The sequence below is a fragment of the Plantactinospora sonchi genome (assembly GCF_036422035.1).
In the GTDB taxonomy this organism is placed as follows: Bacteria; Actinomycetota; Actinomycetes; order Mycobacteriales; family Micromonosporaceae; genus Plantactinospora; species Plantactinospora sonchi.
Genome location: NZ_JAZGQK010000001.1, coordinates 401576 through 492024 on the forward strand (window position 1 = coordinate 401576; position 90449 = coordinate 492024).

The 90449-nt window shown below is 72.6% G+C and carries 74 protein-coding genes, 1 tRNA gene, 1 other RNA gene and 1 pseudogene (1 of these 77 cut by a window edge); 43 read left to right on the plus strand and 34 right to left on the minus strand.

All coding sequences use genetic code 11. The features are described from left to right. The 9 genes from V1633_RS01835 to V1633_RS01875 form a co-directional block, all read right to left on the minus strand. A protein-coding gene (locus tag V1633_RS01835) for a type III PLP-dependent enzyme (RefSeq protein ID WP_456238631.1) crosses the window boundary here: on the minus strand, positions 1 to 411 show its 5' portion. The gene continues 798 nt to the left of window position 1, outside the view; only the first 411 of its 1209 coding nucleotides appear in the window; it begins with the start codon at positions 409 to 411; its stop codon lies off the left edge, out of view. Continuing rightward, the gene (locus V1633_RS01840; protein ID WP_331212307.1) at positions 408 to 1979 is read right to left on the minus strand and encodes an IucA/IucC family protein; all 1572 of its coding nucleotides are present in this window, start codon (positions 1977 to 1979) and stop codon (positions 408 to 410) included. Before V1633_RS01840 ends, V1633_RS01835 begins: the two co-directional genes overlap by 4 nt. Further along, positions 1976 to 3802 (minus strand): IucA/IucC family protein, encoded by a 1827-nt coding sequence (locus tag V1633_RS01845; RefSeq protein WP_331212308.1) that lies wholly within the window; start codon positions 3800 to 3802, stop codon positions 1976 to 1978. Before V1633_RS01845 ends, V1633_RS01840 begins: the two co-directional genes overlap by 4 nt. Then, a complete protein-coding gene (locus tag V1633_RS01850) occupies positions 3799 to 4986 on the minus strand; it encodes an ATP-grasp domain-containing protein (RefSeq protein ID WP_331212309.1) in 1188 nt (395 codons plus the stop codon). Before V1633_RS01850 ends, V1633_RS01845 begins: the two co-directional genes overlap by 4 nt. A 122-nt stretch (positions 4987 to 5108) precedes the next feature. Continuing rightward, on the minus strand, positions 5109 to 6101 hold the full coding sequence (locus tag V1633_RS01855; RefSeq protein WP_331212310.1) for an ABC transporter substrate-binding protein: 993 nt from the start codon (positions 6099 to 6101) through the stop codon (positions 5109 to 5111). A 117-nt stretch (positions 6102 to 6218) separates the two neighbouring features. Beyond that, a complete protein-coding gene (locus tag V1633_RS01860; RefSeq protein WP_331212311.1) occupies positions 6219 to 7007 on the minus strand; it encodes an ABC transporter ATP-binding protein in 789 nt (262 codons plus the stop codon). 77 nt (positions 7008 to 7084) lie between these two features. After that, positions 7085 to 8233, minus strand: coding sequence for a FecCD family ABC transporter permease (locus V1633_RS01865; protein ID WP_331212312.1), 1149 nt, complete (start codon positions 8231 to 8233; stop codon positions 7085 to 7087). Next, positions 8230 to 9306, minus strand: a complete 1077-nt coding sequence (locus tag V1633_RS01870) for a FecCD family ABC transporter permease (RefSeq protein ID WP_331212313.1) — start codon at positions 9304 to 9306, stop codon at positions 8230 to 8232. The genes V1633_RS01865 and V1633_RS01870 overlap by 4 nt, the downstream gene beginning before the upstream one ends. Positions 9307 to 9470: 164 nt before the next feature. Beyond that, complete coding sequence (locus V1633_RS01875; protein WP_331212314.1) at positions 9471 to 9665, minus strand: CsbD family protein; 195 nt, start codon at positions 9663 to 9665, stop codon at positions 9471 to 9473. 212 nt (positions 9666 to 9877) lie between these two features. Between V1633_RS01875 and V1633_RS01880 the strand changes: the two genes are divergently transcribed. The 3 genes from V1633_RS01880 to V1633_RS01890 are packed head-to-tail and all read left to right on the plus strand — an operon-like array spanning position 9878 to position 11801. Then, on the plus strand, positions 9878 to 10564 hold the full coding sequence (locus tag V1633_RS01880; protein WP_331212315.1) for a hypothetical protein: 687 nt from the start codon (positions 9878 to 9880) through the stop codon (positions 10562 to 10564). Then, entirely contained in the window at positions 10561 to 11064 is a 504-nt protein-coding gene (locus V1633_RS01885; protein WP_331212316.1) for a phage holin family protein, read from the plus strand. The genes V1633_RS01880 and V1633_RS01885 overlap by 4 nt, the downstream gene beginning before the upstream one ends. Next, positions 11061 to 11801, plus strand: coding sequence for a DUF3618 domain-containing protein (locus V1633_RS01890; protein WP_331212317.1), 741 nt, complete (start codon positions 11061 to 11063; stop codon positions 11799 to 11801). The genes V1633_RS01885 and V1633_RS01890 overlap by 4 nt, the downstream gene beginning before the upstream one ends. A 140-nt stretch (positions 11802 to 11941) precedes the next feature. Here the strand turns inward: V1633_RS01890 and V1633_RS01895 are convergent, their stop codons facing one another. From V1633_RS01895 to V1633_RS01925, 7 genes are all read right to left on the minus strand, one after another. Continuing rightward, a complete protein-coding gene (locus V1633_RS01895) occupies positions 11942 to 12790 on the minus strand; it encodes an ABC transporter permease (protein ID WP_331212318.1) in 849 nt (282 codons plus the stop codon). Positions 12791 to 12800: 10 nt separating this feature from the next. Further along, positions 12801 to 13553, minus strand: a complete 753-nt coding sequence (locus tag V1633_RS01900) for a cellulose binding domain-containing protein (protein ID WP_331212319.1) — start codon at positions 13551 to 13553, stop codon at positions 12801 to 12803. Positions 13554 to 13615: 62 nt separating this feature from the next. Beyond that, positions 13616 to 13999, minus strand: a complete 384-nt coding sequence (locus tag V1633_RS01905) for a DUF742 domain-containing protein (RefSeq protein WP_331212320.1) — start codon at positions 13997 to 13999, stop codon at positions 13616 to 13618. Positions 14000 to 14005: 6 nt separating this feature from the next. Beyond that, positions 14006 to 14425 (minus strand): roadblock/LC7 domain-containing protein, encoded by a 420-nt coding sequence (locus V1633_RS01910; RefSeq protein ID WP_331212321.1) that lies wholly within the window; start codon positions 14423 to 14425, stop codon positions 14006 to 14008. Next, positions 14397 to 16709, minus strand: a complete 2313-nt coding sequence (locus tag V1633_RS01915) for a sensor histidine kinase (RefSeq protein ID WP_331212322.1) — start codon at positions 16707 to 16709, stop codon at positions 14397 to 14399. Before V1633_RS01915 ends, V1633_RS01910 begins: the two co-directional genes overlap by 29 nt. A 476-nt stretch (positions 16710 to 17185) precedes the next feature. Continuing rightward, positions 17186 to 19789: a helix-turn-helix transcriptional regulator gene (locus V1633_RS01920; protein WP_331212323.1), complete on the minus strand. Its 2604-nt coding sequence runs from the start codon at positions 19787 to 19789 to the stop codon at positions 17186 to 17188. Between the two features lie 11 nt (positions 19790 to 19800). Beyond that, positions 19801 to 21111, minus strand: coding sequence for an Hsp70 family protein (locus tag V1633_RS01925; RefSeq protein ID WP_331212324.1), 1311 nt, complete (start codon positions 21109 to 21111; stop codon positions 19801 to 19803). 401 nt (positions 21112 to 21512) lie between these two features. Here V1633_RS01925 and V1633_RS01930 point away from each other — a divergent pair, with 401 nt between their 5' ends. The 3 genes from V1633_RS01930 (at position 21513) to V1633_RS01940 (ending at position 26350) form a co-directional block, all read left to right on the plus strand. Continuing rightward, the gene (locus V1633_RS01930) at positions 21513 to 22430 is read left to right on the plus strand and encodes an IniB N-terminal domain-containing protein (protein WP_331212325.1); all 918 of its coding nucleotides are present in this window, start codon (positions 21513 to 21515) and stop codon (positions 22428 to 22430) included. A 147-nt stretch (positions 22431 to 22577) separates the two neighbouring features. Continuing rightward, positions 22578 to 24803: a hypothetical protein gene (locus V1633_RS01935; RefSeq protein ID WP_331212420.1), complete on the plus strand. Its 2226-nt coding sequence runs from the start codon at positions 22578 to 22580 to the stop codon at positions 24801 to 24803. Further along, complete coding sequence (locus V1633_RS01940; RefSeq protein WP_331212326.1) at positions 24800 to 26350, plus strand: hypothetical protein; 1551 nt, start codon at positions 24800 to 24802, stop codon at positions 26348 to 26350. Before V1633_RS01935 ends, V1633_RS01940 begins: the two co-directional genes overlap by 4 nt. A 79-nt stretch (positions 26351 to 26429) precedes the next feature. Here the strand turns inward: V1633_RS01940 and V1633_RS01945 are convergent, their stop codons facing one another. From V1633_RS01945 to V1633_RS01960, 4 genes are all read right to left on the minus strand, one after another. After that, positions 26430 to 27272: a hypothetical protein gene (locus V1633_RS01945; protein ID WP_331212327.1), complete on the minus strand. Its 843-nt coding sequence runs from the start codon at positions 27270 to 27272 to the stop codon at positions 26430 to 26432. 50 nt (positions 27273 to 27322) lie between these two features. Then, positions 27323 to 29056, minus strand: coding sequence for an arginine--tRNA ligase (argS, locus tag V1633_RS01950; protein ID WP_331212328.1), 1734 nt, complete (start codon positions 29054 to 29056; stop codon positions 27323 to 27325). 425 nt (positions 29057 to 29481) lie between these two features. Continuing rightward, on the minus strand, positions 29482 to 30354 hold the full coding sequence (locus tag V1633_RS01955; RefSeq protein ID WP_331212329.1) for an NAD-dependent epimerase/dehydratase family protein: 873 nt from the start codon (positions 30352 to 30354) through the stop codon (positions 29482 to 29484). 103 nt (positions 30355 to 30457) lie between these two features. Further along, positions 30458 to 31156, minus strand: a complete 699-nt coding sequence (locus tag V1633_RS01960) for a GAP family protein (protein ID WP_331212330.1) — start codon at positions 31154 to 31156, stop codon at positions 30458 to 30460. A gap of 348 nt (positions 31157 to 31504) precedes the next feature. Here V1633_RS01960 and V1633_RS01965 point away from each other — a divergent pair, with 348 nt between their 5' ends. Beyond that, entirely contained in the window at positions 31505 to 33517 is a 2013-nt protein-coding gene (locus tag V1633_RS01965; protein ID WP_331212331.1) for a sigma-70 family RNA polymerase sigma factor, read from the plus strand. Positions 33518 to 33559: 42 nt separating this feature from the next. Here V1633_RS01965 and V1633_RS01970 read toward each other — a convergent pair whose 3' ends face one another. Both V1633_RS01970 and V1633_RS01975 read right to left on the minus strand, forming a co-directional pair. Then, positions 33560 to 34447 carry an ABC transporter permease gene (locus tag V1633_RS01970; protein ID WP_331212332.1) on the minus strand — a complete coding sequence of 296 codons (888 nt, stop codon included), beginning with the start codon at positions 34445 to 34447 and terminating at the stop codon, positions 33560 to 33562. Beyond that, positions 34444 to 35400, minus strand: coding sequence for an ABC transporter ATP-binding protein (locus tag V1633_RS01975; protein ID WP_331212333.1), 957 nt, complete (start codon positions 35398 to 35400; stop codon positions 34444 to 34446). Before V1633_RS01975 ends, V1633_RS01970 begins: the two co-directional genes overlap by 4 nt. A 126-nt stretch (positions 35401 to 35526) precedes the next feature. Between V1633_RS01975 and V1633_RS01980 the strand changes: the two genes are divergently transcribed. Both V1633_RS01980 and V1633_RS01985 read left to right on the plus strand, forming a co-directional pair. Further along, complete coding sequence (locus tag V1633_RS01980; protein ID WP_331212334.1) at positions 35527 to 36429, plus strand: MerR family transcriptional regulator; 903 nt, start codon at positions 35527 to 35529, stop codon at positions 36427 to 36429. Positions 36430 to 36469: 40 nt separating this feature from the next. After that, positions 36470 to 37933 (plus strand): aldehyde dehydrogenase family protein, encoded by a 1464-nt coding sequence (locus tag V1633_RS01985; RefSeq protein WP_331212335.1) that lies wholly within the window; start codon positions 36470 to 36472, stop codon positions 37931 to 37933. Positions 37934 to 38037: 104 nt separating this feature from the next. Here the strand turns inward: V1633_RS01985 and V1633_RS01990 are convergent, their stop codons facing one another. Beyond that, the gene (locus V1633_RS01990) at positions 38038 to 39270 is read right to left on the minus strand and encodes an SUKH-3 domain-containing protein (RefSeq protein WP_331212336.1); all 1233 of its coding nucleotides are present in this window, start codon (positions 39268 to 39270) and stop codon (positions 38038 to 38040) included. A 115-nt stretch (positions 39271 to 39385) separates the two neighbouring features. Here V1633_RS01990 and V1633_RS01995 point away from each other — a divergent pair, with 115 nt between their 5' ends. The 13 genes from V1633_RS01995 to ahcY all read left to right on the plus strand — a co-directional run bounded on the left by V1633_RS01995 (position 39386) and on the right by ahcY (position 55657). Then, the gene (locus tag V1633_RS01995) at positions 39386 to 39808 is read left to right on the plus strand and encodes a YbaB/EbfC family nucleoid-associated protein (RefSeq protein ID WP_331212337.1); all 423 of its coding nucleotides are present in this window, start codon (positions 39386 to 39388) and stop codon (positions 39806 to 39808) included. After that, entirely contained in the window at positions 39801 to 40127 is a 327-nt protein-coding gene (locus V1633_RS02000; RefSeq protein ID WP_331212338.1) for a hypothetical protein, read from the plus strand. The genes V1633_RS01995 and V1633_RS02000 overlap by 8 nt, the downstream gene beginning before the upstream one ends. Positions 40128 to 40257: 130 nt before the next feature. Continuing rightward, positions 40258 to 45138 carry a toxin glutamine deamidase domain-containing protein gene (locus V1633_RS02005; RefSeq protein WP_331212339.1) on the plus strand — a complete coding sequence of 1627 codons (4881 nt, stop codon included), beginning with the start codon at positions 40258 to 40260 and terminating at the stop codon, positions 45136 to 45138. Next, entirely contained in the window at positions 45119 to 45637 is a 519-nt protein-coding gene (locus V1633_RS02010) for a DUF6301 family protein (RefSeq protein ID WP_331212340.1), read from the plus strand. Before V1633_RS02005 ends, V1633_RS02010 begins: the two co-directional genes overlap by 20 nt. Next, positions 45634 to 46098 (plus strand): TY-Chap domain-containing protein, encoded by a 465-nt coding sequence (locus V1633_RS02015; RefSeq protein WP_331212341.1) that lies wholly within the window; start codon positions 45634 to 45636, stop codon positions 46096 to 46098. Before V1633_RS02010 ends, V1633_RS02015 begins: the two co-directional genes overlap by 4 nt. An 8-nt stretch (positions 46099 to 46106) precedes the next feature. Beyond that, the gene (locus V1633_RS02020; RefSeq protein ID WP_331212342.1) at positions 46107 to 46802 is read left to right on the plus strand and encodes an endonuclease V; all 696 of its coding nucleotides are present in this window, start codon (positions 46107 to 46109) and stop codon (positions 46800 to 46802) included. A gap of 190 nt (positions 46803 to 46992) precedes the next feature. After that, positions 46993 to 48345: a hypothetical protein gene (locus V1633_RS02025; protein ID WP_331212343.1), complete on the plus strand. Its 1353-nt coding sequence runs from the start codon at positions 46993 to 46995 to the stop codon at positions 48343 to 48345. 127 nt (positions 48346 to 48472) lie between these two features. Beyond that, complete coding sequence (locus V1633_RS02030; protein WP_331212344.1) at positions 48473 to 49858, plus strand: phosphomannomutase/phosphoglucomutase; 1386 nt, start codon at positions 48473 to 48475, stop codon at positions 49856 to 49858. Positions 49859 to 49919: 61 nt separating this feature from the next. After that, complete coding sequence (locus V1633_RS02035; RefSeq protein WP_331212345.1) at positions 49920 to 50141, plus strand: Trm112 family protein; 222 nt, start codon at positions 49920 to 49922, stop codon at positions 50139 to 50141. Beyond that, entirely contained in the window at positions 50138 to 51331 is a 1194-nt protein-coding gene (locus V1633_RS02040; RefSeq protein ID WP_331212346.1) for an SIS domain-containing protein, read from the plus strand. The genes V1633_RS02035 and V1633_RS02040 overlap by 4 nt, the downstream gene beginning before the upstream one ends. Before the next feature lie 61 nt (positions 51332 to 51392). Beyond that, the gene (locus tag V1633_RS02045; protein ID WP_331212347.1) at positions 51393 to 52364 is read left to right on the plus strand and encodes a cation diffusion facilitator family transporter; all 972 of its coding nucleotides are present in this window, start codon (positions 51393 to 51395) and stop codon (positions 52362 to 52364) included. A gap of 3 nt (positions 52365 to 52367) precedes the next feature. After that, positions 52368 to 53549: a mannose-6-phosphate isomerase, class I gene (gene manA, locus V1633_RS02050; RefSeq protein WP_331212348.1), complete on the plus strand. Its 1182-nt coding sequence runs from the start codon at positions 52368 to 52370 to the stop codon at positions 53547 to 53549. A gap of 608 nt (positions 53550 to 54157) precedes the next feature. Then, on the plus strand, positions 54158 to 55657 hold the full coding sequence (ahcY, locus tag V1633_RS02055) for an adenosylhomocysteinase (protein WP_331212349.1): 1500 nt from the start codon (positions 54158 to 54160) through the stop codon (positions 55655 to 55657). Between the two features lie 126 nt (positions 55658 to 55783). Here ahcY and V1633_RS02060 read toward each other — a convergent pair whose 3' ends face one another. Together V1633_RS02060 and V1633_RS02065 are read right to left on the minus strand one after the other, a co-directional pair. Beyond that, the gene (locus V1633_RS02060) at positions 55784 to 55927 is read right to left on the minus strand and encodes a hypothetical protein (protein ID WP_331212350.1); all 144 of its coding nucleotides are present in this window, start codon (positions 55925 to 55927) and stop codon (positions 55784 to 55786) included. Then, positions 55924 to 57189 carry an RDD family protein gene (locus V1633_RS02065; protein WP_331212351.1) on the minus strand — a complete coding sequence of 422 codons (1266 nt, stop codon included), beginning with the start codon at positions 57187 to 57189 and terminating at the stop codon, positions 55924 to 55926. Before V1633_RS02065 ends, V1633_RS02060 begins: the two co-directional genes overlap by 4 nt. Positions 57190 to 57231: 42 nt before the next feature. Between V1633_RS02065 and V1633_RS02070 the strand changes: the two genes are divergently transcribed. After that, complete coding sequence (locus tag V1633_RS02070; RefSeq protein ID WP_331212352.1) at positions 57232 to 58209, plus strand: stage II sporulation protein M; 978 nt, start codon at positions 57232 to 57234, stop codon at positions 58207 to 58209. Between the two features lie 145 nt (positions 58210 to 58354). Here the strand turns inward: V1633_RS02070 and V1633_RS02075 are convergent, their stop codons facing one another. The 5 genes from V1633_RS02075 to V1633_RS02095 all read right to left on the minus strand — a co-directional run bounded on the left by V1633_RS02075 (position 58355) and on the right by V1633_RS02095 (position 63630). Next, the gene (locus V1633_RS02075) at positions 58355 to 59665 is read right to left on the minus strand and encodes a DUF58 domain-containing protein (RefSeq protein WP_331212353.1); all 1311 of its coding nucleotides are present in this window, start codon (positions 59663 to 59665) and stop codon (positions 58355 to 58357) included. Then, on the minus strand, positions 59662 to 60591 hold the full coding sequence (locus tag V1633_RS02080) for an AAA family ATPase (protein WP_331212421.1): 930 nt from the start codon (positions 60589 to 60591) through the stop codon (positions 59662 to 59664). Before V1633_RS02080 ends, V1633_RS02075 begins: the two co-directional genes overlap by 4 nt. Before the next feature lie 101 nt (positions 60592 to 60692). Beyond that, a complete protein-coding gene (locus V1633_RS02085; RefSeq protein ID WP_331212354.1) occupies positions 60693 to 62021 on the minus strand; it encodes a DUF4350 domain-containing protein in 1329 nt (442 codons plus the stop codon). Between the two features lie 155 nt (positions 62022 to 62176). Beyond that, positions 62177 to 62788 (minus strand): DUF4129 domain-containing protein, encoded by a 612-nt coding sequence (locus V1633_RS02090; protein ID WP_331212355.1) that lies wholly within the window; start codon positions 62786 to 62788, stop codon positions 62177 to 62179. Next, the gene (locus V1633_RS02095; RefSeq protein ID WP_331212356.1) at positions 62785 to 63630 is read right to left on the minus strand and encodes a hypothetical protein; all 846 of its coding nucleotides are present in this window, start codon (positions 63628 to 63630) and stop codon (positions 62785 to 62787) included. Before V1633_RS02095 ends, V1633_RS02090 begins: the two co-directional genes overlap by 4 nt. A gap of 517 nt (positions 63631 to 64147) precedes the next feature. On the opposite strand from V1633_RS02095, the gene mtrA reads away from it, so the two are divergent. The 5 genes from mtrA to hpf all read left to right on the plus strand — a co-directional run bounded on the left by mtrA (position 64148) and on the right by hpf (position 70263). Continuing rightward, positions 64148 to 64837, plus strand: coding sequence for an MtrAB system response regulator MtrA (gene mtrA / locus V1633_RS02100; protein ID WP_331212357.1), 690 nt, complete (start codon positions 64148 to 64150; stop codon positions 64835 to 64837). Between the two features lie 75 nt (positions 64838 to 64912). Further along, entirely contained in the window at positions 64913 to 66706 is a 1794-nt protein-coding gene (gene mtrB / locus V1633_RS02105; protein WP_331212422.1) for an MtrAB system histidine kinase MtrB, read from the plus strand. After that, positions 66703 to 68514 carry an LpqB family beta-propeller domain-containing protein gene (locus V1633_RS02110; RefSeq protein WP_331212358.1) on the plus strand — a complete coding sequence of 604 codons (1812 nt, stop codon included), beginning with the start codon at positions 66703 to 66705 and terminating at the stop codon, positions 68512 to 68514. The genes mtrB and V1633_RS02110 overlap by 4 nt, the downstream gene beginning before the upstream one ends. Positions 68515 to 68529: 15 nt before the next feature. Next, on the plus strand, positions 68530 to 69243 hold the full coding sequence (locus V1633_RS02115; RefSeq protein WP_331212359.1) for a ComF family protein: 714 nt from the start codon (positions 68530 to 68532) through the stop codon (positions 69241 to 69243). A 360-nt stretch (positions 69244 to 69603) separates the two neighbouring features. Continuing rightward, positions 69604 to 70263 carry a ribosome hibernation-promoting factor, HPF/YfiA family gene (gene hpf / locus V1633_RS02120; protein WP_331212360.1) on the plus strand — a complete coding sequence of 220 codons (660 nt, stop codon included), beginning with the start codon at positions 69604 to 69606 and terminating at the stop codon, positions 70261 to 70263. Between the two features lie 191 nt (positions 70264 to 70454). Here the strand turns inward: hpf and V1633_RS02125 are convergent, their stop codons facing one another. Beyond that, positions 70455 to 71666: a GNAT family N-acetyltransferase gene (locus tag V1633_RS02125; RefSeq protein WP_331212361.1), complete on the minus strand. Its 1212-nt coding sequence runs from the start codon at positions 71664 to 71666 to the stop codon at positions 70455 to 70457. Between the two features lie 197 nt (positions 71667 to 71863). On the opposite strand from V1633_RS02125, the gene secA reads away from it, so the two are divergent. Further along, positions 71864 to 74734, plus strand: coding sequence for a preprotein translocase subunit SecA (secA, locus tag V1633_RS02130; RefSeq protein WP_331212362.1), 2871 nt, complete (start codon positions 71864 to 71866; stop codon positions 74732 to 74734). Positions 74735 to 75034: 300 nt separating this feature from the next. On the opposite strand, the gene V1633_RS02135 is transcribed toward secA, so the two are convergent. Then, positions 75035 to 75784 (minus strand): Rv3235 family protein, encoded by a 750-nt coding sequence (locus tag V1633_RS02135; RefSeq protein WP_331212363.1) that lies wholly within the window; start codon positions 75782 to 75784, stop codon positions 75035 to 75037. Positions 75785 to 76131: 347 nt separating this feature from the next. Then, positions 76132 to 76359: a helix-turn-helix domain-containing protein gene (locus V1633_RS02140; RefSeq protein WP_331212364.1), complete on the minus strand. Its 228-nt coding sequence runs from the start codon at positions 76357 to 76359 to the stop codon at positions 76132 to 76134. 451 nt (positions 76360 to 76810) lie between these two features. Between V1633_RS02140 and V1633_RS02145 the strand changes: the two genes are divergently transcribed. Further along, complete coding sequence (locus V1633_RS02145) at positions 76811 to 77323, plus strand: DUF6912 family protein (RefSeq protein WP_331212365.1); 513 nt, start codon at positions 76811 to 76813, stop codon at positions 77321 to 77323. Between the two features lie 405 nt (positions 77324 to 77728). Here the strand turns inward: V1633_RS02145 and V1633_RS02150 are convergent. Then, positions 77729 to 78700 (minus strand): annotated as a pseudogene (locus V1633_RS02150) (hypothetical protein); the annotation flags it as partial. 407 nt (positions 78701 to 79107) lie between these two features. On the opposite strand from V1633_RS02150, the gene pruA reads away from it, so the two are divergent. From pruA to V1633_RS02215, 13 genes are all read left to right on the plus strand, one after another. Then, positions 79108 to 80736: an L-glutamate gamma-semialdehyde dehydrogenase gene (gene pruA / locus V1633_RS02155; RefSeq protein WP_331212367.1), complete on the plus strand. Its 1629-nt coding sequence runs from the start codon at positions 79108 to 79110 to the stop codon at positions 80734 to 80736. Positions 80737 to 81040: 304 nt separating this feature from the next. Continuing rightward, positions 81041 to 82198, plus strand: coding sequence for a serine/threonine-protein kinase (locus V1633_RS02160; RefSeq protein WP_331212368.1), 1158 nt, complete (start codon positions 81041 to 81043; stop codon positions 82196 to 82198). Positions 82199 to 82244: 46 nt separating this feature from the next. Next, positions 82245 to 82760, plus strand: coding sequence for a PadR family transcriptional regulator (locus V1633_RS02165; RefSeq protein ID WP_331212369.1), 516 nt, complete (start codon positions 82245 to 82247; stop codon positions 82758 to 82760). A gap of 91 nt (positions 82761 to 82851) precedes the next feature. Next, a complete protein-coding gene (gene prfB / locus V1633_RS02170) occupies positions 82852 to 83973 on the plus strand; it encodes a peptide chain release factor 2 (protein ID WP_331212370.1) in 1122 nt (373 codons plus the stop codon). Positions 83974 to 84137: 164 nt separating this feature from the next. Then, the gene (ftsE, locus tag V1633_RS02175; protein ID WP_331212371.1) at positions 84138 to 84818 is read left to right on the plus strand and encodes a cell division ATP-binding protein FtsE; all 681 of its coding nucleotides are present in this window, start codon (positions 84138 to 84140) and stop codon (positions 84816 to 84818) included. Positions 84819 to 84899: 81 nt separating this feature from the next. Further along, positions 84900 to 85775 (plus strand): permease-like cell division protein FtsX, encoded by an 876-nt coding sequence (gene ftsX / locus V1633_RS02180; protein WP_331212372.1) that lies wholly within the window; start codon positions 84900 to 84902, stop codon positions 85773 to 85775. 165 nt (positions 85776 to 85940) lie between these two features. Then, positions 85941 to 86417, plus strand: coding sequence for an SsrA-binding protein SmpB (gene smpB, locus V1633_RS02185; protein ID WP_331212373.1), 477 nt, complete (start codon positions 85941 to 85943; stop codon positions 86415 to 86417). 287 nt (positions 86418 to 86704) lie between these two features. After that, positions 86705 to 87080, plus strand: a transfer-messenger RNA (tmRNA) gene (gene ssrA / locus V1633_RS02190). Positions 87081 to 87367: 287 nt separating this feature from the next. After that, positions 87368 to 87916, plus strand: a complete 549-nt coding sequence (locus V1633_RS02195; protein WP_331212374.1) for a hypothetical protein — start codon at positions 87368 to 87370, stop codon at positions 87914 to 87916. 261 nt (positions 87917 to 88177) lie between these two features. Then, positions 88178 to 88768, plus strand: a complete 591-nt coding sequence (locus tag V1633_RS02200) for a YqgE/AlgH family protein (RefSeq protein WP_331212423.1) — start codon at positions 88178 to 88180, stop codon at positions 88766 to 88768. A 110-nt stretch (positions 88769 to 88878) separates the two neighbouring features. Beyond that, positions 88879 to 88951 (plus strand) — tRNA-Ala (locus tag V1633_RS02205). 660 nt (positions 88952 to 89611) lie between these two features. Beyond that, positions 89612 to 89917, plus strand: a complete 306-nt coding sequence (locus V1633_RS02210; protein WP_331212375.1) for a nitroreductase family protein — start codon at positions 89612 to 89614, stop codon at positions 89915 to 89917. Between the two features lie 195 nt (positions 89918 to 90112). Then, the gene (locus tag V1633_RS02215; RefSeq protein ID WP_331212376.1) at positions 90113 to 90340 is read left to right on the plus strand and encodes a TM2 domain-containing protein; all 228 of its coding nucleotides are present in this window, start codon (positions 90113 to 90115) and stop codon (positions 90338 to 90340) included. Positions 90341 to 90449: the final 109 nt, after the last annotated feature.

Genomic DNA, 90449 nt, shown 5'->3' on the forward strand with positions numbered 1-90449 from the left:
GGCCGTGGCGAGCAGGGCGAGCCGACGCAGTTCGGTCGTGGACTCGACGTGGAAGCGACGTACCCCGGTGGCGAGACCGGCATCCAGCTCGCTGTCGGTCTTGCCCGGTCCGCCGAACGCGGCCGGTACGGTACCCGGCAGCGCCTCGGCCAGGTGCCGCAGCTCCCCGCCGCTGGCCACCTCGAACCCGGTGAGGTACGGCGCCAGGGTGCGCAGGATCGCGGGATCCGGGTTCGCCTTCATCGCGTACAGCAGCTCGACCCCGGCCGGCAACGCGGCCCGGACCGCCGCGACGTGCTCGGCCAGCCCGCCCAGGTCGTAGTGGTAGACCGGCCGAGGGCTGCCGTGCCCGGTCGACGGGAACCCGGACCACGGCGGCCCGCCGCTGCCGTCGGGGACGGGATCGCTCACCAGCGTTCTCCGATCGGGTTGGGAAACGGCAGGTAGTCGGCGTCCCGGTCGGCGGCACGCCGCCAGCGCAGCAGCAGGTTCGCCTTCGCCGGCAGCGGTTCCCCGGCGAGCAGGGCGCGCAGCGGCGCCGGGTCGCCGAGTCCGGCCGACGTCTCGACGACCACCCGGCGGACCACCGCCCAGAGCGCCGGCTCGACCCCCGGACGGGCGTCGGCGAGGGCACCGGCCAACTCGACCAGGTGGTTGACGAACAGGCAGTAGGCGACCCGCTGGAACGCCTGCTCCGGGCGGTAGCCGACGGACGCCGGCAACCCGGCCAGCCAGTCGGCCCGGCGGCGGACGTCGAGCTTGACCCCCTCCAGGTCGCGCAGCAGCATCCGGACCGGCCACCGGTCCCGGTCGAGGACCACCACCACGTTCTGCAGGTGCGCCTCGTGCACCACCCCGTGCCGCCACCAGAGTTCGAGCACCGCCGGCACCAGCAGTCGTACGTAGGCGCTCCACCAGCCCACCGGATCCGGTACGTCGAGCGGCCCGGCGGCCAGCGCGGCGGCGACCGACGGCGTCCCGCCACCGGCCAGGTGCGGACCGACCCCACCGCGCAGGATCACCCCGTACGTCTCGTCGAGCCCTGGCAGGTCGACCGTCCGGTACGCCGGCTCGGGCAGCAGGGCGACCCCCGGCGGCAGCGGCAGTTGGCCGAGGAGCCGGGTCAGCGCCACCGCACCGGTCAGCTCGTAGCGGGCGTTCTTGCGCAGGCAGTTGGTGATCCGCACGTGCAGGCTGGTCTTGACGAACAGGTCGGCGGTCGGCGCGTACAGCGTGCGGACGCTCACCGTCGGCCGCAGCACGGCACCGCCGGGGCCGAGGTCGCGCAGCCGGTGGTCGAGCGGTCCGGCCAGGGTGAACTGCCACGGGTGCACCGGCAGTGCGGCGTACCCGGCCGGGGCGGCCGGCGGGTCGAGGACCCCGACCAGCGCGTCGAACGGTCCGGCCTCGGCGAGCAGCGAGCGGGGTACGGCCAGCCACCGCAGCCGCAGGCTGGTCCGCAGCTCCGGGGCGTACGCGTTCCACGCCGCCACGTCACCGGTGCGCCACTTCGGAGTGGGGTGGCGGGGATGCCCGTACACCAGCGACTGTTCGGAGTCCACGTAGGAGTCGATCGCCGGGTCGCCGGTCGGTGCCGGATCGGCGGGCGGACGCAGCCGCAGCACCCGGTCCAGGGCATCCCGGCTGGCGGTGACCTGCGCGGCGAACTCCGGGTTGTCCCGGCCGGTACGTCGGGCCAACTCGGCGGCGACCAGTCCGGCGAGGTCGACGGCGTCGACGTCGGCCCAGGCGCCGGCGGAGAGCCGCTGCACCGGTCCGGCGTACCGGTGGGTGCCGACCATCGACACCCGGGCCACCGCACAGCGCAGCAGTACGTCGGTGCGGGCCAGCCGGACCAGCGCGTACCCGTCGGCGAGGCTGGCCTGCCGGTCCGGCCCGGCGACCTCCCGTGCGACACAACCGAGCAGCGTGTGCGCGCTGGCGAGATCGGCGGCGGACCGGGACACCGCGGCGGTCATCGGTCCGGCCGCAGATAGTTGGGCCCGGTACGCCGGTAGTACTTGTTGATGTCGGCGCAGCCGGTCCGGGTCTTCGGCAGCAGGGTGCCGGCGGTGACCATCGCCTTCACCGGCAGCCGGTCGGCGTCCAGCACCCGCTCGGTGAGCATCCGGGCGGCCGCCGCCACGTCCCAGCCACCGCCCGGCTCGTCGCCACCCTGGCCACCGGCCCCGGCCGGTTCGTCGGCCCGCTGGCCACCGGCCCCGGCTGGTTCGTCGCCACCCCGGATGCCGACCGGAGCGCCGGCGGAAGCGTCGTCGCCCGGGAATCCCGCCGGTCCGATGGCCCAGCGGTCCCGGGTCGCGGTCAGCCGGGGGCGCAGGGCGGCACCCGGCGACGGCACCGGCAGGCCGTGCCCGGCGAGGTCGCGCAGCGGCGCAGCGGCCGCCAGGTGCAGGGTGATCGTGCTGAAGACGTCGGCCAGCTCACCCGGATCGGTGACCCACATCCGGGCGTCCCGCAGCTCCACCCCGGGACGCGGGGCCAGCCGGGCGCCGTCGTTGTCCTGGTAGAGCAGCCGGAGGCCGACGCCCTCCCGATCGGCCGGATCGAGCACCAGGTGGATGTTCTGCTGGTGCGCCTCCAGGGCGATGCCGTGCCGCAACCAGAGGTGACCGTGCCAGTCGAGCAGCAGGTCCAGGTAGGCGTCGAGCAGCGGACGCGGATCCGGCCCGCCGACCCGCTGCGCCACCGTGCCACCGTCCGGGTCGACGGCGGCCAGCGCGGCGACCGGCACCACCCGGCAGCCGGCCAGTCCGCTCGGGAAGCGGCGGAGCAGGAACGCCCGGACGCCGTCGCCTCCGGCCTGCCCGTGACAGCTCTCGTCGGCGTGCAGGATCCGACCGGCGAAGGCCGGTTCGGCGGCGGCGATCCGGTCGAGCAACCGCTGCAGCGCGGCGCCGTCGGCCAGGGTGCCGGGCGCGATGGTCCGACGGTTGCGGGCACCGAGGGTGGCGGTGGGCAGCGGCAGCTTCAGCCGGAGGTCCGGGTCGTCGACCAGGGCCACCGTCCGCATCGACAGGGTCGGCCGGACGGGTACGTCGGGCGCGTCGTCGACCACCGGCAGGTCGTACCGGGCGGCGGTGAGCGGGTGCACCGGCAGCAGCACGGTGTCCGGCGACCGCGCGGCCGGCCACCAGGCCGGCAACTGTCCGGTCAGCGTCAACTCGGTACGTGGCACCGGTGTCCAGCGCAGGACGAAGGTGGGGGCGTGCTCGGGTGCGTACCGGAGCAGTTCCTCCTCGTCGAGGCCGTACCGGCAGCGGCTGGTCGGGTACACCGGATGATCGGTCCGGGCGGCCAGTACGTCGTCGCGCAGCGCCCCGGCCATCCCGTCCGGGACGGGACCTCGGGCGGTGCGGAGTTGTGCGTACACCCGGGGTGCGGTCCGGGCGGCGAGCCGCCGCGCGGCGAGGTCGGCCCGGCACTCGGCGCGGAAGTCCGCCCAGCCGGCCTCGGCCTCCGGGTCGTCGGTCGGGGCCAGCAGGTCGAGCAGCCCGTCGAGGGTCCGGACCGGCCGCTCCGGGCCGGTTTGCGGCAGCACCGTCAGTTCCGGGCCGGCGCTGCGGACCGGGTGCTGGAAGCCGTCGGGCCGGACCGGTATCCGCAACCGGACAACCGGGGTACGGGTCAGCCACCGGTCCGGACCGTCCGGCCGGCCGTTGCGCCACAGGCCGAGGTGGTCCTCCCGGAGCAGGGCGTCGAGCACCCGTTGGAACACCAGCTGTTCGGCGTCGTCCGCACCGACCGGCGTGCCGGGAGGTGGCGTCTGCCCGGAGTTCATCCCTGGATCTCCCAGTGGTGGGCGGCCCGGAGGTCGCGCAGCGCGCCGGTGACGGTCGCGGCGTCGGGGCCGATCGCGTGCAACGCCGCCAGGTAGTCGCGGTTGGTCCGGGTCAGCGGCGCGGTCACGCCGAGCCGGCGCAGCGGTCGGATGCCGAGCCGGACGCCGTCCGGGGCGACCACGTCCAGCCGGTCCGGCGCGCTGACCAGGGTGCCGGACCGGTCGGCGCAGACGTACTCGACCCGGGCGTGCCGGGCCACCCGTACCGGGTCGGGCAGGGTCGGCAACGGTTCGCCGGCGTGCACCCGGATGACGTACTCGAAGAGCGGGGTGTCGAGCAGTTCGGCGAGGACCAGGTCCATCCGGTCGCCGATCAGCCGGTAGTTGACCTCGATGATCCGGGCCCGGCCGTCGGCGACGACAAACTCGGTGTGGCAGGCACCGAATCCGACGCCGAGCGCGGCGAGCTGGGTCAGCACCTGGTCGGACACCGGCTGCGGCAGTCTCGGGGCCCAGTCGAGGCCGGCCTCGATGAAGGTCGGCGGCGGGCCGAGGTCGGTCCGCCAGGCGCCGAGCACCGTCACGCTGCGTCCGTCGCCGAGCGTCTCCAGGGTGTGCAGGTCGCCGGCCAGGTACTCCTCGACCAGCAGCGGCAGGCCGGGCCGGCGGCCCCGGATCTCGGTGACCCGGCGGTGCAGGTCGGCCCGGTCCGCGACCAGGTAGACGTCCTCACTCGCCACCCCCTCCCGGGGTTTGACCACCGCCGGGAACGGCACGTCCCGGGCCAGGTCCGGGTCGTCGTCCGGGCCGAGCGCGACCGCGGCCACGGTGTCCAGTCCGGCGTCGGCGAGGGTACGCCGGGTGAGTCGCTTGTCCTTGCACCGCAGCGTCGCCCGCCAGTCCTTGCCGGGCAGCCCGAGATAGTCGGCGGCGAGGGCGGTGGGTGTCTGCAGGTGGTCGCTGTTGGACAGCAGGGCCGTCGGCGGTTCGGCCGACTGCACCACGTCCACCACGGCCCGGACGTCCCGCACGTCGACGCCGGTGACCGTGACTCCGGGCGGATCCGGCCAGCGCGACGGCTGGTCGGTCAGCACGGTCACCGGCAGCCCGAGCCGGGCGGCGCCAGGCAGGAAGCCGTCGAGCACCGCGTCGGTCGGGTTGAGCGCGGTCAGGTAGAGCCGCACGGACAGGCCTCCTCCGGCTGGGTCACCGGTCCGTCAGGCACGTCGGGTCGACGGAACCGTCGACAGGACGGTCAGGGTGAGCGTCGACGGAACCGGACTCCGGGGACCCGACGCGTCCGGCGCTACTTGGCCGGGTCGATCTGGAAGGTGCTGGCCAGGTCGTCGAGGACGAAGTGCGCCCCCTGTACGGACACCGAGGTCATCCAGAGCTCGTCCTTGACCTCGTGCACCCGGTTCTGCTGTACGGCGGAGAGCCGCTTCCACAGCGGGTTGGCCTCGAACCGCTGCCGGTAGTCCTCACCGCCGGAGTAGGTGGTGACGAAAACGTGGTCGGCGTCGGCCAGTTCGATCTGTTCCTCGCTGATCTCGGTGGCGAACTCGTCCTTGTCCTGCCCGGCGGGGCGCCGGAGTCCGGCGTCGGCCAGGATGATGCCGATGAACGACGCCTTCGCCATCAGCCGGGTCGGGCCGTCGACGAACCGGACCACCGAGATCGTCGGGTTGCCGGCCTTGGTGTTGATCTCCTCGCCGACTTGCCTGGCCCGTGCCTCGTAGCGGGTGAGTTCCTGCGCGGCCCGGGTCTCCTCGCCGAGGGCCTTGCCGAGCAGCGTCAGGTTGTCCTTCCAGATCGGACCGGTGGTGGCGACGAAGACGGTCGGGGCGATCGCGGAGAGCTTGTCGTACAGCGCGTCGTGCCGGACGGTGGCCGAGACGATCAGGTCGGGTCGGAGCGAGGCGATCAGTTCCAGGTTGGGGTTGTCCAGCGGGCCGATGTCCCGGGTGTCCCTGACCGCGTCACCCAGGTAGTCCGGGAACGTCTTCTGGTTGCGGTAGCTGGCGATGCCGCCGACCAGCGGACGGTCGAGCAGGACGACCGCCTCCACCAGACTGTTGTCCAGTGCCACGATCCGCTGCGGCTTGGCCTTGATCTCCGTGCTGCCCTTGTCGTGGGCGACCGTACGCGGCCAGCCGGCCGCCGTACCGGTCTGACCGGCGTCGCCGCCCGCCCCCGGATCTGACGAGCCGCAGGCCGACAGCCCGACGGCCAGGGTCAACCCGGTCAGGCTGACCACGAGCCGGAAGGCCATCCCACGGCCGCGTACGAGTCGACGCATCTGTCGTTCCTCATTCCGTACTAAGGTAAGGCTCTCCTATTTCGTGGTTAGGTTATCCTTACCGGCCGGCAGACGGAAATCCACCTCCCGGCCCCGGGGCGCGCCCCCACCGCCTGCTCAGCGCCGGGGTCGTCCCTCCGGTACGACGATCGGGGTGCCGGCGACCGGGCAGGTGATGATCCGACAGTCCAGTCCGAACACCTCGCGGACCAGCTCCGGTGTCACCACCTCGGCCGGCGGTCCCGCCGCGACGACCGTACCGGCCCGCATCGCGACCAGATGGTCGGCGTACCGGCAGGCATGGTTCAGGTCGTGCAGCACCATCACCACGGTGGTGCCGTCCCGCTGGTTCAGCTCCGCGACCAGCTCCAGCACGTCCACCTGGTAGGCCAGGTCGAGATAGGTGGTCGGCTCGTCCAGCAGCAGCACCCGGGTGTCCTGGGCCAGCGCCAGGGCGATCCAGACCCGCTGCCGCTGGCCACCGGAGAGTTCCTCCAGCGTCCGGTCGGCCAACTCCAGGGTGCCGGTGGCGGTAAGCGCGCGGTCCACGATCTCCTCGTCGGCCCGGGACCACTGTCGCCACCAGTGCTGGTGCGGGGTACGCCCCCGCGCCACCAGGTCCCGCACGCTGATCCCGTCCGGAGCGATCGGCGCCTGTGGCAGCAGCGCCAGCCGCCGCGCCAGATCCCGGTGCGACAGACCGGCGATCGGGTCACCGTCCAGCAGGACCGTGCCTTCGACCGGGGTCAGCAGCCGGGCCAACGCCCGCAGGGCCGTCGACTTCCCGCACGCGTTCGGCCCGACCAGCGCGCTCACCTTTCCCGCCGGCAGCGCGATGTCGAACCCCTCGGCCACCACCCGCTCCCCGTAGGCCAGCCGGAGGCCGCTACCCAGCAGCGCGCTCATCAAGTCCTCCCGGAGTAAGGAAGGGCCCCCTCTTATCGTTCTCTGTATAGGAAGGGCCCCCTGTCAACACCTCGACGTCAGCCGACCCGGTTCGCCCGGGCCAACAGCCACATCAGGTACGGCGCCCCGACCGCGCCGGTGACCACCCCGACCGGCAGTTCGATCGGGGCGAGTACCAGCCGGGCTGCCAGGTCGGCGAGGAGCAGCAGCGCCGCCCCGACAACAGCGCTGGTCAACAGCGGCAGGTTCGCGGTGCCGGTGAGCCGGCGGGCGATCTGCGGCGCCGCCAACGCCACGAACCCGATCGGGCCGGCCGCCGCGGTCGCCACCGCCGCCAGTACGACCGAGGCGAGCAGCAGCACCGTCCGGGCCCGGTCCACCGGCAGCCCGAGCGCCCGGGCGGTGTCGTCGCCGTACTGGAGCAGTTGGTAGGGCCGGATCAGGGTGAGTACCAGCGGTACGGTCACCAGCAGGGCGAGCCCGGCCCACCAGGCGTGTTCGAAACCGCGCCCGTTCAGGCTGCCGGTCAGCCAGACCATCGCCCGGGACGCCTCGTTGATGTCGGCCCGGGCGAGCAGCCAACTGGTCAGCGCGCTGAGCGCACCCTGCACCCCGATGCCGACCAGCACGAAGCGGAAACCGGTGATGGCGCCGTCCCGGAACGCCATGCCGTAGCAGACGGCCGCCGCGACGACGGCGCCGACGAGGGCGCCGACCGGCACACTCGCGTACGAGCCCGCGCCGGCCGAGGTCACCCCGCCGATCAGCATCGCGGCCACCCCGCCGGTGCTCGCCCCGGCGGAGATGCCGATCAGGTCGGGACTGGCCAGCGGGTTGCGGGTGACGGCCTGCATCAGCGCGCCGGCGAGTCCGAACGCGGCACCGACCAGCAGACCGGTGAGGGCCCGGGGCAGCCGCAGTTCCCGGACGATCAGGGCCGCGTCCGCGCCACCGGCGCCGGTCAGGGCCCGGACCACGTCGCCGACCGGGATCGGGAACTGGCCGATCGACACCGAGGCGACCAGCCCGGCGGCGGCGAGTCCGACCAGGGCCGCGAGTACGCCGACCACCCGGGGCCGGACGATCCCGCCGAACGGACCGGTCTGCCAGCCGATCCGGGACGACCGTCGCCGGGCCGGTACGACATCCCGCGTCCGCCGGTCCGTCTTCCCGGACGTCGGTGCGCCCGGGGTCCGGCCCTCCGCCGGGGCCGTGGGGACGGTCATCGGTGGTACTCCCGGAACCTGCCGCGCTTCACCAGGATGATCAGGAACGGTGCGCCGATCATGGCGGTGACCACCCCGGCCTGCACCTCGCCGGGGTGGTCGAGCAGTCGGCCGAGGGTGTCGGCGCCGAGCAGCAGAGCCGCGCCGGCCAGCCCGGCCCCGGGCAGCAGCCAGCGCAGGTCCGGTCCGGTGAAGGTGCGCACCAGGTGCGGTACGACCAGTCCGACGAAGGTCACCGGGCCGGCCGCGGCCACCGCCGCACCGGTCAGCACGACGACGGCGACGGCGCCGAGCAGGCGGGTGGTGCCGACGCGTACCCCGAGTGAGCCAGCGAGCTCGTCACCGAGGGCGAGGGCGTTCAGTCGGGGCGTGATGATCGCGGTGAGCAGCAGTCCAGCCAGGACGAACGGGCTGAGCTGGCCGGCGAGCGCACCGTCCCGGCCGGCGAGTGAACCGACCGCCCAGATCCGGTACTGGTCGAGGGTCCGCACGTCCAGCAGCACCAGCGCGTGGGTGAGGTTGATCAGGAGTGCGGTGACCGCGGCACCGGCGAGCGCGAGCCTGACCGGGGACGCGCCGCCGCTGCGCACCGAACCCCGGGCCGCCCCGCCGATCAGGTACACCAGTGCGCCGGCCAGGGCGGAGCCGAGGAAGGCGAACCAGACGTACTGGTAGGGCGAGGTGAGGCCGAAGATGCCGATGCTGGCGGCGACGGACAGGGCGGCACCGGCCGAGACGCCGAGCAGTCCGGGGTCGCCGAGCGGGTTGCGGGTCAGTTCCTGCGCCAACGTGCCGGCCACCCCGAGCGCGAGTCCCACCAGCAGGCCGAGCAGCGTACGGGGAAAGCGCAGTTCGGCCACGAGCAGTGCGTCACCGCTCCGGTCGCCGGTCAGCGCCCGCAGTGCCTCGCCCGGCGCAACGTGTTTGGCGCCGATCAGCACACTGGCGAGACAGGCCAGTACGACCACGGCCAGCAGTGCCAGCACGACGCCGCCGCGCCGGGCGACGGTCGGCCGGGCCGGTGCCGGAGGGGTCCGGGTCGTAGGCGTCGACGCCGGGGTGGTTAGGGACACCTAAGTAAGATAAGCCATGCCTAACCAGCGGTTTCCTGGGTGTCGGGCTTTCTGATCACGGGCCGTGGGGCGGCCGAGCCGACCACGAAGGGTGGGCGCCCGAGGTAGGGCACCCACCCATCGGAGATCTGTGCCGGATCAGTGCCGGCCGAGTGCGTCCCGGGTCAGTGCCGGCCGCCGAGTGCGTCGCGGGCGTCCCGGGCGGCGTCGGCGACGTGGTCGCCGGCCTGCTTGACGTTCGCCTCGGTCTGCTCGGTGGCGCCCTCCGCCTGGAGACGCTCGTTGTCGGTCGCGTCCCCGGTCTTCTCCTTGGCGAGGCCGGTGACTTCCTCCACCTTGTGCCGAATCTTGTCCGTCATGCCCATGGTGTCCTCCAGTTGTCCCGACGTCGTCACGCGACATCGCTGCCCTGTTAGTGCCCGCTGGTGAGCGCCGGGAAACGACCTGTTCGATGGGCGGCGGTTCCCCCGCCGGCCTGTCGGCGCCACGGTGGGCATAACTGCCGAACCCCGGGGTAGCCAGCCCCGTCGGCAGTTCCGCCGACCATGGTGGTAGAGCTGAGGGGCCTGTGATGACGCAGAGAGCGAGTGCCGGCTCGACCGGCGACGGCCTCGGGTCGAAGACCCAGGCCGCCCGACAGGGCGCGGCCGAGGCTGGTCAGCGGATCTCCCAGGCGGGCAGTGGGCTGGCACAGAACGCGGCCGGCCGGGGCAGGGACGTCGCGGCGGAGGCCGGCCGACAGGCGCAGAACCTGATGGGTCAGGCGTCCGACCAGATCAAGGAGCAGGCCGGCGCGCAGCAGCAGCGGGCTGCCGACGGGCTGCGCACCCTGGGCGAGCAGCTGCGGTTGATGTCCGACCGGGCCGAGCACCCCGGCATGGCAACGGATCTGGTACGCCAGGCCGCCGACCGTGTCCAGAAGGCGGCACAGTGGCTGGACGAGCGCGAGCCGGGCACCGTGCTGAACGACGTACGCGACTACGCCCGCCGTAAACCCGGGCTCTTCCTGGCCGGGGCGGCGGTGGCGGGGATCCTCGCCGGCCGGCTCACCCGCAGCCGGGGTGGCATGTCGGGCGGCGGCGGAGACCAGCAGCCGAGCGGCCAGGGCCACCCGGACGGCATGCACGGGGCGATGCCGTCCAACCCACCCCGTCCCGAGCAGCTCTCCGACCCCTCGCAGCGGATGCTGGGTGAGGTGGAGCGCCAGCGGCTGAACGAGCCCAGCGGGGACGGCCGGACCCGGGAGGGACGGCGATGAGTGCCTCCGACGGCCGGGGCGCCGGGGGCGACCGGGAGACGGCGACGCAGACCGCGTACCGGGAGCGGGATCCGTTGCGGACCCCGTTCCGGGAGCGGGAGCCGGCGCAGGCCTCGATCGGTGAACTCCTCACCTCGATCACCCGCGACACGTCGACCCTGGTCCGCCAGGAGATCCAACTGGCCAAGGTGGAGCTCCGCCAGGAGGCGAAGACCGCGGCCACCGTCGCCGGCATGTTCGGCGGCGCGGCCCTGGGCGGACTGATGGTGCTGCTGTTCCTGTCGTACGCCGCGTGGTGGGGGCTGGCGAACGTGATGGACCAGGGCCTGGCCGCGTTGGTCGTGGCGGGGGTCTGGGCGCTGATCGCCGTGGTCCTCGTCTCGGTGGCGCGTAGACAGACGAGCAAGTTGCGCGCCCTGCCGCAGACGGCCGAGTCCGTACGGCGGACCCCAGCCGCCGTTCGCGGTCAGACACATCGCCAATCGGGGGGAGAACGATGAGTACCGATCCGAGTCAGATCCGGGCCGAGATCGAGCGTACGCAGGACGACCTCGGCGACAACGTGAACGCCCTGACCGACCGGATGAACCCGCGCAGCGTCGCGCGGCGGCAGAAGGAGCAGGTCCAGGGGCGGGCCCGGGGCACCTGGCAGCGAATCCGGGACAAGGTGATGGGCACCAGCCAGCACGCCAGGGAGAGCGTGATGGGCGGCAGCCAGCACGCCAAGGAGAGCGTGATGGGTGGCACCCACCATGCCCGGGAGAGCGTGATGGGCGGCGCCCAGCACGCCCGGGAAGGGGTGCAGCACGCCCGGGAGACCTCCCAGGCCCGGCTGTCGGCCGCGTCCTCGATGGCGAGCGACCGGATGCACCAGGTGGGACAGAGCACCCGGCAGCAGACCGAGGGGCATCCGCTCGCCGCCGGCCTGGTCGCCTTCGGGCTCGGCGTACTCGCCTCCGCCATGCTGCCGCCGTCCTCGCCGGAACGCCGGATGGCGGGTCAGCTGCGCAACAAGATCTCCGAACACTCCGACCAGATCGACCAGATCAAGCAGCAGGCCACCGGAGTGGCCCGGCAGGCGCAGGACAACCTGCGCGAGCCGGCGCAGCAGGCGGCCCAGTCGGTGCGGTCGAAGGCCGGTCAGGAGGTGTCGGGCATGCGTGACCAGGCCCGTTCGTCCGCCCAGGAAGTGCGCGGGCAGGCCCAGGAGAAGGCCGGCGAGGTACGCCGCCGCTGAACTGGTACGTCAAGGGCCCCTTCTCGCCGTTGCCGGCATGGGAAGGGGTCCTTTCGACGGCCGCCCACCATCGGTGGCGTGCCTCGGCCCACGGCGGCGCGCCATGGGCCGGGGCCGGATCCGACCGGGGCCGGCACCGGTCAGTCGGGTCGGGTCAGCCGCTGACCCGCGACGAGTTCGACGGTGGCGGCGATGGCCACCGCCTCCACCGCGAGCAGCGCGACGAGGATGAGCAACTGGGTGGCACCGGCCTGGACCGGACCGGCCCCACCCAGCAGTACGCCGACAAACGCCCCTGGCAGCGTCACCAGGCCGACCGTCCGGGTCTGGTCGAGCGCCGGCACCAACGCCTGACCGGCCGTTGTCCGGCAGACCTCCAGGGCGGCCTCCCGGTCGGTCAGCCCGAGCGCGAGGCCGGCCTCGTACTCGCCCCGTCGGGTCCGCAGCTCGTCGAGCGCCCGCCGCCCGGCCAGGCTGGTCGCGGTCATCGCGCCGCCGACCAGGATGCCGGCGGTGGGCAGTACGGCCAACGGGGTCGCCGGGACCGCACCGGTGCCGACGAGCAGGACCAGCGCCGGGGCCACGCCGAGCCCGATCGGCAGCAGCGTCGTCCAGCCGCCGGCCGAGATCCGGTCCGCCGGGGTGGCGTCGGTACGGGGCCGCCCGAGGACCCGTGACGTACCGAGGATGCGCCTGACGGGTGCGCCGAGGATCCGGCCGACCGGGACACCGGTGATCCTCCTGGCCGAGGTGCCGGCCGCGACGACGTACATCAGCAGGATGAACACCCCGGCCGACCACCAGGACCGGAGAACCAGCACGATCACCATGGCGACCACGCCGAGTTGGACCGTGGCCCGACCGGCGGCGGTCAGCACCGTCCCGGGGGCACCGAGCCGGGCCCAGCCGACCACACCCGCGCCGAGCAGCGCCAGCGCCACCAGTACGACGGCCAGCGGCGCGCCGATCTCGATCGGACTCGGCGACATCAGTGGACGGTCAGCGGCCGGCCGACTCCGGCGCCTGCTCGCAGGGGCGGCCGTTGACCGTGCAGGCCGTCGGCGCCGAGTCCAACAGCGCTCCGTCGACCCGGAACCGCACCTGCACCGAACCGCCGGCCGGGACCCGACGCGTCTTCTCGTCCGGTACGAAGGTCCAGGTCGCCCCGTCCCGGCTCACCTTCGCGCCGGCGACCGCCCCGACCGACTGGGTCTGCCGGGGCAGGGTCAGCACCAGTGTCCAGTCGCGCGCCGGACCTCTGCCCGGATTCGTGATCGTCACCGCGGCGGTGTAGTTGAGCAGGGTCACGTTCTCGGTCGTGTAGCTGGCCTCCAGCGCGACCGGTGGCGGCGGGGGTGGCGGCGTCGGGTCCGAGTCGTCGCGGGGCGGGTTCGGGGCCCGGTCCGGCACCGGAGGCAGTGGCGAGGAGGCAGGCGGCGTGGCACTCGCCTCGCCCGGCGTACGCCCACCGTCGGTGCCCGGCTCCGCGCTGGGGCTCGGCGGGGCGGCCACACCCAGCGGCGCGAGCTGGTCCGGTGCCCGCAGCAGTGCGGCGACGAGGAATCCGGTGCCGGTGACCACGGCGAGCGCGGCGGTGACGATCACGACGGCGAGGAACCGGTCCCCCCGCCGGCCCGTCCAGAGCCGGACCGTTCGACGCGCCAGTCCACGGACGGCCGCCACCCCGGCCAGCAGCAGGTCGAGTACGGCGACCGGCAGGGTGCGTGACGGACGTTGCTGAACCTTCTGCACTTACCTTCCCTCCACAGCGCGGGTGACGGCCACGGGTCGGCCCCGCCCCTCGGTTCCGGGACTCACAGCGCCCGCAGCCCGGCGAGTACGGCCTCCAGCAGTTCGTCCGAGGGCGCGTCCAGCAGCGGAGGCGCATGGGTGTCGATCAGCCCCACGTCCAGCAGGTCGCCGAGCAGCACCCGGACCGTCCCCACCGGAAGGTCCAGTGCGGCGGCGATCTCGGCCACAGAGAGCGGCCGGTGGCAACGGGCGAGGATGGCGGACTGCTCCGGGGTGAGATCGGCCCCCTCCGCTGCCGGACGTCGTGCCACCACCAGGGAGATGAGGTCGAACTGCCCCCGGACCGGCTGGGTACGTCCCCGCGTCATCGCGTACGGCCGTACCACCGGCCCGGCGTCCTGGTCGTACCAGGCGTCGTCGCTGCGGCCGTCCGTGCCGGTGCGCACCGCGGGTCACCCCCCGGTCAGGTCATCGGCCGGCACCGGAAAGGTGGGCAGGTGCAGGTTGGCCTGGCAGGCCGCCACCGCCACCTCGTACGCCATGGCGTCGACCTCGGTGTCACCGGCGAACCGGACGGCGAGGATCGCGCCGCCCCGGGTCGCGGTGACAAAGAGGAAGGCCTCGTGCATCTGCACGATCACCTGACGTACCCCGCCGGGGCCGGCGTAACGCGCGGCGGCAAGCGACAGCGCCTGCAGGCCGGCGACGACGCTGGAAAGCTGTTCGGCCAGTTCGCCGTCGACCCCCCGGGAGACGGCGAGGAGCAGCCCGTCGGGGGAGAGTGCCACGGCATGCTCGGCGGCCGAGACACGGTCCACGAACTCGTCGAGGATCTCGACCAGGTTATCCGTCGTGACCAGGGCGTGAGTCACCTGTTGTCCTCTCACTGCTGGTGGGTTGGTCGCCGATGGGCGTCGGCAGGGTAACCGGCAGCTCGATCGTCATCGACCAATCGGGTTCGGCGGGGCGGACCGGCGCACCGTTCTGGTGCGGGCTGGTCGCCCCGGTCGGCGCGCCAGCCGGCGGGCCCAGGTGGGGCCGGCGGACCCGTACCGGAAGGGCGGTCGGCCCGTCTCCTGGCCGGGTCGGACCGCCGGGGTGGCCGACGGCGGTGTCGGCCGGGGTGGTTGTTCCGCCGGTCGTCTCCGACGGACCCGGCCGGTCGGCCCCGGCGGCGGTGCTGTCCGGGGCGGTCGGCGGATCGGTCGGATCGGTACCGGCGGTCCGGACCAGCAGGGTAGCCGGTACCAGCACGCTGGTGGCCGTGCCGCCCCGTGGGCCGGCGGCCATTTCGACCGTGATGCCGTGCCGCCGGGCCAGCCGGCCGACCACGTACAGGCCGGTCATGCCGTGCAGCGGCGAGTCCGTCGGAGTGTCCTGGATCAGCGCGTTGAGGGTGGCGAGTTCGGCGGGTCCCCGGCCCACGCCGTCGTCGCTGACCACGATCACCTGCGCGTCGCCGCGACGTTCGCCGCCGATCCGTACGGTGGTCGTCGGCGGTGAACTGGCGAGCGCCGTCTCGACCACCTCGGCGACCAGGTGGATCAGGTCGGGGAGGGCCCGTCCGGCGACCTCTCCCGACCAGTTCGGTGCCACCAGGACCCGGGCGTAGTCGGACACCTCTGCCACCGCGCCGCGTACCACGTCGATCAGTGGCACCGGACGCCGCCAGCGCCGGCCGGGGGTGCCGCCGGAGAAGCTGATCAGCTGTTCGACGTTGCGTCGGATCCGGGTGGCGAGGTGGTCGAGGCGGAACAGTTCGGCCAGCGCCTCGGTGTCGGTCTCCTGTCGCTCCAGCGTGTCGAGCAGCCCGATCTGGCGGTGCAGCAGGGTCTGGTTCTCCCGGGTCAGCCGGACGAAGACCTCCCGGGCCCGCTGGTACGCGGCCAACCGGGCGGCGACCTGTGCGGTCCGTTCCGTCGCGCGGTCGGTCTGCGCCTGTCCGCGTACGGTCTGCGCCATCAGTTGTTCCCGTTGCGCGGCCAGCTGTCGGCGTTGGGTCGACAGCTGGGCGGCCTGGGTGGCGAGCCGGCCGGCCCGTTCGGCCTGCACCGCCACCCGGGACGCCAGTTCGTCCCGGGAGGTACGCAGCGCGGCGTGCTCCGTACCCAGCTGGTCGAGGTCACCGACGAGTCGTCGGGCGGCCCGGAAGGCCAGGAGGACGGTCGCCACCACGACGACCAGGCCGAGGCCGCCGACGAGGCCGACCCGGACCACGACACCGGCGGCACCGGGGGCGGCCCGGTCGACAGTGTCCCGGACCCCGGCACTGACCAGTCCGCGTAGTTCGGCGAGGGCCGGCTCGAGCGCCGCCTGCCATTCCGCACCCTGTACCGGTGGCGTCCCGGTACCCGCCTCCGGGGTGGTGCCGGCCCGGCCGCCGGTGAGCAGCTGTTCCTCGACGACCCGGAGCCGGGCGAAGAGCGGTCCGGTCGACATCCGTTCGTAGCTGGCCCGTTCGGCGGCCGGCAGCGCGGCCACCGCCTCGGCCCGGGCGAACCGTTGCACCGCGACCAGTTCGGCGAGCTGGGCGTGTTCGGCCTCGCTCAGCACGTTTCCCGCGAGCGCGCCGGCGACCAGGGTGTCCTCCCGGGCCAGCAGCTCGATCGCCCGGGCCAGCGCCACGAACGGCCGGGTCTGCTCGGCCAGTTCGAGGTGTCGGCTTGTCCACTGTGCGCCGTACACGGCGAAGCCGGCGTCGATGATCCCGGCGTACGACGCCGCGACGGTGGCCCGGTCGACGCCGCCCCGGTCGATGTCCTCCCGGAGCGGCTGGACGGTCTCCAGCCGGCGGACCAGTTCGGCGGCCTGTTCCCGGGCCGCGCCGGCGGTCAGCAGCCGGAGGTCGCTGTCCTGGACGAACCGGCGCAGCTGCTGGATCGCGGCGTCGGTGCGGGCACGCTGGCCGGCCAGCGCGTCGCGGTGACGGCCCGGCGTGGCGAGTTCGACCACGGTCAGTCGGCGCTCCGCCTGCAGGTGGAGCAGGAGTGTCTCGGTCGGCTGACCGAGCCGTCCGGCGAGGGTACGCAGGGCGAGCAGGTCCATCGCGTCCCGGGCGGCGAGGAAGGCGGCGTACCCCCAGAACAGGACGAGCACCACGAGTACGGCGGCGGTGAACCGCCGGAGCCGCTGGGCGGTGGCTGGCGACGCGGACACCTCCGGCCGCTCCGGCGTCGTGCCCGACCCGCCGACCGCCTGGTCGGGGCGCTTGCCATCGACCGGCTGGTCGGGTCGGTTTCCAGTCGGCTGGTCCGGTCGGTTGCCGGTTGGCCGCTCGGGTCGGTTCCCGGTCGGCTGGTCCGGTCGGTTGCCGGGGGTTGGCTGGGCCGGTCGGTTGCTGCCGGCTGGGCGCTCGGGTCGGTTGCTGGTCGGCTGGTCCGGTCGGCCGGCCGTTGGGCGCTCGGGTCGGTTTCCAGCCGGCTGGGCCGGTCGGTTGCTGCCGGCTGGGCGCTCGGGTCGGTTTCCAGCCGGCTGGGCCGGTCGGTTGCTGCCGGTCGGCCGCCCGGGTCGGCTGCCGTCGGTGGGTCGCCCGGTCGGGTCAGGGGCGGTGGCCGGAGGTGCCGCCGGTGCGGTCTGCGGCGGGCGTTGTCCCACCCGGTCGAGGTTGTCGGGCCCTCGCCCCGTCGGCGCACTCATCGGACCGCCCGCTGGCGCGACCAGCCCGAGCTGGCCGGCTGGCCACCGGACCGCTCTTCGGTGATGCTGCGCAGCCGGGCCAGCAGCTCGCTGCGGTTGGCACAGTTCAACCGCTGGCGCATCCGGGCCACGTGGTGCTCCACCGTCTTCGCCGAGATGAAGAGGCGGTCACCGATCTGCTTGTAGGTCAGACCACCGAGCACCAGTTCGGCGACCTCCCGTTCGCGTTCGCTCAGTCGTCCCTCGGTCGGAGCGGTGACCGGGTCGGCGACCGGCGGCGTGCCGGCAGCGGACGGCCGGGCCGCCCCCTTGACCCCGGCCGGTCGGCCCTGGAGCATCCGGGCGCAGTCCAGCAACGTGGTCATCGCCCGGCGGTCCGAGGTACGGATCGCGGCCTGCCCGGCCAGCCGGGCGCCGTCCCAGCACAGCCCGATCCCGTGCAGTCCACGGGCCGCGTCCTCCACCCGTACCGGGTCGACCTCACCACGCAGCACCTCCACCCAGCTCTGCCCGGCGGCCGCCAGTACGGCGGCGTACGGGCTGTGGCCGGCGGTCGCGGTGAGGGCGGCGACGTGCGCGTCCGCCACCGTCGGCCGGTCGGCCATGATCGCGGCGTGCAGGCAGCTCCAGTGCAGTGGCGTCGTCCACATCGGAGGGTCGCCGAGTCTGGCCAGCAGGGTACGCGCCTCGTCGAGGTACGGTGCCAGTCGGTCCAGCTCGCCGAGCCGGGCCGCGGCGATGGCGAACTCGCCGAGCGGGAGCAGGGTGAACAGGTCCACCGGATGGCGGACCACCGCCTCCCGGGCACGTACCCAGCCGCGTTGCAGGCCGGGCAGGTCGCTGTTGCGCCGGGCGACGCCGATTTCGAGCGCGGTGGCGAAGAGCAGGTCGCGGGATTCCAGCGGGGTGCCACCGGCGGTCACCGCCGCCAACCGGGGACCGGCTTCGGTGGCCCGGCCACGCACCATCAGCAGCCAGGTCTGCAGCAGCCGGTGCCGGCGGGTGGTCAGCGCCGCGCCGAGGCCGGCGGCGACGGCGCGGTCGAGGGCCCGCTCGCCGATGTCCAGCTCGCCGGAGTGCAGCGCGACCAGCGCGGCGAGTGCCGCCGGGCTCTCCGGCAGCAGCACCGCGCGTCCGGCCGGTTCCAGCAGCGCGGACGCCTGCACCAGGGTGGAGAGCGCGGCGGTCGGTGGGCCGGAGAGGGTCTCCCGCAACCCCCGGGCCATCAACAGCGCGGCGCTGGCCAGCAGGGTCGGTGGACCGTCGGTCGGCGGGTCGTCGAGCAGCCGGTCGAGCGGCCCCACCTGACCGGTGCCGACCGCGCCGATGGCCGCGAACGCCATCGACGACGGGGTGCCGGCCCAGCGGTAGAGCTCGACGGCCCGGTCGGGATGCCCCCGGTGCACCAGCGCGGTCGCGGCCACCGCCGCCCCCTCCGCCCGGTACGGCGAGTCGGCGGTGGCGATCAGCCGGTCAGCCAGACGCAGCGCGGAGTCGAGGTCACCGGCGAGCGCCGCCGCCATCGCCCGTCGCGCCGCGGTCGGCCGGCCGGCCGCCTCGGCGACGGCGAAGAGCCGGGCGGCGAGCGTCGGGTCCTCGATCAACGCCTCGTCGCCGGCGGCCTCGGCCAGTCCGGCCGGGCAGCTGCCGCCGAGGCCGTTGTCGATCATCGATCGGACCAGGGGCAGCACCCGGCCGCCCCGCTGCAGCTGCAGTTCCGCCAGGCGCTGCCACACCACCGCCCGCTGGCTCGCCGGGCTCAGGGTGGCGATGGCACGCCGGACGATCGGGGTGAGCCGGTCGTCCGGGCCGAGCAGCCCGCTGGCCCGGGCGGCGGCCAGCGGCCCGTCCAGTTCCTCCGGCTGCCGGGAGAGCAGGGCGCCGAGCAGGTCGGTGGGTACGCCGGCGCCGGCCGCCAGGGCGAGCAGCAGGCGACGTACCTCAAGGTCGAGGCTCTCCAGTTCGGGGACGAACTGCAGCAGGACCGACCGGGGGATCTCCAGCCCGGCCGGGCGCGGCCCCGGCGGGGGCGCCTGGTCCGGCCCGGAGCCGCCTGGGCGCAGCGCGCGGGCCAGCCACTCGACGAACCGGGGTACGCCGCCGGTCTGCTCGTGCACCAGGCGGGCGGTGGCCGGCGACGTCGCGCCGCCGTGGACGGTGCCGAGGTACGTGGCGGTGCGCTGCTCGGAGAAGGGCCCGAGCAGGACCGGCGGACCACCCCGGTGCAGGAGTTCCACCAGTTCCACCAGGCCCGGTGGCCGTGGCCAGGGCCGGAACGCGACCACCAGCCGGGGCTGGCCGGACTCGGCCAGCCGGCACAGCTCGCCGAGCGAACCGGCGTCGAGCAGGTGGGCGTCGTCGACCAGCACCGCGTGGCCGGGGTCCGCCGGGTCGGCCAGTTCCCGCCAGTGGTCGAGCACCACCAATCCGGCCTGCTGGTAGCTGCGCCGCAGCCGGGCCAGTACGGCCGTCTTGCCGTGACCGCCGGCGCCCTGCACGGCGGCGCTGAGCGGCAGTCGGGGGTCGGCGTCGACCCGGGCCAGGAACGCCTCGGTCTGCTCGTCGAGGACGAGCGGGGATCCGGTGTCGGTACGGAGCATCAGCGGCACGCTCACCCGCGACCGGCCGCGAGGCGGGACAGGGCACGCATCGGCAACTCCAGGGGGGTGATCCGGATCGGGGGCCGGGGTGGCAGGTGTTCACGCCCGTCGGCGCCGGTCCCCGGGGACCGGCCGTCGGGTTCCGGTGTGGACCGGTTCCGCTGTCGCGGTACGGGCTCGCCCGGACCGTACCCGGGCCGGGGCGGGCGCATCACGGGTGGCCGTGGTGGTGGCCGGTTCCCCCGTTGCCGGTCCAGGATCTGGCTGCCGGCCAGCGTCGCGCCGAGCGCGACGGTGAGCCGCGGGTCGGGTCCGGTCTCGACCGGCACCGGGAACCGGGCGGCGAGCAGTTCCCGCAGCAGCGGGATCCGGGCCGATCCGCCGACCAGCAGGACGGCGTCGACCTCCTCGGGGCGCAGGCCGCAGGAGCGGACCGTACGGGCGAGTTCGTCGACGGTCAGCGCCAGGGCGGGACGGATCAGCTCCTCGAACTCGGCCCGGGTGACCGTCATCCGGAGGTCCCGGCGGGGCAGCCGGACGGCGATCTCCGTCGTGCCGGCGTCGGTCAGCGCCACCTTGGCCCGGCGGCACTCCCGGTGCAGGCCGCGCAACGCCGACCGGACCAGCGGGTCGGTGAGGTCGGACAGTTCCCCGCCCAGACCGGTGCGGATCTGCTCGACCAGCGCGTCGTCGAGGTCGGCGCCGCCGAGCTGCCCCGGCTCGGGGTGGACGCCCCGCAGTTCGAAGCCGAGCGGCTGGGCCCGGTCGACGACGGCCGGCTCGAAGCTGCTGCCGCCCAGGGTGTGTACGGCGAGTGTCCGCCCGGTGAAGCCGTACGCGGCGTGCCCCGCGGCGGCGGCCACCGGCCCGGGCAGCAGCGTGACGTCGGCGAGCCCGACCTCCCACAGCGCCTCCTGGAGCAGGTGCCGGCGGTACGCCCCCCAGCCGGCCGGATGGCTGAGCACCATCCACTCGGGGCGTTCGCCCTCCTGCTCGATGACCCGTTCGACCACCCACATCGCCAGCATCGCGGTGAGCGCCTGCGCCGAGCACGCCTCGCCACCGAACAGCAGCGGCACGTCGTCACCGATGCGCTGGACGAAGCCCCGGGCGATCCAGCCGCCGGCGACGGGGTGGTCGTAGTCGTCGGGGTCGGCGACGGTGATCGACCGGTTCGTCGCCATCAGCAGTACGGACGGCACCGGGTGGCCGGTCGGGGCGAGCCGGACGGCCTCGGGCTGCTCCCAGGTCGAGCCCTGGGGGCGGATGACAGCGGCAGTCGTGGTGGTGCTGCCGATGTCGACACCGAGGACATAGGGCATTCGATCAATCCTTCACCACGAGTTGTCGTCGACGGGTCGGTGTGGGTGGTGCACCTTTCCGCCGGTGTCGACCCCGGTCGCGCCGGGTGCGGGCCCGGGCGAGTCGGCCTCGCCCGGTGGGCCGTTAGGGAGTCATCTTTTCGTACCAGAGATCTATCCGCCATCGGGACCCTAACTATGGCGGAGCACATCCCCTAAGCCCCTAATCTGAACGTCAGGTCCGGCCCCAACCCGGGGTACGACGGAACCGGGCACCGTCCCCGATGCCCGGGCCGGAGTGGCCGGCTACGGTGAGCTACCAGATCCGAACAGCGCCACCGGGCTGGCCTGGCCAGCGCACCAGAGTTGGCCAGCACCACCGCTCCGGCCAGCACGCCAGCTCGTTTGAGGAGACCGGCACAATGGGTTCGCCCCAGACACTGCACGATTTTGTGCTCAACCTGCTCACCAACCCGGATGCGCGTTCGGCCTTCGAACTGGACCCCGAGGGGACCCTGCGGGACGCGGGGCTCACCGACATCACCGTCGCCGACGTCCAGGACGTGGTGCCGCTGGTCGTCGACTACGCGCCGGTCCAGGGTCTCGGTTCCCTGGTGCCGGTGACCGAGGATCTCGGCCTGGAGCAGTTCCAGCCCGACCCGACCGCCGTGATCGGGCAGTTGCAGCACGTCGCCTACCAGCTCACCGCGAACACGCATTCGACCGGTTCCGACCTCAACACCGCCGCGCTGGGTGTGATCAGCACCGTCTCGCCGGCGAGCCTGGGGGTCGTCGGTACCGGTCTGGGGCTCGACGCCGGGCAACCGGTCCCGGCGCTGCCGGCGGACGAGGTCGCGCCGACCGAGGTGGACGTCGACGGCACCCTCGACTCGGTCGTCACGGAGCCGGTGGTGAGCGACGTGACGGGGGCGGTCGGCGTGCCGGGCGGCCTGGACACCGGTCAACTGGGTCTGGTCGACTTCGCCGGGGACACCCTCGACGGCACGCTCGACCAGGTGACCGGGCTCGTCGGCTCGCTGGGCGTGACGGACGGTCTGGGCGGCGTCGGCGCGCTGGATGTCGGCGACTCCGTCGCCGGACTCACCGACGCTGTCGGCGGGGTCGGGGACACGCTCGACGTCAGCCCACTGAGCACCTCCTCCGGGGATCCCGCACTCGACGACCTGGGCGTCGGCTCGACGGTGACCGGTCTCACCGACCACGTCGGGGAGACGCTGCGCGGGACCACCTCGGGGCTTGTCGGAGACACCGGGCCCACCGGAGACGAAAACGCCTCCACCTCCGGTGGCCTACTGGGCATCACGGATGGCCTTCTCTGAGCGCGGGAAGCCCGTGTAGCCCGCCGAAGGCCGGACTGTGGTCCCACAGTCCGGCCTTCGGTTTTCCGGCCCGGAGGGGTCCGCTCCGACGGATAGCCGAGTTCTCCTCTTGATAATTACGGCGTAATCGGCACACTTGGTGCGGTGATGGCGCCCAACTGGCTTGACGTCCTCGACGAGATCGTCCGGGTCTCCGGCAGACACGGACGCGATGACCTCATCCAGTGGCTCCGGCGCCGACGCGCCCAGTTGCTGGACCCGAGACTGCGGGTGCTGGTCGTCGGCGAGCCCAAACAGGGCAAGAGTCTGCTCATCAACGCACTGCTCAACGCGACGGTGTGTCCGGTGGGTGAGGGAGTCAGCACCACCATTCCGACGGTGGTCGGGCACGCCGAGACACCGGGTGCCGCGCTGGTCTGGAGTCCCCTGCCCGGCGGGGGGCGCCCCGCCGATCCCGCCCCGGCACACCGCCCGGGACCGGAGCGGTCCGGTCCGGTCCGGTCGGACCCACCGCGTCGTCCACCGGCCGGTTCCGGTGCACGGTGGCCAGCGGCTGGAGACGGCGCCGAACCCCGGCGGTCGGCACCCGGCCCGGGAGTGGAGCCCCGGTCCCCGGCGCCGCCGTGGCCGGAGGCGGGTCCGGGGCAGACGATGGCGGGACAGCCGGGCACACCGGTGCGCCGGCCGTCTCCGGCCACCGGCCCGCTCGGCACCGAGGTCGTCGGCCCGGCCCGGCGGATCGCCGTACCGATGGAGCGGATCGCGGCCCGGATCAGTGGTCGTACCGCCGGAATCGGTGACGTCGCGGCGGCCCCGGAAGCGGCGCCGACACCGGCCGGGTCGACGTCGGTCTCCGCGGGTCAGGCGGGGGACGCCGACGGCAGCGCCGGACCACGGCCCGGCAGCGGGGTGGAGCACGCGGAGATCGGCATCCCCCGGGCGTTGCTCGCCTCCGGACTGGTGCTGATCGACACACCGGGCATGGACGTGACCGACCCGCGTCGCCCGATCAGCCCGGCCGCCGCGCCGGGCCAGGCCGACCTGGTACTGCTGGTCTCGGACGTGACCCGGGAACTCTCGGTGACCGAACTGAACCTGCTGTTGCAGATCGCGCAGTCGCACGCGAACGTGGCCGTCGTGCAGAGCAAGATCGACATGGTGCCGCACTGGCGGGCCGTGGTCGAGCGCAACCGTCAGCACCTGGCCGACGCCGGCGTCGCCGCCGCGTTGATCCCGGTCTCCGCGACGCTGCGGCTGCAGGCGGCCCGGACGAACGACAAACAGCTCAACGCCGAGTCACACTTTCCCGAACTGATCAACCGGTTGAAACGGGACCAGGCCGGCAAGGCCGACACCCTGGGCCGCAAGGCGGTGGCGCTCAGCTCCCGTACCGTCATCGAACAACTCGCGGCGCCGCTGCGGGCCGAACTCGCGGTGACCACCGCGGCCGGGAAATCCGGTCCGATCTCCAAACTGCACGCGGCGCAGCGCGAGGTGGACGAGTTACGTCGCTGCTCACAACGGTGGCAGAACACCCTCAACGACGAGATGGCCGACCTGATCTCGGACGTCGAGTACGACCTGCGGGACCGGACCCGGCAGATCCTGCGCAAGGTCGACGAGGCGTTCGACACCGCCGACCCGCTGACCGGCTGGGAAACCTTCCAGGACTGGCTCACCGAGAACCTCACCGACGCGGCGGAGGCGAACTACGCCTGGCTGGCCGAGCGCTGCGGCTGGATCGCCCAGCGGGTCGCCGGCTCCTTCGAGCGGTACGGCTTCGACGCGCTGCCCAGCTGGTCGGTACGGGTACCGGAGAACCTGGCGGACCGGATCCAGGTGATGGAACAGCCGACGGTCGAGCGGTTCACCCGGACCCAGAAACTTGTCACCGGACTGCGCGGCTCGTACGGCGGTGTGCTGATGTTCGGCCTGGCGACGACGTTGGCCGGCATGCCGCTGATCAACCCCATCTCGCTCGGCGCGGGTGCGCTGTTCGGCGGCAAGAGCGTCCGGGACGAGGGGAAGTCGCTGCTCAAACGACGCCAGGCGGCGGTCAAGACGGCGACCCAGCGGCACGTCGACGACTTCTTCCTGCGGCTGAGCAAGGACACCAAGGACACCGCCCGACAGGTGCAGCGGATGCTCCGTGACCACTTCAGCGGGCTCACCGAGGAACTCCAAGAGGGCATCGTCCGGTCGTTCCGCAGTGCCAAGCAGGCCGCGGAGGTCGACGCGGCGCAACGTGACCAGCGGCAGCGGCGGATCGCGGAGGAGATGAAACGGCTGGCCGACCTCTACGAGCGGGCCCAGGCACTGGCCGGCATCGCGGTCGTCGCCACCGACCGGTCCGGGCTGGAGCCGGGACCGTGACCCGGCCGCACGAGCACGTCCGGCCGGCCCGGGCCGGGCTCGACGAAGCGACCTGGGAACTGCTGACCGAGGCGGCGGAGGTCTACCGCGACGACCGGCGGGCGGTACGCCGGCTGCACCGCCAACTCGAGCGGTTCGGCGAGCCGCTGCGGATCGCGGTCGCCGGCCCCTGGCGGTCGGGCAAGTCGACCCTGCTCAACGCGATCATGGGTGAGGAGGTCGCGCCGGTCGAGGTCGCCGACGGCCGCCAGGTCTTCACCTGGTACGAGGACGGCCCGGAACCCAGGGTCACCGCGTACCCGGCCAACGGGACGCCCCGGGACCTCGCGGTGACCCGGACGGCGAGCGGGATGCGGGTGGACCTCGGGGGCTGGCGCTGGGACCAGGTCGACGACATCGTGGTGCAGTGGCCGGCCCGGGCGCTGCGGCACGCCGTACTGATCGACACCCCGGCGGTCACCCCCGAGCTCGATCCGAGCGGCCCGGGGGCGGGTGCCGGCGTACCCGGGGTGGCGATCGAGCGGGCCCTGCCCGGGCCGACCGACGGTGGTGCGGCCACCGTCGACCGGATCGTCCGGGAAGCGGACGCGGTGCTCTACCTGAGCCGCGACGGGCGCGGCGACGACCTGCGCTCACTGCAGACCGCGCAGCCGGGTGCGGTGGCCCGGGCGGCGCCGGTCAACGTGCTGCTGGTGCTCTCCCGGGTCGACGAACTCGCCGGTGGTCGGGTGGACGCGCTGCTGACCGCGCGGCAGCTCGCCCGCCGGCACCGGCGGGACCCCCGGGTCAACGCCCGCTGCCTGAGCGTCGTCGCACTCGGTGGCCTGGTCGCGCTCGCCGGACGGGTGCTGACCGAGCCGGAGTTCACCGCGTTGGCCGCGTTGGCCCGACTGCCGAAGGCGGAGACCGACCTGCTGCTGCTCTCCACCGACCGGTTCACCGCCGTCGACTTCCCGGTCGCGATCGACGCCGCGACCCGGCACAGCCTGCTCGACCGGCTGGGCATCTTCGGGGTACGGCTGTCGACCACGCTGATCCGCACCGGCTGTGACAGCCGGGCCAAGCTCGCCGCCGAGCTGGTCCGGCGCAGCGGCCTGACCGAACTGCGCGAGTCGATCACCCGGTACTTCGTGGACCGTACCCCGGTGCTCAAGGCCCGTTCGGCGTTGGCCGCGCTGGAGTCGCTGCTGCGTACCGAGCCCCGGCCGGGCGCGAAGGAACTGCTCGCCCGGCTGGAGCACGTCCTCGCCGGCGCACACGAGTTCCGCGAACTACGCCTGTCGGCGGCGTTGCTCGGCGGCCAGGTCCGGTTCGAGTCGCACCTGGTCGCCGAGGCCAACCGGTTGGTCGGCGGGGACGGCACCAGCCTGGCCGCCCGGCTGGGTGTCGAGCACGACGTGGCCGGCGACGAACTGTGGGACCGGGCGAGCGCGGCGGTCGGCCGGTGGCAGGAGCTGGCCGAGGACCCGGTGTACGGGGCCGAACAGCGTCGTGCCGCCCGCGTGGTGGTACGCAGTTGCGAGGGGATGCTGGCGGAGCTGGGTTGATTCCCCAGGAACCCGCCGACGGTCGAGCCTGCGGGCCGTTCGGGAGTCAGCTCCCCCGGCAGCGGGTTCCTGCGGGCGATCAACCGGCACCGTCGGTAGTGGCCAGCGCGGCACGCAGCCGCGCCGTCGCCTCCGGCAGGGGCCAGTCGAGGGCGGCGTCGAGCGGCGCCCCGTCGAGGATCTCGCCCAGCAGTCGCCAGCCGAGCCAGTAGCCGCACCGCCCGGGCAGCTCGCCGGGCCGGTCCTCCGCACCGCCGAACCACAGCCCCGACACGTCGGTCCGGTCCAACTCCCGGAGCGCGCGGCTGCGCAACTCGCCCGCCATCGCGGCGCACCGGTCCACCCAGGCCCGCGCGTCGGCCCGGAACCAGAGGTGGCCGCTCAGCGCGACCGTCGGCATCAGCCGCGCGGTGGCGTACACCGCCAGGCCCTCCCGGAACAGGTCGGCGTCGACCCGGTCGAACGGCCAGTCGGCCGCGGACCGCCGCTGGTGCACCAGGTGCACCAGTTCGTGCAGCGCGAGCACGGTGTCGAAGGGCGGCTCGGGCAACCGCTCCACCCCGAGGAACAGCGTGGGTTCGCCGTCCAGGGGCGCCACCCAGCCGTTGGCCTGGCCGAGTCCGACCATCATGACCGCCCGGACCGGGAGGTGCCCACCACCGGTTGCGTCGGCGAACAGCGTCGTCGCCTCGCGTACCGCGGCCTCCGCCCGGACCGTCCGGGCGAGCAGCTCGGCCCGGCGGGCGACCAGACCGGGCAGCCGGGCCGGTGCCACCTGCGGATCGACCCACGGCTCGACGGTGGCGAACAGGTCGGCCTCCGGCTCGACGACCTCGCGGCGCCACCGCTCGACCAGATCGTCGGTGGGATCGTGCGCCGCGAAGTCGCCGAAGCGACGTACCAGGTCCTGGAAGATCACCATCCCGTCATGATGCCGCAGGTCCGGCCGCCCCGCCGGGCGTCACGAGTCGGTCACATCCGGTCCGGTGCGCCGATGCCCAGCAGATACAGGCCCTGCCGGAGGACCCGGGCGGTGAGCTCGCAGAGGGCCAGCCGGCTCGCCCGGGTCCCGGCGTCGGCCCGCAGCACCGGACAGCGTTCGAAGAACGTGCTGAAGGCGGACGCGACCTCGTACAGGTGGTTGGTGAGCCGGTGGAACTCCAGGGTCCGCTCGACGGTGCCGACCACCACGCCGAAGTCGAGCAGTTCGAGGGCGAGGGCCCGTTCGGCCGGATCGGCGACCGAGATCCGGGCGTCGGCCGGCGGCCCACCACCGGCCCGCCGGAAGATGGACCGGATCCGGGCGTGGGCGTACTGCAGGTACGGGGCGGTGTTGCCGCTCAACGCCAGCATCCGGTCCCAGTCGAAGACGTAGTCCCGGGTCCGCTCGCTGGACAGGTCGGCGTACTTGACCGCGCCGATCCCGACCGCCCGGGCCACCTCGGCGAGCTCGACCGGATCCAGTTCGGGGCTCTTCGCCCGGGCCAGGGCTTCGGCCCGGGCGACCGCCTCGTCGAGCAGCTCACCGAGCTTGACCGAGTCGCCGGCCCGACTCGCCAACTTCCGGCCGTCCGGACCGAGCACCAGACCGAAGCCGAGATGTTCGGCCCGGACCGGTGGCCGGAGCCAACCGGCCTGCCGGGCCACCGCGTACACCAGCTCGAAGTGCTGCCGCTGGGGGAGCCCGACCACGTAGAGCAGCCGGGTCGCGCCGAGGTCGTCGATCCGGTGCCGGAGCGCGGCCAGGTCGGTGGCGGCGTAGCCGTACCCGCCGTCGTTCTTCCGGACGATCAGCGGCAGCGGTTCCCCGTCCCGGCCGACGAACCCGGGCGGGAAGACACAGGCGGCGTCCCCGCTCCCGGTCAGCAGCCCGAGCCGGTCCAACTCCTCGGTCAACGGAGCCAGCGCACTGTTGTACCGGCTCTCGCCGACGAAGTCATCGGCGGCCAGCAGCACCCCGAGCCGGTCGTAGACGGTCAGGAAGTACCGTTCCGACTCGGCGACGAGCCGCCGCCACAGCCCCAGCGTGAACTCGTCGCCGGCCTGCAGGGCGACGACCCGCTGCCGGGACCGCTGCCGGAACCCGTCGTCGGCGTCGAACTTGGTCCGGGCGGCCTGGTAGAACGAGTTCAGGTCGCCGATGGACAGTTCGTCCGCGGCCGTCGACTCGCCGAGGTCGAGCAGGTGCTCGATCAGCATCCCGAACGGGGTGCCCCAGTCGCCGAGGTGGTTCACCCGGACGACCCGGTGCCCGAGCCAGTCGAGCAGCCGTACGGTCGCGTCGCCGATCACGGTCGAGCGCAGGTGGCCGACGTGCATCTCCTTGGCGACGTTCGGTGCCGAGTAGTCGACGACCACCGTCTCCGGATCCTCGGCCGGTGGTACGCCGAGCCGGCTGTCGGCGGCCATCCTGGTCAGCAGCGTGTCGAGGACGTCGTCGGCGATGGTCAGGTTGACGAACCCGGGGCCGGCGACGCCCGCCGCCGTGCAGATGTCGGACAGCACGGCCCGGTCGAGGGCCTCGGCGGCGACCTCCCGGGGTGGCCGGCCGAGCCGACGTGCCACGGCGAGCGCCGCCTCGGCCTGGAAGTCCGCGTGCCGGGACCGGCGGACCACCGGATCCACCGGACCGCCGGCCACGGCCGCGAACGCCGGGGCGAGCCGGTCGACGAGCAGACTTTCGAGATTGAGACTGGCAGGTTTCATCGGTACGCCGATCTGATGGTGGGCCGGGCCACACGCACCGCCGCGGTCACCGCGGGTGGTGGTGGTCGCCTGCCGCAGCGGGTGGCCGGTGACGGCTCGCGGGGGCAACACGGCGGTGGACGCGGGCCGGACCCGGATGGGTGAGGAGAGCGGACCGGTCGGCTACCGGAGGGCACCGACGGATCGATCCGCCGGTCGCACAGGTCAGGTCAGCGCAGGCGGTCGCGGCAGACTCGCGGTCGAGCCACGCGTCGCCGACGGCCGAGCGGCTGAACCGACTCGGACGTCCGTGTGATCGCGACCTGTGCCCGGGACATGCCCGGCAGGCTACCCGGCCGTGGGCCCGGCCGCCGGCGGTTTTTTCGGCACCTGTCAGGACGGCACCGGTCGGGGCGGGTGTCGCTCGCTCCGGGAACGGCGACCGGTCAGGGCGCCTCGCCGCTCGGCGTGAACGTCGCCGGGTCGGCGAGCGTCGTCCGCCAGGTGGGATGCCGGGGGAGCCAGCCGAGGGAGCGGGCGAGCGCGTTCGAGGCCGCCCGGCCCGGGGCCCGCGACGAGATCGTCGGGGTACCCCGGTACCCGGCGGCGTGGGCGTACCGTGGCCCCCAGTCGTCCACCTGGGCCGGGTCGTCGTCGACGATGTTGACCGGTCCCGGCGGCCAGTCGAGTGCGAGCACGGTGGCCTCGACGGCGTCGTCGACGTGGACCCAGCTCGTCCACGCGGTGGTCGCCTCGATCCGGCCCCGGCGGGCCCGGGCGGTCTGTTCGCCGTCCGGCGCGTACCAGGTGCCGGGGCCGTAGAGCAGCCCGTAGCGCAGGGCGACGCCGTGCGGCACCCGCGCGACCTCACGTTCGAGGATCTCGACGGCCTCGAAGGCGGGTGCGCCGGTCTCCGGCACGGTGGCGAACGGCTCCTGCTCACCGGCGGTCGTCGGCCCGGGCCGGTACGCCCAGGAGATGCTCTGCGCGACCAGCCGGGGCACGCCGTGGGCGAGCATGCTCCCGACGAGGTTCGCCGTGCCCTCGACCCGGAGGCGGTTGTTGGCGGCGAAGTCGAACCCGGCCAGGTCGGTCAGTTCGTGGATCACGATGTTCGGGGCGGCCACCGCGAGTGCCGCGTCGACCGAAGCACGGTCGAGCGCGTCCATCACGATCCCGCGTCCGCCGAGCCGCTCGATCAACGGGAGCCGGTCGGCCCTCCGGGTCGTACCGTGCACCTCGTGGCCGGCGGCGACCAGGGCGCGCACCACGGCCGACCCGAGGAGACCGGACGCACCGGCGACGAGAATCCTGGACATCCGTTTTTCTCCCGTCGACGAGCCCGGCGTCCAGTGTGCCGGCCGGCGTACCGGGGGCGGGGCTCGGCTCGCCGTCCGGCCGCCGGATCCGCCGGCCGGTCGTTCAGGAGTGCGGGAACCAGAGCCGAGCGGCCGCGTCCCGGGCCACCAGGAAGCCGGCGATACCGAGGATCCAGCCGGTCGCGTTGCCGGCCTTCTCCACGATCCAGGTGTTGAGTCGACGCAGCAGCCTCTCGGCCGGGGTGGGGAAGGCGGCGCGGCCGGCCAGCAGCATGCCGGCGGGCAGGACCATGACCAGGCAGTAGCCGGCCAGCAGCAGCGGCACGGTCCAGGCCGCGAGGTCCGCGGTGGCCATCAGCCCGACCGCCCCGAGGTACGGCAGCATCGTCGCCACCTCGGCGAGTGCGGCGAGCAGGGCCAGGCCGACGAGCCAGCCGACCGACGAACCGCCGCTGGTGACCCGGTCCCGCCACCGCGACGCCGGTCCCGGTCCCCGGCGACGCTTGCCGTCGAAGCGGAAACTGAGCGCGAAGAGGCCGACGCCGAGGGCCAGTTGGAGATAGAGCACGACCGGGCTGTCGGCGGCTCCGTCGAGCGCGTCGACCAGCCGTCCGCCTCCGAAGACCAGCAGCAGGCCCACGGCGAAGTAGCAGACCGCGATGGTGCCGAGGTAGCCGAGGACCCGTCCGACACCGATCCGTTCCGGGGAGAGCAGCAGCCAGACCGGGATGAAGAGGGTGCCGATGCTGGTGCTGTCGAGCAGCGCGAGTCCGGCGAGGGAGAGCAGCAGTGCGGTACTCATCGGGTACGTGCCCGTCGCCGCGTGGTCCAACTGGTCATGTAGCCAGTCTCGGCGCGCGCACTCCCGGTCACCTCGGCGCCGGGAACGAAACCCGGTTACATCGTTGGACGGACGGGGCCTGTCGGGGCCGGTGCGTTGGGAGGGGGCCCTTCCTATGCAAAAAGCGATAAGAAGGGGCCCTTCCTTGCACCGCGGGTCGGGCTGGTCATCGAACTGTGCGCGGCGATCCGTCGTACCACCGGGAAAACCGTAATCCGTCCGCCGCCGTAGCGTCTCCGAAACAGGAGCCCGCCAGCGATCGTGACGCGGCGCGGCACCGTGGACAGTCAGCGATGGGAGTGGAGCGGCATGACCCGACCCGGCCGAAGCGGACCCGACCCCGGGATCGTCCTCGCCGCCCGTACCGGTGACCGGCGCGCTCTCGACACGTTGGTCGCCGGATCGCTGCCACTGGTCTACAACATTGTCGGACGGGCGTTGCGCGGGCACCCCGACACCGACGACGTGGTCCAGGAGACGCTGCTCCGGCTGGTCCGGCACCTGGCCGAGTTGCGGGACCCGGCCGCGTACCGGTCGTGGCTGGTGGCGATCACCGTCCGACAGGTACGGGACTGGCAGCACGGCCACCGGACCGGTGCGGCCGGCGCGGCGACGGTGGAGGTGCCGGACGAGGTACCGGATCCGGCCGGTGACTTCGCCGAACTCACCATCCTCCGCCTCGGCCTCACCGACCAGCGCCGGGAGGTCGCGGAGGCGACTCGATGGCTCGACCCGGACGACCGGGAACTGCTCGCCCTCTGGTGGTTGGAGGAGAGCGGCGAACTGGACCGTGCCGAGCTCGCCACCGCGCTCGGACTGCCGGCCGGGCACGTCGCTGTCCGGGTGCACCGGATGAAGGAGCAACTCGACGTCGCCCGTGCCGTCGTCCGGGCGTTGCGGGCCCGGCCCGGGTGCCCGGAGCTTCCGACGGTGGCCCGGGGCTGGGACGGCGTACCGGCACCGCTGTGGCGCAAGCGGTTGGCCCGGCACGTCCGGGACTGCGTGGAGTGCGGACGCGCCGGGCGGGATCTGCTGCCGGTGGGGCGCCTGCTGGCCGGGCTGCCGCTGCTCCCGGTGCCGCCGGGCCTCGGCGAGCGGCTCACCGCGTACCTCGGCGGCGATTCGTCCGTGCAGCCGGGTGGGGAGTGGGCCGCCCAGCCCGGTGCCGCCCACCCGCGCCCGGTCGGGCCGTCGGCCACCGACGACCAGCACCATTCCGGTCAGGTCGGTGCCCCGGACGGGCCGGTCCGGTCGTCCGGCGCGCACGCGGCGCCACCGCGCGGCCTGGGCCGGTGGTTCGGTGCCGGCACGGGTGGGGTGGCCGGCCCGGTCTCGGCCGCCGCGGCCGTCGCCGGCCTGGTCGTGGCGGTCCTGCTGGCCGTGCAGCTCAGCCGGCCCGACGAGGCGGAGACGACGGCGGCGGCCGGTCCGGAGCCGGCGCCGGGCGTCGCCGCGACGGCCAGCGCCGGGCCGAGCCCGAGTCTCGCCGGCACACCGACACCGTCGGCCGGTGGCCCGACCCCGACGGCGACCCCGAGCCGGCGTACGTCGAGTCGACCGGCCGCCCCGGCGGCACCGGCCCGGGCGTCGGAGAAGAAGGGCGTCGCGGTCTGGAACTTCTCCGGCGTCAGTCAGGCCCTCGCCAACTCCGGGGCGAGCTGGTACTACACCTGGGCGGCACACCACGACGGGGTCACCACGCCACGCGGGGTGCAGTTCGTGCCGATGATCTGGGGCCGGGACCACGTCACCAGCGCGAACCTGGCCCGGGCCAAGAATGCTGGACCGTACCTGCTGGGGTTCAACGAGCCGGACCTCGCCGGCCAGGCGGAGATGAGCGTGGAGGAGGCGCTGGACCTCTGGCCGAAGTTGCAGGCGACCGGGAGCCGGCTGGGCAGCCCGGCGGTCGCCTTCGGCGGCGACCGGGCCGGTGGCTGGCTCGACCGGTTCATGGTCGGGGCGAAGGAGCGCGGCCACCGCGTCGACTTCATCGCCCTGCACTGGTACGGCGGGGACTTCCGGACCGCCAACGCGGTGAGCCAGCTCCGGTCGTACCTGCAGGCGGTGTACGAGCGTTACCGGAAGCCGATCTGGCTCACCGAGTTCGCCCTGATCGACTTCTCCTCCGGGCAGGCCCGGTTCCCCAGCCAGCAGCAGCAGGCCGCGTTCGTCACGGCCGCCGCGAAGATGCTCGGCGGACTGTCGTACCTGCAGCGGTACGCCTGGTTCGGGCTGCCCGCCACGGACAAGGACCTGAGCGGGCTGTTCCGTGGTGGCGCCCAGCCGACGGCGGTCGGCCGGGCGTTCCAGGCGGCCGGCTGACCGGTACCCCCGCCAGCCGGTGCTGGCGGGGGTACCCGCAGGTCAACGCCGGGCGGCGTCCATCCGCTGTACCGCCTTCTCCTGGCGGGCGGCGACCCGCGACCCGGACTCGTGCCGGGCCGTCCGGCGCAGCAGCACGGGCGCGAGCAGGCAGCCGGCCACCGCCCACACCCCGAGCGCGCCCACCGTCTCCAGGTGCCGCCACGAATCCCCGATCTCGGCGGCGGCGAGGGCGTCCGGGAGCAGTGCCGAACGCAGGCCGAGCCCGAGCCAGTAGATCGGGAAGAGCTGGGCGATCCACTGGAGCCAGTCGGGGAAGGCACTGACCGGGTAGAAGATCCCGGAGAGCGCCGTCAGGAGCATGATCGGCAGCATGACGACGCTCAGCCCCTGGGTGCTGTTGAAGAGCGCGCCGATGACCGCCCCGATCGGCATCGTCGCGGCCAGGCCGAGCGCCAGCACCCAGGCGAGGGTCAGCCAGCCGGCCGGGTCGCCGAGCCGGAGACCGGTGAAGAGGAGGGCGGCCGGCACCAGCAGGACGACGAGCCCGAGGAGGGTCACCCCGGCCCGGCTGAGCAGCCGGCCGGTGAAATAGCCGAGAACCCCGTTCGGGACCGCCTTCGCCCGCAGCAGCGTGCCGTCCTCCCGGTCCATGGTCAACGTCACCGCCAGCCCGGTCATCCCGGCCATCACGATGTTCAGCGCGAGGATGCCGGGGACCGCCTGCGAGCCGAGGGAGAAGGTCGTGCCTGGCACCGTGCTGCCGCGCAGCAGGTACATCACGATCAACGCGATCACCGGGAAGAACAGGGCGCCCCAGAGCTCCTGCCCGCTCGTCACGGCCTTCCGGAACTCGATCCAGCCCCGGTGCAGCCCCACCCGGACGCCATGACCGCGCGCCGGCGGGGTACCGACAGGTGCCGTGTTCATGCTTCCGCCCCCGCTCCGGTCAACTCGGCCGCTGCCTCGGTACGTCGTCCCGACTCGAAGTCGCGGACCATCGTCAGGTAGACGTCCTCCAGGCTGGGACGGCGTACCTCCAGGTCGCCGATCGCCGTGCCGTACCGGGCGAAGAGTTCCCGTACGTGACCGGTGGCGTCCTCGACGGAGTGCACGTTCCACTCGCCGTCGCGGGTGTAGCGGACCTCGGCCCGCCCCGCCACCTGGCCGGCGAGCTGGGCGGCCGTACCGTCGGCGACGATCCGGCCGCCGAGCAGGATCACGATCCGGTCGGCGAGTTTCTCCGCCTCGGCCAGGTCGTGCGTGGTGAGCACGATCGTCGTCTCCTCCCGTTCGGTGAGCCGTCCCACCAGGTCGTGGAACTCCTGCCGGCCCTGCGGGTCGAAGCCGACCGTCGGCTCGTCGAGGAAGAGCAGTTCCGGCCGGCCGACCAGGCCGATCGCCACGTCCAGCCGACGCCGCTGTCCGCCGGAGAGCCGGGCGGTCGGGGTGTCCGCCTGACCGGTCAGCCCGACCAGGGTGAGGAGGTCGGCCACCTCGTACGGCCGCTGCCGGTCCGCCGTGGAGTACGGCAGGTAGTAGCGGCCCAGGTGGTCGAGGAGTTCCCGGACACTCCACCGGGCGTGGTCGCGCCAGGACTGCAACACCACGCCGATCCGGGCCCGCCACGTCTCGTCACCGTGCTCCGGATCGGCGCCCAGGACCCGTACCTCGCCGGCCGAGCGCCGGCGGAAGCCCTCCAGGATCTCGATGGTGGTGGTCTTGCCGGCGCCGTTCGGTCCGAGCAGGCCGAGCACCTCGCCCCGGTGCACGACGAGGTCCACCCCGCGCAGCACCTCGGTCGGGCCGTACCGCATCCGGAGGTCGTGGACGGCGACGACCGGCTCCGCCCCGTTCGGCGGTCTTTCACTGCTGACAGTCATACCTTCAAGCCTGTCATTGAAGTAGTACGTTGATGGTTTCAGCGAAATTGGCCGGCTATCCTGATCGGCTGTGCACAGGAACCCTCAACTCGTTGGTCGAAGCGGCCGGTGCCGGGGGAGTCGACGGTGAGCCGGTCCGAGGACAGGCTGCGTCCGGTCGACCTGGCCCGACTGGTGAACGTCTCGACCCAGCAGATCCGTAACTACGTCGACACCGGCATCCTGCCCCCGGCGCCGCGTACGTCGAGCGGCTACCGCAGCCTCACCGACCGGCACCGTCGGGCCCTGTTGGCGTACCGGGCGATGGCCAGCGGGTACGGCTGGGGCGCCGCGCGAGCCGTCATGCAGGCGATCCACGGCGGGGAGCTGCCCCGGGCGTTCGCCCTGCTGGACGCCGGCCACGCGGCCCAGCACGAGGAGCGGCGGCTGCTCCGGGAGACCGGCGAGGCGCTCGCCAGGATCGCCGGTCAGTCCACCGAGGCACGACGGGCCGGCCAGGCCGGAGCACGGGCCGGCCAGGCCGGAACTCGGGCCGTTGACCCTGCGGCTCGGGCCGTTGACGCCGGACCACGGGCCGGGGACGCGGGGGCTCGGGCCGGGGAGGGCGGGTTGCGGATCGGGGAACTCGCCCGACTCCTCGGGATCCGTACCTCCGCACTGCGGGTGTGGGAGTCCGCCGGCCTGCTGACCCCGAGCCGGGAACGGGGCACCCGGTACCGCCGGTTCGGCCCGGACGACGTCCGGGACGCCCGGATGATCCGGATGCTCCGCCAGGGGCGATACCCGCTGCCACAGGTCCGCGCCATCATGGACGGCCTGCGTCGTACCGGAAGCACGGACGCGCTGCGGGCGGTGGTCATGCAGCGCGATGCCGAACTGACCCGGCGGGCGGGCGCCATGCTCGAAGGCGCCAGCCGGCTGCACGACTACCTCACCGCCCACCCGCCGGACGGGCCGGCACCGGACGCCGCGGCGGCCGACGTACCCTCCGACGGGTCAGCGACTCCCGGACAGGGCGGCACCGGGTGACACGCTGCCGGAGCCTGACCCGGCGGACTAGGCTGCCGGCGTGCAGTCCGTGCCGTTCCACCTCGCCGGGCGGCCCGCCGAGGGCCCGGATCCGCTGATCGTCCGGCAGCCGTACGACGGCCGGGAGGTCGCCCGGACCAGCTACGCCGACCCCGACCAGGTCGAGGCGGCGATCGTCGCCGCGGCGGCCGTCGCGGACCGGGCAGCGGCCCTTCCGGCGTACGTCCGCGCGGAGGCCCTGGACCACGTCTCCCGGCGGCTCGCCGAACGGGCCGAGGAGGTCGCCCGCCTGATCGGCGCCGAGAGCGGCAAGCCGATCCGGTGGGCCCGGGTGGAGGTGTCCCGGGCCGTCTCGGTGTTCCGGTGGGCCGCCGAGGAGGCCCGACGGTTCTCCGGCGACCTGCAGCGGCTCGACACCGAACCGGCCGGCCAGGGACGCCTCGCCCTGGTCCGTCGGGTGCCCAGAGGTCCGGTCCTCGGGATCACCCCGTTCAACTTCCCGCTGAACCTGGTCGCCCACAAGGTCGCCCCGGCGCTGGCGGTCGGGGCGCCGATCGTGGTCAAGCCGGCACCGAAGACACCGTTGAGCGCGCTGCTCCTCGGTGAACTGCTGGCCGAGGTGACCGAGCCGGACGGCCCCGGCACCGGGCTGCCCGTCGGGATGTTCTCGGTGCTGCCGGTCCCCGACGACCGGGCGGCCGACCTGGTCGCCGACCCCCGGCTGCCGGTGGTCTCGTTCACCGGTTCCGGCCCGGTCGGTACGGCGATCCGCCGGGCCGCCCCCGACAAGCACGTCACGCTGGAACTCGGCGGAAACGCCGCCGCGGTGATCTGCTCGGACTGGTCGTCGGACGCCGACCTCCGGTGGGCCGCCGAGCGGATCGCCACCTTCGGCAACTACCAGGCCGGGCAGAGTTGCATCGCGGTGCAGCGGGTCTTCGTGCACGAGTGGCTCTACGACGGCTTCCTGCCCCGGCTGGTCGCCGCCGTCGAGGCGCTGCGCACCGGCGATCCGGCCGACGAGGCGACCGAGGTCGGGCCGCTGATCAACGAGGCCGCGGCCCGACGGGTCGAGAGCTGGGTCGACGAGGCGGTGACGGCCGGCGCGACCATCGAGGTGGGCGGCCGCCGCTCCGGTACGAGCTTCGCGCCGACCGTGCTCACGGCGGTGCCGCCGGAGAGCCGGGTGAGCACCGAGGAGGTCTTCGGACCGGTGCTGGTGGTGGCGCGGGTCGCCGACGACATCGCCGCGTTCGACGCGGTGAACAACTCGGCGTACGGGCTGCAGGTCGGCGTCTTCACGCACAGTCTGCAGACCGCGTTCGCCGCACACCGGGGACTGCGGGTCGGCGGGGTGATCGTCGGCGACGTGCCGTCGTACCGGGCCGACCAGATGCCGTACGGCGGGGTCAAGGGCAGCGGCGTCGGTCGCGAGGGCGTACGCAGCGCGATGGACGACTACACCGAGCCCCGGGTGCTGGTCCTTTCCGGAGTGGACCTGTAGGACCCGACGGCCCGCCCTCCGGCCCGACCGGGGCCCGCCCCGGCTCACCGGCCGCCGTCGTCGCACCCCGAGGGCTCACCAGCCGCCGACGGCGCGGCCCCGGCTCACCAGCTGCCGTCGTCGCGTACCCGGTGCGCGGCCCGGCCGAGCAGCAGGTTGGTCAACGCGTCGTCGATGCCGGACCCGATGAACCACTCGCCGGCCTGGTCGAGGGCGAAGACCCGCTCGTACTCGTCCATCGCCAGGATGCTGTCGCCCTGCTCGGTGCCGATCGGAAAGAGCCGTGCCCGGATCAGGGCCCCGAAGTCGCCGAGACTGTCCGCCGTGTAGGCCGCCGCCCGGGGATCCAGGTCGAAGCGTCGGATCCAGACCTGCTCGCCGGGACCACGTCGGGCACTGACCAGCCCGGGAAACCGGGTCAACGCGCTCTCCACGGCCGGGAAACTGGTGTGCCGGTGTCGCCCGCCGGGCGTCTCGGTGACCGCCGCGACAGCGTTGCGGGCCAGCAGGTCGTCGCCGAACTGGGGGCGCCAGCCCGCCTCGACCAGCGCGAAGCCCACCTCCGGCGGAAACCGGTCCGCCTCCGGCAGCGGCTGCGGACCGGGCCGGGACTCCTCGGCGTAGGCGAGGTCGGACCAGGGCAGCACACCGAAGTGGACCAGCGCCCGGAGGCACGACTCGCAGGGCCGGTCGGCGGGGCCACCGAACGGGTCGCCGGACTCGCGTACCCGGAACAGCGCGAACTGCGCCGTGGCGAGCAGCTCCCGGGCCACCGGCAGGGTGAGCGTGGGCTGCCGCAGGCTCGTCTGCCGCCGGTCGTACTCGTGCAGCACGTCCGAGAGCACGATCAGCTCGGCGTGCCGCTCGCCGCCCCGCACCAGGTGACCCGTCGGGAGGTCGGCCAGGTAGGCCGCCACCAGCGGGTGGTGCCGAAGTTCGAGGTCACCTTTCGCGCCCCGGGCGACGTACTGCTCGGTGCCGAGGCTCAGGTGGGCGGCGGCGCCGGGTGTCGGCGAGCGGCGGCCTGCCCGACGCAGTTCGACGGCCGGGTCGACGGTCCGGACCCGGGGCGGACGGCCGGCCCGGTCCTGGCGGTAGAGGTCCTGGACGACCGGCGACGGCAGCCGCGGCCAGTGGGTCATCTCGCCGGTTTCCCGGTCGATGACGGTCAACGTCCCGTCGCCCGGTGCCACCGGCACGTCGACCGGGATCTTGGACCAGACGACGTAGCCGAGGTCGAACTCGTCGACCACCGGATCGCATTCGCAGCCCAGTCGTACGCCGTCCTGGCGCGACCACTCGGCGGCGATGCTGGTGACTTCCTCGTGACTGATCACTGTGGACTCCCCGTCCGGTCGCCGAGCCGGTTGTCTCCGAATCCGCCGGAGACAGGAGGCCCCGTCCGCCGGTAGGATATCCGACTACCCAAAGCGATGACGGGGGTCGGCTGTGGTGGAAAGTTCGGACCGTGACGCGAACCGAGCCCTCCGGGCCCGCTTCGACGAGGTGTACGGCCAGTACGAGCGGCTCCGGTCCGGGTTGGCTGACCTGCAGGGACAGTTGGCGGCTTTCCGGGCGACCGAGTCGTCCGACGACGGCTTGGTGACCGCGACCGTTGGTCCACGTGGCCAACTGATCAAACTGGAGCTTGACCGCCGTATATATCGTGACGGCGACGTGAACGCTCTGGCCGCAAAGATCACCACGACCGTGCAGCGGGCCGCCGACGCGGCCTCCGTCGGAGTGCAGGGACTCGTCGGCGAGTACCTGCCCACCGGCTCGGGGGCCGCCGACTTCCTGAAGGACGGCGACTTCGGCAGCCTGCTCCGGCGTAGTGACGCGGCCCTACGCGAGGAGGCGGAGCGGCGTGAGTGAGCAGGAGCTGTGGCTCGACCCGGGGCAGGCGCAACGGTCCGGCACCGATCTGGCGTACGCCGGAAAGGCCGTCACCGCGCAGCACGACGGGATGGGCGCCGAGATCAGGGCGGCCAGTGCGAACCGTCCGTGGGGCAAGGACGAGATCGGTGAGGCCTTCGAGCAGCGTTACCGCGGCTTCGAGACGACGATCTTCAAGGCCTGGCAGAGCGTCGGCCGTTACGTGGAGACGTTGGGCGTCAACGTCACCCAGTCGGTGCAGGCGAGCGTCCAGACCGACGCGGCCAGTGCACAGCGCATCCAGCACATAGACCGTTGACGGGGTGGCGGCACCGAGACGACCTCGGTCGGCCCGGCGTGTTGACACCGGGCCCGTGTCGTACCGGTCGTGCTCCGGTGGCCGCTGGCCGATCTTGTGACGTGGCGGGACCGACGGGAGGCAACGCCTCATGACCATTCTGCCCAGCCCGATTCCCCACCCCCTCGACTTCTCACCCTGGGACCTGCCGGGCTGGGTCTACGAGGCGCTGGAGTGGGTGATCGGCGTCGAATGGCCGGAGGGGAACGAGAAAGAGGTCTGGGACCTCGCCGACCAGTGGTTCGAGATGGGCGCCGCACTCGCCGGCCCCCGGGACGACGCGATCACGGCCGCGAGCGGGGTCCTCGACGGGTACGGGCACACCGGCTCGGTCGGCCAGGCCTTCGACCAGGCGTGGCGTCAGGTGGCCGACGGCGAGGACGCGCCGCTCATGCTGCTCGCCGACGTGGCCAACGAGCTGGGGAAGTTGGTCGAGGAGTGCGGCTGTGACATCGAGGGCGCCAAGATCGAGGTGTGGATCCAGCTCGGCATCCTGGTGGCGGAGCTGGTGGGTCTCGGGATAGCCGTCGTACTCACCCTCGGAGCGGCCTCTCCGGCGGCGGCCGCGGCGATGGCCGCCACCCGGGAGATCATCAAGATGATCTTCAAGCGGCTGATCGGGCAGCTCGCCAAGAAGGCACTGCGCAAGGGCGCGAAGGAGGCCGCCGAGAAGGCGGTGAAGGAGGTCTCGGAGCGGGGCCTGAAGTCGTTCGCGAAGCGGGCCGGCATCGACGGCCTGAAGGAGGCGGGCGAAGAGGTCGCGATCGACGGCGGCATCCAGGCCTACCAGAACACCACCGGCCGGCGGGACGGTCTGGACATGGCCTCGCTGGGCATGTCGGCGGTGGGTGGCTTCGCCGGTGGTGCGACCGCCTCGGTGGCCAGCCTCGGGCCGAACGCCTCCGGTGGGGCCGGCAGGTTCTTCGAGAACGTCGGCCGCGAGGTGGGCGGCGAGGTGATCGCCGAGAACGCGGCGAGCCTCGCCACTGGCAACGGGTTCGTCTCGCTCACCGACGCCGGCATGGCGGCCACCTCGGGCGCGGCGAGTTCGACGGTGAACCAGGCCAGCGACGCCGCGAGCAACCGGCTGGAGGGCCGACTCGACGCGCTGTCCGGCCTGTCCGGCCCGCCGGGCGGCAACACCGGGCCGGGAGCCGACCCGACCTCCGGTCCGTCCGGATCCACCGGCGGTGGCACGCCGTCCGGTCCCTCGGGGTTGGCCGGCGGCCCGGGGTCCGGTCCTTCCGGCCTGGCGGGCGGTGGCCCGGGTTCCGGGCCGGCCGGTGGCGGCACGCCGTCCGGTCCTTCCGGTTTGACGGGCGGCGGCTCGTCGGCCGGCCCGGATCTGTCGTCGTTGGCGGGCAACTCGTCGTCCGGGAGCAGCTCGGCCTATCCGGGGCCGTCGGGCGCGCCGTCCGCGCCGGGTCTGTCGGACCTCGGCTCGGGGGCCGCGACGCCGGGTGCTCCAGCGGGTACGCCGACCTCCGGTGGCCTGTCGGTCGAGGCGGGGCCGGTCAACGCGGTGGCGGGTGGCCAGTCGGGTGGGGTCGCCGCCGCGGTGAACCTGCCGTCGGCGGAGGCCACTCCGGCGACAACCCTGCCGGCGAACCTGTCGGCCGAGGTGGCGGGTCCGGCGGCGAACGTCGGTGCTGCCGCGACGGCTGCGCCGGGCGGCGTCAGCGTGGACGCTTCGGTGTCCACCCCGATGGGATCCGTTCCGTCGGACGCCCCGGCGACGTCCGAGAAGCCGGCCACGGCACAACTCGCCGGGGTCGCCACCTCGGTGGAGGCGCCCGGCACGGCCCAGTCGGCTGGCGCGTCGGTCGGCGCAGGTGCCTCCACCGGCGGTACGACCGCCCCAGCTTCGGCCTCCGCCGGGGTCACCGGAACGGCCGCCGGGGGGCCGGCGGTGCCGGGAACGACCGTCGCCCCGCCGTCGGTGGCTCCGGTCGCCGGTGGCGGTCTCGCCAGCCCGACGCCGGCCACACCGGTCGGTGGGCTCACGCCCTCGACCTCGTCGGTCGGTGGGCTCACGCCCTCGATCCCGTCGGTCAACGCACCCACGGCCTCGATCCCACCGGCTGGTGTCTCCGCCACGCCGGCCGGCGGATCCACGACACCGGCTGGCCCGGTCAACGGGCCGACGACCTCGGCCGGGCCGGCCCTGTCCACGCTGTCCGGCACCACGACCGGCGCCGTCGCCACTCCGGTCGGTCCCACCACTCCGGTCGGTCCGGTCAGCCCGCCCACCTCGCCCTCGCCGACGGTCGGTGGGCCGTCCGTCGCGCCGGCCCTGCCACCGACCTCGGTCGGCCCGGTCGCGGGGCCGGTGGCACCGTCGGTCGGTACGCCGCTGGCGCCGCCCGGGTCGCCGGGCGCCGCTACTCCGGGGTCCGTACCGAGCAGCCCCGGCACCCCGGGTACGACCCAGTCGGGTACGACCGCGCCGCCCAGGCCACCGGCCGGGACGCCGGGTCCGGCCGTACCGCCTCCGTCGACAGTCACCTCGTCGTCGCCGGTGACGCCGGCCGCACCTCCACCGGTCACACCGTCACCCGGCACACCTCCACCGGTCGCCCCTCCGGTGGACGCACCGCGCGGCGACAGCGGCGTACGCATCCCGGAGCAGCGCACTCCCGACAACCCGGGTCCCCGGCCGACCGGCGAGGACCGGTTCGGAGCGGTGGTGGCGCTGCCCGGCTCCGGCCGCCCGTCCGGGGTGAACCCGTACGGTCGGTCGGATCCGCGCCAGTCCGAGCGGGCGCGGTACGAGCAGAACCGGCGGGCGGACGCGGCCGATCCCCTGCGTCGGCAGGCCGACCGTGAGCGGGCGGTCGCCCGGGACCTCGCCGTCGAGGCGGAACGTCTCCGGCGGTCCGGTGACCCGGCCCGGGCGGCGATGTTCCAGCAGAGCGCGGACCGTACGGCGGTGTTGGCGGCGGCCCTCGACAACCAGGCACACCGGATCCTGACCGGACAGATCGCCCCGCCGGTCGTCCGAGTCGAGAATGACACCGACTTCATCCGGCTCAACACCGACGCCGGCATCGTCGCCACCGGCCCGGTCCGTACCGGCAACCGGTCGGCTCTGACCGGCAGTGACCATCCACCGTCCGTCGACCGGTCCCGGCGGTACAACCAGCGGTTCGGTCTGCGTCCGCCGCTCGCGGCCGACCAGGTGAACCTCGAGAACCAGATGCCCCGCAACCCGGACGGCAGCGTGGTCCGCAACGCCGATCCACGCTGGGGACGCTGGTTCGGGTTGGGCAACGACGGCGGGCCGGCCGCCGACCCGACCCGGGGCATCAACTGCGTGGACTGTGTCCTCTCGTTCTTCGAGACGTGGGCGCACGGCCGGCCCCGGGTCTCCGCGCCCCGGACCTTCGACGCGTACGCCGAGGGTGACCCGCGCCGACCGCTCGACGGGGAGTGGGACGGCCCGGGGCGGATCGAGGACGCCACCGGCGGGCGGTTCCAGCAGCTCCGTACGCAGGTCGACGGTGTTGACCCGGCGGCTGACCAGGCTGCGGTGCAGGCCGCGTACGGCGACCTGGAAGCGCAGCTCCGGGCGGGCGGCCCCGGTTCGATGGCCTTCCTGCTGAACAAGTGGGAGGGGGGCGCCGGACACGCCTGGGCCGCGATCAACCAGAACGGCACGATCCTCTACGTCGACATGCAGACCGGCCAGATCGCCGGCCGGCCGCTCTACGGCCACAGCGGCAGACCTTCCCCGTCCAACGTCATCCAGATCGACGCGCTGGTGGTCGGTCCGGACGGACAGCCGATGCCGATGGCCGACCGTCCGACCGGGGTGGCGAGTTCCCGCCCGCCACTGTCGCAGTCCGCCCCGCCACCCGGCACCACCTCGGCGAGCACGCCCGGCACGACGACCCCCGCACCGGCCGGCTCCGAGCTGGCGGGGGTGGGGACACCGGCTGGCACGGGAGCCCAGTACGGTTCCGCACCCTCGACTGATCCGGTACCGGACGCGGGTGGCCCGGAGGGCCAGTCCACCCCGGAGGGCCAGTCGCAGTCGCGAGAGCCGGGCGCACCGCCGCAGGCCCCGCCGACCGGCACGCCACAGCAGGCCCCGGAGGGACTTCGTCAGAACAAGAAGGGAAGGTGGATCGACAGCACCGGCACCTTTGTGCCGAACCCGTTCCCGAGAGAGGGACTGGCCGCTGTCCACCTTCCTGACGACACCTTCACGCCGTGCCTGATCGACGATCCCGGAAGCTCCGACGGCACAACCGACCCCGGGCAGCAGAGCGCGCTCGACGCCGCTGAGAGGGAGAAGTACCAGGAGGCCCTCCGCGACCGTTCGGCCGCGCAGGTCAGGAAGCAGAAACGTGACGACCTCGCTGCCGAGCTCGGCGTACCCCTCGAAGACCTCAAGGCGGACAAGCAGGCTGACACGCTCGAAAAGCTCCGACTGAAGTGGGAGGATGATCCGGACAAGCTTGAGAAGGTCGAAGAGCTTTCCGAGGCTCTGACGGATTATCCGTCCGCGCACCGTGACATGAATCGGGCGTCGGAGCGGTTGGGTATGATCATGGCGCGCCACTGGGCGACCAAGGTGTTGGGCGGGAAGCTCCTCACCGGCATCAGCGACGAGCCTGGACGCTCCGGGACACTTGATGTCACCGTGCACAAGGGGCCACCGCCCACGCTGGTCGTCATCGAGGCGAAGGGCGGTGACATCGCCAACACCCCCAAGCTCGGTTCCCGTGAGGTCTCCCCAGGTGTGTACGTCGAGCAGGGCAGTGTCCCGTATCTGCAGTGGATGCTGGAGAACGATCCCGACCTCCGGGAGGCGCTCGCGGGAGAATCCGACCTTCTGGAGAGTCTCAAGGCCGGAACGGCTCCGATCTCCTACTACCTCGCCATCGGGCGCCTGAACGGCAGCGGGGAGGTCAGGAAGTTCCTGATCAACCCCGACGAGCTGGACATGGGTGCGTTCTCGGATCTCTAGGAGCAGACAGATGCAGGGTCTCAAGGTCTTGTCACAGGAGGACCTCCGCGGTCTGGTCCGCAAACTGACGGACGTCCGCTGGGACTGGTCGGCCAGCAGCATCGACGCGATCGCCGAGTCGTTGGCCTGGACTGTCGATCCTTCCGCCCGGAGGGGTCCGGTGCGGGCGGACACCGGGCTGGGCGTCGGCGGTAACGTCGCGGATTTCCAGCTCACCCGTGACCGGATCAGCTGGATCTCGGTCCGGATCACCGATCGGGCGAACGATCCGGACGAGGCGATGCCGGTGCTGCAGGACGCGTTCGTGGCCGCGGTACGGGCGGTCGAGGAAGAGCTCGGTCAGCCGACCGAACGGAAGCCGGGCGAAGATCCCTCCGTCACGTGGCATCTTGATGATTACACGGTGTCGGTCAATTACCTGGTCTGGGCGGTCGTGCTGCGGATCACCAGCGCCGAGTACCTGGCGGCCAAGGCGGAAGAAACCAGGGCCGGGCTGTGAGCGAGAATTCCTGGGACGCGTTCACCAGGTCACTGACAGAGGTGCTCGCCCGGCTGCCCGTCGACGGGATCCTGGTCGTGGTGAAGGCGGACAACCGCAGTCACTACGTGCAGTTCAGCCAGTCGAGCGATGAGCTGTACGCCGAGGTCGCGAGCAGTCCGGATCCTCCGAATCTGATCAGCGTCTCTCCGGCGGCGGAGGAAGCTCTCCGGAAGGCCGGCTGGCAGGAGCCGGACCGGAGCCGGTCCGAGATGAACTGGTCCTACGAACTGCCATGGCCGGCGCCCTGGGAGAGCTATCTCGAACTCTCGCTCACGGTGACCACCTTCCTCCGCGACACCCTGGCGGTCGACTCCCCGATGTCGCTGGTTCACCGGTCCTGGCTGGCCGAGACGAACGAGCCGTTGCGACTGCCGGCACTGGGCATCCCTCCGGCCCCGGAGGAAGCGGGTCCGGCGTGACGTCGGCGATGACGACCACCCCCCGCACGGTCGCCGAGGCGGAAGCCGTACAGGACCGGTTGCGGCCGATGGTCGACCTGGTCGGGCCGGGGCCGACCACGCCCCGCACGGTGGCCGGCCTCGACGTCGCGTACGCCGAGGACGGTGACCGGCTCGCGGCGGCGGTGACCGTGCTCGACGCCACCACCCTGGCCGTGCTCGACGCCGTCGTGCTTCCCGGCCGGGCCGCCTTCGGGTACGTCCCCGGCCTCTTCGCCTTCCGGGAGCTGCCGACCCTGCTGGCGGCGCTCGACCGGCTGACCGTCGCGCCGGAACTGCTGGTCTGCGACGGGCACGGGCTCGCCCATCCCCGGCGGTTCGGGCTGGCCTGCCACCTCGGGGTGCTGACCGGCCTGCCGGCGATCGGGGTCGGCAAGACGCCGTTGGTCGGCCGCTGGGAGGAACCCGGTCGTCCGCGCGGCTCCTGGTCGCCGCTGCTGGACGGCGCGGACGAGGTCGGCCGGGTGCTGCGTACCCAGGACGGGATCAAACCGGTCTTCGTCTCGGTCGGGCACCGGATGGGCCTGGACAACGCCGTAGCCCAGGTGCTCAACCTGGCCCGCCGGTACCGGCTGCCGGAGACCACCCGCGAAGCGGACCGGCTGTGTCGTACGGAGTTGCGCCGGCTCGCCGCGCTTCCTGCCGATCCGTGCCGTCCCCACTGATCCGCGCTGGTCAGGGTTGGTGCACGCCGGCCCGGGTCGGGTGTCGCCATCGTCGGTGCTGGATCCCGGCCGGAGTCGTGGCCGGGAGTCGGACGATTCGGTCGGCGACGCACGGGGCATGACAGGAAGGGACGGTGGTCGGCCACCGGTAGCCTGTGCCCGGACCCGAACTGCGACAAGCGAGGTAATCATGTCCCTGCGGCGTGGCATCACCTGGTTCGGAACCCTCTGTGCGGCTGTCGGTGCCACGCTGGCGGCTGGCGCCGCCCCGGCCGCCGCGGTCGGGGAGACGGTCCGGATCAGCGCCTCCAGCAGTTTCAACGCCGGTGGCTCGCCCGGTGCGGTCTCGGTCAAGGTCTCGATGCGGGCCGGCGAGTGTGTGAACGTACGCACCAGGGTCGGCGTACAACTGCCGGGGCTGACCCCGGCCCTGGTACGGATGCACGTGGCGGCGGACGGCGCCTGGCGCCCGGTGCCGGTGAGCCAGGGCGGGGACGGACTTGTCGTCTCCGAACGCACCGCACCGGGCCGGGACGAACTCTGTGCCAGGAAGAGTGTCACCAGCAGATACCGGGTGACCCTGCTGGCCGGTGCGCCGCCCGGCCGGATGACGGTGCTGGGTGAGGCGTACACGGCGGGTGGTCGACTGCTCGGCCAGAACATCGACACCGCCCGGATGACCGGCCGGACCGGGGCCATCCCGGTGCCGACCCGGTCGGCCGTGACCCCGTCCCCGACACCTGAGGCGACCGAGCCCGCCGAGGCGGCGGAGCCGACCCAGACGGTGGCCGCCGGTCTGCCGGCCCAGACCGACGCCGCCGAGAACACCGGCGGTGGTTTCGGCATCGGGACCCTGGTGATGCTGGTCGGCCTGGTGATGGTCGCGATCGGGATCGCCCTGCTGGTGGTGCTGATCCGGCGGGGCCGGGCGGACCGTACCGAGCGGGGTGGGCGTAGCCTCGCCCCGGCCGGCGGCGGCCTGCCGCCGGTCGACGCCCTGCCGACCGCACCGATCCAGCGGGGAACCAGCCTCTACGGCGGTACCGGTCGCCCTGGCCCGAGTCGTCCGCCGGTCGGTACCGGGCCGGTCGGCGCGGCACCGATGGGGAACGCGGCACCGATGGGGAACCTGCCGGTGGACGGCGGCCCGGCCGGGCCGCTGACCGGGGGACCGGTCCCCGGGGGACCGATGCCCGGAGGGCCGGCGAGTGCCGAGCGCACCCTGATCCTGCCGACCAGCGGGTTCAGCCGTTCCCGCCGGGACAGCCGCTCGACGCCCGGGCCCGCCGCGCCGGTCTCGCCGGGCCAGCCGACCCCGCCCCAACCGGCCCAGGACCCGACCCAGCGGATCACACCGGGTGCGGAGCCGACCCAGCGGATCACACCGGGTGCGGAGCCGACCCAGCGGATCACGCCGGTCCAGGACCCCGCGCAGCGGACCACGCCGGATGCGGACCGCACGCAGCAGATCCCACCCGGGGACGGCTCGGCGGCCGGTGTCGACGCCACGTTCATCCTGCCCCGCAACCCGCCGCCGGCGTAGTGACGGTACGTCCGCCCGCCGCCTCTGTACGGGTCCGGCGGGCGGTGGATCGGCATGGGGCGGGTCGGGGCGCTCGGCTCCGATACGCTCAGGCCGTTGACCAAGTGTCCGGCTGAAGGGCGAGATCTTGTCTGATTTGTCCGCTATCGTGAAGGCGTACGACGTCCGCGGCACCGTCCCTGACCAGTGGGACACACGTGCGGCCGAGGCGTTGGGCGCGGCCTTCGCACAACTGCTCCGGACATCCGGGGAGCAGCGCGACACGGTCGTGATCGCCCACGACATGCGGGCGTCGTCCCCCGGGCTGGCCGCCGCGTTCGCCGCCGGGGTACGCGCCGAGGGACTCGGCGTGCTCGACGTCGGACTCGGCAGCACCGACCTGCTCTACTACGCCTCGGGCAGCCTCGACCTGCCCGGCGCGATGTTCACCGCCAGCCACAACCCGGCGAGGTACAACGGGATCAAGATGTGTCGTGCCGGGGCGAAACCGATCGGCCAGGACAGCGGGCTGGCCGAGCTGCGGGACCGCGCCCAGGCGCTGCTGGACAAGGAGGAGCCCCGGCCGGTGGAGCAGGTGTTGCCGCCGCTGGAACGCCGGGACCTGCTCGCCGAGTACGCGGCCCACCTGCGTACCCTCGTCGACCTCTCCGGGATCCGGCCGCTCAAGGTGGTCATCGACGCGGGCAACGGCATGGGCGGGCACACCGTGCCGGCGGTTCTCGGCGACGCCGTCCTGCCGGCCCTGCCGCTGGAGATCGTGCCGCTCTACTTCGAACTCGACGGCACGTTCCCGAACCACGAGGCCAACCCGCTCGACCCGGCGAACCTGGTCGACCTGCAGGCCGCCGTACGCCGGCACGGCGCCGACCTCGGCCTGGCCTTCGACGGCGACGCGGACCGGTGCTTCGTGGTCGACGAGCGCGGCGAGCCGGTCTCCCCGTCCGCGATCACCGCCCTGGTCGCCGTCTGTGAGCTGGCCAAACATCCGGGCGCCACGATCATCCACAACCTGATCACGTCGACCGCGGTGCCGGAGATCGTCCGCGAGCACGGCGGTCAGCCGGTCCGCAGCCGGGTCGGGCACTCGTTCATCAAGGCCGAGATGGCCCGGACCAACGCGGTCTTCGGCGGCGAACACTCGGCCCACTACTACTTCCGCGACTTCTGGTTCGCCGACACCGGCATGCTGGCCGCGATGCACCTGCTGGCGGCCCTCGGCGAGCAGGACGGGCCGCTCTCGGTGCTCGCCGCCGACTACGAACGGTACGTCGCCTCCGGCGAGATCAACTCGACGGTGCGGGACCAGCGGGCCAAGCTGGCCGAGGTACGGCAGGCGTACCCGGACGCGGAGACCGACGAACTGGACGGGCTGACCATCCGGTTCCCCGACGGGGCGTGGATCAATCTGCGCCCCTCCAACACCGAGCCGCTGCTGCGACTCAACGTCGAGGCACCGACCGCGCAGCGGATGGCAGCGCTCCGCGACGAGGTGCTCGGGCTGGTCCGTCGATAAGATCCCTCGGGCCGGTCGGCACGTCACCCGGCCCGCCCACCCACGTGGAAGGAGCCGCACAGTGGCCCTCGACCCGCAGTTGCTGGAGATTCTGGCCTGCCCGGACACGCACCACGCCCCGCTCGACTACAACCCGTCGGCGCAGACCCTGACCTGCACCGAGTGCGGGCGGATCTTCGAGGTCCGCGACGACGTACCGGTGCTGCTCCTGGACGAGGCGCGCGGCGGCCCCGTCGAGCTGCTCGCCGACGAGACCGGCGGCCCGGCGGAGCCGCGGTCATGATGGACGGCACGGCGGGCCTGCGCGGACGCTCGGTCGCCGACGACACGCTGCTCGACGACACGGCGGCGCTGGACAAGAACGACCCGGGCGGCATGCTGCGGCACACCGCCTCGGGGGGCGCCCAGGTCCGGGAGTCCGCGGCCCTGACCGCCGAGGCCAACCTCGGGGTCCTCGCCGACGAGGGACGCCCCCGCGCCGTGGTGATCGCCGGCATCGGCACCGCCGCGCGGACCGGTGAGGTGCTCGCCACCGTCGCCGGGCCGCGCTGCCCGGTACCGGTGATCCAGCACCGCAGCGCCGGGGTTCCCGGCTGGGTCGGGGCGGCGGACGTGGTCATCGCGGTCAGTGCCTCCGGGCGCAGCCCCGAGGCACTCGGCGCGGCCGAGGCGGCCGCCCGCCGGGGAGCCCGGCTGGTCGCCGTCGGCGCCCCGGACTCACAGCTCCAGTCGGTCGCCGAGGGTGCCCGGGCACCGTTCGTGCCGGTGCCCCGCCGGGCGCCGGCCCGGGCCAGCCTCTGGGCACTGACCGTGCCGGTGCTGCTCGCCGGCCGTGCGCTCGGTCTGGTGAAGGTGAACGAGGCGGACCTGGCCGAGACGGCGGCCCGGCTGGACGCCGACGCCGACCGCTGCCGGCCGTCTGCCGAGTCGTTCGTCAACCCCGCGAAGTCACTGGCGCTCGGGCTGGCCGGATCGGTGCCGATCGTCTGGGGCTCGTCGCCGCTGGCGACGCTGGCGGCCCGGCGGTTCGGCGACACCCTGTCGGCGAACGCCCGCTACCCGGTGGTGGCCGGCGCGCTCGGCGAGGCGGGCCGTGGCCGGGTGGGCCTGCTCGACGGGGTCTTCGGCGGCCTGGCCGAATCGAACCGGGACATCTTCGCCGATGCCGACGAGGAGGAGTCCGGGACACGGCTGCGGCTGGTGCTGCTCCGCGACGGCGGCCTGAACGCCGACGACGACACGGACGAGCCGCTGGTCGTGGAGGAGCGCCGGGCCGACGCGGTGCAGACCCTCGCCGAGCGGCGTGGCGTGCGCTGCGACGTGGTCACCGCCGAGGGCGGTTCCGCCCTGGAACGGCTGGCCTCGCTGATCGCCGTACCCGACTTCGCCTCGATCTACCTCGCGCTGGCCCATGGCCTCGACCCGATGGCCGTACCGGCCATCACCGAGATGAAGGAGCTCTCCAACCCGTGACCGAGCAGACCGCCCGGCACGGCCGCACCGGGCCCCACAACGCCGTCACCGAGGCGCAGTCGTGAGCGCCGGCGGTGGTACCAAGGCGATCGTCGCGGCCCTGCTGGCCAACCTGGGCATCGCCGTGACGAAGTTCATCGCGTTCGGGCTCAGCGGCTCGTCGTCGATGCTCGCCGAGTCGATCCACTCGGTGGCCGACTCCGGCAACCAGGCGTTGCTGCTGCTCGGCGGGCGCCGGGCGCAACGCAAGGCAACCCCGGAACACCCCTTCGGGTACGGCCGGGAGCGCTACATCTACGCGTTCATCGTCTCGATCGTGCTGTTCAGCGTCGGCGGCCTCTTCGCGCTCTACGAGGCGTACCACAAGTACCACGAGCAGCATGAGGACGGCCCGCACGGCATCGAGAGCTGGCCGTGGTTGCCGGTCACCGTGCTGATCATCGCGATCCTCCTGGAGTCGTACTCGTTCCGCACCGCGATCAAGGAGTCGAACGCGATCCGGGGCAAGGCCTCCTGGAGCCAGTTCGTCCGCCGGGCCAAGGCCCCCGAGCTGCCCGTGGTGCTGCTGGAGGACCTGGGCGCGCTGCTCGGTCTGATCTTCGCCCTGGTCGGTGTCTCGATGACCCTGGTCACCGACAACGGCTACTGGGACGCGGCCGGCACCGCGGCGATCGGTCTGCTGCTGGTGGCGATCGCCGTCATCCTGGCGTTCGAGACGAAGAGCCTGCTGCTCGGCGAGGGTGCCACCCCGGAGGACGTACGGCGGATCGAGGAGGCGATCACCGGCGGTGCCGAGGTCGAGCGGATCATCCACATGAAGACCCTGCACCTGGGGCCGGAGGAACTGCTGGTCGCGGCCAAGGTCGCGGTGCGGCCGTACGAGACGGCGGCAGACCTGGCCGAGGGGATCAACTCGGTCGAGGCGCGGATCCGCAATTCGGTGCCGATCGCCCGGCTGATCTACTTGGAGCCGGACATCTACCGGAACGCGGAGCAACCGGCCGACGGAGTTCCGCAGCTCAAGGAGGCATAGAGGGTGGAGCCGCTGCACGGACGGATTCGCGACTACGCATGGGGGTCGCGGACCGTCCTCGCCCAGTTGCAGGGTCGTCCGGCGCCGACCGAGGGGCCGGAGGCGGAACTGTGGCTCGGCGCCCACCCCGGCGATCCGAGTACGCTGCTGCGCGGCGACGCGCCGGTCAGCCTGGTCGAGGCGTTCGCCGCCGACCCGGAGCACTGGCTCGGCGCGGACGTGATCGACCGGTTCGGGCAGCGGCTGCCGTACCTGCTGAAGGTGCTGGCTCCGGAGGCGCCGCTCTCGTTGCAGGCGCATCCGGACGCCGAGCAGGCCCGGGCCGGATATGCGGCGGAGACGACCGATCCGGAGTTGACCCACCGCAACTACGTCGACCCGTACCACAAACCGGAGATGCTGGTCGCGGTCTCGCGGTTCCAGGCGCTCTGCGGGTTCCGGGATCCGGCCCGCTCGGCGGAACTGCTCGACGCGTTCGGGGTGCCGGCGCTCGCGCCGGTGGTGACCGCGCTGCGCGGCGGGCTCGACGGGCTGCGTGACGCGGTCCGTACCCTGCTCAGCTGGCCCACCGAGGAGCGGGCCGGGCTGGTCGCCGCCGTGCTGGCGGCCGAGGTCCCGCCGACGTACGCGCCCGCCGCCGAACTGGCCCGGAACCTGGCCGAGCGCTACCCGGCCGATCCGGGTGTGCTGGTCGCGCTGCTGCTCAACCACGTTCACCTGGAGCCGGGTGAGGCGATCTGGATGCCGGCCGGCAACCTGCACGCCTACCTGTACGGCGCCGGGGTGGAGATCCTGGCGGCCAGCGACAACGTGCTGCGGGGTGGGCTGACGCCGAAGCACGTCGACGTGCCGGAACTGCTCCGGGTGCTCCGCTTCGAGGTGCTCGCCGATCCGGTGGTCAAGCCGGCCCCGGTCGTGCCCGGCGTGGTGACCTGGCCCGTCCCGGTCGACGACTTCGCGCTGCACGGGGTACGCCTCGACGGTGCCGTCGGGTCGGCGACCATCGAGGTGCGCGGGCCCCGGATCGCACTCTGCCTGGCCGGTACGGTGACCGTGGCCGACGCCGCCGGGTCGGTGCTGATCGGGCCGGGGCAGGCGGCGATCGGGCCGGCGGACGGCGGGCCGGTGACGTTGAGCGGTGCCGGCGACGCGTACGTGGCGTCGGTGGGTTCCCGTTCGGTGTGACGGTTGACCGCTGGGCGGAGCTTCCGCTGCGGCGGTCGTGGGTGGGTTCCCGTTCGGTGTGACGGTTGACCGCTGGGCGGAGCTTTCGCGGCGGGGTGTGTCTGTGGGGTGGGGGGGGGGGGGGGGGGGGGGGGGGGGGGGGGGGGGGGGGGGGGGGGGGGGCGGGGGGGGGGGGGGGCGGGGCGCCCCCGGCCCCCCCCCCCCCCCCCCCCCACCGCTGGGTCCTCCGAGCCGTGTGCATCCCGTGCGGCCGTGACCGGGCGTGGTGAGCGGTCCGGCGCCCTACCCGATAAGGGGAAGAGCAAACGTGAGTCGCCGCGAAACGGAAATTTGCGGATCGACTTGACACGTCTTTTGCTCAGTGTGACTCTGTGGGTACGCAGCGTTATCGCGACACGGGTCCGAGACACGCGCGGGGAACCAAACCGGGGGGATGCGCGGGGCGGCCGGACACTGGGTGGGAGACCGCTCGGTACCGACCGCCCCGCGCGCTGTCCGGAGGTCACGGCCGCCTAGTGTCCGGATTGCGACCCCACCGTGCGCCGCCCCGGTCCATGCGGCGCGTAACGTGGAGGGTCGGCCAGCCGACCAGTACGACAGGAGCGTTCATGACCAGCACCCTCCCGGCACCCGCAGGTGGTCCGTCCGCCGGACCCCGCCCCGCGACCGTCGCCGAGGGCGACTACAAGGTGGCGGACCTGTCCCTCGCCGCGTTCGGGCGCAAGGAGATCCAACTCGCCGAGCACGAGATGCCCGGCCTCATGTCGATCCGTCGCGAGTACGCGGCGGAGCAGCCGTTGCGCGGTGCCCGCGTCACCGGATCCCTGCACATGACCATCCAGACCGCCGTCCTCATCGAGACGCTGGTGGCGCTCGGCGCCGAGGTCCGCTGGGCCTCGTGCAACATCTTCTCGACCCAGGACCACGCCGCCGCCGCGATCGTGGTGGGTCCGGAAGGGACCGTCGAGGAGCCCAAGGGCGTACCGGTGTACGCCTGGAAGGGCGAGTCGCTGGAGGAGTACTGGTGGTGCACCGAGCAGGTGCTGCTCTGGCCCGACGGGCAGGGGCCGAACATGATCCTCGACGACGGCGGTGACGCCACCCTGCTGGTGCACCGTGGTGCCCAGTTCGAGGGCGCCGGTGCGGTGCCGCCGGTGGAGAGCGCCGACTCCGAGGAGTACGCCGTCATCCTGAGCGTGCTGCACCGTTCGCTGCAGGAGGACGACCGGCGTTGGACCCGGATCGCCGCCGGCATCAAGGGCGTGACCGAGGAGACCACCACCGGCGTGCACCGGCTCTACGAGATGCAGCAGAACGGCAGCCTGCTCTTCCCGGCGATCAACGTCAACGACTCGGTGACCAAGAGCAAGTTCGACAACAAGTACGGCTGCCGCCACTCGCTGATCGACGGCATCAACCGGGCCACCGACGTGCTGATCGGCGGCAAGACGGCGGTGGTGCTCGGCTACGGCGACGTCGGCAAGGGTTGCGCCGAGTCGCTGCGCGGCCAGGGCGCCCGGGTCATCGTGACCGAGGTCGACCCGATCTGCGCGCTGCAGGCGGCGATGGACGGTTACCAGGTGGCCACCCTGGACGACGTGGTGGAGACCGCCGACATCTTCATCACCGCGACCGGCTGCTTCGACGTCATCCGGAACGAGCACATGGCCCGGATGAAGCACCAGGCGATCGTCGGCAACATCGGCCACTTCGACAACGAGATCGACATGGCCGGTCTGGCGAAGCGTTCCGACGTACAGCGGATCAACATCAAGCCGCAGGTCGACGTCTGGCAGTTCGACGACGGCCACTCGATCATCGTGCTCTCCGAGGGGCGGCTGCTGAACCTGGGCAACGCCACCGGGCACCCGAGCTTCGTCATGTCGAACTCGTTCGCCAACCAGACGATCGCCCAGATCGAGCTGTTCACCAAGACCGAGCAGTACCCGGTCGGCGTCTACACCCTGCCGAAGCACCTGGACGAGAAGGTGGCCCGGCTGCACCTGGACGCGCTCGGTGCCAAGCTGACCGAGCTGACCAAGGAGCAGGCCTCCTACCTCGGGATCCCGGTCGAGGGCCCGTACAAGCCGGAGCACTACCGCTACTGAGTGCCGATGCCGGTGTGACCGTGCCGGCGGTGCGCCGTCGGTGTGGGTCGGAGCGGGGAGCCCGGATCGTGGGCGGCGTTGTCGCCGTCGACGGTCCGGGCTCCGTTCGTCAGAGGCGTCGGCGGGTCAGCGGCGCTGCGGGCGTACCCAGGTCCAGACGCAGTAGCAGAGCCAGGTGACCGCGACCGCCGTGGCGAGCAGCCGCAGTCCCAGCGCGTCCAGGGCGATGACCAGCGCCAGGACGAGAAGCCAGGGTAGGAACGCCTTCATCGGGATGAGTCACCGGCCCATTCGGATTCGAGCGGTCGGTCGGCCCATTCGGATTCGACCGGTTGGCCCGTGCCCGGTCGGCGTGGCGTGGGTGGCACCGCCTGCGCCGCCGCGGTGGAGGGCAGGGTCACGGTGCCCGGACCCGCTGGCACCGGTGCCGACCAGGCTGTGGCGGCCGGCTCCAGGACCGCCGGCGCAGCCGGCCAGGGCGAACCGGTGATCGGTGACGCGACGGGCCGGGACGGCGCGCTGGCCGATGGCGCGGCCGGCCGTACCGTCAGGCTCGGCGTGGTCTCGGCGCCGGACGCCGCGACCTGGCCGCCGTCGCTCGGCACCGACCCGCTGTCGGTGGGTGCCGGCCCGCCGTCGGGGGCGAGTTCCGGCCAGAGCGCCGCGGTGACCGAGCGGGACCGGGCCAGCCGCTGCCGGGCCCGGTGATGCCGCTCGGTCAGCACCGCCGTCAGGTACGCCCACTCGGGCAGGCCCGGCGGAGGCGGCGGGGACGTCACCGAGGCGACCTCGACCCAGAGCGAGGCGGCCAGTTGCCGTCGGGCCGAATCGACCAGTGTCGGACCCCGACTGAGCAGTTGACGGACCGCCAGCGCCAGGCCGTCGTCCAGCCGGGTGAGGTCCAGGGTACGGGCCCAGCTCACCAGCGCCGGCGTGATGATGAACGGGCGGTAGTGAGCCGCGGACGGACTCCGTTCGTGGATGACGAGGGTGCCCGCCGCCAGGTCGCCGAGCCGCCGCCCGCGGGCGTCGCTGAGCATCACGGCCACCCCGGCCACCCAGGTGAGCAGCGGCAGCACCAGGCCGGGCCACTCGACGGCGACGCCGACCAGGGCCCGGGTCGACGCCTGGCGGAAGCCGACCGGCCCGCCGTCGTCGCGGATCACCCGCAGGCCGACGGCCAGTTTGCCGATCGAGCGGCCGTGGTTGAACGTCTCGAAGAGCACCGGATAGCCGATCAGGACCAGCACCGCCAGCACGGTCTGCAGTCCACGGGTGACCGCCAGGTCCGGCAGGTCCACGATGTCGCCGGCGACCAGGGCGCCGAAGGTGAGGGTGAGAACCGCCGCCAGCAAGAGCGCGACCAGCACCTGCACGAGCACGTCGATCAGCAGCGCGAGGACCCGCGAGCCGAGCCGGGCGACCCGGATGTCGAGTTCGACGGCTTCGCCGCTCACCAGACCGGCGTCGGCGCCGAGGCCGGCCGCCGGCGCGGCCCGGACCGATCTCGGCCTCGGTGGTTGCGCTGTCACCAGCACAGTGAACACTATGGTCGCGAACTCTGAGGAGATGGTTTGGATCTCGATGCGTACGTCGCGGAGCACGGCGCCGAGTGGCGACGGCTGGCCAGCCTCTCCCGGCGCCGTCGGTTGACGGCGGAGGAGGCCGACGAGCTGATCGCCCTCTACCAACGGGCCACCACCCAGTTGTCCGTGGTACGCAGCCGCCTTCCCGACCCGGCGCTGGTGGCCCGACTGTCCCGGCTGGTGCTGGTCGCCCAGGGGCGGCTCACCGGGCGCCCCGGCTTCTCGTGGTCGACCGTCGGTCGGTTCTTCTCGACCAGCTTCCCGGCCGCGGTCTACCGTGCCTGGCCCTGGTGGAGCGCGGTGGCGGTCGGGTTCTGCCTGGTCGCGGGCTTCTTCATGTGGTGGATCGGCGACCATCCGGAGCACGCCGCCGGGCTGGTCGGGGACGAGGCCGCCGCCGACATCTTCGAGTCGCGCTTCGTCGGCTACTACAGCGAGTACGCGGCGCCCAGCTTCGCCTTCCAGCTCTGGACCCACAACGCCTGGATCGCGGCCCGGTGCCTCGCCTCGGGCGTGCTCGTCCTGCCGGTGTTCTACCTGCTCTGGCAGAACGCCCTGAACATCGGGGTGACCGGCGGGGTGCTGGCCGCCTACGACCGGACCGGGCTCTTCTTCAGCATGATCACTCCACATGGTCTGCTGGAGCTGACCGGCATCTTCGTCGCCGCCGGTGTCGGGCTCCGGATCGGCTGGGCGTGGATGGTGCCGCCTCCGGAGCTGACCCGGGGTCAGGCGGTGGCCCGGGCGGCCCGTACCGGCATGCTGGTCGCGCTCGGGCTGGTCGGTCTGTTCGCGGTGGCCGGCCTCATCGAGGCGTTCGTGACCCCGGCGGCGGTGCCGACCGCGGTCCGGGTCGGCATCGGAATGCTCGCCTGGCTCGGCTTCCTCGGCTACGTCGTCGTCTTCGGTCGCCGGGCGGTGGCCGAAGAGCGTGCGGCGGCGGAGCGGGTGACCGCCACGCCCTAGGTGAGCGCGTCACCGCAGGGTGGTGGCGGTTCAGCGGCAGCGGCTCAGGCGGTGGCGGGCCGGGTGGTGCCCCGGGTGGTCTCCCGGGCGGTGGCGGCTTGGCGGTGCCTCGGGCGGTGGCGGGCCGGGCCGCGGGCGTGGTCGGTCAGAGCCGTCCGAGTGCCTTGAGCCGCAGGTAGGTGTCGCTGACCATTGGCGCCAGCCGGTCGGCCGGGGCGTCCACCACGGTCACCCCGTGCCGGTGCAGTGCCACCCGGACCCGGTCCCGGTCGGCCAGCGCCCGCCAGGCGGCCGCGGTCGCGTAGGCGTCCTGGACCCGGTCCGGCGGACGGGTGCTCAGCTCGGTCAGCACCGGATCGTGCACGGCGGCCACCAGCACCTGGTGCCGGGCGGCCAGCCGGGGGAGCACCGGCAGCAGGCCCTCGCCGAGCGCCCCCGCCTCCAGCGCGGTGAGGAGGACCACCAGGCAGCGGCGGCGCTCCCGACGGAGGATCTCCCCGGCGACCAGTTCGAAGTCGGTCTCCACCAGGTTCGGTTGCAGCGGCGCGAGCGCGTTGACCATCCGGGGCAGCGCGCTCGACTGGCTGGCACCGGTGACCGCCACCCGTACCGCGTTGTCCACGGCGAGCAGGTCGACCCGGTCGCCGGCCCGGCCGGCCAGCGCGGCGAGCAGCAGCGCCGCCTCGATCGCGGCGTCGAGCCGGGGTACGTCGCCGACCCGCACCGCCGCCGTCCGTCCGGTGTCGAGTACGCAGACCACCCGTCGGTCACGTTCCGGTCGCCAGGTCCGGACCAGTACGTCGGCCCGACGCGCGCTGGCCCGCCAGTCGACCGAGCGGACGTCGTCGCCGACGACGTACTCGCGCAGCGTGTCGAACTCGGTGCCCTGGCCACGTCCACGGGCCACCTGGGTGCCGTCGATCACCCGCAGCCGGGCGAGTTTCTCCGGCAGGTGCCGGCGGGACTCGAACCGGGGCAGCACCCGCAGGGTCCACGGTGGAGTGTCCGGCTGGCCCGAGCGCTGCCGGAAGGCGAACCCCAGCGGCCCGTACGAGCGCAGGGTGAGCCGTACCGCCGGCCGGTCACCGCGACGGGTGGGGGTGAGCAGGGTCGGCAGCACGACCCGGGCACCGGCCGGGATCCGTACCCGCGGCGCGCCGGGGAAGCCGGGACGGGCTCCGGCGGACGGCACCCAGGCGTCCCGGACCAGCGCGTGCAGCGGACGGCTGGACGTGTTGTGCAGGCGCACCGAGACGGTGGCGGTCTCGCCGAGGCGTACCGTCCGGGCGCCCTGACGGCTCGCCGCGACAGCCGAGGGCGGCACGGCGAGCGCCCGGTCGACGACGGTCAGCGCCAGCACCACGCCGGTCATCACCAGCACACCCAGCCAGGGTGCCGACCAGAGCGGAAGGGTCAACGCCCCCGCCCCGAGCAGCGCCGCGGGCCGCCAGGTCATCGTGGGGTCGGCACGGTGTCGAGCACCGCGTCCAGAACCGCGGCGGCGGTGACGCCCTCCAGCTCGGCCTCCGGGCGCAACCGGAGCCGGTGCCGGAGGGTCGGTCGGGCGACCGCCTTCACGTCGTCCGGGGTGACGTGGTCGCGACCGGCCAGCCAGGCCCACGCCTTCGCGGTGCTGAGCAGCGCGATCGCGCCCCGGGGGGAGGCGCCCAACTCCAGGGCCGGGGTGCGTCGGGTACCCCGGCAGAGGTCCACGATGTACCCGAGCACCGGTTCGGCGACCCCGACCCGGCTGACCGAAGCCCGGGCCGCCGCCAGGTCGGCGGAGGTCGCCACCGGGCGTACGCCGGCCTTGGCCAGCTCGCGCGGGTCGAAGCCGGCGTGGTGGGCGCGGAGCACTCCCAGCTCCTCGTCCCGGTTCGGCAGCGGCATGGTCAGATTGAGCAGGAACCGGTCGAGTTGGGCCTCGGGCAGCGGGTACGTGCCCTCGAACTCGATCGGGTTCTGGGTCGCGGCCACGATGAACGGATCCGGCAGCGGGCGTCGACTTCCCTCCACCGAGACCTGCCGCTCCTCCATCACCTCCAGCAGTGCCGCCTGGGTTTTCGGCGGCGTGCGGTTGATCTCGTCGGCGAGCAGCAGGTTGGTGAAGACCGGCCCCTCCCGGAAGGTGAAGGCGGCGGTACGCGGGTCGAAGATGAGCGACCCGGTCACGTCGCCGGGCATCAGGTCCGGGGTGAACTGGAGCCGCTTGGACTCCAGGTCGAGTGCGGCCGCGATGGTCCGGACCAGCAGCGTCTTGGCCACCCCGGGTACGCCTTCGAGCAACACGTGCCCCCGGCAGAGCAGGGCGAGCACCATGCCGGTGACCACGCCGTCCTGTCCGACGACCGCCTTGCCCACCTCGGCCCGGAGCCGGTGCAGGGCCGCCCGGGCGTCGTCGCCCCCGACGGCGGACGGACCCGGCTGTGCCGGCGTCCCGTGCGGCGGGACGGCGAGCGGATCTGCGGTTCCGGCGGGTCGGGTCACCGGGTCTCTCCTTCGACGAAGTGGTCGTGCCGTGGCGGGTGGGCTGGGCTCTGCCCGGCCGGCGGTACCAGCCGGTCGAGGGCCCGGGCCAGGTCGAGCAGTTCCCGGTTGCTCGTCGGGTCGGCACCGAAGAGCAGGTGGTGCACGTCGTCCGCCGGTCGGCCGGTACGTGCCGCGACGGCGTGGACCAGCTCCGCCGGTGGGGTGTCCGGCGCCAGGTTGAGCGCCGGCCCGAGTCGGTGCAGTGCCGCCGCCCGCAGGATGCCGGCGGTCGGCCCGTACGCCCGGGCGCGATGGTAGAGCCGGCCCCGCCCGATCGTCGTCTCGGCGGCGGGCACCGTCACCGGCAGCGGCTCCGGCACCGGCGGACCGAGTCGACGGGAGCGCCACAGCGCGGCGACGAGCAGGGCCAGGGCGAGCTGGGCGAGCAGCGCCCAGAACCAGGGCGGGAAGGCGTCCGCCAGCGGGTTGTCACTGTTCGGGCCGTCGGCCTGCGGAGTCTCCTGCGGGTCCGGCGGCCGGGACTGCCCGGATCGGGGATCATCCGCCTGCCCGTCCCCCTCGGACTCCCCGGGACCCGGGCCGTAGCCGCTGGGCGGCGGGGTCCACACCAGTTCACCGTCTGGGTGGTAGGGCGGCGACTGCTCCGGGTCGGCGAGGTCGAGCCAGAGGACGCGGCCGTGTACGGCCAACAGCCCGGTGGCCAGGTCGAGGTTGTGCCACTCGTCGATCCGGTCGTTGCGGAACGGGTCGCTGGCGCCGACGACCACCATGTCGTTGCCGCGCCAGGCGGTCCGGGCCACTCCTCCCGAATAGCAGAGGTCGGCCCGGAAGGACAACTGGGGCGGGTCGGCGTACCGCTGTCGCAACGCGGCGGCGGGTCCCACCGTACTGATCTCCGGCAGCGGACACGGTCGGCCGTCCGTGTCGGCGGGCAGCGCCCGGGTGGCCCAGCGCCGTCCGGCGTCGGTCAGTGGCACCCGCGCCTCGGCGAGTACCTGCGGCGGGGGATCCACCAGCACCACCCGGACGTTCTCGGCGGGGTCGACGAGCACCTGCCAGTACGCCGGGTGGACCAGGGCCGGCGCCGGTACGAAGATCGTGACGCCGCCTCCGCTGGCCCGCAGGAGCGCGCGGGGGGTGGTGGGTGTCCGTTCGACGGTGACACCCCGGGCACGCAGCTCGGCGGCGAGCCGGCTGCCGCCGACGTCGTCGGTGCCCATCGGGGAGAGGAAACCCGTGGTGTCCCGGTCGGGTTGGTCGATCTCCTCGGTGACCAGGGTGGTGGTCAGCAGCGCGGCGGCCACGCCGAGTGGGATGACCACCCGGTGCCAGCGACGTCGTCGCCGGCCACCGGTCCTGGCCCGGTCTGTTGGCGCAGCGACGGTCGCCGCCGGCGACGACGCTCGTTCGCCGGCGGTGCCCGTCGGTCCCGCTGGTCCGGTCGTGCGGCCTGTCCGGTCCGGGGGTGGGGTGGTCGTCATGTCCGGGCACTCCCGTTCCCGCCGGGTCGTGGTCGGCCGGCGAGGACCTCGTCCAGTTCGGCGGCGAGTTCACGCATCCGATCGTCGTGTTCCCGCCGGGCCGGACGTTGGCCGTACCAGAGGTCGGAGAAGATCTGGCCCGCGTCGTGCAGCGGCTGGTCCAGCTCGGGCCGGCTCCGGGCCGCCTCGGTGGCGAGTTCGACGACCGTCATCCCGGCCCGGTGTTCCAGCACCCGGCGGTCGACCAGTCCGCGGACCATGCCCCGGAGTCGTTCCCGTACCGCCTCGGCGTACCGGCCGTCCCGGGCCAGCCGGTCGGCGAGCGACACCAGCGTCGCTGCCGGCACGTCGGGCAGCCCCGACTCCGGTTCCTCCTCGGATTCGACCACCGGCTCGGGTGCCGCCTCCGGCACCGGACGCGGTCGCCGTCGTCGCCACCGCCGGGAGAGCCGCCAACGGGGCAGCCGCCGGGGCACCCAGGCGGGAAAGTGGTACCAGGCGAGCGAGACCAGGATCGCGGCCAGCACCAGCAGCAGGGCGGCCAGCGGCAGTGGGACGCGGTCGCCGAGCGCCGCCGTGGTCTCGGTCCACCATCGACTGACGTTCACTGGTCGGCCGCCGACGGTGCGGTGCGGAGCCGGCCCGTACGGCGGGCCTGGGCGATGGCGATGTCCATTCCCTCCGTACGGATCCGGGTCTCCAGGTAGACGACGGCGTCGAGGCAGGCGAGCACGTTGTAGGCGACGGCGTTGATGGCGGTCCAGAGCACCGCCCCGAACGGGACGATCCAGGTCGGGTCGAGCAGGCCGACACCGTCCAGGCCGGCGAAGACGCCGATCGCCAGCCCGACCCGGAGGATCCACCAGACGAGGTAGCCGAGTACCCGGATTCCCGCCGCCCGGCCACTGATCCGCAACGCGACGGAGACCGAGCGTCCCAGCGCCCGGAACGGCCCGACCCGGTCCAGGACCACCGCCGGTGTCAGGCCGCCGAGCAGCGCGACGGCGACCACCCAGGCGGGCATGACGAGAGCGGCCAGGAACATGAGGAGACCGCCGATCGCGGCGGCGGCCAGGGACGGGCCGTACCGCGCGCCGGCCGGACGGAGCAGTCCCCGTACCGGCGTCCCGGGATCCACCAGCAGTGCCCCGGCCGCGCGGGCCGCCACGTTGCCCAGCAGCGCGATGATCGTGATCTCGCAGGCCGCCCCGACGGCCAGCAGGAGCCAGTACGCGCTGAGGTTGTCGAAGTCCGGCAGGTAGCCCGGGGGCGCGACGCCGGCCACGAGACGCAGCGGATACAGCAGGAGTTGTTCCGAGGCGGCGAGTCCGACGGCGACCGGCAGCAGCGTCCGGGCCTGGTGGCGGAAGAGCAGCACCGCCGAGTCGAGGAGTTCACCGACCGTGAGCGGACGCATGGGCAGTACGGCGGTCGGGCCAGCGTCGGACAAACGCACTCCTGGCGGGGCAGTGGGGGGAGCGGGGGATATGCAGGAGTCATGGTGACACGTCGGGTCATCCGTCCGGGAGGCCGCACGGGTCGATCGCGTGGGGTGTCGGTGTCGGAGGTGCCGGGCCGCCGACCGGGCCGCTCACGATCCGGTCCCGATGACGCCGGTCGCGGTCGTGGGCGGCGAGGGTTGCCCGCGCCGACGGCGGTGGTCGCGGCGGCGGAGGCTGCCCGGTGCCGAGGACGACGGTCGCCGGTCCCGACAGCGGTGATCCTCTGTCGTGGTGACCCTCAGTGAGCAAACTGTTGGCGGTGAGTGTTCGTCCTGGTGGTGTCGGGGCTCGTCCGGACGGCGATGAGCAGGACATACGCGCCTGGCTCGGCTGCTCGGAGGCTGGTGCCCCCATTGCTGCCCACGGTAAGCTACTGCGCTTCATGACCATGGTTTGACGACGCGACCCACCGCCCCGGCGGGCGCGGGACCCACGGTGTTGAGCAGAGGATGGAAGATTAGTTCCATGAGAGCCCGGGTACTGGTCGTCGACGATGACCCCGCACTTGCCGAGATGCTCGGCATCGTGCTGCGCAGCGAGGGGTTTCTGCCGTCGTTCGTCGCCGACGGCGAGCGGGCGCTGACCGCTTTCCGGGAGAACCGGCCCGACATCGTGCTGCTCGATTTGATGTTGCCGGGAATGAGCGGGATCGACGTGGCCCGGGCGATCCGTGCCGAGTCGGGCATCCCGATCGTCATGCTGACCGCCAAGAGTGACACCGTCGACGTGGTGCTCGGGCTGGAGTCGGGGGCCGACGACTACGTCGTCAAGCCGTTCAAGCCCAAGGAGCTGGTGGCCCGGATGCGGGCCCGGCTGCGGCGGGGCGAGGACGCCGCGCCCGAACTGCTGACCATCGGCCCGCCCGGCAACCAGATCAGCATCGACGTACCGGCCCACACGGTGAGCCGGGACGGCGAGGAGGTCAAGCTGACCCCGCTGGAGTTCGACCTGCTGGTGGCGCTGGCCCGGAAGCCGCGCCAGGTCTTCACCCGCGAGGTGCTGCTGGAGCAGGTCTGGGGTTACCGGCACGCCGCCGACACCCGGCTGGTCAACGTGCATGTGCAACGGCTGCGCGCCAAGATCGAGCCGGATCCCGAACGACCCGAGGTCATCCTCACCGTGCGGGGAGTCGGCTACAAGGCGGGCACCGGATAGCCTGGGTGCACTGTGGCCCGCACCCTGACCTTGCTCTCCGCCCTGCTCGCCCACGTCGTCCCGGTCGGGCGACGGCTGTGGCGCGCCGGGACGGTCCGGGGCGCGGCGACGGCGGCCGGGCTGCACCGTACCTGGCGGCGCTCACTGCAGGTCCGGGTCGTGACCATCACGCTGGTCGCGTCGAGCCTGCTGGTCGGCGGCTTCGCGTACCTGGTGGTGCACAACATCACCGACATCGTGCTGGACAACGCCCGCCGGGACGTCATGGGCCGGCTCTCCGACGGTCAGGAGTACGCGGCCAAACAGCTCAGCAACCACACCACCCCTTCCGAGCAGGGGCTGAAGGCCACCTTCGAGAGCACGGTCAACTATCTGGCCGGCGGTGACCCGGCACAGCTCGGCGGGGTCGTGGTGGCGCTGCGGGCCGGGAAGTTCCCGGACGTCTCGTCCGCGACCTCGCCGCAGGTGGACGTGGACGAGATCCTCAGTCCGGAGCTGCGTGAGATGGTCAAGGGCGGCAAGGTCGCCGACCAGATCCGTACCGGTGACCTGTTCAACACCGGGCAGAGCACGAAGTACCTGATCTACGGCTCGCCGGTGCCGACCCGGTTCGGCCAGGTCGAACTCTACTATTTCGTCCCGTTGACCCGGTGGGACCAGATCGCCGCCGGGTCCCGGTCCACCGTACTGGCCACCGGTTTCGCGCTGGTCGTCCTGCTCGGGCTGCTCGCCGGCCTGGTCACCCGGCTGGTGGTCAATCCGGTACGGGTGGCCGCCCGGACCGCCCAGCGGCTGTCGGCCGGGCTGCTCGACCAACGGATGGTGGTCAACGGCGAGGACGACCTGGCGATGCTCGCCGCCTCGTTCAACCAGATGGCGACGAACCTGCAACGACAGATCGTCCGGTTGGAGGAGATGTCCCGGTTGCAGCGGCGGTTCACCTCGGACGTCTCGCACGAGCTGCGTACCCCGCTCACCACCGTACGGATGGCGGCGGACCTGATCTACGCCGAGCGGGACGGCTTCGACCCGGCGGTCACCCGGACCGCCGAGCTGCTGCACGCCGAGCTCGACCGGTTCGAGGACCTGCTCACCGACCTGCTGGAGATCAGCCGGTTCGATGCCGGCTTCGCCATGCTCGACGCCGAGCCCACCGACCTGGTGCCGGTGGTGCGTCGGGTCACCGACCGGTTGGAGTCGCTGGCCCGCCGGTGCGGAACGCCGCTGCGGCTGGTGGTGCCGGACGCCCCGGTGATCGCCGAGGTTGATCCACGCCGGGTGGAACGGATCCTGCGCAACCTGGTCGGCAACGCCGTCGAGCACGGGGTCGGCAAGCCGGTCGAGGTGGTCCTCGGCGCGGACGAGACCGCGGTGGCGGTCACCGTCCGTGACCACGGGGTCGGTCTGAAGCCCGGTGAGGAGAAGCTGGTCTTCAACCGGTTCTGGCGGGCCGACCCGTCGCGGGCCCGGCAGACCGGCGGCACCGGACTGGGGTTGTCGATCAGCCTGGAGGATGCCCGGCTGCACGGGGGTTGGCTGGAGGCCTGGGGCGCTCCGGGTGCGGGTGCCCAGTTCCGGCTCACCCTGCCCACCCGGGCCGGGGACCGGTTGACCTCGTCCCCGCTGCGGCTGGTGCCGGCCGATGCGCCCGACGTGGTCACCGTCCGGTGGTCCGTCGACAGGCTGGCGATCGGACCGGGCGGCCGGGAGGCGGAGCCGCTGGCGGAGGCGGAGCCGTCGGCCGGTCCGGACGCGCGGGAGCAGGGGCCGGAGGCGCTGACCGAGCCGGCCGACCGGGCAGCGCCGCCCCATCAGCCGGCCGGGCCGAGGACTCCGATCGAGACCGGACGTAGCGAGGTGACGCGATGAGGCGACGGCTCTGCGTCGTGGTGGTCGCCGCGATGCTCCTGCCGGCGGTGGCGGCCTGTGGCATCCCGGACGAGACCGAGGTCCGGGTCAACGGCTCGGGACCGCAGGCGGAGACGGGACCGCCGGCCCGCTCGGCCGAGCCGCCGCGCAGTCGTACGCAGAGCAGTGTCGATCCGCTCCGGTTCGCCCAGGACTTCCTGACCGCGGCCGCCGGCGAGCCGGACGAGGCGTACAAGCGGTTCAACGACTTCATCGTGGAGGAGAAGTGGCTGACGCCACAGCCGGGCAACGAGGTCACCCTCATCCGGTTGGACGCGCCGCCACTGGTCACGTACAACAGCGACGGCACCAGTTCGATCACCATCGAGCGGGTGCAGCAGGTGGGCGTGCTGCGGGCCAACGGGTCCATCGGCGAACCGATCGCCACCGAGAGTTCGTACACGTTCACGGTGGGACGGATGCCGACCGATCCGGGTGAGGCCGGCGGGCTCTGGGTGCTGGACCCGCCACCGGTACTGCTGATGACCGACGAGGCGCTGCGGTACTACTACCAGGAACACACCATTTACTTCTGGAACGTCAACCGCGACGCCCTGGTGCCCGACCTGCGCTACCTCCCGGTCACGGTACCGGTCCAACGGCAGGCGACCGAGGTGCTCGACTGGCTGATCGGCGGCCCGGCGGACTGGCTCGGCACGTCCGTCGTACGGCTGCCGGACGGCACCGGTCCGCTGGGCAACGTGCCGGCGCCGAAGGAGGGCGGCCGGCTGGAGGTGAACCTCTCGGTGAAGGCCGGGGCGCTCGACACCAACCTTGAGCTGGACAAGCTCTTCAACCAGATCGTCTGGTCGCTCAAGTTGAACCCGACGCTGTACAACGAACTCGAGTTGAAGATCCAGAACCAGAGTCGGAAGATCGCGGTCGCCGAGGACTGGCGTCGGGACCACCCGCTCTACCAGCTCGGCGACCCCCCGGCCCGGTACGGGGTGCTCGCCGGCACGGTGTACCCGCTGACCGAGCCGGGTGAGGACCAGACCGTGCCGATCGTGCCGGAGGCCAACCAGGACATCGTCGCGGCGAGCCTGAGCCGGGACGGCGCGACGATCTCGGCGGCCCTGGTGACCAGGGACGGAACCGGGGTACGACTGCGTACCGGCGCGGGTATCGGCACGGTCCGCGACTTCCGTACCGGAAAATCCTTCACCGCGATGACCCGGCCGGTGTGGTTGAAGACGGCGGGCAACGCCGGCCCGACCGGACTGGTCGTGGCGGACGACGGACTCCACGAGTTCGGTACGGACAGCGCGGTGCTGCGGCCGGTGCAGCTCACCGGCGCGCCGGGCCGGGTGACCGCGGTGGGAGCGGCGCTGGACGGTCAGCGGATCGCCTTCATCGCCGGTGGCCGGTTGTACGTCGCGGGGGTCCGCACGGTCGACGGCACGTTGAGCGTCGGGCCGTCCCGTCGGCTGGCCACCTCGTTGCGTGACCTGACCGCCGTCGACTGGTACGGGGAGAACTCCCTGGTGGTCGCCGGCGTGGAGGGCAACGGCCGGGCCGCGGTCTACAAGCTCAACGTGGACGGGGCACAGGAGTCGGCGCAGGTCACGGATGTGGGTGCGGCGGTCACCCACCTGGCGACGTACCCGGAGAACCCGGATGTCCCGGCGCTGAACCGCCCTCCGCTGTACGAGGCCAACCAGGTCGCGTACAGCACCGGCACACCGATCGGTCGGGACCAGGTGGTTGCCGGTGCCGCCGGACTCCCGCCCGGCTCGGCCACCCCCACCGCGCCGTTCTACCTCTACTGACGGCGAGGGCGGACAGTGGCACCGGCGGGGATCTGGTCGGACCTGGCCGATCTGGTGCTGCCCACCGAGTGCGCCGGCTGCCGGGGTGTCCGGCTGTCGTTGCGGCAGGGTGCCTGTGCCTCCTGCGTCGCCGAACTCGCGGCGCTGCGTCCGGCGCCGAGCCGCCCGACACCGGCTCCCGTCGGCCTGCCCGGCTGCGTGGCCCTCGGCCCGTACCAGGGCGTGCTGCGGGAGACGCTGCTGTCGTACAAGGAGCGGGGACGGCACGGACTGGCCCGGCCGTTGGGCCGGCTGCTGGCCGAGGTGGTGGCGGAGGCGGTCGGGGAGCGGCGGCCGGTGCTGCTGGTGCCGGTACCGGCGACCGCGCGGGCGGTCCGGGACCGGCACGGCGACCACCTACGCCGGTTGGCCCGGCAGGCGGGCCTCCGGTTGCGGGCGGCCGGCTGGTCGGTGGCGGCCGCGCATCCGCTCCGGGCGCTGCCCCGGCCGGACTCCGCCACCTTGGACAGCGCGGGCCGGGCGGCTGCGGCGCACGCGGCGTTTCCGGCCCGTACGGCGCGGGTGCCGGCCGCTCGCCGGGCCGCCGCCGGTCGGGCCGTCGTGGTGTTGGACGACATCGTGACCACCGGCGTGACCCTCGCCGCCGTGACCCGGTCGCTGCGGGACGCGGGCATCCCGGTGTACGCCGCGGCCGTGCTCGCCGCGACCGAGCGGCGCAGGCGCGGCTGACCGCGCTGCCTCCGGACGGTACGCCGGTCGCGCGGTTCACCTGTGCGGAGAACGCCACGCACCGGTTGACCTGCGTACGAGTCGGTCCACCCGCTGCTGACTCTGGGTGTCAGCGCATTCACTCTATCGCGTCGGCGGTGACATCTTCCGGAATTGGTCTTGGTGAGTGGGGTGACTGTCGGCCCGATAGGCGTTAGCGTTTTGTTCACCGGGGGTATGAGGGGTGTTCCAAGGCCCCGGGAGCACCTGGAAGGAGGCGCAACCGCAGCGATCCGGTCGAGCCGAATGGACTTCCCAGGGGGCGGGCTGACCGGGATTTTTGTTTCTGCACGACTCTCCGATGGCGCAGGGAGGTCACGCATGGATCTCGTGGTCAAGGGCCGAAACGTCGAAGTGCCGGACCATTACCGGCAACACGTAGCCGACAAGCTCGCGAAGATCGAGCGCTACGATCACAAACTCATTCGGGTCGACGTGGAACTTTTTCACGAACGCAATCCGCGACAGTCCGATCACTGCCAGCGAATAGAGATTACCTGCATCTCCCGGGGGCCGGTGGTCCGCGCCGAGGCGTGTGCGAAGGACTTCTACTGCGCGCTCGACGCCGCGATCGCGAAACTCGACACCAGGCTCCGCCGGGCCGCCGACCGCCGCCGCGTACACCGTGGCCGGCACGCCCCGCTCTCCGTCGCCGAGGCCACCGCGAACCTTCCGGTGGCTGACTTCGGCGACAGCGCCGTGGCCACCCTCACCAGGCCCGCCCCGGAACAGACCCGGGACGGACGGGCGGACGCCGAGCCGGAGTTCGACGGCTACGAGGAGTACGACGAGTCGCAGCCCTGGCACATCGCCCGGGAGAAGGTGCATCCCGCCGAGCCGATGACCGTCGACGACGCACTGTTCCAGATGGAACTCGTCGGGCACGACTTCTATCTGTTCCTGGACAAGGAGTCGGGCCGACCGAGCGTCGTCTACCGACGCAAGGGCTACGACTACGGCATCATCGCGCTGGCGCACTGACCGTCGGCACCTGCCCGCCGGGCCCGGGCCTTCCCGGGCCCGGCGAGGCCGCCGACCGGCTGGTTCACCGCCCCGCCGACCGGTCGGTTGACCGGCCCGCCCTCCGATGGTCCGGTCGCGGGTCGGGCCGGTGTGACCGGCCGTCGTGGGCGCTGTCCGGCGCCGCCGGCGGCCCGGCAGGGCCGACGATGTCAGCGGGTGCCCGCGACGAGCCCGAGGTCGGCGGGAAGCAGCGACCCGAGCCAGGCGTCGGTCCGGGTACCGCGATGGTTCAGCGCGTGCCGGGCGGTGCCCTCGATGACAAAACCGGCCTTCTCCACCGCCCGTCGCGAGGCGGTGTTGCCGACGTTGGCCCGCCACTCGATCCGGGCCAGCCCGAGGGTGGTGAACCCCCAGGTGCAGATCGCCGTCACCGCGGCCGGGCAGTAGCCCCGCCCCCGCGCGTACGGGGCGACCAGGTATCCCAGGTCGCCGACCAGGGGATCAGCCGGTGACAGCCGGAGTTCCATGACGCCGGCGAACTCGTCGTTGTCGTCGGCGATGACAAACGCCGCGCCGGTACCCCGGCGCCACACCGTCGGGCCGTGCTCGCGGACGAAGAACTCGGCGTCGGATCGCTGGTACGGGTCCGGCACGGTGGTCCAGCGGACCGTTTCCGGGTCCCGGCACGTCGTCACGAGCCCGTCCAGGTCGCACTCGTCGAGGGGGCGCAGCCGCAGCTCCGTACCGTCGGGGGCGCGGGTGAAGAGCACCGGCTGGGCGGTACCGAAGACGGCGGCCCGGCGGGCCTCCAGCGTGCCGGGGCCCCCGGGGAGCGCGGTCTCGGCACCCTCGGGGTCCGGGCCGTCGAGGTCCCCGGGCAGCAGGGAGCCGATCCAGCCGTCGTCGATGCCGGTCCGGTGCGGCTCGGCGAGTCGGAGCCGCCCCTCGATCCGGAAGCCGGCGCGGAGCGCGACGAGCCGGGAACCGTAGTTGCCGACCTCGGCCTGCCAGATGATCCGACGCAGACCCAACTCCCGGAACGCCCACCGGCACAGTGCCCGGGTGGCCCGGACGGCGACGCCACGGCCCCGGGCCCAGGGTGCGGTCCAGTAACCCACCTCCGCCGAACCCAGCCCGGGTGTGATCGCGACCAGCCCACAGGAGCCGAGCAGTTCGCCGGTGGCCGCGTCGCAGACCGCGAGCGGAGCGCCGGTCCCGGTCGACCAGGCGTCCGGGGCGGTCCGGGTGACAAAACCGGTGGCGTGCTCCAGCCGGTACGGCGCCGGTACCCTGGTCCAGCGCTGGATGTCCGGATCCTGGCAGGCCCGGTACACGTTCTCGGCGTCCTCGGACCGCCACGGCCGCAGCAGCAGCCCCGCCTCGGCGATGGCGACGGACTCCACCGGGACGTCCCGGATCATCTGGTCATCCTGTCAACGAACTTCATCCGGGCATGGTCGCAGCCGGTTCGCGCTCGGCGTAATCGGATTTCGTGCGCGGCGGCACCCTCATCGGGCGAAATGTCGGGCTCCGTGAACCCGGAGGGCGCCGTGACTGACGGCAGGGCCGGTGATGCGCCTACGATGGTTCGGCAGACTGTCTAGGGGAGCGTTGATCCGTGTCGATTCTGGAAAAGGTCCTTCGCGCGGGCGAAGGGCGCATGCTGCGCCGGCTCAAGGCGATCGCCGCTGCCGTCAACTCGATCGAGGACGACTTCGTCAACCTCACCGACGCGGAGCTGCGCGGCATGACCGACCAGTTCCGGGAGCGGCTGGCGGACGGCGAGACCCTCGACGACCTGCTGCCCGAGGCGTTCGCCACGGTGCGCGAGGCGGCCTCCCGGGTGCTCGGCCAGCGGCACTACGACGTGCAGATCATGGGCGGCGCGGCGCTGCACTTCGGCAACATCGCCGAGATGAAGACCGGTGAGGGCAAGACCCTGACCTCGGCACTCCCTGCGTACCTGAACGCGCTCTCGGGCAAGGGTGTGCACGTCGTCACGGTGAACGACTACCTCGCCGAGCGGGACGCCGCCTGGATGGGCCGGGTGCACGAGTTCCTCGGGCTGACCGTCGGGGTGGTCCTGCCGAACCGCCCGTCCGTCGAGCACCGGGCCGCGTACCAGGCCGACATCACGTACGGCACCAACAACGAGTTCGGCTTCGACTACCTCCGGGACAACATGGCCTGGAGCAAGGACGATCTTGTACAGCGGGGGCACAACTTCGCGATCGTCGACGAGGTCGACTCGATCCTGATCGACGAGGCCCGTACGCCGCTGATCATCTCCGGCCCGGCCGAGCACTCCGCCCGCTGGTACGGCGAGTTCGCCCGGCTGGTGGACCGGCTGCAGTCCGGCAAGGACGGCGAGGGCGACTACGAGGTCGACTACGCCAAGCGGACCATCGCGGTGACCGAGCGGGGCGTCGGCAAGGTCGAGGACCGGCTCGGGATCGACAACCTCTACGAGTCGGTGAACACCCCGCTGGTCGGCTACCTGAACAACGCGATCAAGGCCAAGGAGCTGTACAAGCGGGACAAGGACTACATCGTCAGCGAGGGCGAGGTCCTGATCGTCGACGAGTTCACCGGCCGGATCCTGCACGGTCGCCGCTACAACGAGGGCATGCACCAGGCCATCGAGGCCAAGGAAGGCGTGGAGATCAAGCAGGAGAACCAGACTCTTGCCACGATCACCCTGCAGAACTACTTCCGGCTCTACAGCAAGCTGTCCGGGATGACCGGTACGGCGCAGACCGAGGCCGGTGAGTTCAACAAGGTCTACAAGGTCGGCGTCGTCACCATCCCGACCCACCGTCCGATGATCCGGCTCGACCGCCCCGACGTGATCTACAAGACCGAGAAGGCCAAGTTCAACGCGGTGGTCGAGGACATCGCCGAGCGGCACGCCGTCGGTCAGCCGGTCCTGGTCGGCACGGTCTCGGTGGAGAACTCGGAGATCCTCTCCCAGCTGCTGCGTCGCCGGGGCATCCCGCACGCCGTCCTCAACGCCAAGTTCCACGCGAAGGAGGCGGAGATCGTCGCCCAGGCGGGACGCAAGGGCGGCGTCACGGTGGCCACCAACATGGCGGGCCGTGGTACGGACATCCTGCTCGGCGGCAACCCGGAGTACCTGGCCGCCACCGAGCTGCGCCAGCGTGGCCTGGACCCGGTGGAGCACGCGGACGACTACGCGAAGGCGATGGAGGAGATCCTCCCCAGGTGGAAGCAGGCGTGTGACGCAGAGGCCGAGGAGGTCTCCGCCGTCGGCGGCCTCTACGTGCTGGGTACCGAACGGCACGAGTCGCGGCGGATCGACAACCAGCTGCGCGGTCGGTCCGGCCGGCAGGGTGACCCGGGTGAGTCCCGCTTCTACCTGTCGCTGCAGGACGAGCTGATGAAGCGGTTCCGGGCCGGTGCGGTCGAGGCCGTGATGGAGCGGTTCAACATCCCCGAGGACGTGCCCATCGAGTCGAAGATGGTCACCCGCCAGATCAAGAGCGCCCAGGCCCAGATCGAGGGCCAGAACGCCGAGATCCGCAAGAACGTCCTCAAGTACGACGAGGTGATGAACAAGCAGCGCCAGGTGGTCTACGCCGAGCGCAAGCGGGTGCTCGACGGCGAGGATCTGAACGACCAGATCCAGCACATGATCGAGGACACCATCACGGCGTACGTGACCGGTGCGACCGCGGACGGCTATGCCGAGGACTGGGACCTCGAACAGCTCTGGGCCAGCCTCAAGCAGCTCTACCCGATCGGGGTCACCATCGAGGACCTGGTCGAGGAGGCCGGTGGCGAGCGCAACAGCCTGGACGCCGACTTCCTGCTGGCCCAGGTCAAGGAGGACGCGTTCGCGGCGTACCAGCGGCGCGAGGAGGAGCTCGGCAGCGAGGCGATGCGCCAGCTGGAGCGGATGGTGCTGCTCCAGGTGATCGACCGGAAGTGGCGCGAGCACCTGTACGAGATGGACTACCTGCAGGAGGGCATCACCCTGCGGGCGTACGCCCAGCGCGACCCGGTGGTGGAGTACCAGCGCGAGGGCTTCGACATGTTCGCCACCATGATGGACGGGATCAAGGAGGAGACGGTCGGCTTCCTCTACAACGTGGAGGTCCAGGTCGAGGAGGCCAAGCCGGCCACGCCCGACGCAACCGACACGGGTGCCGGGCCCGAGGCCGGGCCGGCCGACCCGCCGGTGGAGATCCGGGCCAAGGGCCTGGGCCGGGCTCCCCGGACCCAGGGGCTGCAGTACTCGGCTCCCACCATCGACGGCGAGGCCCCGGCCACCGGCGGCGTGGCGGTTGAGCGGCCCCAGCCGCAGGCGCCGGCGCTCGGCGTGGGCGGCCCGCCGGCCCCGGCGGTGTCCCGACGCCCCGCGCAGGGCCAGGCCACCGGCGCGGCCAACGCCCCGTCCCGGAACGCGCCCTGCCCGTGCGGCTCCGGCCGCAAGTACAAGCGGTGTCACGGGGCGCCCGGCGGCGCCTGACCGCTGACCGTTCCGCGGGGCCCCGCCCCCCCCGGACCGCCCGGTCGCGCGGCGTGTCGGGGCGGTCCCCGCGGCCCCGCGGCGGCGCCGCCCCCGCCCCGGGCCCCCCCCCCCCCCCCCCCGGGGGCGGGCGGGCCCCCGCGGCGTTTCGGGCCGGTCCCGGCTGCCCGGTCGCGCGGTGTTCAAGGCCGGTCCTGCCGACCGGGTCCTGCCGGCCGGTCGCCCGGCCCTGCCTGCCGGCAGGTCGCCCGGGGGCGGCCGGAGCGGTCCGTCGGCCCCTAGTCCTGCCGGTCGGCCGGCTCAGAGCATCTCGGCCGAGACGCCGACCCACCTGCCCTGACGTTGCTCGATGCGGAACGCCAGCGCCCAGGTACGGCCGGCCACTCCGACCGCGGCGGCGCCCTCGACGACCCCGGGGCGCGGTTCGCAGACCCGCAGCCGCCGCAGCCGTACCGTGCGTGGCGGCTGGCCGGGGCGGCGACGGCCGGAGATCCGGGTGGCGGCCGAGGCGAGCCTCTCCACCACACCGCCGGCGTCGGCCGGGTTGCAGCGGGATCGGATGTGCCCGGCCGGGCGGTATCCGTTCACGATCTCCAGGCACGAGTCGAGGAATGCCTTCGCCGCCCGGCGCGCCTCGGCGCTGGCACCGGCGAAGCTCTCGACCACCGCCCCCGCGACGGTCTGCCCGAGGCCGTCGGCCGCCGGTCCACCGCTCGGCGCGGTTGTCGGCCGGGGGACCGGCACAGCGGCCGGTGCCCGTAGCCGTCGGGTATGTGGGGCGGGACGGGCGGCGGGGCCACTGGAGTCGGTGGACGCGCCCGCGCGGATCCCGGAGCCGCCCTCGGGGGTGTGACGGTTGACGGTCCTTCGCTGGTCCGGGTCGGGGCAGGCGCCGACGACCCGGCCGGGTGAATCGGCAAGGGCCAGGTCACCCGGCCGCCCGAACCAGACCTCGGGAGAGCACTCGTCGTCGAACGGCGGGTCGAGAGGCGGCACGGGGCGCAGTCGCACGGTGGGACGGACCGGCGGCCGGCTGCGCGTGGAATGCATCCGGGATCCTCCATGATCTTGCGTTTGCTTTCGTTTGCCTCCGACAGGCTAAATTCCTAGCCGACCCAGCGTTCGTCGTCAATGCGTTCGTCGCCTCCGGACCCGACGTTCGCCGGCTTGTTACCTACCGACCGGCCGGAACCTGTCGGTCGAACCGGTAGCGCCCAGTGGGCATCGGCGGGGCGTACCCGACCGGACGCGCGGGACCTCGCGCGGGGACCGGGCAGGACCGGATCCTCACGAGTTCCGTACGGAGGCGGAGTGGGCGACGAGCCGTGGGTTGACCGGGACACTAACCGGCGGCACCGACAGGATGGGGCGTCCCGGACCCGTTGACCGGCCGGAGACTATTCGGGCGCCCGCTCCACCAGCGGGTTGTCGGCCACCCACTCGGCCGTCTCGGCGTACTTGCGCTGGATGTATTCCTCCAGGCGGGCGCGTTCGACGCGCCACTGCCCCCGGCCACCGATCTTGATCGCCGGCAGTTCACCACTGCGGACCATGTGGTAGACCTGCGAATCCGAGACGTTCAGCTCGGCGGCGACGTCGGAGAGCAGCAGGAACCTCGGTGCCACGAAGAGAACTCCAGCGGGTCGGTGGTTGCCTTAGTTTGCCATCGACCACGACGTGGTCGCCTCGCCCGTCAAGGTCGCGTGCGGGCGACGGAACGCCCGCCGCCCGCCGGCCGTTGACCCCGCAGCCGCACCGGAGACCGACCCGCTTCCTCGCCCCGGCGCGGCCGGCCCGCCGCCTCGCCCCGGCACGACCGGCGCACCCGGGCGGTCGGTACCGGTGATCCGCCGGCCACGGTGCGGCCGCGTACCCGGGGGATCGTCGGGTCAGGGTGCCCGGGCATCTTCGGGTCAGGGTGCGGCCGCGTATCGGCGATCCGTGGCCCGGATCCGCTGCCATCCGGCCCGGGCCTGGTGTACTACGGTCGCGGGTGACAGAGGAAACGGCGCCGGCCGTGCTCGGCGTGGCGCGACGGCTGCCGTCGCGGGCAGGCGTCGAGCGGGGGAGACCAGCGTGGCAGAACAACTCGTCCGGGTGTACGTCCCGGCCACCGTGCCGATGCTCGCCGAGTTGCGGCAGGAGGGCTGGATCCTGGCCCCACGAGCCCACGCGGTCACCCCGGAGCTGCGGGAGTGGTACGCCGAGGGCGACGAGGAGGAGCTCGAGTACGTCGCCTTCACCCGGGCGGCCCAGGAGGCGCTGCGACTGCTCCACGCCGATCCGACCGCTCCCCGGCGGCGGGTCGTGGTCTCCGCCGACCTGCCCGCCCCGGCACTGCGTCGCCACGACCCGGAACTCGGCTCCAGCACCGTACGGCTCGACGGGCGGATCGCCGTCGGCGCCGTCGCGGCGATCCACGTCGACGGAGTCGACGCGCTGGCTGACGTCACGGCGGCGGTCGACGTGGTCGAGCAGGCCCTGGCCGGTGACTCGGACGCGCAGTTCACCGTCGACGGTGTCGAGGACCACGAACTCGAGTGGTACGACGCCTCGGAACTGGACACGGTCTGCGACCAGACGCGCTGACCCCGGCCGGCGGTCACGCCGACCCCCTGCCACCGACACGCTCTCCCCGCGAGCCGACGTCCACGCGCACGGCTCGTGTGACGCTGACCCGGCGGCTCGACGGTTCGGCCCGTCGGCGGGGTCTCAGCGGCCGGCGCCGCCGACCGGCTCGGGCGAGTCCGCCGCCGGGCTGGCCGTCGACTCCTCGTCGCCGACGCCCACCAACGCGGCGGACGTCTCGGCGCGCTCCCTGCCGGACCGCCGCTCCACGGTCCGTTCCTCGTCCGTCGGGTCCTCCTCGGCCGGGTCCTCGTCGGTCCGGTCCGGGTCGGGCCAGCTCAGCTCGGTCGGCTCCGGTCCGGGGTCGCTCGCGCCCGGGTCGTCCGGTCCGGCGGGCCGGGGCGGGTCCTCGGCCGCCGACCCGTCGGCCGGACGGAGGGTCCGGCCGAAGGCGATGACCGTGGTGAGCGCCCCGACGAAGAACACCACCATGACGTGCTCGAACCGCTGACCGTCGAGCCAGCTCTGCCCGACGTGGTCGGCCTCGCTGACCGCGCCGGCCATCCGGAGCACCTCGGCACCGGCGGTCCGGGTGAGCACCTCGGCGATGAGCAGCAGCACCCCCGGGCCACCGCCCGCGATCAGGTACGCCGGCCAGCGCAGCGGCGTGCTCTCGGCACCCCGACCGGCGGCCCGGCGACCGGCGACCCGCAGGTAGCCGAATGCCAGCAGGCCGGCGGCCAACCCGCTGGCCAGCGAGGACGTCCAGGAGAACCACTGGAGGGCGGTGTACTGGGAGGTGTACGTGTCGTCCGCGCCGTAGAGGGAGAGCAGTGGCTCCTGGAAGTAGCTGAGGGCGAACCCGACCGCGAAGACGGCGAGCCCGGCGGTGACGACGGCGGCCACCACGAGGGTGTTGCGCAGTCCGCCGGCGATGCCGCCGACGGTGGCGGCGGCGGCGGTGGTGCCGGCGAGGACCATGATCGCCGAACCGTCGCCGTAGCTGAGATTCACCGCGAGTGCGGCGAGCAGGCCGGTCGCCAGGCCGGCGGCGAGCGCCGCCGCGAAGCGCGGAGTGGCCCGATGTACGCCGTACCGGCTCAGCACGGCGGCCAGGGTGAGGCTGACCGCCGCCCCGCTGACCAGGCTCGCCGAGATGATGCCCGGCAGGGCGTACGCGGCGGAGGTGATCGCGATCGAGGTGAACCCGGCGGAGGTGATCGCCCACTTCGCGGACCAGAGCATCGCGGCGAGCCAGCCGATGGCCAGCAGGGCGAGCACCGGAGCGCCGGGCGCCGACACGGGCACTCCGGGCCGGGCGGCGCTGGTCGCCCCCGACTCCGATCCGACCGGTCGGTCGGGGGCGGAGGTCGCGGTGGTGCCGGACTCTTCTGTCATCATCTCCCCTTCAAGAGCTGACCGGCCGCGTCGACGGCGATGGGGCCGGAGCCGGCCGCCGGTTCCTCAGCGTACGCGGGCCGGTCGGGGCGGCGGTTCGCTGCCGGTACGGTCGGCCGGGGCCGTGCCCGACCTCGGGCGACGCTGCCCGGGGAGGCGGTACGACGGGATGGTCGGGTGGGATCGCCGCTGTGGCGGCCACCACCTGCTGTGCCGAACGGCGTCGGCGGGGTGGGGACAATGTCCCGCTGGACGGGGCGGGAGATCGGCCCGTGGGAGGATTGGCGCAGGTCCCGCCCCCGTACTCCCCGGAATTCCCGGGGTGCCGGGGCAGGGTGACCGGCCGACCGGCCGGCCCCGGCGGGGCCGATCCCGTCACCGTAGCCGAGATCGCCCGGGAGCAAACCATGGACGCCGTTCTCTCCGTACCCGAGCCGCGCAACGAGCCGGTCCGCGACTACGCGCCCGGCAGCGCGGAGCGGGACAGCCTGCAACGCCGGCTCGGCGAGTTGGCCGCCGAGCGGCGGGACCTGCCGATGACGATCGGCGGTGCGCAACGGATGGGCGCGGGTGCCGCGATCGACGTCGTGCAGCCGCACCGGCACCAGCATGTGCTGGGGGTCACCCACAACGCAACCAACGCGGATGCGCTGGCGGCGGTGACGGCCGCGAAGCAAGCCGCCCCGATGTGGCGTGATTTGTCCTTTGCAGACCGGGCTGCGGTTTTTCTCCGTGCGGCCGATCTGCTCTCCGGGCCGTGGCGGGACACCCTGAACGCGGCGACCATGCTCGGCCAGTCGAAGACCGCCGTGCAGGCGGAGATCGACTCCGCGTGTGAGCTGATCGACTTCCTGCGGTTCAACGTCGCCTTCGCCCGCCGGCTCCTCGCCGAGCAGCCGCTCTCCTCGCCCGGTGTGTGGAACCGGTTCGACCACCGGCCGCTGGAGGGCTTCGTCTACGCGATCACGCCGTTCAACTTCACCGCGATCGCGGGCAACCTGCCGGCCGCCCCGGCACTGCTCGGCAACACCGTGGTCTGGAAGCCGGCGCCGACCCAGCAACTCGCCGCGCACTTCACCATGCGGCTCTTCGAGGCGGCCGGCCTGCCGCCGGGTGTGATCAACATGGTCACCGGGGACGGCATCGCCGTCTCCGAGGTGGCGCTCGCCGACCCCGACCTGGCCGGCATCCACTTCACCGGCTCGACCAAGGTGTTCCAGAAGCTCTGGCGGATGGTCGGGGAGAACATCGCGAACTACCGGGGCTACCCACGGCTGGTCGGCGAGACCGGCGGCAAGGACTTCGTGGTCGCGCACGCCAGCGCCGACGTGGACGCGCTGCACACCGCGCTGATCCGCGGCGCGTACGAGTACCAGGGGCAGAAGTGCTCGGCCGCCTCGCGGGCGTACGTGCCCCGGTCGCTCTGGAACGGCGGGCTGCGGGACCGGCTCGCCGCCACCGCCGACGGGCTGGCGTACGGCGACGTCACCGACTTCACCAACTTCGGCGGTGCGGTGATCGACGCCAAGGCGTTCGCCCGGCACACCACCGCGCTCGACATGATCTCGAACGACCCCACCTGCCGGATCGTCGCCGGTGGCACCGCCGACGACTCGGTGGGGTACTTCGTCCGCCCCACCCTCTTCGAGTGCGACGACCCGGCGCACGACTCGTTCACCACCGAGTACTTCGGCCCGATTCTCGGGGTGCACGTCTACGACGACGCCCGCTACGACGAGGTGGTCCGGCAGGCCGAGTCGATCGCCCCGTACGCGCTCACCGGGGCGATCTTCGCCACCGACCGCCGGGTGATCGACCAGACCAGCGAGGTCCTCCGGTACGCCGCCGGCAACTTCTACGTCAACGACAAGCCGACCGGCGCGGTGGTCGGTCAGCAGCCGTTCGGCGGGGCCCGGGCGAGCGGCACCAACGACAAGGCCGGTTCCTGGCACAACCTGGTCCGGTGGATGTCGCCGCGCACGGTCAAGGAGACCTTCGTGCCGCCGACCGACCACCGCTACCCCCACATGGGCTGAGTACGCCGTCGGGTCGGCCTCCGCCCCTGGTGGGAACCAGGGGCGGAGCCCACCCGGTCGACGAGCGGCGTGCTCCCGCCCGCCCGGCCCGCACCCGCGCGGAGCCGACCTCTCCCGGCCCGGGTCGCTGTAGCGTCCCTCCCTGGTTCGTGCCAGGGGTGGTGCCCTCCACCCGTACCCCGTCGCGATCGCCTTAGCGTGACTTCTGCGGAACGGAACGTGATCGATCACCGGACCGGGAGCGCGGCCGTCGGGCGAGGCGGACGGCGACCGACGGCGAGGGATCGGCCCAGGGAGGAGCGGTATGGACCGGGTGCTGGACGGCCGTTACGAACTTCAACGGAAGATCGGGCACGGGATCAACGGGGTGGTCTGGCGGGCGGTCGACCTGACCGACCGGACGACGGTCGCGGTCACCGTGCTGCGGGCCGTGGACCGGCCCGACGAGCTGCCCGGTCGGGTGGCCGCGTTCACCGCCGAGACCGACCTCGTCGCCAGCCTCGACCATCCGTGCCTGGTCAGGGTCCTCGACGTGCGCGGGGAGGGGGCGCACCGGGCGCTGGTGACGGAGCTGGTCGAGGGTACCGACCTGGGCCGCCGGTCGGCCGGTGCCGGACCACTGCCGCCGGCCGGCGCGGCGGGCCTGGTGGCCCGGCTGGCCGAGGTGTTGACCTACCTGCACCGCCGGGGCGTCGTGCACGGCGACGTCCGGCCGGCCAACCTCCTGCTGCCGGCCGACGGCGGCCCGGTACGGCTGGTCGGCTTCGGGGCGGCCCGCCGAATCGGCACCGGTGTCGACCTGCCGGCGGTCGGGCCCACCCGGGGGTACGCCGCTGCGGCGCGGTTCCCGGCGGTCGGTCCCACTCCCGAGTACGCCGCTCCGGAGTACGCGGCCCCGGACGTCGGTCCCACCCCGGCCGGCGACGTCTACGCGCTCGGTATCGTGCTGTACGAACTCGTCTGCGGGCGCAGCCCGTACCGGGGCGGTAGTCCGGAGCAGGTGCGCGAGCGGCACCGGACCTGCCGACCCGTACCGCCGCCGGGGCTGCCGGCGGTCGTCTGGCGGTTCCTCGAGGACTGCCTGGCGGCCGATCCCGCCGACCGCCCGGACGCGGCCCGGGCCGCCGCCCGACTACGGGGGCTGGAACCGGCCCTGGACGGGGTCAGCGCACTGCCCCCGCCCGCCGCTGACCAGGTCGGCTGGTGGCCACGTCGAGTCGGGGCGGTTCCGGCAAATGGCTACATAAGCGATGAAACTTTACTAACCTCCCCAATTGGCACAGGTCGCGTCGAGGCCCTGGAACCGCCCGGGCGCCGGGCCGTGCCGCCGTCGGGCGGCCCCGTCGGGCCATCGTCCCCGGTCGATCAGTTCGGCCGGGCCGCCGCGTGCCCATCCATTGATCGTCCTCATCCGACTGTCGTCCACAGACAGTGCACAATGGAGACTTTGACCAGCGGATAGTGGCAAATCCTGGACGCGGCGCCAGCAAAGTGGCAGCGTGGAGGCCATGGCGGATGTTGGTATCAACCCCACTGCGGCAGCCCTGCTCGGGCTGCTCCATGAAGGACCGATGACCGGCGGTCAGTTGATGGCCGCCGCTGAGCGGCGTCTGGCGCCGTACTGGTCGATGACCCGGAGCCAGGTCTACCGGGAACTGCCGGCCCTGGCCGACCAGGGACTGGTGCGGCTCGGCAAGCCCGGCCCCCGGTCCAGTCAGCCGTACGCGATCACTGCGGCCGGAAAACGGACATTTTCCCGTTGGCTGACCGAGGTGCCGGGCCGGGACACGATCCGGAACCCGACCGCGCTCCGGGTCGCCTTCGGCCCGCAGCACTCGGCGAACCAGATGCGTGCCCTCTACAGCAACGCGAACGAGTATCACACCGAGGCCCTGGCGTCAGCCCGTGAGCAGGCCCGGGACGCGAAAAAGGCCGGCGACTCGTACGGGGCGGCCGCGCTCGAGTTCGCGGTGGCGTACCACAAGGCGGCACTCTCCTGGCTGAAGAGCGCACCGGCCAGCTGACCGGGCCGGCGGGGCCCCCGGGAGCCAACCTCCGGCGCGGTTCGTCGCCGCGACGGTCCGGTCGTCCGGGCGACCAGTACTCTTGACTGTCGTGACCGCTGCCGAGTACTCCGACCAACTTAAGGATCTTGACGCCACCCTGCGCAACATCGAGGCTGTCCTCGATGTCGACCGGCTGCGTCAGAACAAGGCAGAGCTCGAGGAGGCGGCCTCCGCGCCGGATCTCTGGGACGACCAGGCCCGCGCCCAGGAGGTGACCTCCAAGCTCTCGTACGTCAACGGCGAGCTCAGCAAGCTGGAGAGCCTGCGCGGCCGGCTCGACGACGCCCGGGTGCTGCTCGAACTCGCCGAGGCGGAGGCGGACGCGGGGGTGCTCGGCGAGGTCGAGGCGGAGATCGGCGGCCTGCGGAAGGCGATCCAGGAGCTGGAGGTCCGCACCCTGCTCTCCGGGGAGTACGACTCCCGGGAGGCGCTGGTGGCGATCCGGGCCGGAGCCGGTGGCGTGGACGCGGCCGACTTCGCCGAGATGCTGCTCCGGATGTACCTGCGCTGGGCCGAGCGGCACGGCTACCCGACCGAGGTCTACGAGACGTCGTACGCCGAGGAGGCGGGCCTGAAGTCGGCCACCTTCGCGGTCAAGGTCCCGTACGCGTACGGCACGCTCAGTGTCGAGTCGGGCACGCACCGACTGGTCCGGATCAGCCCGTTCGACAACCAGGGTCGTCGGCAGACCAGCTTCGCCGGCGTCGAGGTCCTGCCGGTCACCGAGCAGACGGACCACATCGACATCCCGGAGAACGAGGTACGGGTCGACGTGTACCGCTCCTCCGGCCCGGGTGGGCAGAGCGTCAACACCACCGACTCGGCGGTGCGACTGACCCACATTCCGACCGGCATCGTGGTGACCTGTCAGAACGAGAAGTCCCAACTGCAGAACAAGGCCTCCGCGCTGCGGGTGCTCCAGGCCCGGCTGCTGGAGCGCAAGCGCCAGGAGGAGCAGGCCAAGCTCGAAGGGCTCAAGGAGAACGCGGCGGGCTCGTGGGGCGACCAGATGCGCTCGTACGTCCTGCACCCTTATCAGATGGTGAAGGATCTGCGTACCGAACAGGAGACGGGCAACCCGGCTTCGGTGTTCGACGGAGACCTTGACCCGTTTATCGAGGCAGGAATCCGTTGGCGGAAGCAGCGCCAGCTCGCCGGCGACGCGGCGTGAACACGCCTCGCGTCGGTGTCGACGCGGTGCGTTGACACAATTGATCGCCAACGTGTGCACGGTGTGAGCGGGGATCAACGCAGCGCAAATTTTGCACAAATGTCGGGCGGACAGGCCGGGCTCCGGTCTTGGCCTTTTCGTTACGACGCGTAGACTCACCACCCGTGATTCAGCTTGAGCAAGTGACGAAGACGTACCCGAAGGCGTCCCGGCCATCGCTCGACAGCGTGTCGGTCTCGATCGAGAAGGGTGAGTTCGTCTTCTTCATCGGTCCCTCCGGATCCGGCAAGTCGACGATCATCAAGCTGTTGCTGCACGAGGTCACCCCGACCAAGGGGCGGGTCGTCGTGAACAACAAGGACGTCACCTCGATGCGGTCCTGGAAGATCCCCAACTTCCGTCGCTCGATCGGTTGCGTCTTCCAGGACTTCCGGCTGCTGCCCAACCGCACCGCGTACGAGAACGTCGCGTTCGCCCTCGAGGTGATCGGCAAGACCAAGGCGGTCGCCCGCCGGGTCGTACCCGAGGTGCTGGAACTGGTCGGGCTCGGCGGCAAGGAGCACCGGTACCCGCACGAACTCTCCGGTGGTGAGCAGCAGCGTGTCGCGGTGGCCCGCGCCTTTGTCAACCGACCACTGATCCTGCTGGCCGACGAGCCGACCGGAAACCTCGACCCGGACACGTCAATCGAGATCATGCGTCTGCTGGACCGGATCAACCGCACCGGCACCACGGTCGTGATGGTCACGCACGACTCCAACATCGTGAACCAGATGCGTCGTCGTGTCATCGAGATCGAGAGCGGTCGGATCGTCCGGGACCAGGCGCGGGGTGTCTACGGCTGACCGGGCCGCGTCGGACCCGCTCCGACGGCTCTGATTCGACGACGAACGACCCCCCTGCGGAGATCCGGAAGGAACCCCCCGATGCGCTTGAAATACGTCCTGTCCGAGGTGATGGTCGGACTGTGGCGGAACGTGACCATGACCATCGCGATGATCATCACGATGGCGGTCTCACTCACCATGCTCGGCGCGAGCGGCCTGATGTACCTCCAGGTCGACGCCATGAAAGACGCCTACTACAAGGACATCGAGGTCTCGATATTCCTTGATGCCGCGATCACCGAGCAGCAGCGCACCGAGCTGCAGGCGGAGCTTGAGGGCAACTCGCTGGTCCGGGAGGTCAAGCACGAGACCAAGGAGGAGGCGTACGAGCGGTTCAAGCAGCTGTTCGCCGACTCGCCCGACCTGGTCAACGCGGTGCAGGCGGACAAGCTGCCCGAGTCGTTCCGGATCAACCTGAAGAATCCCGAGCAGTACCAGCAGATCTTCGACCAGTACAAGGACAAGGAGGGGATCGACGACATCATCGACCAGCGTCGACTCCTCGAACAGATCTTCAACATCCTCGGCGCGATCCAGAACATGGCGCTGGCGGCGGCCTCGGTGATGGCGATCGCGGCTCTCCTGCTGGTCGCGAACACGATCCAGGTGGCGGCCTACAGCAAGCGCCGCGAGGTGGCGGTCATGAAACTGGTCGGCGCCTCCAACTGGTTCATCCAGGCGCCGTTCGTGCTGGAGGCGGTGGTCGCCGGCCTGCTCGGTGCGATCATCGGCTTCGGTCTGATCGTGGTCGGCAAGGTCGTCCTGCTCGACGGCTCGCTACGGGACCTGACCGATCTGCTCACCCCGATCCAGTGGGGCACGGTCCTGCTGATGCTGCCCTTCATGGCCGGGGTCGGCGGGCTGGTCAGCGCGGTCACCGCCTGGGTGACGCTCCGCTTCTACCTGCGGGTATAGCTTTCCGGGACCGGGCACCCCGCGGTGGGTCGCCCCGGTCCCGACGCCTCAGGGCACCGGTGCCGTACCCAGGGCCCCCGGTTGGCGCGGAAAAGCGCGAGCCGGGGGCCCTGGGTCGCGAGGTAGCATTGCGCGGTTGTCCAGCAGATGAGGGGGTGTGGCGCCATGCCACGGGAGAAGGGGCGCAAGGTCGTCGCCTCCAACCGCAAGGCGCGGCACGACTATGCCATCCTCGACACGTACGAGGCGGGAATGGCGTTGACCGGCACCGAGGTCAAGTCGTTGCGCGCCGGACGGGCGTCCCTGGTCGACGCCTTCGCCCAGGAACGGGACGGCGAGATCTACCTGCACGGCATGCACATCCCGGAGTACGCCCAGGGCACCTGGACCAACCACGAGCCACGACGTACCCGGAAGTTGCTGCTCAACCGGCAGGAGATCATCCGGCTGATCGGCAAGCTGCGGGAGTCTGGGCTCACCCTGGTGCCGCTGTCCGTCTACTTCTCCGACGGCTGGGCCAAGGTCGAGATCGGACTGGCCAAGGGCAAGAAGGCGTACGACAAGCGTCAGGACCTGGCCAAGCGGGACGCCGAGCGGGAGATCCTCCGGGTGAGCGGCCGGCGTGGCAAGGGGATGGATTAGTCGACGACGTGTCCGGGGCCGGACGGACCACCCGTCCGGTTCGGGCCACCCCGTCCGGCCGGTCCCGGCAGTGGCAGGGGCATGGTCCGAGCCGGTTCGGGCCCGTACCGGCCGCATCGTCCGGTCGGCGGGACGTGCCGGGCGGGTATCCGGAATGAAGTTGTCCGGGTGAGGCGTTACGCTAGGGGTGGTCGACGGGCAGCCGTCCACTCGACCAGTGTGTGTTGAGCAGGCTCCACCGGCCATGGTCGTGGATCGGATCACGGTTGCGGTCAGGTGGCTTACCAGGGGGTGACTGGTTTCGACTTCGTACGTTGAGGCAGGGGAAGCGAGCCGAGGAAGCCGACGTCGTCTCGAGAATCGTTCGTCGGAAACCAATAAGCGCCAAGAGCAATCGCGCTGACTACGCTCTCGCCGCCTGAGGCGAGTAGCTAGTCTGTCGGCCTGGGAGTGCCTTCGGCCCAGTTAGCCGGCATCAGCTAGGAGGCTGGCCAATCGAACCCGGTCGCGGGGTTCGTGCGGCGAGATTAATCAGCGACTGGGCCCGTCACACCGACTCGCTCGCGTGATCGGAGGGGCCGAGTAGAGGCACAGCGAGCTGCGCTCGGAGAAGCCCTGGCAAGGCGACGAAGGACCCGGGTTCGATTCCCGGCACCTCCACGGACACCTTGGTTGCGCCCCGGTCATTCTGACCGGGGCGCAGCTGTCTTCCGCCCCGGCCCGGGCAGCCGCGCGGGGCCGCTGCCCGCCGCACCAGCCCGGCGCTCCTCCCGGCCCGGCTCTCCGCCCGACGTCCAGCCGGTCTCGCCTCGACCTGATGGGGTTCCTGGGACGCTTGGGGACTCTGGGGCAAACGGGGTGAATGAGGCGGGCCCGGAGGGTGGACAGCGGCGGCACACGGCACCACGATCGGGCGTACCGGTGGTAGTCATCCCGTGCGGGAGGTGGTCATGCCGACCGACCCGATCCAGCACCTGTCGATTCCCCGTCCGGCGGTCCCCGGCGTCCCGTCCACGGCCGCGCCGCCCAGCGTACGGACGACCCCGGCGACCCCCGCCGCCCTGCCCCCGGCGGCGGCGCTCCGGGCCGCACGGCGCAATCGGGCCGCCTTGCTCCACGAGATCCACCTGTTGGAGGCGGCCGTCGCCGCACCGGTCAGAGATCCCGGTTGGCGGCGCCGGCTCGGAAACCGGCTGACCGGGCTCCGGACGGCGTTCGCCGAACACATGGACGTGACCGAGGGGACCGACGGGCTCTACGCCGAACTCCTCGACCACGCGCCACGGTTGGCGCGGGGCGTGCACCTGCTGATTCGCGAGCATGCGGCGGTGGTGGCCACGCTCGCCGTCCTACAGCACCGGGTGGGGCTGCCCGAGACCTCCACGGTGCAGGTCCGCAGCTGGGCCACGGACCTGCTGCGGGAACTGTCCCGTCACCGACAGCACGGGGCGGACCTGGTCTACGAGGCGTACCAGACGGACATCGGTGGAGAGACCTGAAGCCCGACGGATCCGCCATCGCGCCTCCCGCTCGCCGACGTGTCGACAAAGCGCTCAATGGACTGGCCCTCCAGACCTTAACCATCCCCAGTGGTGCAGGCTATGGTGCGAGGCATGGCGTTTACTGCGCGCAGGATCACCGTCGACGCTGCGGAATGGGCCGGCCCACCACGGTCGGCGGCGGGACCGTCCGGCGACCCGACCCGGCGGCCCGGTCTGCGATTCGTGTCGTCCGGGCGGGCCGAGTAGCGGGTGGCTGGCGTGTTCGGTGAGGGGCAGGCGATCGGGGGACGGTCGATGGAGTCGATGACCGGGCAACTGCTGGTCGCGACTCCCGCGTTGAAGGACCCCAACTTTGACCGGACCGTGGTGCTGCTGGTCGCCCACGAGCCCGGTGGCGCACTCGGTGTGGTGCTCAACCGGGCGACCGAGGTCCCGGTCTCCGAGGTGCTGGGCGCCTGGGGCGGGTTGGCCCGGGACCCGGCGGTGCTCTTCGAGGGCGGCCCCGTACAGCCGGAGTCCGCGATCTGCCTGGCCAGAATGCGTACGCCGAACCAGCGGGTGAAAGGCATTCACCAGGTCAGCGGCTCGGTCGGCACGGTCGACCTGTCGGTCGACCCGGATCGGCTCCGGGACGCGGTCACCGGGATCCGGGTCTTCGCCGGCTACTCCGGCTGGTCGCCCGGACAGGTGGAGGAGGAGGTCGCCCGTGGGTCGTGGTTCGTCCTGGACGCGCTGCCCGGCGACGCCTTCATGGAGCGGCCGGATGATCTCTGGGCGATGGTGCTGCGCCGCCAGGGCGGCATCATGGCCGCGGTCGCCCACTTCCCGCCGGACGTACTGATGAACTGACCGTGCCCGGTCCGGACGGCGGCGGGGCGGTGGGGGCCCCGGATGACCGGGGCGCCGGAGGTGTGTACTATTCCGTGGGTGCCCGGGAGACCGGGCAGGCAGGTGAGCAAGGGGCCGTGGCGCAGCTGGTAGCGCACCACACTGGCAGTGTGGGGGTCAGGGGTTCGAGTCCCCTCGGCTCCACCTTGTTTTGGCAGGCCGATCGTCCCAGTCTTTGACTGGAGTCGATCGGCCTGCCTTTTTGTTCGTCGAGGGTCGACGTGATCCCCCACGCCGCTGCCCGCCGGTTCACGGCGAACTGGGCGAGATGGGGCTGACTGGGTGTTTCGGTGATTCGGCGGCCGGGATTGCCAGTGCGCGCCGGCACCGGCGGCTGCGTGTTGATCAACGGACCGGCCGGGCATCGGCAAGGACCGGATGCCTGCCGAGGCGGCGGCCAGGCCGCCGGTCTCGGCCCCACGGTCGCCCGGGGACGAGCCACGGAAGTACCGGAATCGTCTACGTCGCGCTGCCCTCCATTCGACGCGACCTCGGTGTCGCCCCGACGGACCGGGACCTGGGTGATGGACGTGTACATCCTGGTCTCCGGCGGCTGATGATGCTCGGCGGCCTGGGCCGGTGACCTGCTCGGCCGACGCCGGGTGCTGCTGCTTGGCCTGGTCCGGTATCGCCTCGCTCGGTTGTGGAATCTCCACCAGGGCCGGGCACCTCCGCTGCGGGTGGCCCTGGTCCGCTCGGTGGAGGCGAGGAGCCGCCTCGTCCCGGTGGGACAGCAACGAGGGCAGGACGGCCGCTGTCCCGCTCGGCGCGGTACTCGTCGCCGATCTCGACTTTCATCGGAACTTGCCCGAGCAGTTTCCGGTCCTCCCACAGGTGGGGGAGATCTATTTCGTCGAGGAGTCCGCCCGGGCCGAGTCCGCGTTGCTGAATTCCTGCCTCCAGATCGGATATTTCATCCTCGGGGTTCGCACGATCGGGCTCGCCGCCGGACCGATGACCGGGTTCGAGCCGGACAAGGTCACCGAGGAGTTCTTTCCCCATGGTCGGCGCCGCGCGCTGGTCGTGGTGTACATCGGCAGACCAGCCCCGGACGCGTGGTACGACCGGCTACCCCGACTGTCGTACGAGCGGGTGTTTATCAGTCATTAGCGTCTCGGACGCAGCGACGATCGGTCGTGGCAGATCGTGATTCGCCTCGCGGGGACAGAATCGGGGACACCACGAGGCGTCGGATTGCGGTAGTGTGCGCGATCGTCGCGCCTGCCGTACCCCCAGTTATCCGGCGGTCGCGTGTCGCGTCGACCCTCGACGCACCCTGCTTAGTCTGTCCTGAAAGGAATAACCATGTCCGCTACCGGTCAGGCGACCGGCCAGAAGTCCTGGCTCGTCGCGGTGCTGCTCTGCTTCTTCCTCGGTGGTTTCGGGGTGCACCGGTTCTACGTGGGCAAGATCGGCACCGGAATTCTCATGATCGTCACCTTCGGCGGCCTCGGCCTCTGGGTGCTGATCGACTTCATCATGATCCTGATCGGCAAGTTCACCGACAAGCAGGGCCTCGAGCTGGCCCGCTGACCCGCGGTCGAACACGAAGCGGGGGCCCCCCCCCCCCCGGGGGGGGGGGGGGGGGGGGGGGGGGGGGGGGGGGGGGGCGCCCCCCCCCCGCGGGGGGGCGCGCGGGTGC

Coding starts and splice junctions, on each gene's coding strand:
- V1633_RS02110 (WP_331212358.1), top strand. CDS start 66,703: ATGAGGCGACGGCTCTGCGTCGTGGTGGTCGCCGCGATGCTCCTGCCG.
- V1633_RS01890 (WP_331212317.1), top strand. CDS start 11,061: ATGAGTACCGATCCGAGTCAGATCCGGGCCGAGATCGAGCGTACGCAG.
- V1633_RS02025 (WP_331212343.1), top strand. CDS start 46,993: ATGTCCCTGCGGCGTGGCATCACCTGGTTCGGAACCCTCTGTGCGGCT.
- V1633_RS01970 (WP_331212332.1), bottom strand. CDS start 34,447: ATGAACACGGCACCTGTCGGTACCCCGCCGGCGCGCGGTCATGGCGTC.
- ftsX (WP_331212372.1), top strand. CDS start 84,900: ATGCGCTTGAAATACGTCCTGTCCGAGGTGATGGTCGGACTGTGGCGG.
- V1633_RS01920 (WP_331212323.1), bottom strand. CDS start 19,789: ATGCTCCGTACCGACACCGGATCCCCGCTCGTCCTCGACGAGCAGACC.
- hpf (WP_331212360.1), top strand. CDS start 69,604: ATGGATCTCGTGGTCAAGGGCCGAAACGTCGAAGTGCCGGACCATTAC.
- V1633_RS01855 (WP_331212310.1), bottom strand. CDS start 6,101: ATGCGTCGACTCGTACGCGGCCGTGGGATGGCCTTCCGGCTCGTGGTC.
- V1633_RS02020 (WP_331212342.1), top strand. CDS start 46,107: ATGACGACCACCCCCCGCACGGTCGCCGAGGCGGAAGCCGTACAGGAC.
- smpB (WP_331212373.1), top strand. CDS start 85,941: ATGCCACGGGAGAAGGGGCGCAAGGTCGTCGCCTCCAACCGCAAGGCG.
- V1633_RS02040 (WP_331212346.1), top strand. CDS start 50,138: ATGATGGACGGCACGGCGGGCCTGCGCGGACGCTCGGTCGCCGACGAC.
- V1633_RS01860 (WP_331212311.1), bottom strand. CDS start 7,007: ATGAGCGCGCTGCTGGGTAGCGGCCTCCGGCTGGCCTACGGGGAGCGG.
- V1633_RS01875 (WP_331212314.1), bottom strand. CDS start 9,665: ATGACGGACAAGATTCGGCACAAGGTGGAGGAAGTCACCGGCCTCGCC.
- V1633_RS01935 (WP_331212420.1), top strand. CDS start 22,578: ATGGCGCCCAACTGGCTTGACGTCCTCGACGAGATCGTCCGGGTCTCC.
- V1633_RS01895 (WP_331212318.1), bottom strand. CDS start 12,790: ATGTCGCCGAGTCCGATCGAGATCGGCGCGCCGCTGGCCGTCGTACTG.
- V1633_RS02005 (WP_331212339.1), top strand. CDS start 40,258: ATGACCATTCTGCCCAGCCCGATTCCCCACCCCCTCGACTTCTCACCC.
- V1633_RS02160 (WP_331212368.1), top strand. CDS start 81,041: ATGGACCGGGTGCTGGACGGCCGTTACGAACTTCAACGGAAGATCGGG.
- V1633_RS01880 (WP_331212315.1), top strand. CDS start 9,878: ATGACGCAGAGAGCGAGTGCCGGCTCGACCGGCGACGGCCTCGGGTCG.
- V1633_RS02125 (WP_331212361.1), bottom strand. CDS start 71,666: ATGATCCGGGACGTCCCGGTGGAGTCCGTCGCCATCGCCGAGGCGGGG.
- V1633_RS01945 (WP_331212327.1), bottom strand. CDS start 27,272: ATGGTGATCTTCCAGGACCTGGTACGTCGCTTCGGCGACTTCGCGGCG.
- V1633_RS01885 (WP_331212316.1), top strand. CDS start 10,561: ATGAGTGCCTCCGACGGCCGGGGCGCCGGGGGCGACCGGGAGACGGCG.
- V1633_RS02135 (WP_331212363.1), bottom strand. CDS start 75,784: ATGCATTCCACGCGCAGCCGGCCGCCGGTCCGTCCCACCGTGCGACTG.
- V1633_RS02195 (WP_331212374.1), top strand. CDS start 87,368: ATGCCGACCGACCCGATCCAGCACCTGTCGATTCCCCGTCCGGCGGTC.
- V1633_RS01845 (WP_331212308.1), bottom strand. CDS start 3,802: ATGAACTCCGGGCAGACGCCACCTCCCGGCACGCCGGTCGGTGCGGAC.
- V1633_RS02215 (WP_331212376.1), top strand. CDS start 90,113: ATGTCCGCTACCGGTCAGGCGACCGGCCAGAAGTCCTGGCTCGTCGCG.
- V1633_RS01975 (WP_331212333.1), bottom strand. CDS start 35,400: ATGACTGTCAGCAGTGAAAGACCGCCGAACGGGGCGGAGCCGGTCGTC.
- ahcY (WP_331212349.1), top strand. CDS start 54,158: ATGACCAGCACCCTCCCGGCACCCGCAGGTGGTCCGTCCGCCGGACCC.
- V1633_RS01865 (WP_331212312.1), bottom strand. CDS start 8,233: ATGACCGTCCCCACGGCCCCGGCGGAGGGCCGGACCCCGGGCGCACCG.
- V1633_RS01960 (WP_331212330.1), bottom strand. CDS start 31,156: ATGAGTACCGCACTGCTGCTCTCCCTCGCCGGACTCGCGCTGCTCGAC.
- argS (WP_331212328.1), bottom strand. CDS start 29,056: ATGAAACCTGCCAGTCTCAATCTCGAAAGTCTGCTCGTCGACCGGCTC.
- pruA (WP_331212367.1), top strand. CDS start 79,108: ATGGACGCCGTTCTCTCCGTACCCGAGCCGCGCAACGAGCCGGTCCGC.
- V1633_RS02075 (WP_331212353.1), bottom strand. CDS start 59,665: ATGACCTGGCGGCCCGCGGCGCTGCTCGGGGCGGGGGCGTTGACCCTT.
- V1633_RS02165 (WP_331212369.1), top strand. CDS start 82,245: ATGGCGGATGTTGGTATCAACCCCACTGCGGCAGCCCTGCTCGGGCTG.
- mtrA (WP_331212357.1), top strand. CDS start 64,148: ATGAGAGCCCGGGTACTGGTCGTCGACGATGACCCCGCACTTGCCGAG.
- V1633_RS01925 (WP_331212324.1), bottom strand. CDS start 21,111: ATGCCCTATGTCCTCGGTGTCGACATCGGCAGCACCACCACGACTGCC.
- V1633_RS02060 (WP_331212350.1), bottom strand. CDS start 55,927: ATGAAGGCGTTCCTACCCTGGCTTCTCGTCCTGGCGCTGGTCATCGCC.
- V1633_RS01930 (WP_331212325.1), top strand. CDS start 21,513: ATGGGTTCGCCCCAGACACTGCACGATTTTGTGCTCAACCTGCTCACC.
- V1633_RS01965 (WP_331212331.1), top strand. CDS start 31,505: ATGACCCGACCCGGCCGAAGCGGACCCGACCCCGGGATCGTCCTCGCC.
- V1633_RS01955 (WP_331212329.1), bottom strand. CDS start 30,354: ATGTCCAGGATTCTCGTCGCCGGTGCGTCCGGTCTCCTCGGGTCGGCC.
- V1633_RS01840 (WP_331212307.1), bottom strand. CDS start 1,979: ATGACCGCCGCGGTGTCCCGGTCCGCCGCCGATCTCGCCAGCGCGCAC.